The following is a 115,343-nucleotide window of genomic DNA, read 5'->3' as shown; positions in this document are numbered from 1 at the left end:
ACGCTGCCATCTTCCAGCGGTAGCCAGTCGATCTGATTCTTGAATACCCCGGTCACCGAGCCATGACGTTCCGGGCTCACCCAGACCTGGCCTTCCGACCACAGGGACAGTGCGCGCAGCTCCTGCACCTTGGGGTGGCTCGCGGGCACGCTGTCGAGCATCGGTAACTCATGAGGATCGAACACCCGGGTTTCGGCGCCAAACTGCTGAAGAATCCGCTCGGCCTCCAGAGCCAACTTTCGGCTGAACGACTGCGGGCGCAACGAACCGTACAGGATCAAGATCCTCGGCGGATGACTGGAACCCGCTGGCAGGGCCAGCTTGTCCAGGCTGGGTTTGTCGAGCACATCAGCGGTGATGTGGGGTAAGTCATGCAGCGTCATGGCAAGGGTCCGGACCAGTTGCGTTGATGTAACGATTCTATCATTATGGAAATATAGAATTACAACCATCGCAGCCACCCCTGGATCCACGGCGCCATGCATCCTTGTCGCGTTCTCTTCATCTGTACGGGCAATTCGGCCCGTAGCATCCTGTCCGAAGCCACCCTCAACCACCTGGGTCAAGGCCGATTCGAGGCCTACAGCGCCGGCAGCAAACCGACCGGCCAAGTTAACCCCTATGCCCTGGAAGAGCTCGCGACGGCAGGTATTCCCATCGATGGGCTGAGCAGCAAGTCGTGGGACCGCTTTGTCGGCGAAGGCGCGCCGCCGCTGGACATCGTGGTGACGGTTTGCGACAGCGCCGCCAATGAACCGTGTCCGGTGCTTTTTGGCGACTTCGTACGCACCCACTGGGGCCTGCCGGATCCGGCGGCGGTCAAGGGCAGTCCCGTTGCCATCAACGAAGCCTTCCGCAAGGCGCACATGCTGATCACTTACCGACTCATGGCGTTGTTAAACCTGCCTGTCGAGACGATGAGTCAGGACGACCTCAAGTGGGCGCTCGATGGTATCGGCGCGATGACCGGCGAAGACGACAACGAGGATGCCGCATGAACCAGGCCACGACCACCATCGACGCGACGCCACCATCCAAGGTAGCCCGCATCGGATTCTTCGAACGCTATCTCACCGTGTGGGTGCTGCTCTGCATCGTGGCCGGCACCTTGCTCGGCCATCTGCTGCCCGGATCGTTCGAAGCCTTGGGAAATATGCAGGTCGCACAGGTCAATCTACCGGTGGCGGTGCTGATCTGGTTGATGATCATTCCCATGCTGCTGAAGATCGACTTCGGGGCGATGGCGGGTGTGCGCCATCAGTGGAAAGGCATCGGTGTCACGCTCTTCATCAACTGGGCGGTCAAACCCTTCTCGATGGCGTTGCTGGGGTGGATCTTCATCCGCCATGTGTTCGCGGCCTGCTTGCCGGCCGATCAGCTCGATTCCTATGTGGCCGGCCTGATCCTGCTTGCCGCGGCCCCGTGCACGGCCATGGTCTTCGTCTGGAGCAACCTGTGCGGCGGCGAGCCCAATTTCACCCTGAGTCAGGTCGCCGTGAACGACGCGATCATGGTGGTTGCCTTTGCGCCGATCGTCGGGTTGTTGCTGGGCATCTCGGCCATCACCGTCCCGTGGAACACGCTGATTCTCTCAGTCGTGCTTTATATCGTCGTCCCGGTGCTCATCAGCGTCGTCCTGCGCCGTGTCGTGCTGGCCCATGGTGGTCACGATGCACTCCAACGCCTGCTGACGCGACTGGGACCGATCTCGCTGAGTGCCTTGCTGCTGACCTTGGTGCTGCTGTTCGGCTTCCAGGGACAGCAGATCCTTGCGCAGCCCCTGATCATCGCGATGCTCGCGGTACCCATCTTGATCCAGGTCTACTTCAACTCCGGCCTGGCCTACCTCCTCAATCGGAAGCTCGGTGTGCCGCATTGTGTTGCGGCGCCGTCGGCACTGATCGGAGCGAGCAACTTCTTCGAGTTGGCGGTGGCCACGGCCGTGGGACTGTTCGGCGTGCACTCGGGGGCCGCCCTGGCCACCGTGGTAGGCGTCCTGATCGAGGTGCCGGTGATGCTGTCAGTGGTTCGCATCGTCACGGTGAGTAAGCACTGGTACGAAGCACGCACAGCCTAAGCGGAGACTGCCATGCAGGGGCATTACAACGTCTTGTTCGTTTGCACCGGAAACTCGGCACGTAGCATCCTGGCCGAGGCAATCACCAATCACTTTGGTAAGGGCCAGTTTCACGGCTTCAGTGCGGGCAGTCAGCCCAAGGGGTTCATCTACCCGCAAACCTTGGAGGTATTGCGAGCGGTGGATCTACCGACGGCGACACTGCGAAGCAAAAGCTGGGAAGAATTTACCCGTCCTGGTGCGCCAGTGATGGATTTCGTGATCACCGTGTGCGATCAGGTCGCGGGCGAAGTCTGTCCCGCGTGGCCGGGCGCGCCCATCACGGCGCACTGGAGCATTCCTGATCCAGCCAAAGCGGCGGGCGACGACGAAGTCATCTACAAGGCTTTTCTGCTGGCACGAAGTCTGCTCCAGCAACGCATTAGCTTATTGATGAACTTGCGTATCGAAGCACTGGACCGCCTGGCACTCACTAGCCGGCTTGCTTCCATCGGGCAGAGCTCAGCAGCACCTGGTCAGTCGTAACCGTCACGACCACGGCATTTCTCCTACACTGAGTGTGTTTTCTACGAAGTCTCCGATTCCTCCTATGCCAATGCAGACCAAACAAGCCATCACCGTCCTATCCGCTCTCGCCCAAGAGTCGCGATTGGCCGTATATCGCCTGCTTGTGGAGCACGCTCCCGATGGCTTAGCGGCTAGCGTGATCGCCGAACGGCTCGGGCTAGCCAATGCCACTCTCTCCTTCCACCTGAAGGAACTCGTTCATGCTGGGCTGATCACCAGCCGACAAGAAAGCCGATTCATCTATTACTCGCCCATCCTTGAGGTCATGAATGAATTGGTGGGCTACCTAACTGAGAATTGCTGCTGCGCGACCGGTCAGTCCTGCACACCGGCTTCCGCGCCCAAGTCCGTAGCAAATACCGCGCGTCCTCGGAAGCGCACAGCCTAGGGCGCAACACGGCTGGACCTCGACGCACGAAGGCGGAAGCCAAACATCTGCCGGTCTAGCAAATCATGATGATTTGCCCGTTCGGTCGCCATTGCTGATTGGCGCTCAGGACGGCGCGGTTTCATTTCCCGGCGCGGGCAAAGGTGACCCCGTGAAAGGTGCCCCAATAACGATCCTCGGGAAAAACCACAAGATTCTTCCCGCCAGGGTGCACGGCACTCGGATAGATCAGGCCGCCGAGCTTGGTGCCCGGTGCCGGTTCGAAGACCTGGGCCAAGTATTCGCAAACGACTTGGGAGGGCACATAGTCGATGTGCTCATGACCGTCCTTCATCACCGGCTTGCTGAGGGCGTCGACAAACGCCCGAATGAATAAGGCCTGCTCGCGCGCCTCTTTGTTGGCCACGTCAAAGAGCGACGGCATAGGCGGCAACTGGGTCAGGTCGATGACTTCTAGCGGCTTCGACAACGTGAAGGTGGCCGTGAATACGGTGTGGCTCGTCCGACCGGTGATTCCGATTTCGCGACGAGCCGTTGGTTTGTCGAAAGCGGTATAGAGGTAAGGAATGCCCGCCGGGTTCATCCGGCCCGCCGACGTTTTCTCTTTCGGAGGCGGTCCCAACTCCTTTGCACCGGGCAACCAGGCCTGACCACGGGAACGCAACCGTGAGCGATAGACGTCAGTCCCCGCCGGGAGGGTGCGAATCAACGGGCGAAGGCGCTGCGCGATGGCGGGCAAGACGTCGGCCACGTCGATTTCGTAAGGCGACGTGGATTCGGATCGTGGTGCGTCCGCAAAATGGAAGCGCGTCTCGTGCTTCACCGTATGCGTGAACAAGCTCCATGCTGATGAAAGCACTTCGTGCGGATGGCTACCTGCCCAATGCCCGTTAGCAGCGGGGACGAAGGCGTCCCCATTGACTTCGGCATCGACGACCGCCTCGACAAAATCTGCATGCCCATCGAAGCCCAGATTGTCCAGGACCTCTTGCACATCGATCGGCGGCACGACAAAGCCGCCGTCATAGGGCACGCCGCCTGCTGCTGGTTCACAGTAGTAAGTATGGATCGTGTCGTAGACAGCCTCCATCACGACATGGGATTCGGCCGCAATGTCCACCACGTCGCTTCGGCCACAGTAATCGCAGGTGTCAGCACAGGCAGCGCGCTTGATCAGATCTTTGAGATGCTGGTCGTCGACACAGTCGGCGCACACGAATGTTTCCGGTGCCGACCAACCTCGCTCCTGGGCTTCCATCCATTCGCTCTTGACCAGTCCCATCATGCCTCCGATCGTTGTTGCCGCTCCGTTGTCGTTGCATGCCTGGCATCGTCTTCCGCATGCAGATAGATCGACGTGGTAGCAATGGAGCTGTGGCGTAGGTTTTGTTGGATGTGGTGAATGGGATTGCCGTCATCCGCCTGGTGCGAGGCAGCGGTGTGGCGAAGCCAGTGGGTCGACACGCGTCGGAGCCGTGCGGCGCGTGCCGGGTCTTTAGCTTCCCAGTCGTCAGCGATCCGGGCGAAGGTGTCTTTGACGATGAGGTAGACCGCCGTCGGCGTGAGTGCGTCCTCGCGCCCTGCAATACCCAGAATGAGTGGGCGCCGACTGCCGACCTCTGGCGTGGGCGATAGCTCAAGAAAGGAGCGGTAGCGCGCGAACTCTCGCATCAAGGTGTCGCTCAACGGAACCCGGCCTTCGACACCGCCTTTGCCAATGACGCGAAGCCACCACCGGCCGCGGACCAGCTGCAGATCCGCTTCCTGCGCCTGCGCGGCTTCCGACACGCGCAGCGCAGTTTCGTACAACAAGCGAAGTACCCAGCGTGAGCGTTCATAGCGCTGATGCTCGCGCGACGTCAGACAGGGCCAGCGGTCCAGCTGAGCCAAGGCATCGGCCCAGAGGGGGCGATCCAGAAAGCGCTCGACCTGGGGGGATGCCTTACGCCCACGGCGGCGACGCGGTTGCAGTGCGAATGGCGATCCCGCCAGGTAGCCCGCACGTACCAAGTAATTGAACAGGCCAGCCAGGATGCCGAGGGCTTGGCGCCGGCTTCGATTAGATAGCGGCCCGGCAAACAGGCGACGGTGGTCGCCGCGACGGGCCAATGCGTCATCGCACCAATCAGCGGGCGGATTGGCCAGGAAAGCCTCATAAGCCAGCACGTCTTCACGGGTCAGGCTAGAGATCGCCTTGCCACGCACCTGAGTCGCCCAAGCCAGCAGCCGTTCGGCTTCCTTGCGGTAGCTGCGGAACGTGTGGGGCGAGTCCATGTATTCGGCCAACCACACGCCTATGGCAGCGACGTCGGTGTCTGCGGCGATCTGGCGAGGCACGCCGGATGGGGCGCGATTGGCTCCATGGGCGCCCGATAACGTCGGCGGCAACGTCACGCCGGCAGCGATTGTCACGGTCATGTCGGCCATCGAGCTTTCCTCACTGCCAGGCGGTCACCTCGCACAGCGTACAGGGCAAAGACTTCTGATTATAGCGATTATCGTAAATTTCCTGGTCATATCGTTATACGTATAACGTAATACTGTGATATACGGCTACCTTGACCATCGAAATCTGCCTTGTGAGCGACTGGAGCCGTTATGAGCCGCGTCAGCGATACCCGTCAACGCACCCGCGAAGCCGCCGCCAACCTGGTGGCCAGCGGCAAACACCCGCACGAACTCACCGTCGACCTGATCTATGCCGCCATCCAGCAAGGCAGCCGCACCACAATCAACGACGAACTGAAACTGTGGAAGGATGAAAGGGCGAAGGCCGATGCGCTCGGCGCCGATCTGCCGCCGGCGATCGCTGACGCGATGCGTTCGCTATGGGTGGCCGCCGTCGAACAAGGCGAGAAGGTCTTTAGCGAGCACCGCCAAGCACTGGAGTCGGACCTGGCGGCATTGCAGCAAGCCCATGATGAGCTCATCAGCGAGCGGGACGCGGCGTTGACCGCGGCCGATCAGCTAAGGCACGAGGTGAGCGGACTGCACGAGCAACGCGCCGAACTTCAACAGCAGCTCGCTAGCGAAACCGAAGCCAAGCACGATGCGCTCGGACAAGTCCAGGCCCTGCAACAGGAAGTGACGACTGTCCGTGCCGACATGGCTCAGCAACTGGAAGCCGCGCGGCAAAACCACGACCGATTGACGACTGAATTCCAGGCCACCGTCGCGGCCCGTGATGCCGCTTTTCAAGTGGAGCGGGACAAGGCGAACGACCGCGTGGAGGCCGCTCAGGCCCGCATGCTGCAGGAAACGGACGCAGCACGCGAAGGGCTCCGGCAAGCCGAGCAACAGCTGGCCAAGCTGCGGCAGCGAAGCGAAGAGCAGCAGTCAAGCCTTACCGAGATGCGCCTGGAAATTGCCCGTCATCGCCGCGAGTTGGCTGACAACGAGACACGCCTGGCGACGCTCGCCAGCATGACTGTCGAGCGCGATCAATTGGCCCTCGAGTTGGCCACCGCACGAGGCCAGACGGCCGGACTGACTGCCGCGCTTCAATCGGCGGAAGCGCGGGCAGTGACAGCGGAAACCCAAATGGCCGCAGGACGTAAACGTAAGCGATCTGAGTGAGGGGCGCCCCAGTCATATGGTCGGGGGTGGTGATTCCGCGTGGCCCGCAGCAGGGGCAGCGAAGCGACTCACATGTCGAGACCGAGGCTGGCTATGCTTCAACGGAGGAAACGCAGCTATCACCGGAGGGGCCGTGAAGCACGCAGATTTTCATATTGGCCTGGAATTCGTGGGGAGCGCAGGTTTTCGGTGGCGCTGCACGGACGTCGGCACGCGAACCATTCTGGCTATCCCGCTCGATTGCAAGGACCCGCTTTGGTATCAAGGGCCGCCGTACATCGCCAAGGAAAAGGTATTCGATGAGCATGAGATCAAGCGCTGCCACTTGACCGAGACGGATGCGATCACCGCCGCGGTGCGCGAGCATAAAACCTCAGGTCATCCAGGCTATCCCAGTGAGGTCGTCGCGCATATGCTGAAGGCGCGTCACCAGGACAAGGGAGGCCGCTATCCGCATGAAGGCGTGCTGCGTTTCGATCGGTGTCGGCCGGATGGCGAAATCCTCCACCCCTACGCGGGTCGGAAGGAAGGAGATGCCTGGGTGGTTGAGTTGTACCTGCCGTTCCTCAACACCTATGACGAGATGGCAGAGCTAGATTTTATTGCTCTCCCGATCGCCTCGGCGAGCGATATCCGTGCTCGAGCAGACTTGCGATAGATAAGGTCGAATCGTGAAGATAAGAAGAATCAGTATTCAGAACTTTAGGGGCATCAAAGATCTGGAATGGAATCTTCCCGATCAGCGGGTATTTTGCCTAATTGGCAAGGGCGATTCCGCCAAAACGACGATCCTTGAGGCAATCCGCTGCGCTTTCAATCCACAGTGGAATCTCGCATTTAATGACTCTGATTTTCATCTTTGCAAGACCGACGTCCCGATAAAAATTGAGATCGTGATCGGTGATCTGCCCGACGAGTTCTGCGCCGAGCAAAAATACGGTGCGCATCTGCGTGGATGGGACAAGGCCGCATTCAACCTTCATGACGAGCCCGAAGACGGTGATGAGATCGTACTGAGCGTCCGCCTCACCGTGGGAAAAGAGCTGGAACCAAAATGGCGGGTTATCACCGCTCGAAATGCCGATGGTGTCGACTTTCGGTCAGCTGATCGTGCACGAGTAAACGTTGGCCTGATTGGCTCCTATAGCGAAAAGCAGCTGACTTGGGCGTCCGGAACCGCGCTCGCGAGGATCACGGAAGCTGAAAATCTGAGCGAATCGCTTGTGGACGCGACGCGAGCAGCGCGAAGCTCACTCGATGGGCAGCGCGCAACCGCTTTAAAGAGTTTCGACACGGCCGCGGCGAAGTCAGAAGCGGTGGCAAAGAAGCTTGGCGTTCCGGTCGACGATTCGTTCAAAGCTCATCTTGACCTCGCATCCATAAGCATCAGGCTGGGCGGGCTGACGTTGCACGACGGGGAAATACCGTTGCGACAGCTCGGGCTGGGGTCGCGAAGAATGCTTTTGTGTGGCATCCAGAAGGAAGGTCTCGACGAGCAGCACATCACGCTGTTCGATGAGGTAGAGCTTGGCTTGGAGCCTCATCGGATCGCGCGCCTGATGCGACATATCAAAGAGGATCCAACGGGGCAGTATTTCCTGACGACTCACTCGCCCTCCGTCTTGCGTGAGCTGACGGTTGATGAACTTCATGTCGTGCACAAATTGGAAGGCGGCGTAGAGGTGGTCGCAACCACTGGAAAAGACTTGGACGGACTCAATGTTCAAGGTCACATCCGGTCCAGCGCGGAAGCGTTTCTATCGATGAAAGTCATCGTCTGCGAGGGCGCGACCGAGGTTGGTTTTCTACGTGGCCTGGATAATTTCTGGGTGGCGGAAGGCCTCAATCCGTTGTCCTATGCGGGTGCCGTTCTGCTGGATGCACGCGGTGCGAGCAAGATCAAACCCCTCGCTGCGGGATTTAAAGCCCTTCACTATGACGTCTTTGCGGTGGCCGATGGGGATGCCCCGCAACAGTTCTCGCCTAACGATGCCGAAGATCTAACAAAACAAGCGATCGAAGTGCTTATTTGGTCCGATCAGCTTGCTCTTGAACAGCGGGCCATGCTCGATTTGCCGTGGAGTAGCGTTCTTGCATCTGTCAAGTTAGGGCAGGATCTTGGGCATCCAGTCCACGACAACGTCCGCTCAAAATTGGACATAGCCCTGGATGCCGACGTCATGCAATGGCCTGAGTCTCCAGAGCTTCGAAAAGCGATCGGTGATGCAGCAAAGTCCAAGTCATCCCCGTGGTTCAAATCCATTTCCGATGCGCAGGCGTGGTTTGAAGTGATTGCTCCCGCCTTCGCAGATCCGGATTTCAAACAGCGTGAGCTGGCCAGCAAACTGAGTCGGCTCCGCACATGGGTGGACCATGGATGAGGACCTGGCTCGCACGCTCGCCCAGTTCGACGGCAAAGGCTATGTCATCGCGCCCGCGGGCTATGGTAAGACGCACCTGATCGCATCGGCTGTCAAGGCCGCATCGAAACGGCAATTGGTCCTGACACATACCTATGCCGGCGTCCACGCGATCAAGAAAAAAATGCAGTCCCTGGCAGTTCCTAGTTCGAACTACCAAATAGACACGATAGCGAGCTGGGCGCTTAGGTTGTGCCTGTATTTCCCGAAGACGTCGAAGTGGACGAAGGAGTACCCAGAAGCCAAAGATTGGGCAAGGCTCTACGAAGCGTGTGCCGGCTTGCTTGAAAGGCCGTTTGTCGAACGACTCGTCCGATGTTCCTATGCCGGCATCTATGTCGACGAGTACCAAGACTGCTCCACACAGCAGCATCTGCTGATCAGTGCGTTGGCGAATCTACTTCCTTGTCGTCTATTGGGCGACCCTATGCAAGCCATCTTCGACTTTGATGACCAACCAATAAATTGGGAACAGCAGATATACCCGCACTACAAGCTGCTGGGTGAGCTCACGAAACCATGGCGCTGGCATATAGCGGGAGCCACGGAGCTGGGGGACTGGCTTGATGATGTCGGCAAACGTCTTCGTGCGGGCCAACAAATTTCCCTCGCCGCTCCATTACCCAAAGGCATCAAGCGGGTTTCTGTCGATTTGACAGACTTCACGAACATGAAACGCCTGAACTTCTTCTATCCCTTTTTGGATCATGACGAAGCAGTAATCGCCATTCACGCCGGCGATCAAAAGTCCAAGAACAAGACCCACAAGCTCGCGCAGTCCCTTGGTGGTAAGTTTTCCAGTATTGAAGAGGTCGAAGGCAAGGACCTCTTCAATTTCATCAAGAAGCTCGAAGCGGCAAAAGAGGCAGGCCAAAGACTCTGCCTTGTGATCGAGTTCTGTAAGAAGTGTTGTAACGGTGTCGGTGAAATTCTGAGCGCGGCGACAAAGCGGGGCGAGTTGGCGAAAGCCACTCGGGCGACTAAATATCCAGATGTCTTGCATGCTGCGAACCAATACCTGGCATGCGACTCAACGACGAATTTGGTGCGTTTGATTAATGCCATTCAAGGCAACCCTCAGACGTCGATCTACAGGCGCGACCTTCTGTATCGGCTTCTGAGCGTCCTTCGCGTGCATCAAGTTAACGAAGGGCTGAGCCTGTCCGAAAGCGCTCATCGGTATCAACGCGATTTTCGGCACTCTGGGCGACCAATTCGACATAACAAGCTCATCGGAACTACTTTGCTCGTGAAGGGGCTTGAATACCCACACGCGATCGTCCTGGAAGCGGATGCGATGTCTCCAAAGGACTTGTACGTCGCGCTGACGCGTGGCGCGAAGACGGTCACGATCGTGAGCCTAAAAACGGTATTGCCTGGCTGATATCGCCGGGTGACGGCACGATCTCCGCCGCCGAGAAGGGAGGGGGCGGTGCGGGGACCGCTCATCCGCGCCCGGGCAGGTCGGAGAGCCCCGGCACCTTGATTTCCTTGTAACGCATTGAAAGTAGGAGTGAATCGGCTTCCTACTTATCAAAATTACACGTATCTCGGCTCAACCCCTTCTAGGCTGTCATCGCAAGTCGCCAGCATGGCTTCGAGCTCGGCGAGGGTGATCGCGGTCTTCTTGCGCGGCCGCTCCCCGCGCTTGACCGCCGCCCGGGCAGCCCGGCTCAGCACCGTGCGGATCGCCGGCTGTTCGCACGGATTGGTCACGTGTTTGAGCCGATGCGCGGTCGACAGCACCGCCACCCGATGGCGGACCGTCGCCAGTATCCACGGGCCCAGCTTGGCCTTGAGACCCGCGGCCACCAGCGCCTGATCGACAGCCTGCGGCAATTCCCACGCGAGTTCGCCATCGGCCGAACGACGCACCACGTGGTCGACCACAAACTGCAGCACGGTGACTTCGGGCACCGGCAACGTCATGTCGATGCCGTAGCGCGCCGCATGCCAGCCCGCCCAGTAGCGCAGGGCGCTGGCGTAGCTGCGCGTGGTGTTCGCGGCCGCCGCTTCGGCTAATAGTTCGCGCACCGCATTGGCCGCTTGCTGGGCCAATTGTTCCGGCAGCACCAGGCTGGAAGCGGGTTCGGCAAGCACCGGAATCGTGGAAATACCTTTCATAATATGTAATGTATACTACGAAATAGGGCGTCTACCCACGATAATCATCACTTATCGCGAGTACGAAACCAAGCGGGCAGGGCGCGGATCGAGGAGACCCATCCATGGCACGCGGCATCACTCAAGAGCAGGTCAATGCGGCGGCGGACGCCATTCTGGCGGCCGGTGAAAATCCCACCGTGGAGAAAGTGCGCGCCGAGCTTGGTACGGGTTCGCCCAACACCATCACGCGCATGCTCGACGCTTGGCGTGGCCAACTTGGGGAGCGCTTGCGACAACTCAGTACCCTGCCAGAGGTGCCGAGTTCGGTGGGGCAGGCGATGATCGAGTTGTGGCGCCTCGCCTCCGACCATGCCGAGCGCTCGCTGGACAGTCGCTTTGCCAACGAACGCGGCGTCCTGGCGGCAGCTCGGAATCAATTGGCACAGGAGCGTGAAACTTGGGAAGCAAAGCTACAGACGGCGGAAATCACCGTAGCCCAAGCCCAGACAGCCCGGGACCTCGCCGAACACGCCTGTCGCACCCTGGATGGCCAACTACAGGACAGTCATGCGCTGCGTGCGGACCTGGTGCAACAACGGGATCGCTTGCAAGCCCAGTGCGACCAACAAGCGAAGCTGATCCAGGCGCTTCGGGCTCAGCTGGACGACAGCCAAGTCGCTCTGCGAACCGAGCGTGAGCGTCAGGAAGTACATATTCGCGCCGTGGAAGATCGCGCTCACCAAGAGGTCGATCGGGCTCGACAAGATGCCAAGCAATGGCAGCAGCGGCATGAGGCAGCCGAACGAGTGCATCGAGATGTTGTCACCGCGATACAAACCCGATACGACTCGACTAGAGATGAGGTGCGCCATCTCGAACAGGAAGTTGCGCGCCAAACAGGCCAAGTCAACGCCCTGGAGAAAGCGCTCTCGGAAGCTTACGCAGCAATTCCAGCCAAGCAGAAGAATTCACCGCCTGCACCCAAGGCCGGTGCGAAGCGTGGCCAGCGAAAGACGAAATCAGCTAGCACACGAACGCCGAAATAGATCTCTTGGCTCCGCAGATCGATGACATGGTTAATTGGATGACTCAAACAATTGATCCACTCTGACGGTACGTCGACCTGTGGTTGTTCCTGATGTCAGCCAATAGGCGTCCCTTGTAGGTCGTTTTGAACCGTAGGCGCCACCAATCCAATCAGAAGATGACATGGTTACGTGGGATGACACGGTTAGCCGGATGGGTGACACGGTTAAGTGGGGGACGACACGATCACCACCAAATTGCAACGCAATCAGAACTTCCAGCTTTTGACATAATATACATTATGCGAAATATTGGGCTGGCCATAATTCCCGCCCTAGCGGTATGTGCCGTTTTGAAAATCATTGGCTTAAAGCGCTATGCCCGGGTTCTGAAGCTAGCGTCAAATGGGCATCTATAGACTCGAACTCAGCTGCCGGAATCACTGTGCCGGCAACACAACGCTCATCCATCTGTCAGCCGCAAAGCCTCACGACACTGTTCATCCTGCAACCCAAGCTGCTGATCCCTGCACCGTTGAACCAACAGTGCTTGCTGCTGCGCTTCAAGCCAAACCAGCGAGCAGAAGCGCAAGCACATAGATTGCGCCCTGAAGAACCTTGGACATGCTCCCTGCCCACTGTCACCTCGTGACAGGGTACCAAAAGCGTGTACGGCGCTCTTAGCCTCGGCTCGGCCATCCACGCCTCGCGCGGTGTACCTCCCGAACCTATCGAGCGGGCCGTGAACGATCACCGCCCCGTTAGGACGGTCTTGTCCCCTCCCCGCGCGCAGGCCTGGATGGCGCCACGCGCAATGACCGAAGCATCCCGCAACACCGCCAATCGGCATCGCGGCATGTGGCGGATATTTTTCTTTCCCCGCAAAAAAATGGCGACCGCGCCCATCAGGCAGCTACCAAAAGCTCAAGGCATGCTTCCAGAGGGCATAACGGCGAGGCGATTGCATGCCGCGGCATTTTGGTCCAAATTCGAATGGGGGCGCCGGGTAAAGCGGCATGAGGTCATAGATGGAGAGCAAGGGGGAGAGTGTGCCAATCGTTCCGTTGCCGGAAGCCTCGGCCGTCGACGAGCGCGCTCATGCGCATAGCTTTGACGCCTTTATTCGCGGCCAGTTTCGTGGCTTGCTGCAGTTTCTGCGCGCAAGGACGGCTTCTGAGCAGGATGCCGAAGATGCGGCGCAAGAGAGCATGACCAAACTGCTTCGCTACCGCGAATCGGAACCGCCTTCGGCATGGCGGCAGTTGCTGTATCGGATTGCGGTTAATGTTGCGAACGACCAGTTTCGCGTGGCACTGACGCATCACGCCAAGGAGCACGTCCCCCTTGATGGGCTGGATATTGCGGCAACCGAGCAATCGCCGGAGCAACGCGCTGTTTATGAGCAGCAAGTGACGCAGCTTACCCGGGCCATCCTTGAGCTGCCGCCCAAATGCCAGCGGGTCTATCTGCTGAAGCGGGTTCACGACCTGAGCCACGCACAGATCGCCAAGCGCTGCGACATTTCAGTGAAAATGGTCGAAAAGCATCTTGCTACCGCACTCGCTCAATTGCGCCGCAAGGTAGGTGAATCGTCGGCGGACACGTTTTAATGAACATGGACAAGTGGAACGCAAACACGGGCGCCGGGCCGGACTCATGCGACGAGGCTGAGCACTGGTTCGTCCGCCTGCTTGAAGCTGACTGTCCGGCCGACGAACGCGCCGCGTTTGAGCGCTGGCGTGCGGCGGACCCAGCTCACGCCGCCGCTTATCGCGAGGTCGAATCGGTGTGGAAACGGAGCGCGGCGACCGTCAAGGATCCAGCCATCATGGCTGCGGCGCAGCGTGCCCTGCGCCAGGAACCTAAAACACGCACGCCCCAGCGCTGGCTTTTACCGGCCCTGGCGGCCGCTGTGGTCGCTTTATTGGTGGTGCTTCCGTATTGGCGGGCAAATCATGCCGACCCGATCGGCATCGCCTACACCACCGCCGCGGGCCAGCAGCAAACCGTGCAGCTGTCGGATGGCTCGTCCATCATGCTGGATACAGATACGGAAGTTGTCGTTCGCTACAGCGCACGGACGCGCCAGGTGGATTTGCTGCATGGACAAGCGCAGTTCACGGTACAGGGTAATCACGCCTGGCCGTTTGTGGTGCACGCGCAACGCGGCACGGTTACTGCGGTCGGCACGCAATTCCAGGTACGTATCAACGACGGCTGTACCGATGTGTCATTGCTTAAGGGCAAATTGGCCATTGCCACCGAACCTTCGGGTGGCACGCCGCAAAACGCGCTACTGAATAACGGGCAAAACCTGGCCTACGATGACATGGGGCACATCTCGCCCGTGCATTCCATTGACCTGCAAAAGGCGCAAGGCTGGACCCAGGGCAAGCTGTTCATCCACGACTGGCGCCTGCCTGACCTTGTCGCCGAGATGAACCGCTATAGTGCCACCAAGGTCCAGATCGGCGATCCGTCCTTGCAGGACATCCGCATCAGCGGCATCTTCCGTACCAACGACCAGCAAACGTTCCTGAAACTGCTGCAGGAAGGCTGGCCGGTTCGCGCCAAGCGCATCAGCGACACGCAGATCGTGTTGCTTCACGATCGCTGACTTACGCCCCCTCGCCGCTCCGGCCTTCGCCGCGACGCGGCGCGAATCGGGCATTTCGCCAACCACGACACAAAGATGAAACTTTCTTCCGCAAGGGAGGTAGGTTTTTCCCTTTTGCGCGCGTCTTATCCATGGCGACACTGCAGCATGATCGACGTACATGGACCGTTGAGGGGCGTCGTCTTCTGAGTGGTAGGGGGTCGCTGGCCACTTCCTGGTGAATCGAGATACCGCACTTGAGTGCGGTCATGACTATTGCATGGGGCTCATGTAGCCGCATTGGGCTCGTTCGTCCTAAATTTAAGGGAGTTCATAAATGTCGAGCAGTATTCGTCTTTCGGGGAATCGCAAACTGCTGTTGCCGGCCGCGTTGTCGCTGGCGTTGCTGTCGCTATCGGCGCATGCCGACAATACCTGGGCACCCACGCGCACGCACGCGGGCATCCAGAACAGTGGCAACCAGGTTTCCACGCTGGTGATGACCGGCCATCCGTCGGTCGACGCCTCGCAGATCGCGCCGCTGGAACAGAGCAAATCGCTGCATGTGGAAGTCAGCCTTAACCTGCGCAATGTCGACCAGCTGCAGAGCTTCCTGCAGGCGGTGAACAAGCCGGGAAGCGCCAGCTATCACCACTTTCTGACGCCGGCCCAGTTCAAGGCCCAATACGCACCGAGCGATGCCGATGTGCAGGCCGTGGTGGCGCATTTGGAAGCCTACGGCTTCACTAACATCAAAGTTGCGCCGAACAATCTGCTGGTATCCGCCGACGGCAGCGCGGCCAATGCCAACGCGGCGTTCAACGCCAACATGAAGACCTTCAGCTTCAAGGGCAAGCAGCATTTCGCCAATGCCTCCGATGTCACTGTGCCGCAGTCGCTGGGTGGCATCGTGGATGTCGTGCTGGGTCTGCAGGATTACGTGAAACCTCACGTCATGTCACATCGCGTCAGCACGGATGCGAAGACCCAGGCCTCCAGCGGCCAGGTCGGACACCAGCCGACGGATTTCCCCAAGATTTATGACGTCGGCAGCACGCCGAGCGCCTCCAACACCACCGTCGGCATCATCACCTGGGGCGATATGACCCAGACGATCGCCGACCTGAAGACCTTCACCAAGAACGCCGGCCTGGCCACGGTCAATACGCTAACGGTTGCCGGCGGCAGCGGTACGCTGGCCAATGACGGTGACGACGGCGAGTGGGCACTGGACAGCCAGGACATCACCGCCGTCTCCGGCGGCGTGAAACAGCTGATCTTCTACGCCGCCATCAATGGCGACAGCAACGACAGCCAGCTAACCGACGCTACCATTACAGCGGCCTACAACAAGGCCGTTACCGACAATGTGGCCAAGGTCATCAATGTGTCGCTGGGCGAGGACGAAACGGCGGCCAACAACTCCGGCACCCAGGCAGCGGACGACAAGGTGTTCGCGCAGGCCGTTGCACAGGGTCAGATCTTTTCGGTGGCGGCAGGCGATGCGGGCGTCTACCAGTGGTCCAGCGACCCCACCGAGGGCGCGCCGGGTTATGTCGCCAACTCCAGCGGCAAGGTCGAGATCAGCCTGAGCCATTACGGCGTGAGCGAACCGGCCTCGTCGCCGAATGTCGTCGCCGTGGGCGGCACCACGCTGAGCACCTCGGGCACCACCACCTGGTCCGGTGAAACGGTGTGGAACGAAGGCTTGGCGGCCGTCGATCCAAGCAATAACGACAACAACAAGCGCCTGTGGGCCACGGGTGGCGGCGTCAGCCTGTTCGAAACCGCTCCGGCATGGCAGACCACCGCACTGGGCTCGTCGGTAACCAAGCGCGAATTGCCGGACGTGGCGTTTGACGCGGCCTCGGCGACGGGCGCCATCATTGTCGCCAACGGCCAGACCGGGCAGCAATACGGTGGCACCAGCCTTGCCTCGCCGATTTTCGTCGGCATCTGGGCACGCATCGAATCGGCCAACAACAACTCGCTGGGCCTGCCGACGCAGAACATGTACACCTACTTCCCGAAAGACGCCACGCCGCTGCATGACGTGACCTCGGGCAACAACGGTTACAACGGCTATGGCTACAGCGCCGCCACGGGCTACGACAACACCACCGGCTGGGGCAGCCTGGACATCGCCAAGTTCAATGCCTATGTCACCCAGTACTGGGGAAGCTCGAGCGGTGGCGGCACGCCTCCGCCGGCGGGCAATCCGGTGGCCAACTTCACCGATACCGTGAGCGGCCTGGCGGTGAGCTTCACCAACAGCTCGACGGATACCGGTGGCACGATCACTTCGTACGCCTGGAATTTCGGCGACAACGGCACCTCGACCTCGGCCAGCCCCAGCCACACCTATGCGGCAGCCGGCACCTACACCGTCACCTTGACGGTGACCGACAGCACCGGCGCGACCAATACCAAGACCGCCTCGGTGACGGTGACCAGCGGTAGTGGCGGCGGCAGCGGCAACGGTGCCGTGTTCAGCAACACCAAGGCCGTGACGATCGGTGACAACGCCACCATCACCAGCAGCATCGCGGTAACCGGCGAGTCCGGCAACGCGCCGTCCAACCTCCAGGTGCATGCCAACATCAAGCACAACTGGTCGGGCGACCTGACGATCGAGCTCATTGCGCCCAATGGCTCCACTACCGTGCTGCAGCAACCCGATTATGACGATGACGGCAACATCAACACCACCTGGACGGTGAATGCGTCCTCGGTGCCCGCCAACGGCACCTGGAAGCTGAAGATCATCGACAACGATCCCGAGTACTACGGCGACTCCGGCAAGCTCAATAGCTGGAGCCTGACGTTCTAAGATCGGGACTTTGCCGTTTATCGATGCGCATGGACGCGCATCCATGCTGTGAAGCCCGGCCTTGATGGCCGGGCTTTTTGTCACTTCAAAAACTGGGCGCCGATGCCCTCCTTCGTCTCGTTATTGAGTTTTCGGGAGGGCGTCAGTAGGTTAGGGAAAAGGCCGGGAGTGCTCACTGAGCTCCATTTGGCTCGCAGCCCCGGCAGGCATCACAAGCGGGTTGGATAATTGGCGATCCAGGTGGGAGGGGCGAGATAGGAATGCAGGGCAGCTTTAAGGAAAGACGGTCGTGGGCCTCTTTCCGACTCGCTGTGCGCGGCACCGGACTGTCAGCTTTCTTGTTTCGCCGTGCCGCGACAGGCAGACATCGGCTCGCCATCGCCCTTTGCGGGGTGTACTTGCTGCTGGCCGCCCCCATGGCACTGGCCGATGAGGGGGCCGTGCAAGCCCGTCACTACGCCATCGGCGCAGGTGATCTTCGCAACGCGCTCGACGCGCTGGCCGCGCAAGGCGATATCCAGCTTATTTATTCGCCAGAGCTGTCCGCCGGTAAAACCACGCATGGCATTTCCGGGCGATTCACGCCGACAGAAGCGCTGAGACAGTTGCTTGTCGATACGGACCTGACATGGAAGGCGGTGAACGACTCCACCTTTGTGCTGACGTTGTCCCCACCCTTTCGTCCATCCGCGGCCAAATCCGTCGCGAAAGCCGTACCCGAAGCACCAGGCACGCTGGATACGGTCAGCGTCAGCGGATCGCTGATCGGTCACGCCTCGATCCAGACCGCCACGCCCACCTACAGCATCACCGCCGCCGATATCAAGGCACGCGGCTTCAACAGCGTCGCCGAGGTGCTGCAGAACTCCGTCCTTGCGACCGGCTCGGTGCAAGGCCCGCAAGCGGCCGGATCCTTTACGCAGGGCGCGCAGCCGGTCAGCCTGTTCGGATTGAATCCGCAGTTCACGTTGATTTTGGTCGATGGCAAGCCGGTCGCTAATTTTGGACGGCTTTATAACGGCACGATCAACTTCACCAGCGTCTCCAACCTCCCGCTCGCCATGGTTGACCATATCGACGTGATGCCGGGCGGTGCTTCATCCATTTACGGCTCGCAAGCCATCGGCGGAGTCATCAACGTCGTCACGAAGTCGAACATGAATGTCGAAGAGTTATCCGTGGGCACGGGAAACTTTTCGGATGGCGGCGGGGCCAGCCAGCGCCTGAGTTACGCCTACGGCCGCAGTTTCGAGAAACTCAGGTTCCTGGGCGCCGTCGAATTCGACAACGCATCGCCGATCTGGGGTTACCAGCGCCCGTTGACGGCAGGCATCAACTCCGGCCCGGGGGGCGGGACTGCGACGAGCACTCAGGCCGCCATCGTCGATTACGGCACAAGCAACACCAATACGGGCTATCCCCTGGGTTATCTCGACCCACCGGCCGGTTGCGCGGGCAGCCTGTTTGGCGGCAGTACGGCATTGGTCACGGGCGGCGCCGCAAGCCCGCCGGGACAGTATTGCGGTTCGCGCAGATTGGACGGCTATGCGACTTATAGCAATCAGTCCCGCAGCTACGATGGCATGCTGAAACTTGACTATCGGCTCAGCGACTACACCCGCCTTTATGGCGGCGCCATGTTGAACTGGCAACAACAGCGCTGGTTCCCCGGCGTTCCCGCGTGGTTTTCCGACGACTTGCCGCAGGGAGTCATCGAAGACGCCGCCACCGGCCACTTCCTTTATCTGGAAAAGTACTTTGCCCCCGAAGAAATGCCCGGTGGCGCGGCTGGCCAGATGTATCGGCAGGACGACCTGCTGTATCAGACCCATGTCGGCGCCAACGGCCGATGGGGCGATTCGGGGTGGGATTGGGACATCTACTACCTGCGCACGGGCGATCGCACAGATGTCGTTGAGCCGCTGACGATCAAGGCCGGGGTCGACGATTTTTTCAACGGCATGCTGGGACCTGTTGTCGGTGTCGACCCTGTTGCGGGCGTCAACATGTACAACCCGAACTACAGGGCATTCTTCCAGCCGATAACGCCCGCGCAATATGCAAGCTTCACGCGAAACGTCGGCGAATTCAGCAACACCTGGATTAACGACACGCGTGCCACGATCAGCAACGCCACGCTGTTCGGTCTTCCCGGCGGTGATGCGGGGCTTGCCATTTTGGCCGAAGGCGGCAATGAGGCTTGGTATGAGCCAGTCAATCCGCTGTTTATGCAAGGCGCCATCTTCGAACATGCGGAAACCGGCGGCGGCGGACAGCGTTCACACGCCGCCTCGGCGTTCGAACTGAATCTTCCGTTGTTCAAAACCCTGACCGTCGATCTCTCCGGCCGTTACGACTATTACGCGCTGGACCAAGGCAGCAACAATCATAAATTCACGCATAAGGCCGGCATCGAATACAGGCCGGTCGATGCCCTGCTGTTCCGTGGAAATATCACCACCGCATTCAAGGCCCCGGATCTGTCATCCATATTTCTTGGGCCTACCGACTACTACACGACCATCACCGATTACTATCAATGCACCCTGGCCCGCAGCGCCGACTGCGGAACAGCCTACCAATATGGCATTCAGGGTACTTCGCTGGCCAACCCCAAGCTGCAACCGACCGTGGCGCAAAGCTGGACGCTCGGCACGGTGTGGACGCCAACCGACAATCTAAGCTTGAGCGTCGATTATCTGCATCTGGCGATCCAGAACGAAGTCGTGCAGCAGAGCCTGGACTTGCTGATGCAAACGGATGCGCAGTGCCTGCTGGGCCAGCTCAATCCCGCTTCGGCGCAATGCATGGCGATAACCAACCCCGTCAACGGCCAGGTGCAGCGTGCTTACGGCAACGGCCCGGTCACCAGTGTCACCACGTATTACGCAAACCTCGCCAACGAGGTGACCAAGTCAATCATCGGGAGCGCGCGTTATCGCTTCTCTCCTTCGAACATCGGCAGCTTCAGCGTGCAATTCGACAGCAACGACATGCTTAAGCACGACTACCAGCTGGCATCCGGCCAGACGCCAACCGATCGCCTGGCCAATCCGCTGTACAGCACCGAATTCAAAAGCATCATCAGCGGCAGCCTGACCTGGACAAGCCCGAACGGGCAATGGACAAGCACGCTGTATGGGCACCGCTACGGACCTTCGCCGAATTTCGCCGCAACGAACGATGGCGCCGAATTTCCAGGTTCCGGCCGCGTATCGCCATGGACCACCTTCAACGGCGGCGTGAGCTACCGGCCCATTCGAAGCCTTGAATTGTCGTTGCTTGTAAACAACGTGACGAACAAGATGCCGCCTGCCGATTCGACCTATCTCTCCTATCCCTATTTCAATAATGAAAATTACAACATCTATGGGCGGGAGGTGATGTTTCAGCTGAATTGGAAGGCCAGGCAACCATCCCTATGAGAAGCGCCATGCCATCGCAAGGCGAACGCGCATTTAGCCTGCATCTGGATCAATGCCAGCCCCGTGTTCGCCGGAACAAGGATCTCCTGCCCTACTCGGCCGGCACATCCATTGCCTTCATAACATATGTCAATTATTATTGACGTATGACCAAAAAGAGTGCCGAACTCGACCAGCTCGCCACCCAATTAGCGGCGCTCGCGAGCACGCAACGCTTGAAGATCATTGGCGCTCTGGCGGGAAGCGAGCTTCACATAAGTGAGCTCGCGCGCCGGCTTGGCATGTCCAGGCCTTTGCTTTACGCCCACTTGGGCAAGCTTGAGGCCGCGGGGTTTCTTGTGGGGCGGCTCGAAGTTTCCAAAGAGGGAAAGGCGCACAAGTATTTCAAGGTGGCGCCCTTCCAACTGAAGGTGGATGCAAAGGTCATCCACAGACTCGCAATCGACGACTGATCAGGAGAGAACATGGACGGACAAGCATTCGGTATCCTTATTCCTGTAGCGGCCATCGTGGGCTGGTATGTGCACAGCATCTTTTCTGAAAAATTCCAGACCCAGCGAGAGATGGCTCAAGAAGGCTCCACGGCGATAAAGGAGCTTCTGGCCAATAATGTGGCCTTCCAGGAAAAAATTCAGTCCAGCCTCGACCAGATCGAGAAGAGGCTTGAGCAGGTAGAGAAGGTTCTAAGCGAAATCCCCTCCTGACCACGTCCACGCACCCCTATCACCCGCAACAATTTCACGCTAGTTGGAGCGGGGTCGCCACGTGACGATTGGGCTGTGATCTTCAAGCCAAGCCACGCAAGAGCGTGACGCGAACGTGGTGCTCGCGCCCATCGTCGACGAGTGGGATCTGATCCGTATCGAGCGCCTTGCCATCGAGCTCAACCAGGACTGCGCCGCTGCTGATGCCCGCAGGATTCTCCACCGCAATCACGTAGCGCGTGGCTCCATGCCGGCTGCCGCGATGGCGGTAGACAAGGTCGAAGCGTGGCCAGGATGGGGGAATGCATGGATTGATGCGCAGATGGTCGCCAATCCGATGAAAGCCCAGGATGGCCTCCAGTCCGGCCCGATAGAGCCAGCCGGCCGAACCGGTGTACCAGGTCCAGCCGCCGCGACCGATATGTGGAGCCACTGAATAGACATCGGCGCAGGCCACATAGGGTTCAACCTGGTAACGGGCGACTGCCTCCGCCGTCTCGCTGTGGCGAATGGGATTGAGCATGTCGAACAATTCGGCTGCCTTGTCGCCCTGCCCAAGCATCGCGTACGCAAAGATCGACCAGGTGGCGCCGTGGGTGTACTGGCCACCGTTTTCACGTATGCCGGGCGGGTAACCTTTGATGTAGCCGGGGTTCAACGGCGTGTGGTCAAACGGCGGGGTGAAAAGCAGCGCGATCTTCTCATCGTGCCTTATCAGATATTTCTCGACAGCGTTCATCGCCTGCAACGCATGGGCGGGATCCGCCACGCCGGAGATCAGGCTCCACGATTGTGCAATGACGTCAATCTTGCATTCCTCGCTTTCGCTCGAACCCAGGGGCGTACCATCGTCGTAATAGCCGCGCCGGTACCACCCGCCATCCCAGCCTGCGTTGCCCTCCAGTACTCCTTGCAGGCCACTCGCATAGGCCTGCCAGCGGTCTAGCCGCGCCCGCTCACCGCGAGCGCGGGCGTAGGGCAGAAAATCGCGGACAGTCGATAGCAGGAACCAGGCCAGCCAGACACTTTCGCCGCGTCCTTCCGCACCGACATTATTCATGCCGTCATTCCAGTCGCCCGTGCCTATCAACGGCAACCCGTGCGCACCCAGCGTCAAACTGGAATCGATCGCACGCGCTGCGTGTTCGTACACGCTCGCGTGTTCGCTGGCGATGCCCGGTTGGAAGAACGCGTCGGTGTCTCCGTCCTTGATGGGCGGTCCATCGAGAAACGGGATGATTTCATCGAGGACGGCGTGGTCGGCGGTCGTTTTGACGTAATGGGCAGCGACATAGGCAAGCCAGAGACGGTCGTCGCTGATCCGGGTGCGGATGCCCTGCCCCGATGGCGGCAGCCACCAGTGCTGCACATCGCCCTGCATGAACTGCCGCGACGCAGCCCTCAGCAGATGCTCGCGGGCGAGAGCGGGTCGGGCCACGCATAGCGCCATCGCATCCTGCAGCTGGTCACGAAAGCCATAGGCACCGCTGGCCTGGTAATACGCCGTGCGCGCCCACATGCGGCACCCCAGCGCCTGATAGAGCAGCCAGTCGTTGAGCAGGATATCCATCGCGCGATCCGGCGTACTTACCTGCACGGTGTCGAGCAGATCGCTCCATTGCGACTGAACATCACGCAAAACGGCATCGAGGTCGATCGCGCGGTACTTCCCGACCAACGACTGTGCTTCACCGACCATGCTGGCTTCGCCGAGCATGAATCGCAGGTCGACCTGCTCGCCGGGCGCCAGTTCGATGGATGCCTGCAGTGCGCCGCAAGGGGCCAGCCCGGCCCCCACGCGCCCCGATAACGGCAAGTTGCCGACCAGTGCGTGGGGGCGGTCCACAGAGCCAAGGCGGCCCAGGAATTCCAGCCGATCCCCCGTCATGCTGCGCTGCAGGCCGCCGAGGTCCATGAACGCAACGCGCTCGTGAAACTCGGCACGCCACATATTGCGCGCGAACAGCGCACCTGTAAGAGCATCACGCGAGGTTGTCACGAAGGGGGCTGGCACGGTGCCGTTCGCACCCAATGCCCATGCCACGTAGGCCGTGATGGACAGGCGCCGCCTGTGGCTTGAGCGATTGCGGAGGCGAAGTCGCGACAACTTGATGGGGTCATGCGTAGGCGCAAATTGCAGAAGATCGATTTCAATATCGTGCGCATCGTGGGTAAAACGGCTATAGCCCTTGCCGTGCTCAATGGCATAGGTCGCGCCGGCAACGCGAATGGGTGCCGCCGTGGCGCTCCACAAGGCACCACTGTCTTCGTCGCGCAGATACAGCACTTCCTGCGGAACATCGCTGACCGGATCGTTCGGCCAGGGCGTCAGCGGATTCTGCTGGCTGTTGGACGACCAGGTATAACCACCACCCTCCGCCGAGACGAGGAATCCGAATTCGGGATTGGCAATGACGTTGACCCAGGGGACTGGCGTGCACTGGCCATCCCGAAGCTTGATCGCGTAGCTTCGCCCGCTGTTGCCAAAGCTGCCCAGGCCATTGTCGAATTCGCCCCTGGGCGCCTCGGCAGGTGGCCAAGGCATTGATGAGTCGCCGGGTGATTTTTCCTTGGCCAGGAATGCACCGTCACCGGCAATGGCGGATTGGTGAACAGGTAGTTCCCGATTCCGCATGGCCGAAATGGAAAAGCCCTTGGAAGCATCCAGCACGATGCGGGATGCAGTCGCCAGGCCGTTGCGTACCGCGTCGGAAATATCACTGTCGCGCAGCGCGAATGCTTGTGCCGCGACAGCCTGCGCATCGCTCTTTAGCTGCTCGTTCTGGGTCCCGGCCAGTTGCCCCAACGCCGCGTGCAAGGCATCGCCATCGGCGGTATCCAGCAGGACGATGTCGACACCCAGTTGCCTGGCCTGCCAATAGCGCTGAGCGAGAAACAGCTCGTGCACGCAGGTCATACCAGAACTGCTGGCGATACGCAGCAGAACGATCGGCCGATCGCCTGAAATGCCGCAGCTCCAAAGCACCGGCGCTCCACCGACACCTCGCTCAAGCACCTCCGAAGGAGGTCTGAACGCCGGGTCCGCCACCAGCAAAGCCGCCGTCACGCCATCAAAACGGGCGACCTGGTCGGCCTGGATGCCCAGGCGCGCCTGCTCCTCTTTCGCATACGCCGCCGATCCCGCAAGGATGTCTTCCGCCGCAGCGTGCTCGCCCCATGACCGTATCAGCGCGAGCACGTCGGCGCGTGAGCTGGCCAGCGCAGTCAGGAACGCCACCTGCACACTGGCACCAGCTGCGATCGTTACCCGGCGCCGAAGACTGAAGACGGGATCAAGCACGCAACCATCGGTATTCGACAGCGCCGTGCCTACCTGCATGGCCTGGGCACGCCGCAGCGTGCGACCACGCCCCAGAAATCGCATGCGATCCGTTTCGTACTCGCCGCCATCGTCGGCAAGGCTACCAGCGACGACCCGATGCGCGGCCCACACCTCGGGCTCGCTGGGCGAACGCCGCCGGCGCGTGGCCAGCAGTATCCCGCCCTGTCCCACCCACTCGGTTTGCACGAACATCTTGGAGAAGGCAGGATGCGCCGCATCTGCACCGGCCGGCCCAAGCACGAGCTCCGCATACGAGGTCAGCGAGATCCTGCGTTCGCGTGCCCCCTGGTTGATAAGCGTGACGCCTCGCCATTCCATGTCCCGATCGGCGGCAACCGCGATATCCAGCCTGGTCATCAACAAGTTGCGCCGGCACGTCATGCTGACGCGATCGCCGCACAGCTCGGCCGCATGGCTGTCATCATCCGCACCGTAGGGCTGGATGGTCGGCGACCAGGTTTCGCCGCTCTCCTCATCCCGCAACAACAGGTAGCTTCCCCAGCCATCGCCAACGGGATCTTCACGCCAGCGCGTAACAGCCAACCCGCGCCACTGGCTATAGCCGGAACCTGCGGCATCCAGCATCACCGTATAGCGGCCATTGGACAGCAGCTGCACCTGCGCTGGTGCGTCACCAGGTAATGAAGGGCGGCATGGCATGTGGCGTCATAACTCCCATGTGCACGATGGCGCGGTGGATTCGCATCGCGCTGCACTTGAGCATAAGGCCGCACAGGTGTAATACCGTGTGAAGTTCCTGGACCTCGGTGACTGGGACAACGTGCTGCCCCGCCGTATCCCTACACGCGGCACATGCACCGCTCTGCGACATCATCGGAAGACCTTATTCCGAATGACATGGCAACGTTCAATCGGGTCCGGCGCCCCTGTCTGGAACTCATTCGATGGTACAGCTGACTCCGCTCACGAATGAAGCCATGCTCGACCGGCTGCAGCACGCAGCGTTCGACTACTTCCTGCTGAACACCAACCCCTCCAACGGATTGGTCGCCGATACCTCGCGCCCCGGCTCACCGGCCAGCATTGCCGTGGTGGGCTTCGCACTTTCCTCGTATCCCGTCGCCGTTGAGCGCGGTTGGCTGGATCGCCACGATGCGGTTCAACGCTGCCTGGCCGCGTTACGCTTCTTTCGCGACAGCGACCAGAGTGGCAGCCCCACGGCAACCGGTTACAAGGGCTTCTATTTTCACTTTCTCGACATGCACAGTGGTGAGCGCGTGTGGCGCTCGGAACTGTCGATGATCGATACGGCGCTGCTCATCGCCGGCGTACTTGCCGCAGGCATGTACTTCACGGCAGCGACGGATGATGAGGACGAGTTGCGCGAACTGGCCGACTTTCTCTATCGGCGCATCGACTGGCACTGGGCCCAAGGTGGCGGCGACACGATCCGGCAAGGCTGGAAACCCGAATGCAGCTTCCTGCATTACGGATGGGAGGGCTACAGCGAGGCCATCGTGCTGTACGTGCTGGCCATGGGGTCGCCAACCCACCCCATTACCGGGAGCTGCTACAAATCATGGACGTCCACCTATCAGTGGGAAAACCTGTACAACCACGATTACCTCTATGCCGGCCCGTTGTTCGTGCACCAGTTCTCGCATGCCTGGATCGATTTTCGTGGCATCCGCGACCGCTTCATGCGCGAGGCGCGTTCGGACTACTTCCAGAATTCGAGCCGGGCCGTCTTTATCCAGCGCGAGTACGCGCAACGCAATCCGCACGAGTTCACCGGCTACGGCGAACACTGCTGGGGCCTGTCGGCCTGCGACGGCCCCACCGACGAGCAGCCCGATGTGCACAACGAACCACGGCGTCTGTTTGGCTACGCCGCCCGTGGCGTGCCCTATGGACCGGACGACGGCACGCTGTCCGCCCCCGCGGTACTGGCATCGCTACCGTTCGCGCCCGATGTCGTGCTGGGTTCGATACGCCACATGATCTGTCGCTACCCGGAAATATTGACGGAGGGTCGCCTGGCAAGCAGCTTCAACCCTTCCCTGCCCGATAGCCACGGCCATCCGTGGGTCTCAGCGGGGCATTACGGGCTGGACCAGGGCATCGTGTTCATGATGATCGAGAACCACCGCACGGGATCGATCTGGCAGTTGATGCGCGACTGCCCTTACATCGGCAGCGGCCTGCATCGCGCCGGTTTTCGCGGCGGCTGGCTGCAGCAACGCGCCAACCATGATGGGGAATCACACTGATGCCGCAGCCGCGCGACCCATCGATCAGCACGCCCCAGGATGCGTACGAGCGCGAGCGCATGGCCAATGTGCGCCCGCATACATGGAGCAACCCCGCCCCTTCCATCCCCTATCACCTGGCGGTCATTGGCGCCGGGCCGGCCGGGCTCGCCGCCGCCAAGGTGGCCAGGGCCTTGGGCGCCAGGGTGGCATTGATCGAGCGGGACATGCTGGGGGGCGACTCGCTCAATGGCGGCTGCATCCCTTCGAAGACCATCATCCGCACGTCCCAGCTGTACGCCGAAATGCGCGACGCGCGGCGCTATGGGGCGCAGGTGCCCTGTGACATCACGGTCGATTTTCCTGCCGTGATGGAGCGCGTCAGGCGTATTCGCACCCACCTCAGCGGTGAAGACTCGGCTCACCGGCTGGCCAATGACGGCATCGACCTGTTCTTCGGGGACGCCCGTTTCTCCGGGCCGGACACCTTGATGGTCAAGGACGAGGTGCTGCGTTTCGAAAAGGCTTTGATAGCGACGGGTGCCTACCCCATGGTTCCGCCCATCCCTGGCCTGGCGGAAGCGGGCTACCTCACCAGCGAAAACGTATTCGACCTGACCGAGCTGCCACGCCGCCTGCTGGTCATCGGTGGCGGACCGCTGGGCTGCGAGCTGGCCCAGGCCTTCTGCCGACTCGGCTCGAAAACCACCATCGTGCAGGACATGCCCTTGTTCCTCGGCAAGGAGGAGCGCGATGCCGCCCAGATTCTTTCGGATGCGTTTGCCCGCGATGGCATCGAGGTCCGGCTCAATACCATGGCGGTCGCGGTGCGCGTGGAAAATGGCGAGAAGCAGGTCGACCTGGTCAGCGACGACTATCGGAACACGATCGTGGTCGACGCCATCCTGACCGGCATCGGCCATGTGCCGAATGTCCAGCAACTGGGTCTTGAGGCGGCAGGCGTGGACTACGACCTCATCAATGGCGTTCATGTCGATGATTTCCTGCGCACCAGCAACCCCAACATCTATGCCGCCGGTGACGTGTGCCTGGAACACAAGTACACGCATACAGCCGAGGCCTCGGCCCACATCGTGGTGCAGAACGCACTGTTTGGCGGACGGGAGCGGCAAAGCGAACTGGTCGTTCCGTGGTGCACCTTTACCGATCCGGAAATCGCACATGTCGGCCTGTACGTTCGCGAAGCCAATCGACTGGAGATACCGATAAAGACTTTCACTGTTCCCATGCACGAAATCGATCGCGCCATAACGGACAGCGAGGAAGACGGCTTCGTGAAGATCCACGTCAAGGGCCACACCGACAAGATTCTTGGCGCCACCATCGTTGCCCGCCACGCCGGGGACATGATCAATGAGATCACCCTCGCCATGGTCGCGGGTATTGGCCTACGCACGCTGGCGCGGATCATTCACGCCTATCCGACCCAGGCGGCGGCGATCCAGAAAGCCGCGCAGGCGTACTATCGCACGCGCTTTACGCCTGTTGTCCAGGCCAGGGTCCGGCGCTGGCTGGCGCGATAACCGCGCCACGCTAGCCGCCATGGCTGGCCTGTCACGCGCTGTTATCCGCCGCGCGCGGACAATGGTGCGCAGCGCCACTGCAGCACCCTTCACCTCGCTCAAGGAAATCGCATGAAACTCGGCATGATCGGCCTCGGCCGCATGGGCGCCAACATGGCCCAACGTCTTGTCCGTGGCGGACATCAGGTGGTGGGTTTCGACCCGAAGCCCGACGCGCGCAAGGCGCTGGAAAACCAGGGCGCCGCGTCCGCGGACTCGCTGGCCGCCCTGGTGGCGGCGCTGCCCACCCCGCACACGCTATGGCTGATGGTGCCTGCGGGCGACATAACGGATGGCACCCTCAAGGAACTCCTGCCGCTGCTGGCGGCGGGTGACACGGTCATCGATGGCGGCAATTCCAACTACAAGGACAGCATGCGCAGGGCCAAGGCCTTTGCCGACCAGCAGATTCACTACATCGACTGCGGCACCAGCGGCGGCGTCTGGGGGTTGGACGAAGGCTACAGCCTGATGATCGGCGGCGATGCGGCGGCCGTCGAACGCATGCGTCCGTTGTTCGAAACGCTGGCGCCGTCCAGCGAACGGGGCTGGGGACGGGTGGGCCCCGTGGGTTCGGGCCACTTCACCAAGATGATCCATAACGGCATCGAATACGGGATGATGCAGGCCTATGCCGAAGGCCTCTCCATTCTCCAGCACAAGAGCGAATTCGCCCTGGACCTGCACCAGGTGGCGGAGATATGGCGCTACGGCAGCGTGGTGCGCTCCTGGCTGCTGGACCTGACCGCCGCCGCGCTCGAAAAGAACCCGCGCATGACCGGCATCGCGCCTTATGTCGCCGATTCGGGTGAGGGGCGATGGACGGTGGACGAGGCCATCGATCTCAACGTACCCGCGCCGGTGATCACCCAGTCGTTGATCGAACGGCTGCGCTCGCGCGACACGGACTCGTTCTCCGACAAGCTGCTGTCGGCCATGCGCAACGAGTTCGGCGGACATCCGATCAAAAGCGAGTGAGCGGATCGCTACCGCAGCGCCTGTTCAATGTGAAACCGGCCTACGATGACCGAAGCCGTCGAAAAGAAATCATGGAGATCCGCAAATCATGGACAACGGTCTTCGTCGCATCGTCGCCATCATGGGCCTCGCCTGCGCCAGTTTCGCCGCCACCGCCGGCGTACTCGAAAGCAGCCAACAGAACATTTCTGACCGATCGCGCATCGAGCGGCAGTGGCGGGAGCGCTGCGTTGAAAGCGCGGGTGACGATCCTCGGCATCGTCCGACGATCTTTGAAGGGTACAGGGCCAGTGGCTACAGGGGAGCATTGGAGCCCGATTCGATCTGGTCCAGGTCGGTTCGTGAGCATCACCTTCCGGACAAGACGCTCTATTCCATGCGTTACGCGCCGTCTCCCTATGGCGACGAACTGTACGAATCCATCGAACCTGTTTCGGATACCACCACATTTGTTGCCATGCGCAAGGGCTGCGCTGCCTTGCTCGACGCCCAGGGACGGGTGCTCATCGATCAGTTCAACAAATACGAAAGCGTCTACCTCCACGATGCCAAGAAGGGCCAGGGCATGGTCTTGCGGTTGACTCGGGGCGCTCCCGACGAATGGGGCTTCGCTTTTTATACGTATGTACGCATCCGCGCCGGGCGAATCGCGGCCCGTGCGCCGCAATGGTACGCAAGCGGCATTTGCTCACAGGCCGGCAAGGCGGTTGAACTGAACGAAAAGTGGCCGGTAACCCTTCGGGCATTCACCGAAGTCTGTGACGGAGACAACCACTGGGGTTTGCTGCGGCTGGCCGATCTAAAGGAAATCATCCCGACGGCCTACGAGGGCGTAGGCCAACTGACCGTCGGCATGGTGGACTCCCCAGCATCCGCCCTATTCGCGGTTCGCCGGGGAGCCCTGAAATTCTTCAACCTGGACGGCAGGCCTCTCGATGTTCCGGACGCACAGCGTTTTGATACCTATTGGGTCAACTTTCATGAGGCCACGGATTACGTCGTACTGTTTAACGATACCGAGAAAACTTGTCGCATCTATGTGCGCCCTTTACTGACGGCACTGATTGATGAAGCCATTCCGATCGTTCGCGGCGACCATTGCCCCGAGGTAAAGGATCCCTTGTACGTGGGCGCCCCCGGCCTGCTGGAGTTCTCCGATAAGCAAGGGAAACGGCGCAGATATCAAGTCGATCCCAATGGTCTTCGAGCCCACTTGTTGCCCGATTGAGGCATGAGCGGCTGGTGCGGCTAACCACACGGCCAAGGTCCTATCGTCCCAGCAACGCCAGCGCGCGTGCGCAGACGTTGTCCACGGTAAACCCATATTCGCGCAACATCACCTCCGCTGGCGCGGAGGCACCGAAGCGCTCGACGCCCAGCATGTCGCCGTGCGCGCCGACGTAGCGGTTCCAGCCTTGCGATACGCCCAGCTCGATGGCGAGTCGCGCCTTGATCGAGGGCGGCAACACCCGGTCCCGCTCGGCCTGCGGTAGCGCCTCGAACAACTCCCAGCTCGGCATCGAAACGCAGCGCACCGCGATGCCCTGCCCTTGCAGGCGTTCCGCCGCCTGCAGCATCAGGCTCACTTCGGAGCCGCTGGCGATAAGCATCAGCTCGGGCTCGCCGGCCGGCGGGTTGCTAAGGACATAGGCGCCCTGGCGCAAACCTTCGGCGCTGGCATAGCGCTGGCGATCGAGCGTGGGAAGGTTCTGCCGGGTCAGTACCAGCGCTACCGGGGCAGCGCGCGTTTCCACCGCCACCCGCCAGGCGACCGCCGTTTCATTGGCGTCCGCCGGGCGGATCACCACCAGGTTGGGCAGCGCGCGCAAACTCGCCAGCTGCTCCACCGGTTGATGCGTGGGGCCATCCTCGCCCAGTGCAATGCTGTCATGGGTGAATACGTGAATGACATGCAGCCCCATCAGCGCGGCCAGCCGGATGGGCGGGCGCATATAGTCCGAGAAGATCAGGAAGGTGGAGCCGAAGGGAATAAAGCCGCCGTGTGCCGCAAGGCCGTTCACGATGGCGCCCATGGCATGTTCGCGCACACCGAAATGGATATTGCGTCCCTGCCAGCTCCAGCCGGCCGGATCGGAGCCCTGCACATCCTCGCCCGTCGATGCGGGCGGATTGAAATCGCCCAGGTCCTTCAGTGCGGTCTTGGTGGATGGGTTGAGGTCGGCGGAGCCTCCCGTCAGGGGCGGCAGCCTGGGGGCTATCGCGTTCATCACCTTGCTCGACGCGTCTCGCGTGGCAAGCCCCTTGGCATCGGCGGGAAACACGGGGATATCGGTGTCCCAGCCCGCGGGAAGCTCGGCGGACAGGCTCCGCTGCAGCTCCGCGCTGAGCTGCGGAAAAGCCTCGCCATAAGCCCGCAGGCGTTGCTTGAACGCCGCTTCGTGATCCGCGCCGCGCCCGACCGCTTCGCGAAAATGGGCCAGCGCTTCGTCCGGTATCAGGAAATCCGGTTCGGCAGGCCAGCCCAGCGTCTGCTTGGTCTTGCGCACATCCTCCACGCCAAGCGGAGAGCCGTGCGCCTTGAAGCTGTCCTGCTCGGGAGAACCGTAGCCAAGATGCGTGCGCACCAGGATCAGCGACGGCCTGCCGGTCTGCTGATGCGCCGACAGCAAGGCGGCCTGGATGGCATCGAGATCGTTGCCATCGTGCACGCGCACCGTGTGCCAGCCATAAGCCTCGAACCGCTGTGCGCGATCTTCGGAAAACGTGATGTCGGTGCCCGCCGAAAGGGTGACGTAGTTGTCGTCGTACAGGCATATCAGCTTGCCGAGCCGCAGATGCCCAGCCAACGAGGCAGCTTCGGATGCCACGCCTTCCATCAGGTCGCCGTCGCTGACGATGGCATAGGTGCGGTGATCGATCACCGTATGACCCGGCCGGTTGTAGCGCGCCGCCAGCTGGGCTTCGCCGATGGCCATGCCCACCGCGTTGGCCATGCCCTGGCCCAGCGGCCCGGTGGTGGTTTCCACGCCGGGCGTGTGGCCGCGCTCGGGATGCCCCGGCGCCTTGCTGCCCCATTGGCGAAACTGCTTGAGATCATCCAGCGAAAGGTCGTAGCCGGTCAGGTGCAGCAGGCTGTACAGCAACGCCGAACCGTGCCCGGCCGACAGCACGAAGCGGTCGCGATCCGCCCACGCCGGATTGCGCGGGTTGTACCTGAGCCAGCGGGTCCATAGTACGTAGGCCATCGGCGCGGCGCCCAGCGGCATGCCGGGATGCCCGCTATTGGCCTTTTGCACCATGTCGATCGACAGGAAGCGGATGGTGTTGACGCACAACGAGTCGAGCTTGGCGGACATATCGGCTACCTGTGAGGCAAGAGGAAGTAACTACCGCGGGCGTTCAGGCCGCACTGCCTTTGAGTGCGGCGTCGACGATCTGCTGGGCTTCCTGCAGGATCGATTGCAAATGCGCGCCATCCCTGAAGCTCTCGGCGTAGATCTTGTAGATGTCTTCGGTGCCCGACGGCCGGGCGGCGAACCAGCCATTGGCGGTGGAGACCTTGATGCCGCCGATGGGCGCGTTGTTGCCCGGCGCGCGATCGATCACGCTTTCGATCTTCTCGCCGGCCAGCGCGGTGCTTTGCACCTGCTTCGGCGAGAGTCTGGACAGCCGTGCTTTCTGCTCGGCCGTCGCCGGCGCTTCGACGCGGTCCGCCACCGGCTCGCCCAGAGCCTGGACCAATGCCCGGTATCGCTCACCGGGATCGCCCTCGTGGCGAGCGGTGATTTCCGCCGACAACAGCGCCGGCACGATGCCGTCCTTGTCCGTGGTCCACACCTCGCCGTTGCGGCGCAGGCACGAGGCGCCGGCGCTTTCCTCGCCGCCAAAACCCAGCGATCCATCCAGCAGCCCATCCACAAACCACTTGAAGCCGACCGGTACCTCGTAGAGCCGGCGGCCCAGCCGCCTGGCGACGCGATCGATCAAGGCCGTGCTCACCAGGGTCTTGCCGACCGCCGCCTTGGCGTTCCACTGCGGGCGGTGGTGAAACAGATAGTCGATCAGCACCGAAAGATAATGGTTCGGCACCATCAGGCCGCTGCTGCGCGTCACGATGCCATGGCGGTCATGATCGGTATCGCAGGCAAACGCCACGTCGTACTGGGACTTCAGCCCGATCAAGCGCTGCATGGCGTAGGACGACGAGGGGTCCATGCGAATCTTGCCGTCCCAGTCCACGCTCATGAAGCCGAACTGCGGGTCGACCTCCTCGCTGACGACGGTGAGGTCGATCCGGTAACGCTCCGCGATCGGCGCCCAGTAGTGCACGCCGGCACCGCCAAGCGGATCCACGCCCATGTGGATGCCGGCGCCGCGAATCGCATCGAAGTCGATCATGCTGCCGAGATCGCCGACATAGGTATCGAGGAAATCGAATTCATGCGTGGTCGAAGCGTGGCGTGCCTGGGTGAACGGCACCCGCCGCACCTCCTTCAGGCCACCGCGCATCAAGGCGTTCGCGCGATCCTGGATCCAGTCGGTAATGTTCACGTCGGCCGGTCCGCCGTTGGGCGGGTTGTACTTGAAGCCGCCGTTGTCGGGTGGGTTGTGCGACGGCGTGACGACAATGCCATCGGCCAGGCCCGAGTTTCGCCGGTGGTTGTGGCCCAGGATGGCGTGGGAGACTGCCGGTGTCGGGGTGAACTCTCCGCCGCGGGCGATCATCGTTTCGACGCCGTTCGCCGCCAGTACTTCCAGCGCGCTCTCGAACGCCGGCTGTGACAGCGCGTGGGTATCGAAGCCGATATACAGCGGGCCATTGATCTGCTTGCCCTTGCGGTACTCGCAGATCGCCTGGCTGATCGCCAGCACATGCCATTCGTTGAAGCTTCGCTCGAACGAACTGCCGCGGTGGCCGGAGGTGCCGAAGGCCACCTGTTGGGCCGGCAGCGACGGATCGGGACGAAGGTCGGCATACGCCGCCAGCAGCTTGGACACGTCGACCAGCAAGGATGCCGGCGCCGGCTTTCCTGCGAGCGGGCTGATGGTGGTACTCATGGCCGCGCCTCCCGCAACCGGCGGTACCGGCGAATCAGCGCGTTGGTGGAACTGTCGTGGTTGAGCCCGGTAGCGTCCTTGCCGGCGATCTCAGCCTCGACGCGCTTGGCCAGTGCCTTGCCCAGCTCCACGCCCCACTGATCGAACGAGTCGATATTCCAGATCACGCCCTGCACGAACACGCTGTGCTCGTACAACGCCACCAGCGTGCCCAGCGTATATGGGTCAAGCCGTTCGGCAAGAATCGTCGTGCTGGGTCGATTGCCCTCGAAGGTACGCTGCGGCACCAGCTCGGTGGCGGTGCCTTCGGCTCTCACTTCGTCGGCCGTCTTGCCGAACGCCAGCGCCTCGCTCTGCGCGATCAGGTTGGCGATGAGCAGGTCATGCTGGTCGCCGCCGTGTCCATCCGGCAGCGGGTTCAGCGGCTGGCAGAAGCCGATGAAGTCACATGGAATCAGGCGGGTGCCCTGGTGGATCAGCTGATAGAACGAATGCTGCCCATTGGTGCCCGGCTCGCCCCAGTAGACCGGGCCGGTTTCATAGTCCACCGTAGCGCCTTCCAGCGTCACGTGCTTGCCGTTGCTCTCCATGGTCAGCTGTTGCAGGTAGGCGGGAAACCGTTTCAGGTATTGCTCGTAGGGCAGCACCGCCACCGTTGATGCGCCCAGGAAGTTGTTGTTCCAGATGCCGAGCAAGCCCATCAGCACCGGCAGGTTGCTTTCCAGCGGCGTGTGGCGGAAATGCTCGTCCATGGCGTGGAAGCCGGCCAGCATCTCGCGGAAATGCTCCGCGCCGATGGCCAGCATGGTCGACAGCCCAATCGCGGAATCCATCGAGTAGCGGCCACCGACCCAATCCCAGAAGCCGTACATATGCTCGGTGTCGATACCGAACCTGGCCACGCCCTCGGCATTCGTGGATACCGCCACGAAGTGCCTGGCGATGGCCCCGCCCTTTTCGGCCTCGGCGCCGCCCAGCCCACGCAGGCACCAGTCGCGGGCCGCGTGCGCATTGGTCAACGTTTCCTGTGTGGTAAACGTCTTGGAGCAGATGATGAAAAGCGTCTCGGCCGCATCCAGGCCGCGCGTCGCCTCGACAAAATCCGTGCCGTCCACGTTGGAGACGAAACCGAAGCTGATGTCGCGCTGGCTGTAGTGGCGCAGCGCCTCATACGCCATGACCGGTCCAAGGTCGGAGCCGCCGATGCCGATGCTGATGACGTGGCGAATGGGCTTGCCGGTGTAGCCCGTCCAGCGGCCATCGCGCACGCGCCCGGCCAGGTCGGCCATGCGGTCGAGTACCTCATGCACCTTCGGCACGACATTCTCGCCATCGACGTCGATGCGTGCCCCGGCCGGCGCGCGCAAGGCAATATGCAGGACGGCGCGCCCTTCGGTGGCATTGATCTTGTCGCCACGAAACATCGCCTCCATGCGCTGCTTCAGGCTGCAGGCGTCGGCCAGCTCGCGCAGCAGGCGCATCGTTTCGTCGACGACCCGCTGCTTGGAGTAGTCGAAATACATGCCCACCGCCTCGACATGCAGGCGCTCGCCACGGCCCGGATCGAATGCAAACAATTCACGCAGATGGTTGCGGTCCATCTGCCTGGCATGCTGCAGCAACGCCTGCCAGGCCGGCAGCCAGGTCAGGCTGGCTGCATGTGAGGTGGTGGGAGAAGGCATCATGACGAAGCCCTCTGCGAGACCTGGGGAAGCCCGGCGCCCTTGTCCGAAATGCGCTGCAGCAATTGTTGCCAGGATGTAACGAACGATTGCGCGCCTTCGCGCTGCAGCCGGCTGGCCAGCGCATCGACGTCGACGCCTGCCTGCCCGAAGCGTGCCAGCACCTCCTCGGCATCGCCGCCATCCGTGGCCATCACGCCGTCGAGCGCGCCATGCTCGGCAAACGCCAGCAGGGTTTTCTCCGGCATGGTGTCGATGGTGTCCGGGGCCGCCAGGGCCTGGATATACAGCGTGTCGGACGCCTGGGGATCCTTGGTGCCGGTGCTGGCCCACAGCAGTCGCTGGGGCTGGGCGCCCGCAGTATTGAGCTTGCGCCAACGTGGCGTGGCGAGCAGCTCGCGATAGGCGCGGTAAGTGCGCCGGGCGACCGCAATGCCGAGTTTATTGTGCAGCTCGGGTGGCACCTTGCCGTTGGCCGCCACATCCCATCGGCTCACGAACAGCGAGGCCACCGAGCCGACTCGAGGCTCCAGCCCCGCCTCGATGCGCCGTTCGATGCCACGCATATAGGCCTCCGCGGCGGCGAGATACTGCTCGCGGGAAAACAGCAGCGTGACGTTGATCGGTATGCCGGCGTAGATCGACGCCTCGATCGCCGGAAGGCCCTCGGGCAGCCCGGGAATCTTCACGAACAGATTGGGCCGTTCCGCTTGCGCGTGAATCTGTTGTGCGGCCTCGATGGTGCCGGCGGCATCGCTGGCGAGCAATGGCGACACTTCCATGGAAACCCAGCCGTCGACGTGATGACTGGCCTCGAACACCGGCTGGAACATATCGGCAGCGCGGCGTAGATCTTCGAGCGCCAATTCGATGAACAGGCTTTCGCCGGACTTCCCGGCCTTCGCTTTCTCGCGGATGGCGGCGTCGTAGGCGCGACCGCCGCCGATGGCCCCGTCGAAGATGGTCGGATTGGAGGTAAGGCCGGTGACCGAGAGATCGTCGATATAACGACGCAACGTGCCGTTATCGAGCATCTCGCGGGTGATATTGTCCAGCCACAGGCTCTGGCCGAGATCGTGTAATCGACGGGTGGGTTTCATGGCTACTCCGGAGGTGCGGCTTTGACGGTACCGTCGCGACTGACGCGGGCGGCCTGGAGGGTGGCGATGGCAGGGAAATCCGCTGGCGACAATCCCCGCAGGTCGCTGATGTGGTCGATGGTGTAGTCGGGTGCGGGATCGATCGCGGCGTGCTCCGCTTCGGCGGCGTAATGCCCCTGCCGCACGAAGACGGTACTGACCCGGCCGGCGAGTGCCCGTTTCACCGCAGCCAGCAACATCGGTTTGTCGTCGACCATGACGTAATGTGCGGCGGGATGACGCTGCAGCACCGCGTCGATCGTGCGTTCCTTGTGCACATAGATCAGCACGCGGCCGTCCACGGCGTGCCAGAGGCCGGCGCGCTGGATCTTGCGCGGCTGGAACACGATGTCGCCATCGGAAAGAATCACCGGGGCGCCCATGGTTTCCAGGTAATGGATCGCCTCCAGCGCATGCGGATAGAGCCGCTCGTGGAAGGGATAGTCCAGCAGGAAGAACGACAGCTGCAGCAACGCCGCTTCGTCGCTGTTGTCCAGGCGGAACTGCTGCAGGGTACCCAGGTAATCGGCATAGCCAAGCGTATCCCGCAGCCCGGCATAGATGGACCAATAACGTTCACGCTCGTCCTTGCCGAATGCCTGGTCGAGTTGCGCCGTAAGGTCGGCGGCAAAGCGGTCGTTGTCGAGCAAGGTGTTGTCGACATCGAGCAGGAATACGAGTGGCTGGGGCGTCGTCATGACGGCGTCGCCTCCGGCTTGGGATCGTGCCAGCCTTCACTGTCCGCCATCAGCTCCGTGGCCAATGCCGGGCCCCAGCTGCCAGGGGCGTACTCGTGGACCGGCTCGGCATCGCCCAGCGCGGGATCGACCACGGCCCAGGCCCTTTCGACACAGGCGTCACTGGTGAACTGCGAGGCATCGCCACGGATCGCGTCGCCAAGCAGTCGCCGGTACGGCTGTTCTTCCTGCGGTGGTTGATGCCGCGCTATCAGCTCCACCGCTTCGCCACGCATCGCCTCGCCGGCCTGCTTGACGCGCGCGCCGGCCGATATCACCACCTCGGGACTGAGGCGAAAGCGAAAGTAGTTCGACTGCGCTGGCGTGATCTCGTCGAATACGGGCAGCGGCGGGCACTTCAGGTCCACCATCACCTCGGTGGCCGTCAGCGGCAGGCGCTTGCCGGCGCGAATGTAGAACGGCACGCCGGCCCAGCGCCAGGTATCGATATGCAAGCGCAATGCCGCGAAGGTTTCGACCTGGGAGTCGGGTGCAACGCCCTTTTCCTCCCGATAGCCCTTGAACTGGCCGCGCACCACCTCCCGGGGGTCGAGGGGACGCATGGCCTGGAACACCCGCAGCTTTTCGGCGCGCATGGCGACAGCGTCATGCCCGATCGGCGTATCCATCGCCAGCAGCGCGGTGACCTGCAACAAATGGTTTTGCACCACGTCACGAAGGGCGCCGGCCTCCTCGTAGAAGCTGCCGCGCCCTTCGACGCCGAAACTTTCGGCCATGGTGATCTGCACGCTGTCGATATAAGTGCGATTCCAGATCGGCTCCAGGAAGGTGTTGGCAAAGCGGAAGTACAGCAGGTTCTGCACGGCTTCCTTGCCGAGGTAATGATCGATGCGGAAGATCGACGATTCGGGGAACACCTCATGCAGCGTGCGGTTCAGGGCGATGGCCGAGGCCAGATCGCGACCGAACGGCTTCTCCACCACGATGCGCGCGTCCCTGGCGCAACCGGCCTTGGCCAGCCCCTGTACCACCGTCTCGAACATGCTGGGCGGAATGGCCATGTAATGCAGTGGCCGTTGCGCATCGCCCAGTGTCTGCTTCAGTCGAGTGTAGGTTGACGCATCGTTGTAGTCGCCGTCGATGTACTGCAACTGGGTGGAGAGCTTGGCGAATGCCTCGGCGTCGACCCCGCCATGCTCTTTCAGGCTGGCCTTCGCACGTTCTTGCAATTGCTCCCGCGTCCAGCCGGCATAAGCGACGCCGATGATCGGCATATCCAGCTCACCCGCTTGAATCATCGCCTGCAGCGCCGGGAAGATCTTCTTGTACGCCAGGTCACCGGTCGCACCAAAGAACACGAATGCATCGGAGGAAGTACTCGTCATGACGGATTGCGGGTTCCTTGGGTGGCGGGACATGCAGCCGCGATAACCAGGCGGCCAGGGCGATCCTGAGCATGACCCATGCCGCGTTAAGATCGGGCATGGATGGGCTTGCCACGGCGTGACGCTTGCCGGTGCCCGCAGCTAGGTGGACACCCGGCACTGCACGTCGATGTAATGGTCCCGGCCGTCGTCGGTCAGCAAGATGCATTCGCCGGCCTGGATCTCGCCGTCCAGGCTGACCTGATCGCCGCCCTCACCCGCGTCGGCCCGCGTGACGGTGATGTGGTAGTCCGTCTCGGCGTGGCGATAGTCCAGCTTGAACGATGGCCAATCCGCCGGCAGCACCGGCGCAATGCACAGGTGCTCGCCTTCCATGCGCAGGCCAAGCAGCGATTCCACCATCAGCCGGTACATCCAGCCCGCCGAGCCGGTGTACCAGCTCCAGCCGCCGCGTCCCACGTGCGTGGGCGCCGCGTAGACATCGGCCGCGACGACGTACGGTTCGACCTTGTAGATATCCATCGCCTCGGCGGTCCGGCTGTGGTTGACCGGATTGATCATGCGCAGCAATTCCCACGCGCGCTCGCCGTCTCCCAGCTTGGCGAAGGCCATGGCGGCCCATATCGCGGCGTGGGTGTACTGGCCGCCGTTCTCGCGCACGCCCGGCACATAACCCTTGATGTAACCGGGATCGAGCGCGGAACGATCGAACGGCGGATCCAGCAACTGGATCAACCCCATGTCGCGACGTACCAGCCGCTGGTCCAGCGACGCCATCGCCTGACGTCGACGATCGTCACGGGCCGCGCCGGACAGGACCGACCAGCTCTGCGCGATCGAGTCGATCTGGCACTCGTCGTTGCCCGCCGAGCCCAGCGGCGTGCCATCATCGAAATAAGCGCGCCGATACCAGGCACCATCCCAGCCATGTTGCTCAAGGCTTTCCTTCAGCGTCGCCGCCTCGGCTTCGCAACGCGCGGCGAATGCCGCGTCATTGTGCAGGCGCGCGATCGGCGCGAACTGAAGCAGCACGTCGTAGAGGAAGAAACCGAGCCAGACGCTCTCGCCCCGGCCATGCTCGCCCACCCGGTTCATGCCGTCGTTCCAATCGCCGCAGGCGATGAGCGGCAATCCATGCGATCCGCGTGGCGCGGCGTGCTCGATGGCCCTCACGCAATGCTGGTAGAGCGTTTCGCGCAGTTCCGAGTGCGCCGGCAGGTCGTAATAGGATTCCTCGTCCAGGCTGACCCGCCGCCCTTCGATATAGCCGGCGACTTCGTCGAGCACGCCGCTGTCCCCGGTGGTGACCACATAGCGGCTGGTGGCGAGGGGCAACCAGAGATAGTCGTCGGAGCAACGGGTGCGTACGCCCCGGTCCAGTGGCGGATGCCACCAGTGCTGCACGTCACCCTCGGGAAACTGGTGGGCGGCACAGAGCAGCAGATGCTGGCGCGCGCGATACGGCGCGGCGTGCACCATCGCCATCGAATCCTGCAGCTGGTCGCGGAAGCCGATGGCGCCTCCGGATTGGTAATAACCGCTGCGCGCGAGGAAGCGGCAGGCGATGGTCTGGTACATCAACCAACCGTTGACGAGCACGTTGACCGCCGGGTCCGGCGTCTGCACCTGGACCTTGCCAAGCGTCCAATGCCAATGAAGCCGCACTGCATCCAGCGCGGCCGCCGCGCTGCCGAGTCCGCGGCAGCGTTGCACCAGCGCAATCGCCGCCTTGGTGTCGCCGGCCAGGCCGAGCCGGAAGATGACCTCGTACTCGTCGCCATCATCCAGCTCAAAGGGAATCTGGATGGCCCCGCAAGGGTCCAGCCCTGCCCCCACCTGCCCCGACAGGGAGGCGTTGCCCATCGCCGCGGGGGCGCGCGTACTGCCGTTGCGGCCCAGAAATTCGCTGCGATTGCCGCTGATGCTGCGCGCCGGGTTGTCGACATCGAAAAACGCCACACGCTCGGGAAACTCCGTGTTGTAGGCATTGCGCGCAAACAGGGCGCCGGTCACCGGGTCGGACTCCGTGACCACATGCATGGCCGTACGCGAGTGCAAGTCGCCGAGCACCCACTCGACATAGCCAGTGGCGGACAGTCGCCGCATGCGGCCCGAACCATTGCGCACCTTCAGCACCATGAATTTCACCGGCAGATCCAGCGCCACATAGACCCATAGCTCCGTGTGGATGCCGTCTTCCTGGTGCTCGAACACGCTGTAGCCGAACCCGTGCCGGGTCAGGTAGGCGCCCTCGCCGCGTCGCGGCAACGGCGTGGGCGACCAATAGCGCCCGGTCTGTTCGTCGCGCAGGTAGAGGGCCTCGCCGCTGGCGTCGGTGACGGGGTCATTGCCCCATGGCGTCAGGCGGAATTCGTGGGCGTTTTCCGCCCAGGTATAGGCGCCGCCGCTTTCGGACACGATGGTGCCGAACTGCGGATTGGCCAGCACGTTGGCCCACGGGGCCGGCGTGGTCTGCCCCGCCGCCAGTGCGATGACATATTCGGTGCCGTCCGCACTGAATCCGCCGTAGGGGCTGCGCAACTGCAAATCGGCCGGCACCCTATCGGGCGTGGGGCGAGTGGCGCTGAACTCGGGAATCCAGCTCTCGGTCATTTGCAGGCGCGCCGGCTTGATCCGCAGCTGGCGGCGCCCGATCTGCTCGGCCAGACTGCCCCGGTTGTCGGCCAGCACCAGGCGCGCGACGGCCTGCACCAGGATGCGATCCTCGTTGGACAGTTGCTGGGCCGAACGCACGAAGATGCCGCCGGGCCGATCGATCAGGCTCGCCTCCACCCCGGAGGCGATCAGGCCCATGATCTGGTCCTGCAGTTGCTGCCGGTAGCCCGCGTGATCCTCATTCCAGATCACCAGGTCCACGGCCAGGCCCTTGAGTCGCCAATACGCATGCGCCTGCACCAGTTGGCGTACCAGCTCGATATGCGAGAGATTGGAAACATGCAGCAGCACGATGGGCAGGTCGCCGGAAATGGCCTGCCCCCACAAGCCGGATTGGCCACGCCGGTTGATCCGCAAGATGCTCGCTTCCGCGCGCAACGACGCGCTGGCGTAAATGATGGATGCCGCCATCTGTTCGTAGAGCTGCGCATCGGCCAGGCTGGCATTGAGCTGGCGCAGCAGCACCTGGCTATGCGTCCAGGCCAGGTCGAATACGCGATCGGCCAGATGCCGGTCACGATACTTCTCGATCAGGTGCAGGCAGGCATCCCGGCTGTCGCCCACCCCGGTCACCATGTCCACCAGCGCCGACTGCTCGGGCTCCAGCGTGATCCGGCAGCGAATGGCGATGATCGGGTCGAGCACCGATCCCTCGCTGTCCGACAGGCGGCCACCGCCATCGGCGAATGAATCCATCGCCGCGGGATCATCCAGGCTGCGCCCACGGCCGATGAAGCGGGCGCGATCGGTCTCATACGAGATCACGTCGATATCCGCATCATGCACGGCCATCAGATGGCACATCCACGGCACGTGGTCGCCGCTGGAGCGTGGCCGGCGCGTGCAGATGATGGCCTGCAGCGCGCGTACCAGCTCGGTCTGCACGAACAGGTTGCTGAATGCCGGGTGCAGCGCATCGGCGATCGCCGGCGCCAGCACCACCTCGGCATAACTGGTGATCTCGATGGTGCGTCGCGTCCGCCCACGGTTGGTCAGCCGGATGCGGCGAAGCTCGATATCGTCCTCGGGCGACACCACGATTTCGGTATGCGCATCGAAATCGCGCTGGCGCACGCGAAATTCGGCGCGTGCATCCGAGAAAATCGCCTCGTAGTGGTCCGGCTTCTTCAGCATCGGCTGATAGGCGGCGGACCAGCATTCGCCGCTGGCCACGTCGCGCAGATAACAGAACATGCCCCAGTTGTCGCGGCTGATGTCCTCCTGCCAGCGCGTGACGGCCATGTCCCGGCAACGGCTGTAGCCGCCGCCGGCGCTGCTGACCATGACGTGATAACGGCCGTTGGAGAGCAATTGCAGCGCCGGCCTCATCCGGTCCGGGTCGGTGAACACGCGCAAGGTGGCTTCCGGGGCCGGCGCCGTGCCCTGCGCGGCGGAAAATTCGGCGGTATGCAGATATTCCATCGCGGTCTTTGGCATGCGTTCCTGCAGCAGCAGCAGCGTTGCCTGGAGACTGGGATCGGCTTCAAAACGCTTCTGCATCGGCTGTTGCCGAAGCACGTAATCCAGCGCCAACAGGCTCATGCCCTGATGATGGGCCATGAACGAGAAAATCACCGCCGACGTTTGCCCACGCGGCAAGCGCGCCGGGGTGTAATCAATCGCTTCATGCAGCCCGAAGCGCCCCTCCAGCCCTTCGCCGGCAAGCCGCTGCAGGTTGGCGCAGGCCGCCTCGGGCGCCACCATCAGCGCCAGCGCCGTGGCATACGGCGCCACCACCAGCTCTTCGCCCAGGCCACGCTTGAGACCCAGGCCAGGGACGCCGAATGCCCGGTATTGATAGTTCAGATGAGCATCCACCGTGTTGTAGCCGGACTCGGAAATGCCCCAGGGCGTGCCGCGCTGGTTGCCATATTCGATCTGCCGGGCCACGGCGGCGCGGCAGGTCTGGTCGAGCAGGCTTCCCTCGTAGCTGGGCATCACCAGCATGGGCATCAGGTATTCGAACATCGAGCCCGTCCACGACAGCAGTACCGGCTCGCCGCCCGCCGTGGTCAACAGCCGGCCCAGCGTGAACCAGCTTTCCTGTGGCAGCTGTTCCTGCGCGATGGCGACAAAGCTGGTCAGCCTGGCCTCGGAGGCAAGCAGGTCGTAGAAGCCCGCATCGAGCCGGCGCTCGTCCAGGTTGTAGCCAATGGCGAGCAGATCGCGATGCGTATCGTAGAGAAAGCCATATTCCATGACGGCGAGCTCGCCCAGCTGCCGCGCCAACTGCCCGATCGTCTCGATGAACGCTGCGGCAGCCTGCTGCGCCTTGGCCGAATCCGGCGTCGCCACACCGGTTCGAAGTCCTCCATCAAGCGCCGCCAGTTGGCGCAAGGAGGGAATGCTGGTCTGCCAGGCACCCTCATCGACGGCTGATGCGGATACGAAGCGGCCAAGATAGGCGCTGGCATCGCGGCATTGCAGCAGCATCGCCGAGAGCCAGAAGCCCACCTCATCCTCGGGATCGACCTGCAGCACGGCCGCGACGGCCTCGCCCTCTGCGAGCAGCCGGCTCATGCAGGCTTCCGCCTCGGTAAGCGATACCGGCGGCGCCGTGCGAGCGGCATCGAGCTGATGCTGGAAATCGCCGAGCGGAGCCATGTCGATGCCACGCGCCGTGAGCGCTTCGCGCAAGATCTCCAGCGTGTCGACCAGGCCATCCAATAGCCGTGCATCGAACGGCGGGTCGTCCACCAGCGCCAACAGGCCGGCACGAAGCGTCAGCAAATGACCGACAAGATTGCCGCTGTCGACAGCGGAGATGTAGTGCGGCGGCAGCGGCCGCAGGGACAGCGTGTCGTACCAGTTATAGAAATGCCCCCGGTGTCGCTCCATGCGTTGCATGGTTTCAAGGGTAAGACGGGTGCGCTCCAGCAGCCGCTCCATGGTCAGATAACCGAAATCGTATGCCGCCAGATTCGCCAGCAGGGCCAGCCCCATGTTGGTGGGCGAGGTGCGATGCGCGATGACCAGCGAGGGCTTCTCCTGGATGTTGTCCGGTGGCAGCCAGTTTTCCTGCGGCCCGACATGCGCCTCAAAGAACGCCCAGGTCTTACGCGCCAGTTTCCGCAAGAAGCGCAATTGACCCGCGCTCGGCGCAAACGCGACGCGCGCGGGCGGCTTGCTCAGCCACCATGCGATAGCCGGCGCCACCAGCCACGACAGCAGGCTCGGCCACGCCACGGCCAGCGCCACCGGCCGTCGCAGCGCCAGGGCCAGGATGACGATCACCGCGAGACACGGCGCGATCCACATCAACCGATAGAGCCCCGCCAGCGACGCCGCGCTGGTGCGCTCGATCTCCCTCGATGCGTTCCATTGCAACAGGTGTCGCCGGCTGATCGCCACGCGCCACAGCGTTCGCACCACTGCGTCCAGGCTGTAAAGCGCTTCGTGCGGCAACCACACCAGCACGAGCAAGGCGCGCAGGAAATGCTGGCCGGCGGCGTGGAATGCGACGCGCAGGTGCTGGTCCAGCGGCAGGTCGCGCGATTTCTGCAGCAAGCCGAGCAACGACGTCAGCAGCGGCGGCAACAACAGCACGGCCAGCACGCCGAGCGTCCACCAGGCTACCGGCGCCACGGCGAACCAGCCCAACAGCAGCAACGCAAGCAACGAGGACGGGACCAGGCTGCGACGCAGGTTGTCCAACAGCTTCCAGCGCGACAGCGCCGACAACGAACTCCGCTCGATCGCCCCGCTTCGTATTGGGGTGCGTGGCAACAGCCAGGGCAGCAACTGCCAGTCGCCACGGATCCAGCGATGCCGGCGATTGGCGTCCGCGCTGTAGCGGGAGGGATATTCCTCGTACAGCTGCACGTCGGAGATCAGGCCCGACCGCGCATAGCAGCCCTCTATCAGGTCATGGCTGAGGATGCTGTTGTCGGGAAACCGTCCTTCCATCGCGCGCTCGAAGGCATCCAGGTCATAGATGCCCTTGCCGATGAAGGAGCCTTCCCCGAAGAGATCCTGATAAACATCCGACACAGCCCGCGTATAGGGGTCGATACCCGCGTCGCTGCCAAACAAGCGCGCGTAGATGGAACGCACGGCGCTGGGCAGGCTGATGCCGACCCGTGGCTGCAGAATGGCGTAGCCGGCCACGATCCGTCGCTTGCCGGCATCATAGACCGGGCGATTGAGCGGATGCGCCATGGCGCCGATGAACTGGCGCGCCGCGCCGCGTGGAAGCTGCGTGTCGACGTCCAGGGTGATCACATACTTCACGTCCTTCAGCGCGGCAGTGTGACCGACGATCAAGGAAAACCGGCTGGCATCGCCGTCGCGAAGCAGCGCGTTGAGGTCGGCCAGCTTTCCGCGCTTGCGCTCGGCCCCCATCCAGACCTTGTCGATGGCATTCCAGCGGCGCGGCCGATGAAACAGGAAGAAGCGATCGGCACCCGCGTCGGCGTAGGTTTCATTGAGCTGGCTGATTCGCCGTTGCGCAAGCTCGAGCAGGGCGGCGTCCTGTTCCAGTACTTCCGCGTCGGCATCGGTGAAATCGGTCAGCAAGGCGAAATGAAGATACCGGTCACGGTTGGCCAGAAAGCGAACCTCCAGGCCCTCGACGAGTTCGTTGACGTCCTCAACGCAGGAGAACATCGAGGGCACCACCACCAAGCTGCGCACCTGGCTCGGCAAACCCTCGGAATAGTCCATGCGTGGCAACATCTGCGGCTTCATCACGATGGACACCAGCCAGTTCACCAGGCTGATCGACAGCTGGCTGGTGACCACGACAATGGGCAGGGCGATCAGCAGGCGCCATAGGCCGTGTATGCCGCTGCCCCCGAGGCTGGACAACAGTGGCCAGGCGAACAACCCCGTGAGCAGTGCGATCGAACCGAGATAGAACGTCAGCGGCGACCGCTTGATGCGTTGCTGCCAGACCTCCGCCAAGGGATGCCGCACGGCGATGTGCTGTTCCAGCGCGGGCAATCCGCGGTCGACCAGATAGAAGCCGACATGGGCCTCGACATCCGTGTCTTTGCCAGCTTGCGCGTGCTGCCTGGCAAGCTCGACGGCGGCCTGCGCCACCTCGGCCTCGGACAGCGCGCTATGGCGGGCCAGCCACTCCACCACGTGGCGATAGTGATCGCGCGTGGCGAAATCCATCGCTGTGTAGATGGCCGCCGGATCGTCTCGCAAGATGCGCTCGACGACACTGGTGCTTTCCACGAACTCCTGCCAGTCCAACGCGGACAGCATGCGCAGGCTGCCGATGCTGTTGCCGATGGAAACCTGGTCGGCTGCCTGTTGCTGCGCCTCCATCTGCACCAAGCGTTCGATGCTCAAGCCCGATTCGGCCAGGTGCTGCTCGATCCAGTTCAGGGGCAACGCCAGCGCGGGCCCCTGCCCTTGCAGCCGCCGCGTCAGCTCCGCCACGAAAGAGCTGGCCATCGGCGGGTGTGATCGCGCCATGTCCGCGACGGCAAGCACGACGCTCTTGGGGTCGCGCTCGGCGATCTCCGTCATTCGATCGGCCCACTGGTCGGCCAGGTTGCGATCGTTCCAATCCACCATCACGCGGGATGCGACGCGACGAAGGTTCTCGATCAAGGCCAACCGCAGCATGATCGGGATGGCCCACAACTCACCGAGCGTCAGTGGCGTGACGGTCTGGTAGGAGGCGACGAAACGGCTCAGGCTTTCGTTGTCGACGCGGCCATCGCCATGGGAAATGGTTTCCAGCGCAATATCGTAGACGCGCGGCAGGCGGGCGGATGGCCCGCTGAGCAGGCGTGGCAGCTCGCGGCTGTAGCTCTTGGGCAGATGTCGCTGCGCCGTGCGGATCTGCTCTTCGATCAGGTAATAGTTGTCGAGCAGCCATTCGGCGGCGGGGGTGATGCGGCGATCCGCGCGATGCGCCCGCGTGAGCATGTCGCAGGAATGCGCAAGCACGGCCTCGTTGTCGGCCAGGCGAGCCAATAGCGAATTGTCACGCGAGTTCGCACTGGACCGATGCGTGCTGGCCAGCGCGGCGCCATACAGATCCATCTGGTCGGCGCTGAACAACTCCGAGCGCAGGGTCGGCTCCGGGGTGTGTTCGATGTGTCGCCGCCACGACGGTTGGCGGCGGAAAGTGGCCCTGAGGCGATGAAGCCGTACCGAAGAGAGCGGATTGCTGATCTTCAAAAGTCACCTTTTCCTTAAGCGATCATGCAGAGCGGCAAACCCATGGAAACTCGCACGCAGACCATCGCGGCGGCGTCACCCTGAGTTATCTCTTCTACCTTGTCGGCGGGAAGAACCATGTGAAGACGTGCTGCACCGCCCCGTGCCCTACCCACGGGCACCATGAAGGCCGGCATGCACGGGCCGACTTCCGCGCGGGTCAACGCCCGCGCGAGCCACCGGGAATCGCGGGGCCGCCAGCGAGGTCCATTGGAGCGAAGACCTCACCGCCGGAATCGCCATGGTCGCAGGCGTGCTCATGCACACTCAGTGCTGGCTCTTGTCATTGCCGCCCTCTTCCTTCGGGGCTGACCTTTCGGGCGATGCCGGCCGGGATGCCCTTGCAGCGGGAGCGGCATGCGATGCAGTTGCGTGCGGTGCAGTCACTCGCGCCTGTGCCACATGGCGTTCAGCCGGGGCGGCGTGATGCTGGGAGGCCACGGTAGACGACGTTGCAGCCTGTCGCACAGGTCGGGCAGCCGTTGCGGACGGCTCGGCATGTTGCGCCGGTCGCGCGGCAGCCAGGTCTGATGATCTTGGCTCGTTGGCTGCCGGAACATGGGCGGCACGTGATGGCTCCGCGTCGTTCGCCGAAGCGCCATGTCCATGGTCGGGCGAACCGGCGCCCGCGTCACGGCGATGGTCATCGCTTGCCGCGACAGGACGATAGTTGGGCGTTACCTGGCTCCAATGTTCTCGCTGGCTGTACCAAGGACGATTACGGTAATAGTCGTCCCAGTAGGTGCCAAACACGAAGGTGATGATGGGAATGCCGATCTGCACGCCATAGGCCGGGACGAGAACCCGCTGCCCCTGGTAATTTTCCTGCAGGTAACTGCCGGCGACCCAGCCGCGATTGCCTCCCGTGATGACATCGCACCACGACCAGCCATCGACACAACCCTGGATGGAAACCTCGGTGCCCGTACCCAGCACGATGACGCTGGGATAGCTGGTGTCCGGCCCGGCGCGCATATTCACTTGCCCCGTGACATAGCCATCGGCCGCCATGGCCGATGCGAATGCAACCATGGAGAAGCTCAGTGCAGTGATGGAAAGAATGCGTTTCATCGGCTTGCCCTCGTGATCTTGAGTAGCAGCTATACGCGGTTGACGCATTCATCACGGTGCGCTGGCGCGCACAGCCGCAGTGTCGCGGGTGGCTTGCCGATTTCAGCCGGAAGCGGCCCCATTGTGGCGGCCACGACTCATGACGTGGCGACGACACAACCCTCGCCGCCCTTGCGGGCAGCGAAGACTGTTTTCCCCGTGCCAATGGTCGTGACGGCTCTCCTTCAGATCTACGAAGCAGACGCCGCATCTCCCTCCCCCTCGTTGCCAACGAGGCATCTGGATCGCAGATGCTTCGATCCGCCATGCGTGCTTTGCTGAATGGAAGATACCGCTGTCACTCGCCCTGTACTGTTCGGCAACGAACGCTGGGCGATGATGCCGCGATTCGGGAAAGCTGAAAAACCTATGTGTGGTCGAGAACAGACGCCCATCCGGGCTTTTCGCACCATGACACGGGCTTCATTGCGCGCCGAGAAACGGATGTCTCAAGGCCCAATAGACTAAAGGAACAAGCTATTTCCCGCGTCCGACGCAACGTCGGCGCATCGTGTTATCCATGACGTGTGGCAATGCAACGGTAGATGTCCCCCTCATGCCAGGCAACCCCTATGTTCGACCGCTTGCTAGATCTGGCATCGCACGGCCTGCTCCATGCTGGGCTGGGCGTGATGCTTGTGTATCTGCTGGTGATGACCCAGCTCACCATACTCACCGTGACGCTGTACCTGCATCGTAGCCAGACCCATCGATCCGTCGATTTCCATCCCGCGCTCGCGCATGCGTTTCGGTTCTGGAGCTGGCTGACGACCGCGATGGTGACCCGGGATTGGGTCGCGGTGCATCGCAAGCACCATGCGTACGCGGATACCGGGCAAGACCCGCACAGTCCGTACATTGTCGGTATCCATTCGTTGCTCTGGCGGGGCACGGAGCTGTACACCGCGGCGCGCCAAGACCGCCAGCTGCTGGCGACCTATGGCCGCGGCACGCCGGATGACTGGATCGAGCGCCATCTCTATACACCGCACTGCAACTGGGGCCCCACCCTGCTGGCCGTCATCAGCCTTGCCCTGTTCGGTGTTGGCGGCATGGCGATATGGGCGGTGCAGATGATGTGGATTCCGTTTTGGGGCGCCGGCGTGGTCAATGGCATTGGCCACTGGTGGGGTTATCGCAACTTCGAAACACCAGACAAGTCGGCCAACATGATGCCTCTGGCGATCTGGGTGGGAGGCGAGGAGCTGCACAACAACCATCACGCCTTTCCGAGTTCGGCCAAGTTTTCGGTACGTCGCTTCGAGTTCGACGCCGGTTGGCTGGTGATCCAGACTCTCTCCTTGCTCGGGCTCGCACGCGTCAGGCGTATCGCCGTCGCCGAGCAGGCGCATATGGCCGCCGGAACGGCGCGCGCCGTGGCACTGTCCCCACGGGTGAAAGTGATGACGGAATTCTTCCGCAAGGTCACCTTGCCGGTCGTGCGCGATGAGGCCAGGCGCCAGGGCAGCCGCCACCCTAAGCTGGCGATACGCCTGCGTCGCGCACTGGCCGATGGCGGGCGCTGGCTTTCGGCGGACGAGCGCGAGCGTCTCAATGCCTGGATCGAGACTCAGCCATGCCTGCGCACCATTTGCCAGCTACGGGGCCAGCTTGCGGCGTTGATGGAGATGCGCAATGCGGAACGTGCGGCGGAGGCCCTTTCCCAATGGGTGCGCGCGGCCCAGGCCAGCGGCATTGGCGCGCTCCAACGGTTCGCCCTGTCCCTCAGCGAAAGCAGGGCCGTGCCGCGCGCTCCTCTTCGCCGCCTGGGCGAATGAACATCCCGCGCGTAGCAAGCATCCGTGGCGACCTCCATTCTTGTGCACGGTGCGGCGCGGCGCTGCGGCCGCTGCTTCGCTGGTACGTACGGCACATCGCCACGACGGCATGAAAACCAGGCGCAGTACGCCTGGAATTTGCCGTACCGACCACACACGAAAGCCCCCGGCGTCCCTGCCGGAGGCTTCGTGGTCTTGCCGCGCTTGGGATGGAGAGATGGGTGAAATCTCATCTGTCCTTCACACTAATCAGTGCTTTTTGTACTCGTCACGCGCCTTGCCTACGTCCTTCTGCAGCTTTCCCGCATCCTTTTCGAAACGACCAGCCGCCTCTTTGGCGGGATTGCCGGTCACCTTGCCTGCAGCTTCTTTCAGTGCGCCCTTGACCTCGTGCTTGGTGCCTTCGATTCGGTTCTTGTCCATGATGAACTCCTGTCGCCGGATTGCGACATCAATGACATCAACCAACCTACACCTTGACCGGCTGCGGCTCTGTACGTCGGCACACACATTGGAGTGACAGTCGCGCCGCGTGTTCCGCAAGGCGCCGGCGGGAATGGCCCCCGCAAGATCCCATCTCCGGCGAAACCGGGCATTCCAATGCTAAAATCCGCGAAAGAGCGCGATGAGGACAAGTATGGCCGCAGCTTCCGACCCGCGACAGAACCGGCTGCTTGCGGCCCTGCCCGATGCCGAATGGGTCCGTTGGGCACCGCATCTTGAGCCGGTCGACATGCCGCTCGGCAAAGTGCTCTACGAGTCCGGCAGCCGACTGAGCCATGTGTACTTTCCAACGACCTCGATCGTCTCGTTGCTCTACGTGATGGAAGACGGCGCCTCGGCCGAGATCGCCGTGGTCGGCAACGATGGCATCGTCGGCATCTCGCTGTTCATGGGCGGCCAGTCCACCACGAGCCGGGCACTGGTGCAAAGCGCCGGCCTGGGATTCCGGCTGAAGGCGGACCTGATGCTGCAGGAGTTCAACCGCGCCGGCCCGGCGCTTCACTTGTTGCTGCGCTACACCCAGGCGCTGATCACCCAGATGTCGCAGACGGCGGTATGCAATCGCCATCACTCGCTGGACCAACAATTGTGCCGCTGGCTGTTGCTGAGCCTCGACCGCCTGCATTCCAGGGAGCTGGTGATGACGCAGGAACTTATCGCCAACATGCTGGGCGTGCGTCGTGAAGGCGTTACCGAGGCGGCCGGCAACCTGCAGCAGGCCGGGCTGATCCGCTACCAGCGCGGGCACATCACCGTGCTGGATCGCGCCGGCCTCGAAAAACGCACCTGCGAATGCTATGCCGTGGTCAAGAAGGAATACGATCGCCTGCTGCCCGCGGAGACGGACTGAATACCGGCTGCATCGGAATGACCACGACACTTCAGAGCAGGTTCTCAAGCGGAAGCATGCGCAGGAAAAACACTTCGATGCGTCGCCCCTCGGTCGCACCAGGCTCGCGGCTGGCGTTGATATCCACCCCCTTGTCGCGATAGAGCCACCGCATCTGCCAGGGATACCCTGCCCCTACCGGCACCTGCTGCAACACGACGTGAAACGCGTTCTCCGGCAGGGTGGCCGTATTGAAGAATTGCTCGACAGCCTGCGCCAGGGGAGCCGAGTCGACGATAAGCCCCATCTCGGTATTGAGCAGCTTGGAGCGCTGATCCATGTTGAGCGAACCGATGAACACGTGCTCGCTGTCCACCACCATGGCCTTTGCATGAAGGCTGATGCCCGATGATCGCCCACGCGCCGTCATCGGCTGGGCCGCGCCTTGATCCGGCCGCAATTCGTAGAGGGCCACCCCACCCTCCAGCAACTGAACCCGATACCGCGCATAACCCGAATATGCTGCAGGCTCATCGTTCGACGCGAGCGAATTGGTAAGCACCTTCACCGGCACCCCGCGCCGGACAATGCCGGCAAGAAACTGCGAGCCGTCGTTGCCGGGCAAAAAATACGGCGATATCAACAGCACCTGGCGCTGTGCGCCCCCGATCATCGCCTTGAGCTTCGGACCAATGCGCAGGGACGGCACATCGCCTTCCATGTTGATTTTCTCCGGACTATCGGAAACCAGCTCGGCGCTGCCCCAGAACCACTCACCGCTCCGATCGGACGTGGCGCCATCAGGAAACGCCTCCAGGGCGGCTGCCGCATAATCGGACTGCGCGAACGATCTTGCATCCTTGGCCAGGGCGATCCTCAGCTTGGCCAGATCATCCTGTGTATCGCGGGCATCGCGAAAGGCCTCCACGGGATAGGCGGCATCGCAGTTCCAGTAGGCGTCGAACGCATGCGATGCCTGCGGCACTACCGGCCCGATCGCGATCAGGTCGACATCGCGGAAGTTGGTGTCATTGCTCGCGTCGAAGTAGTCATCGCCGATGTTTCGCCCGCCGATGATCGCCACCGTGCCGTCGACGATGAGGGACTTGTTGTGCATCCGGCGATTGAGTCGACGGCCTTCCACGATGAATTGGCTCATCTTCGAAAGCATCGACGGCGAGCGGGTACCGAAGGGGTTGAACAGCCGCACCTCGATGCCCGGGTGCGCGTCCAGCGCGCCCAGCATCCGGTCCTCGTTGGTCAGGTCCATCGCATCCAGCAGCATGCGCACGCGAACGCCGCGATCCGCCGCCGCCAGCAGATGTTGTGCCACCAGCCGCCCGGTCGCATCGTTCTTGAAGATGTAGTACTGCAGGTCGATCGAATGCCTGGCCTGGTCGATGATCGCAATACGGCTCATCAAGGCGTTGGAGCTACGGGTGAGAAGTCGAAAACCCGATACGCCGGAAGCATGCTGGCTCAGCTGGGCCCCGATATAACGTGCCGAAGCAGTGTCGGACACTTGGGGCAATCCGCTGCTGGGCTGCTTGACGAAGCCCTTTCGCAAGGACGAGCAACCTGCCAGCGCAAGCCCCACGGCCAGCACCGCTGGCAAGCAGGCAATGAATCTCGTGCGCAACATGCCGGCAACGAATCGGGGCCCCGGGGTCACGTACATGCGCCATAGGTCAGACGCCTGGAACGTTCCATCGAGGTGGCCCAAGCCATTCTTCAGGTTCGGTTCCGCCGTCCCATGAAGAAGGAAACCACGCACAGGATGAGGAATACGAAGAACAGGATCTTGGCAATGCCGTACGTGGCACCCGCGATGCCCGCAAAACCAAGGAAACCCGCAATCAGTGCGATGACCAGAAATACCAACGCGTAATACAACATGACGTCACTCCCAACGGTGATCAAGCGGCATCATCACATCGGCTCACGCCGGGAGCTGCCCTTGGGTGGATGGAAGTGCGCCATGCACACACACCCATCAGGCCATCGTGGATGACATTCACGATGGAATACACCCCGGAAGCCGTGTTTCGCAGGTACTGCCGTGGTGTTCAGCAGTCAATGTACCCGCTTGGCCTCGCCCGCTCGGTGCGCCATCGCACATCAGTCCCGGCATGGGCAAGGTCGCTGTGTGTCGCATCGTACATACAGCCGGCACGGGATACCCGATCATGCCTGCACGTACTCGCCGTCCCGGGCGCCGACCCTGGCGCCAAGCTCCAACAACGGGCGTTCGTACGGGACAGTACATCCACTGACCGGCGCTGCCACGCAAGTGGAACGGTCTGCATACTCCCAGCACGTCCCTGTCACCACTTGTGTGCGCTGTGGTTGTGGCAAGGCGAACACAGGACAAACATCATGAAACGCCATCTATTCGCACTGAGTTCGATCTTGATCGTCACGGCCCTGGCCGTTCATCCGGGCCAGGCTCGCGCCGAGCAGCCCGCCGACCTGGGCTGCAAGATGCAGTTCTCCCTTTCAACCTGGTCGCTGATCTACAAGCAGTCCGAGGGACACGGCGTGGTTACCTGCGCCAATGGCCAGTCCATGCACGTCAAGATCGTCGCCAAGGGCGGCGGCCTGACGGTTGGCAAGTCGCACATCGACAACGGAACGGGTCGCTTCACCGACGTGCATTCGATGTCGGAGATTCTCGGCGACTACGGTGATGCCGAGGCCCATGCCGGCGCCGGCAAGGCCAGCGAGGCGCAGGTGCTCACCAAGGGCGAGGTCTCCCTGGCCTTGTCCGGCACCGGCGAAGGCATCGATCTTGGTGTCGACGTCGGCGAGGTTACCCTCTCGCCGATAAAGTGACGGGGCGGCGGTTGGCGCCAGCAGCGGCGTCCGCCGACAACCCATCACGATAGTCCGAAGACCAAGGCGGCAACGGGCGGTCACGGCGACCCTCCGTTGCCGCTGTCGTTGGGTTCACGTGTGCCGCAGTGCCCATGCACATGGCACTCATCTTGATCAACGCGATGAACGCCCTGCCGCCGGTCGAGCCATGATCACGGCGCAAGCGCCGCTGGCAGACCCATCGTCTGGCCGGCGCCTGCATTCGCCCGGTTTCACCAAAAGTTGATCTCCATCAATTCGGATCCACGGATCGAGGACAACCTATCCTGTATTGAGTGATGCTCAAGCCATGGCGAGACGCTTGCCATCACGTCCAACAGTGGTGCCTTATCCGGAGGCTACGATGAAGGGCCCGTTGTCCAATCAGCTGCTGGAGCGCATGCATGCCTATTGGCGTGCGGCGAATTACCTTTCCGTCGGGCAAATCTACCTTCGCGACAATCCATTGCTTGAGGTGCCACTCAAGCTCGAACACATAAAGCCACGCCTGCTTGGCCACTGGGGGACGACTCCTGGCCTGAACCTGCTTTACGTTCATTTCAATCGTCTTATCAAGCAGCGCGACCTGGACATGATCTTTGTCACCGGCCCCGGCCATGGCGGCCCCGGCCTGGTGGCGCAAACCTATCTGGAAGGCTCGTATACCGAGCGTTACCCGGCCATCGAACGCAGCCGTAACGGGCTTTCGCGGCTGTTCCGGCAGTTTTCCTGGCCGTATGGCGTACCCAGCCATGTGTCGCCGGACACGCCGGGGTCCATCCATGAGGGCGGCGAACTCGGCTATTCACTGGCGCATGCGTATGGCGCCGCGTTCGACAACCCCGAGCTGATCGTCGCCTGCGTTATCGGCGATGGCGAAGCCGAGACCGGCGCGCTGGCCACCAGCTGGCATTCCAACAAATTCCTCAATCCGGCGCGGGATGGGGTGGTGCTGCCCATTCTTCACCTCAATGGCTTCAAGATCGCCAACCCGACGGTACTGGCACGCATCGGTGACCGCGAACTGTTCGAGCTGATGCGCGGCTATGGATACGACCCGCACCTCGTCGAGGGCAGCGATCCGGCCGTGGTGCATCAGTTGCTTGCCGGAACGCTCGACGTGGTGATGGACAAGATCGACCGCATCAAGCGCCAGGCACGCGCGCATGCCGATGCGGACGACATCGAGCGGCCCAGCTGGCCCATGATCATCCTGCGCACGCCCAAGGGATGGACCGGTCCAAAAATCGTGGACGGCAAGCCTGTCGAAGGCACCTGGCGCGCGCACCAGGTGCCGATCGCCAACTTTGAAAATCCGGAGCACCTGAAGCAGCTTGAGGATTGGCTGAAAAGCTACCGACCGGAGGAATTGTTCGACGCCACCGGACAGCTGCACGAAGACATCGCCGCACTCGCGCCCACCGGCCATCGCCGCATGGGCTCAAACCCGCATGCCAATGGAGGCGAGCTGCTGCGGCCGCTGGTGATGCCGCACGTATTCCAGCACGCGGTTGCGGTGCCGTCGCCGGGCAGCGTCAGCGCGGAGTCGACGCGGGTGCTTGGCCAGTTTCTGCGCGAGGTGATGCGATTCAATCTGGATACGGCGAACTTCCGGCTGTTTGGTCCCGACGAAACGGCATCGAACCGGCTGGAGGCGGTCTACGAGGTATCCGGCAAGGAGTGGATGGCGAGAACGGAGGCCGTCGATATCGATCTCAGCCCGAATGGCCGGGTCATGGAGGTGTTGAGCGAGCACCTGTGCGAGGGCTGGCTCGAAGGCTATCTGCTCACCGGACGCCATGGCCTGTTCTCATGTTATGAGGCCTTCATCCATATCATCGATTCGATGTTCAACCAGCACGCCAAATGGCTCAAGGTGAGTCGAGCGATCCCCTGGCGCAAGCCCATCGCATCGTTGAACTACCTGCTCACCTCCCACGTGTGGCGCCAGGATCACAACGGGTTCTCGCACCAGGACCCCGGCTTCATCGACCATGTGGCCAACAAGAAGGCCGATGTCGTCCGCATCTATCTCCCGCCCGACGCCAACTGTCTTCTCTCCGTCGCCGATCATTGCCTGCGCAGCCGCAACTACATCAACCTGATCGTCGCGGGCAAACAGCCCGAATGGCAGTGGCTCGACATGGATGCGGCCGTGCGCCACTGCGCCGCGGGCGCCGGCATATGGGACTGGGCCAGCAACGACGAGGGGAATCCCGACGTGGTCATGGCCTGCGCCGGGGACGTACCGACCCTGGAGACGCTGGCCGCGGTGACGTTGCTGAGAAGCTACATCCCGGACATCCGCATTCGCGTCGTCAACGTGGTCGACCTGATGGTGTTGCAGCCACCCTCCGAGCACCCGCATGGGCTGCAGGACCAGGATTTCGATGAATTGTTCACCACGGACAGGCCCGTCATCTTCGCCTTCCATGGCTATCCCACGCTCATACACAAGCTGACCTACCGCCGCCGGAATCACCACCAGTTCCATGTGCGGGGCTACAAAGACGAAGGCACCACGACCACGCCGTTCGACATGGTGGTGCTGAATAACCTCGATCGCTATCAACTGGCACTCGATGTCATCCAGCGTACCCCGCGGCTGCAGGCCCATGCCAAGGATGCCGCGGAGCGCTATTGGTCGATCATGGAACGGCACAAGCTCTATATCAGCGAACACGGCGAAGACATGCCGGAAGTTCGTGATTGGCGGTGGACGTTGTGATAACGGTGCGGATTTCCTGCTCAGGCCGCGTCGGTGGGAGATCGCACCACCAGGCCGCTGATCGGTTCAACCGTCGTGATGTCATCGCGAATACGGATGACCCCTGGCGTATTTTCGACGAGAACGCGTAGCGCATCGCGCATGGCCTCGCTGGTGACGATGCCACTCAGGTCAACCACTCCCCGATCCACCTTGATGCCCACCGTGGCTCGCGGATTCCAGGGCTGCCGGTCGATCTCCCTGTCGATGCGCTGCCGGATGACGTCATCCGATACCCCTTGGGCGATATCTGGTTCGAGGGACGTAGCCAGGAACGTTCGCAGCAGATCGGCCCGGCTGATGATGCCCACGAGCCGGCCATGATCCAATACCGGCAGGCGCTTGATATGCCTGCCCTCCATCAGGGTCACGGCCTCCTTCAGCGGCATCGACTTGTCGATCGACACCACGTCGGCGGTCATGACTTCCTCGACCCGTCGCCCATGGGTGTCGACATATTCCTGGGCCAGACGCCCCGGGCCGAGAATGAACTCGAGCCAATGCGGGTGCTTGCGCTCCGTGCCAAGCTCGGCCCGCCGCATGAGGTCGCCCTCGGTGAGCATGCCGACCAGGTGGCCTTGCCGGTCGACGACGGGGAGCCCGCTCAGGTGGTTATCCAGCATCAGCCGCATGGCAAAGGTGACCGAATCGTCGACGAAGACGGTTTTTACGCCACCTGACATTGCATCGCTTACTTTCATGGTCCGTCCCTCCGGAAAGATTTGAGTATCTGCCCGGGCGGCCTCTGCGGATTGATTTTCGTCAATGCCATCCACCATCGGCTGCCTGTTGGAAGCCCACCGCATGGCTTACTCCTTGTTGACGCATATCAGCATGGCGCCCCTATGAGGGGTTAGCGTGTTTTGCGGCCGCGCGCGGCCGGCGAGCGCTGCATTTCCCAGCCCCTGCGGAGACGGACGATGTGCGACATCCTGGTTAACTGTGAGAGCTTCAAGCACTGGTCGCCCGCGGTTGACTACGCCGCGCGGCTCGCCGCCACCGTGGAGGCGGCGTTGACCGGGATCTTCGTCTGCCCATCGCCAAGCTCGTTGGTCACGCCTTATGAGGCGCCAGAGCTGATCACGGAACTGATGGAGGCATCACGCGAACTTGAAGAGCATGCCAGTCGCGCGGAAGCCTCGTTCCTGGCCTTTGCGCATGAGCGTGGCGTCACCAGGGCCGCTTGGCAGATGGCGGAAGAGAACGTGCCAAGGGCGCTGGAGCTGGCGGGAAACTGGCACGACCTGCTGGTGCTCGGGCGCGGCACGCAGGGCTCCTGGGGCCTGCCGTCGGCCGTGGGCAGTCTCGTACTGGGCACCCACATGCCATGCATCGTGGTACCGCCCGAGGGTGCCACGTCGACGCTGGATCGTGTCGCCGTGGCGTGGAATGGATCATCCGAAGCCATCGGGGCCATCCACGCCGCCCTGCCCCTGCTGGCCAGGGCGCGCCAGGTCGTCGTACTTCATGGACAACAGAGGCCATCGGCCAGCATGTCCGCCTGGAAGCCGCCGTTTGATCTATCGAACTATCTGGCCAGGCACGCCATCCGGCACGAGTTCCTCATGCTGTCGGAGCCGGACGAGCTGATCGGCGGCGCATTGCTGAACGCCGCCGCCGACGTCGAGGCCAACCTGTTGGTGATGGGCGCCTACGGGCACACCCGTTTCAGCGAATGGATACTCGGCGGCGCCACGCGCACGGCGCTGGAAAAGGCGGCGATCCCGGTACTCATGCGGCACTGACCTGTCAGCCGCGGAAGATATCGAACGGCTCGATCTTGATGACCCTGCGGATGCCGATGTAGCTGGAGATGGCGGCAATCAACAGCACCATGGCAAAGGCCATCCCCAGGTTGGCGAACGTGATGATCGCGGCGTAATCCGGCAGGCGCAGGCGCGCCACGGCGATCAGCAGCGTGCACAAGCCCACGCCCAGTCCATAGCCCGCCAAGCTGGTGAAGGTCACCTGGAACAGGATCATGTACACCAGCTCGCGCCCCTTGGCGCCGATCGCCTTGAGCGCACCGAACTTGTCGAGATTCTCGAGGATGAACGTGTAGAAGGTCTGCGCCGAGATCGATAGACCCACGATGAAGCTGATGATGGTCATCAGCATGATGTTGGTGCCGATGCCGGTCTGGTACTTGTAGAAATCGGCGATGCGATCGTCGAACTCCTCGTTGGTCAGCGCCAGGTAACCGAGCTTTGCCACGGCCGCCTTGATCAAGGCGACATCGCTGGCCTTCTTGGGCTCGACCAGTATGTACGACAGGGTGAAGCGGCTGTTGGGTATGTACTGGATCGCGCGGCTGTAGGTGGTGTAGAGCGTGGGGACGCCGAACAAGCCGAACGAGTTGACCTTGGCCACGCCCACGATCACGCCGCGGAAATCGTTGAGCTCGAACTCCGTGCCGATCTGCGGATTGTCGAGCTTCGGGTATTCGGCATCGTCGACGACGATAAACGCATTGTCCGCGTAGATATTGTCGATATCGCCCTTCTCCAGCGCCGGCCGGCCGACCAGGCTGGTGTCGTCCAGGCCGAGCACGCTGACCGACTGGTACACGCCATTGTTGAGCTTGACCAGCGCCCCGCCCGAATAGAGCGGCGCCGCATAGCGGACGCCATCGATGCTGCGGATGGCGTCGAGCAGGTAATCGGGCATGGGGATGGTATTGGCAACCGTCTGGACGGCGGGATCCATGACCCAGATGCTCGCTCCGATATTGGCCACCGTGGAAGACGATCGCGACAGGATGCCGGCGAACATCGAGGTCATCTGCACCATCAGGAAGGCGGCGAACGTCACGCCGATCAACAAGGCGGCGAACTTCCCCTTGTCGTTGACCAGCAGCTTGTAGGCAAGACGAAGTATGCCGGGCAGCTTCATGGGGAACTCCCCGCCGCTTTCGCCATGTCGCTCGCCGGCGGCGCATTCCACCAGCCACCGCCCAGGGCGACGTACAACCCCACCGTGTCCTGGTAGCGCTGCGCCATCGCCTGCACGTAAGCCATGCGCGACTGCTGGTATTGCTGGTCGGCGCTGAGTACGTCGAGATATCCGGCGAGGCCGGCGGCATAGTTGGCCTGCGTGAGCTTCAACGCCTCCTGGGCGGCCTGCATGGCCTCGTTCTGGGCGCTGAGTTCAAGGGCATCGTGCTCCAGGGCCTTCAAGGTATCGGCAACTTGCTCGAATGCGCCAAGCACCGTCTGGCGGTAATCGCTGAGCGACTTGCTGTAGCCCTCCATGGCGGCCTTGCGGTTGAACCAGGCGGTGCCGCCCTGGAATGCCGGCCAATCGCCCGACACGCCCGCGCTCCAGAATTTGCTTTGCGCCTGGGACAGGGAACTGACCGTATTGCCATTCGTGCCATAGCTGCCACTGAGGCTGAAGCTGGGAAACAGCGCTGCGGTGGCCACGCCGACATTGGCGTTGGCGACATGCAGCTGCGCTTCGGCCGCAAGAATGTCGGGGCGCTGCCGCACCAGCGCCGAGGGCAGGCTGAGCGGCAAGTCGCCGGGAAGATGCAGGTCGTCCAGGCGAAATCCAGGCGCGCTCTCCTGCGCTGTCGTATGACCCAGCAACGCGGAAAGCATATGGTCCGCCTGGTCGCGATGCTGTTCCAGCGCCGGCAGCGCGGCCTCGGTCGTTGCCAGCGCGCTGCGCACCGACTCCACCGCCGAGTACGGCACCGTGCCCGCATCGGCGCGCGTTCGCGTGATGCCCAGTTGATCGCGCTGCAGGGCGATCAGGTCCTGCGTAATCTCCATCTGCTCGGCATAAGCTTCCCGCGCAACGGCGGTGTTGACCACGTTGCCCGTCAGCGTGATGTCGGCGGCCAATAGCGTATAGCGCTGATAATCCATGCTGGCCCGCAGCCCTTCCACAGTGCGCCGCTGGGCCCCGAACAGATCCAGCGCATAGCTGATCGTCGGCCCCAGCGTAAACAAGTTGAAGATGCTGCCTGCCCCGCTGAGCCCCAGCCGCGACAACGTTTCACGCTGGCGCGTCGCGCTGACGCCCAGGCCAACCTGGGGAAAGAAAACCCCGTAGCCGGCGCGCAGGTTGTCCTGGCTTTCGCGCAAGGTCGCCTCGGCACCTTGAATGCCAGGGTTGTTCGCCAGCGCCGTGTCGACCATCGTATCGATCGAGGGCGATCCGAACAAACGCCACCAGTCGGCTGACAGCGTCGCGTGTACGTCGAGCTGCTGGGCCTGCCCCAGCGCATCGAGCTTGCCTGGCTGGCTGGATGCCGGCACATAGGTCGTATCGCCGGGCGCCGCCGGCCGCACGAAGTCAGGCCCCGCGGCGCAGGCGCTCAACAGCGCGGTTGCCAGCCACAGCCAGCGGCTACTTCTCGCCCACATACACATCCACCAGTTCCCCGGGATAGATCCGCGAGTTGGAGGGATTCTTGAAACGGAAAATGACCGGCAATACGCGAAGGTCCACGCGCTCCTGGCGCTGGTCGGCCAGCTCGATCTTGGGCGTGACGTACGGCTGCGTGCGCACGAACTCCAGGGGAATCTTCAGGTCGGTGCCGCGGACGGACATCTGCGCGCGCATGTGCTCGGGTGCGGGCAGCCGGCTGACCAGGATCTCGTCGATATAGCAGCGAACGGCGAAGTAATCCTGCGAGGCTCCCATGACCACCACGGGATTGAACGCCTGGGTATAGCTGTCATAGACGCCCTGCGTCGAAACGAAGCTGCCCACCGCCGTGTTGACGGCCAGCACCACGCCATCGGTGGTGGCGGCGACGGCATATTTGTCGAGCAGCGCGCTCGATGCCTTGTACGATTCCACCAGCGCGTTGTATTGCATCTGCTGGTTGTTGATGTCGTATACCCAGGCGCCGGCCCGGGTCAGGTCATATTGCCGGGTCGCCACCTGCAGGTTGGCGTCGGCCGCCAACAACGCGTTATGCGCACTGTCCAGGGCATCGCGGCTTACCGAGCGCGGGTCGGTATCGAATGAGCGCTTCTGCTTGTCAAACTCATCGGCCGCCGTTTTTCGATTGGCCTGGGCAAGCAGCACCTGTGCCTTGGCCACATCGAGCGTCTCCTTGCGCGGCATCGACTGGAGTTCCTGCAGCGTGGCAAGGGCCGCCGCGGCCTGCTGTTGCTGCTGCGCCACGGTGGCGCGCTGCACGGAGTCGTCGATCTGCAGCAGGGGCGTTCCGGCTTTGACCGAGGCGCCTTCGTGCACCAGCACGCGCGCCACCTTGCCGGCCACCTCGGGATAGATGTTGATGTTCTCGCCGCTGGCGAGGTAGCTCTCCACGATGCCGTTGGCATAGATGCCATGCTCGTAGGGATTGGTGGCCGGCGTGAACTCCGGCGGCATGGCCTTCTTCGGAAGGCTGGAAACCACTGCGCTGGCTACCGCTAGCAGCGCTCCCAGGGCGGCCAGCCCAAACACATAGCGGGTCTTCATGCGTGACCCTCCTCGAAGCCGGTGACCTTGCCATCTTCCATGTGCATGATGCGGTCGGCGAACTCGAAGATGCGCGCATCGTGGGTAACGATAAGGATGCATCGCTCGGGGCTCAGGACTTTTTCCCGAATGAACTGAAGAATCTTCCTGCCCGTATCGCCGTCGAGCGATGCCGTGGGCTCATCCAGGATCAGAATGTCCGGCCGGCTGACCAGCGCCCTGGCAATGGCAACCCTTTGCTGCTCGCCGCCGCTGAGCTTTACCGGTGGCAGGTCGGCACGATCTCCCAGCCCCACCACTTCAAGATCACTCCGGCCTTCGACAACCGCCTTGTCCCAGTTCTGGTGCTTGAGAATGAGCGGAATGGCGACGTTCTCCGCCGTGGTCAGGCGCGGAAACAGGTGGAAGTCCTGGAACACGAAGCCAATGGTGTTGAGCCTGAAATCCGCCAGCGCATCGGCGCTGAGGGTCCACAGATCGGTGTCCTTGACCAGCACGCTTCCCGAGTTGGGACGCAGGATGCCGGAGATCATGCTCAGCAGCGTGGTCTTTCCGCTTCCCGAAGGGCCTACGATCATCAGCATCTTGCCGAACTCGACCTCGAAGCTCGCCCCATTCACTGCCATGGTCATGGCAGACCCTTCCCCGAAAGACTTGGTCAAGTCCTTGGCACTGATGGCTGTTCGGCTCATGTGTCGAGGCTATCGAGGGGTTTCCGGGCGATGTTGACGCCCGTCAATCAATGCGCCGTTCGTTTGCCACTAATGCCGCAAGAATTCACGACCGGCGCAATTAAGTCCCCTCCCCCGATGTTCACCGGCCCGGGCTGGATGTATCTTGCATCGGTGCTCGCGCGATGCCCCTGGAGCCAGCCGAGCGGGACAAGTCATTTCACTTCGGACCTTCTCTAGGCGGTTGCTGCCTATGCCTGTTGCCGATCTCGAAACGCCCGCATCGTCCCGACCTCCGCATCTGCTCGTGGTGGATGACGACACGGAAATCTCCGGACTGGTCAAACGCTATCTGGGGCCGCAGGGCTTTTCGGTAAGCACGGCCGAAAGCGGCGCGCAGCTGAAGGAAGTCCTCAAGTCGACCCACGTGGACCTGGTACTGCTGGACCTTGGCCTTCCGGGCGAGGACGGACTGGAACTGACGCGATACCTGCACGGGCACTGGCGAGGTCCCGTCATCATCGTGTCAGGCAGGGGCGAATCGGTGGATCGCATCGTTGGCCTGGAGCTTGGCGCGGACGACTACATCACCAAGCCGTTCGAGCTGCGCGAACTGCTTGCCCGCGTGCGCAGCGTGCTGCGGCGGTCGGACCGCCAGGCCATGATGGAAGCACCCACCGAGCCCCGCTCCACGCTGGCCTTCAACGGGTATCGCATGGATACGGTGGCGCATGCGCTGTTCGATGCGCAGGGCATCGCGGTGCCACTGACCACCGGCGAGTACGAGCTGCTGAAGCTGTTTCTCGAACATCCCAACCGCGTGCTCTCGCGCAACGACATCATGACGCGCCTGCACGGTCACGACGCCGGCCCTTATGACCGCGCCATCGATGTCCAGATCGGTCGTCTGCGCCGGAAGATCGAAGGGGACCCGACGCGACCTGCCCTGCTCAAGGCGATTCGCGGCACGGGGTACATCTTCACCGAGCGGGTGCGGCGGGAATGAGCACAACACCGGACCAGGCCACCGAGGCCGATCTGTTCAAGGCGCTTTTCGACACCGCTCCCGACGCCATGATCGTGGTGGATCACGACGGCCGCATCGTGCTCGCCAATCCGCAAGCGGAGCGCCTGTTTGGCTATGGGGCGCACGAGCTGCATGACCGGCAGGTCGAGGAGCTGCTGCCCGAACGCGTGCGCGCGGCGCATCAGTCGCATCGGGCAAACTACATGGCCACCCCGCGCGTTCGTCCGATGGGCGCGGGTTACGAATTGACCGGCGTGCGCAGAAATGGGCAGGTTTTCCCGGTGGAAATCGGGCTGAGCCCCATACGTGCGAACGGGCGGGTGCTTTTTGCCGCATCCATCCGTGACATTTCCGAAACGCAACGCGCGCGACAGACGCTGGTGCGGGCGCGCTACGACGCTTTCGTAGGCCAGGTCAGCCGGCTATTGCTGGAGTCGCCCAGTTACGAGACGGCGGTCGACAGCATGCCGTCGCTGATGGCCGCGGCCTTGAATACGGAGGCGGCTGCCATCCTGTTTCGGGACAGTCACGGACGAGGATGGCATAGCCGTGCCGCCACCGGCATGGGACGAACCCTGCAGAAAATCGTATGCCGTGAACTCTCCGGCAGGGAGGAAAGCATCCTTCCAGCGAAGCGTGAGCCTGGCGTCACTGGTTTCGAACAGATGCGCGATACATTCGCGAACACGCATGGCGCACTTGTCGATGCGGGCTTCGTCGACGCGATCATGGTGCCCCTGCTTGATCGTTACGAACCGATGGGCCTGTTGCTGGTCATGGCCAAGGAGCCTGGCAGCTTCGACCACGACAAGGCGCACTTCCTGCAGACCGTAGCCAATATTCTGGCAGCGGCCGTCCAGCGCAGCCGCAGCGAGGAAAAACTGTCCCATGCGCAACGCCTGGATGCCATTGGCCAGCTCACCGGTGGCATCGCCCATGACTTCAATAATCTATTGACCGTCATATCCGGAAACCTGCAGCTGCTGTCCGCCGGGCTGCCTGACGAACCCGAGGCCAAGGAGGCCATCGATAGCGCCATGCGCGCAACCGACCGTTGCGCCGCCCTTACCAGCAAGCTGCTTTCCTTTGCGAGCCGCCGCCGCCTTTCACCCCAGGCCATCCGGCCGGCGCAGCTGCTCGCCGAGCTCAAGGAAATGCTCGGCCGCACGCTGGGCGAACGCATCGTGGTCGGAACGGACTGCGCGGATGACCTGCCCTTCATCCACGTCGATCCAGCGGAGTTCGATGCCGCCCTGGTCAACCTGGCCGTCAATGCACGCGACGCCATGCCGCGCGGCGGAAGGCTGGATATCACGGCGCGGCTGGTGCGGGATACCGTCCCGGGCGCCAAGGCGGGGCCGCTCGCTCGCGAACAGATCGTCTTTCGGATCCAGGATGCGGGGCTGGGCATGACTCCGGAGACGCTGGCGCACGCGCTGGAGCCCTTCTACACCACCAAGGATATCGGCAAGGGCAGTGGCCTGGGCCTCAGCATGGTCTATGGCTTTGTAAAGCAGTCCGGTGGCAGCATGACCATCGAGAGCCGGCTGGGCTACGGCACCAGCGTTGAGCTGTACTTTCCCGTAGCCCCCACGGAAGCTGCGGCGTCCTCTGCCCGAATGGCCACGGCTTCCTGCCAGACCGGCCATGAAGCCATTCTCGTCGTCGAGGACGAATCCGAGGTACGCGGCGTGGCCCTCGCCTTCCTACGCTCGCTCGGCTACACCGCCCATGAGGCGGGCAACGCGGACGAGGCGCTTCGTATCCTGCGCGAACACCCGGAGATCGATCTGCTCTTTTCCGATGTCGTGCTCGGCACCGGCATCACCGGCGCCGAGTTGGCCGAATCGGCCCGGCAGCTTCGCCCAGGGATTCCCGTATTGCTCACTTCGGGCTACGCGGCGCTTGCGCCGGGCGTCAACGAAGCGACCCTGAAGCGATTCGAATTGCTGCCCAAGCCATATCGCAAAGAGGATCTGGCCGACGCCGTGCATCGAGCGCTCAAGGCCGCCCGTACTTCTTGACGGATGCCCCGTTGCATTCAGGCGTACTGGTTGGCCAGCGCGTGCAGTGCACCCGCGTCCAGCACCTGGATCTCGCGCCGGGCGACGTCGATCATGCGCATATCGTGCAGCTTGGTCATGACGCGGCACACGGTTTCGTTCGTCAGCGCCAGGAAGCTCGCGATATCGGCGCGACGCATGCGCAGCACGAAATGCCTGGCGCTGAATCCCAGCCGGGCATAGCGCCTGGCGACATCCAGCAGGAATGTCGCCACGCGCTGCTCCGCGTTCAAGGTTCCAATGGCCAGCATCCAGGCGTGATCGGCGCGAATCTCCCGCGCCAACGCAGCCGTAAGGCGGGCCTGCAGTTCGGGAATGTCGCGGCAGGCGCCGAGCATGGCCGGGTACGGCAGCTCCCAGGCTTCGCCACTTTCCAGCGATATGGCACCGCAGGCATGGCTCGCCAGCCCGATGGACTCGATGCCCAGGAAATCCCCGCGCATCCGGAAGCCCGTGATCTGCTCGCGTCCATCATCAGCCAGTTCAATCGTCTTTAGAAAGCCCGCATGGACGAGAAACAGCGACTTGAACGGCTGGCCCGCGTGGTAAAGCGACTGCCCCGCGGCAAGCTTGTGGCGAAACACGGGGACATACCGGCGAAGAAGATCGACATCCAGGCTGTCGGCTGCCTCTTCGACATCCTCGGCGAGAAAGCCTGCTGGCCGCAATTCGGAAGGATTGGGTTCAAAGCGCACGTTCATGGCGACACCCCTATGTGATCACGACACTTGGCTTGTGGAGTGGACGGTAATGCGCGCCTGTTACCGGGCGAGTTCGCGTCAGCAACGATTTGTAACAGTAGGTAACGGAGGGCGCATCGCAAGGAACATTGACCCAACGCAATCCCCGGAGCGCCGTACCCGGCGACACTCCGGCCAACGTCAGGGATGTCTTCTTGCCATGAGTGAAACATCAGCATTCATCGACCTGGCCGCCGTGGAGGCCTGGGATGCCTGGTTCCGCTGGCGCCTGCGCGATGAACTGCGCGACATCTCCATCCATGACACCTGGTCACGCGTGGCGCGCACGCTGGCCTGCGCAGAAAGGCCGGGGCGCACCGGGGCTTTTGGGCGGCGCCTTTGCGATGCGCTCGGCGAATGGCAGGTGTTGCTTGACGAACGCATACTGGTCGCGGCCGGCACGGGCGATGCCGGCTGGCCGGACGATGAACTTGTCGCCGTACTGAATGTGGTCAGCTTTGTGCGCGCCCCCGGCACCAGCCAGGCGAGCCTGAATCTCGAAGCCTTTGAATCCGTCGCCGAGCTTGCCGTCAACGCCCTGGACAATGCTGCGGCGCTGTCCGCGGGTGCCTCCGGTCATTCAGGCATGCATCTTCGCATCGGACTGATAGGACTGGCCGATGCGCTGGCGCTATTGGGGTTGCGCTACGACAGCGACACGGGTCGCAAAGTCGCCCGTGACGTCGCGCGCCATCTCACCAGCGGCTGCCTGTACGGCAACCTGCGCCTCGCACGTGAGCGAGGGGCCCGGCGCGATGTTTCCGAGTGCCTCACGCTGGGCTACAAGCTGAGGGAACTTTCCACCGAGTTGGCGGCGGATGCGGAACGCTTCGGCCTGCGACAGGCCAGGCTCACCGCGATCACCTCGCAGCCACGACTCGCCCTGCTCGCCAACAACGTAAGCAATGCGGTCGATCCGCTGCCCACCGAAAGGCGGCAGCAGATCGTCTCCAGCGAGACGCCGCCGCGCTCCATCCACTCGTCCGGCTATACCATGGAGATGATGCGTCGAATGGTGTTGCCGCCGCCGGTCCAGGCCATGCTCATGGAAGCCGCCGCGGCATCCTTGGAGGCGCAGATCGAGCTGCGTGCAGCCATGCAAATGTGGATCGACCAGCCTATCCTCTACCCACTAAGCGGTAATGCCACGCACGGCGAAGCACTTGACCCGCTAGTCATGTAGAGGGCACGCCACCATGCATGTGCAGCGCTGGCGCAACGAACACCTCGCGACATCCGCAAGCACGCGATGATCCAGCTGATCTGCGCCAAGCCAAAGACGAGCGAAGTTGACATGCGTCAATCCGACCCGGAGGCCGCTCACTAACCTGCCCATCCATGGTCACGCCTGCGGAGTCGATCTCATGGCATCTGGACTGTCACCGGACAAGCGGAAGACGCCGACGCGCTTCGCCTTTTCCACGCTCACGTCGGTGCTCGCCGTCGTGGCGGTGGTCAGCTCCCTGGCCTTGGTGCATGACTGGGGAAAACAGGCTATTCCCATCATCGAGTGGATCTGCGGCACCAGTGCCGTCCTGCTGCTGATCAGCATCATCGCCGATTGGCGCCGCCCCTAACCGTCATGTGAGATCGCCCCTATGTTCAAGCGCATCCTCTTGCCGATCGATGGCAGTGATCAATCCCTGCGTGCCGCCGCCGTGGGCATCGACATGGCCACCCACAGCGGTGCCTCGGCCGTGGGCCTGGAAATCCTTTCGCCCCTGGCGGCGGTGTCGCTGGCAAGTGATTTCATCGTGCACGCGAACGGCGGCTACGCCGGCAAGGCCGTTGAGCATGCAAAGGAACACCTGGCCAGTCTCGCGACCATCGCGCGCGAGGCCAGGGTGGATTTCAAGGATGGCTATGTGTTCGATCATCGCCCGTATACCGCCATTGTCGCCGCGGCGAACCTGTCAGGCTGCGATCTGATCGTGGTGGGCGCCAGTGAATACGCTCACGGCCATCGCGTCCAGTTGAGTCATGAGGTGGTAAAGCTACTAGGCGACGCTGGCGTTCCCGTGCTGGTATGCCATTAAGCGAATCCATGAGGTTTCCCATGTTTCAACATATCCTGCTTCCTACCGATGGATCTTCAAGCTCGGAAAAATCCGCCGCCGTGGGTATCGAGCTGGCCAAGACCCTGGGTGCGCGCGTGCTGGGTTTTCATGCGGTACCGCCGTTCTTCACGCTCTCCTACCTGATCGAAGTGGTCGAGTCGAAACAGCTGGCATATGAGACCGAAGCCGCTGAACGCGCAAAGCGCTACCTCCAATACATTGAACAGACGGCACAGGCGAGTGGCGTGGCATGCGAGTGCGAATACCGCTTTGCCGAGCATCCCTATCAGGCGATCATCGACGTGGCCAAGGAGCGCGGCTGCGACCTGATTGTGATGGGGTCGCACGGCCGGCACGGCGTCGGCCGCCTGCTGCTTGGCAGCGTGACGCATCGGGTACTGCTGCGCTCGGACCTCCCCGTCATGGTCTGTCCCTGAGGCGACCGGCGCGGCGACCCTGCCCGTCCCGGGGGCATTGCTACAGGAAGGAGAAGCCGCTTATGCAAGCCATGGTTGCCAGGGGCGTCGGCATGGCGCTGGTTCCGGAGCACCGTGAGGACCCGTTGCCCGGACCGGACGAGGTTCGTATCCGGGTCGAAGCCTGCGGTGTGTGCCGCACGGATCTTCATCTCATCGACGGCGAGCTGCCACAGGCTCGTTACCCGGTGATTCCCGGCCACGAGGTCATCGGCGTCATCGACACGGTGGGGCGTGACGTCAACGCCCCGGGCATCGGTGACCGCGTCGGCGTGCCCTGGTTGGGAGGTACGTGCGGCCGATGCGCCTATTGCCTTGGCGGACGCGAGAATCTATGCGACACGCCGGTCTTCACCGGATGCAATCGCGACGGCGGCTATGCGACGCACATGACCGCGCGGGCCGCTTTCTGCCTGCCCTTGCCCATCAGTGACTATCCGGACGCAGCCGCGGCCGCCCCGCTGCTCTGTGCCGGGTTGATCGGTTCCCGCGCGCTTCGGCTTGCTGGCGATGTCGCCAGTGTCGGCTTGTATGGCTTTGGCGCCGCCGCGCATATCCTGGCCCAACTGCTGCGCCATCAAGGGCGCCCGTTCTATGCGTTCACCCGGCCTGGCGATGCGGCGTCCCAGGCGTTCGCGCGCGAGCTTGGCGCCGAATGGGCCGGCAGCTCGGACGAATCCCCCCCGGAGCCACTGGATGCGGCCATCATTTTTGCCGCGGCGGGCGAACTCGTTCCCAGCGCCTTGCGCGCTGTCCGCAAGGGCGGCAGCGTGGTCTGCGGCGGCATCCATATGTCCGACATTCCGCGCTTCCCCTATCGCCTGCTATGGGAAGAACGCCGGTTGCTTTCCGTCGCCAATCTTACCCGCGCGGACGGCCATGATTTCCTTGAGGTCGCCGGACGCGCGCGCATCATCCCGCACGTGACGCCGTATCCACTGAGCGATGCGAATCGGGCCTTGCAGGATTTGCGCCTCGGCCGCCTGCAAGGTGCCGCCGTGTTGCTGCCCTGAGTTTCGCCGGCTGCTCGCGAACCGGCGCATCCAGTTTGATGCCTGAATGGGTTTGTTGATGTTCGTCAATGGCGCCTGCCATCACCCATCTAGGCTGGGTGCAGTCGTTGCAGCAGGAGCAAAGCCGTGCGAGCCATCGATATCGGCACCTCCAGGGTCATTGTCGCCACCCCGCTTCAGTCCATTCATGAGGCAGCCCGTCTCATGCAACAGCATTTGACCGGTTGCCTCGTGGTAGTCCATGCCAACGAGTCCGGCCAAACTCCGGTGGGCATCGTGACCGACCGTGATCTCAGCAGGTCCTGGCTGAGCGAGGGCTGCGATGTCCAAGCCACGCCGATGGCCTCGGTCATGTCGCAACCCGTCGTCGTATGCCGCCACGACGCCACGCTCGCGCAACTCATTGCCATCATGCACGGCAGCGGCGTGCGTCGACTGCCGGTGATCGACGAGGAAGGTTTGCTGGCCGGCATCGTGACCGCCGATGACGCCCTGGTGGCAGTGACCGCGCTGCTGCAGCAACTGACCGAGGTGATGCTGATCGAGCCGCCGCTGGAAAAGCACACCGCCCTCGCGTCAAACCACCACGGAACTCGCGACGGCAACGGCGAGTGACGTCGCTGGCATCGCGCAGGCAAACGCCCTTACCCACCGCTCATCAGAGAATGCAGATGCCGCTTGAACAGCCGGACGACTCCCGAGGCCATATCGAACAAGAAAACAGCCGCCTGCGGCGCCTGGGCATCGATACCGGTGACGAGCACGTGGTGTTCCTTCAAAGCGATTCGCCCATCTGCAGCAGCGAGGGCTTTATTGCGCGCAGCCGCGTCGAACTGCACGTGGCCGACCGGCGCTTGGTCGCCACGCTCGAGGTCGTGCACGGCGACCTGCTCGCCGTCGACGAGGCAGGGCTATCCGAATCGGCTTGGCGGGCACTGGCGCCGAAACCCAACGAACGGGCCTATTTTTCCCACGCGCCCACGGTCGAATCGCTGGCCTTCGTTCGCCGGAAAATTTATGGCCATGAACTGGACAGCGCACAGTTCCAGGCCGTCGTGAGCGACATCGCCGGGCGCCGCTACTCCGGCATCGAACTGGCTGCATTTATTGCGGCGTGCGCCAACGGTCGCCTGAGCGAGCCGGAGGTGGGCTACCTGACCCAGGCCATGGTCGCCAGCGGGAGCCGGCTTCACTGGCCCGGCGCCGTGATCGTGGACAAACACTGTGTCGGCGGCCTGCCCGGCAATCGCACCACGCCCATCGTGGTGTCCATCGCCACCGCGCTTGGCCTGGTCATGCCCAAGACATCTTCCCGCGCCATCACTTCGCCGGCGGGAACGGCCGACACCATGGAGATGCTCGCCCCCGTGGATATTGGCATTGAGGCGATGCGACGCGTGGTGGAGCGCACCGGCGGATGCATCATCTGGGGCGGTAGCGTGAACTTCAGTCCGGCGGACGATGTGCTTATTCGCATCGAGCGCGCCCTGGGCGTGGATGGCGAAGGGCAGCTCGTCGCGTCGGTACTGTCCAAGAAAATTGCGGCGGGCTCGACCCACGTAGTGATCGATATTCCCGTGGGCCCTACGGCCAAGGTGCGCAGCCAGCAGGAGGCCGACTCGCTCTCGGCGCTGATCCAGCGCGTGGGATCGCGTCTTGGCCTGCAGGTAAGGACGGTTCTTTCGGATGGCCGCGCGCCCGTCGGCCGCGGGATTGGCCCAGCCCTGGAAGCCCACGATGTCATGGCGGTGCTCGCGCGGGACAAGACCGCCCCAGCCGATCTGCGGGAACGCTCATTGCTGCTGGCTGCCCAGGTGATCGAGCTGGCCGGGCTCGCCACCTTGCCCATCGACGCGATGGCGATGGCCCGCAACACGCTGGACAGCGGCAAGGCACTGACCCAGTTCCTGGCCATCTGCGAGGCACAGGGCGGGTTGCGCACGCCGGGAGTCGCGGCTTTTCAGCATCCCGTGACGACGTCCCTCGAAGGGCGTGTCACCTGCATCGACAATCGCCGCCTGGCCCAGGCCGCGAAGCTGGCCGGCGCGCCGCACTCTCCACTGGCCGGGTTGACGCTGGACGCCTCATTGGGAAGCCGGGTGAGCAAGGACCAACCGCTCTTCACCCTGCACGCGCAAACCCAGGGTGAACTGGCCTATGCACTGGAGTTTGTCTCGCGCCATCCGAACATCGTCGAGGTGGGTACGCCATGAGCTATGCCGTTTACGCGATGCCAGGCAATGAAGCCTTTGCCGACCAGATCGCCATCCATGGAAGCTGGCCAAGGCGGGCACTTTCCCTGCACCGCTTTCCCGATGACGAGGCGCTCATTACGTTGGCCGAGCCGGAAGACAAGGGTGAAGCCTTGCTGGTGTGCACGCTCGATCGCCCGGACCCCAAGATCTTTCCGTTGCTTCAGGCGGCGGACACGCTACGGGAACTTGGCGCATCGCGCGTCGGCCTGGTAGCGCCTTACCTCGCCTATATGAGGCAAGACGCGCGCTTTCATCCGGGAGAGGCGGTGTCTTCGCGCATCCTGGGCAAACTGCTTACCCCCTATTTCGACTGGGTGCTTGCTGCCGACCCGCACCTTCACCGCCATGCGACCTTGGCCGAAGCGGGGCTGGCCCATGGCCACACGCTGCATGTGGCCCCAACCATCGCCGACTGGATCCTAACCAACGTCGTGCGGCCGCTCATTATTGGCCCTGACGAAGAAAGTGCGCAGTGGGCGGGCGAGATAGCAACATTGGTGGACGCCCCGCTCATCGTCGCCAGCAAGGTCCGCAAGGACGATAGGCATGTATCGGTCAACCTGCCCATTCCACATGCCGCGCAGTTCGCCAATCACACCCCGGTACTGGTCGACGACATCATATCGAGCGGTCACACCATGGCCGAAAACGCAGCGCAACTGAGGCTATTGAATCTTCCACCATCGATCTGCATCGCCGTCCATGGCATCTTCGAGGCGGGGGCAAGGCAGCTCATCTTGAATGCCGGCGCATCGCGGATCGTCACGACCAACAGCATCGTCCAGGAAAATGGAGTCATCGATATCACTCACCTGGTAGCCCAGGCCATCGCCGGCTTCTGATGCCGCCCAGACGGATGAAATCGCCCAGCACGAGCCCAGTGCTCACGCTGAAGATCAAGCAGACATTGACATCCATCAATACGGCCTGATGTCCCGGGCGCACGATGGCACGCGAATGGTTCCACCACTGCATTCGCCCTGACAGGCCGACCTGGACGCCCGCGGCGAAAAAGCAAACCGGCGTCTCCGGCGATTAGGCCCACCGGCGCCGGCAAGGCATCCGAGCTGGCAAGAGGCTATATGTTCAAGCGCATTCTTCTTCCTGTGGACGGATCTGACATCTCCACGCGGGCTACCGAAAAGGCGATCGAACTGGCCAGGCTCTGCGGCGCGCGGCTGTTCGCGCTTTACGTGATATTGCCCGAGCTGGCCGAGCCGTATGTTTCCGGCCAAAGCCGGCCCTTTTCCGTCCAGGACGGCACGGATCGCGCCGAGCACTGCCTATCGGCCGTACAGGCGGAAACCGACAGGGCCGGCGTGCCCTGCGACTGCCTGGCCATGCATGGCGGCGAGCCATGGGACGTTATCGTCCAGGTGGCCCGCGAAAAGTCCTGCGACTTGATCGTCATGGGTGCGCATGGACGAAGAGGCTTGACGCGCTTGCTGCTGGGCAGCGAGACCCAGAGCGTTCTGCTTCATAGCAATATCCCCGTACTGATCTGCCGCTAATGGCGACAACCGGCCCGCCGCGGCGGCAGGTCATTGATGCGGATCAATCCGCGCGCCGCCGCGGACGATAGAACTAGACATACCGGTAAGCCGTCCCGTCATCCGATCAAACCGAGAGCGTGCCATGTCCAGCCCCAGCGATAGCAACCAGCACCAGGCCAGCCCCTTTTCCAACTTTCCGGAAGCCATCGCGGGTGATCACTGGACCGATACGCTCCGCGATGGCACGCCTGTGCTGATCCGCCCGCTGCGAGAAGCCGACAGGGAACGCGAATTGGCTTTCGTCAATGGCCTGTCGCATCACGCGCGGCGCCTGCGCTTCCTTGGCGACTTCAAGCAGGTGAGCGTGGCGCAGATCGATCAGCTGATGGACCTGGACTACCCAAAGCGAACGGCATTCATCGCACTTGTTCACGACAACGGCGTGCTGAAAGAGATCGGGGTCAGTCGCTACAGCGCCACCGATGACGACAAGTGCTGCGAGTGCGCGGTCACCGTGGCGGACGACTGGCAGCAAAAGGGCCTTGGCGTGCTGCTGATGCGTCATCTCATCGATGTCGCCCGCCGAAACGGATTCAAGCGCATGCTTTCGCTGGACGCCGCCAGCAATCAGCGCATGCGTGACCTGGCCGACTATCTTGGCTTCCATCGTGAGATGGATCCATCGGATGCCACCCAGGTGGTTCATACGCTCGATCTATGACCTCCACGTCATTTCTCACATCGGGGGTAGCTGCATGAGCGATGCCGCCCCGGAGGCAATGCACACCATGGACAATCGCAGCAGTGGCCCCATGGAAGATATCGTCGCCCTGGTCACCTCGACAGGGCCCTGGAGTTCGGCCGCCCTGACCGCGCTGGCGCTATCGGCCAGATTCGGCGGCCATGTCACCGGCTGCTACGTCGATATCTCGCTTCGCGGTATCCATGGCAGCGACATCGACCCGAGCGCGCTGGCCATGCTGATGGACGTGCCCCAGGAAAACCATGCCGACCGCGACGCATTTCGGGCAACCGCGAGGAGCATGGGGGTGCGCTCCGCCTCCTGGTCGGTGACTCGCGCCAGCATCGCCAGCACCATGCGCCAGGTGGGCGCCTGGCATGATCTCATCGTGCTCGAACGGGATATTCTGCAGGAACCTTCGCTGTTTGATGCCCTGGGCGAAGCCCTGGTGGCCTGCCGGTCGCCGTGCCTCGTATTGCCGCCCTTCTGGGATGGCAACGCTGACTTCAAGCGCGTCGTCATCGCCTGGAACGGCAGCATTGAATCCGTTCGCGCCATTCACGCCGCCCTGCCCTTCGCCAAGGCCGCCCGGGAAGTCATCCTGATCGATGGCGAGACTCCGCATTACGATGATGACCCGGGGCAGGATCCACCCTTCTTTCCCCTGAACTACCTGCTTACGCACGATGTGCCGGCAAAGACACATCGAATCCATGTGACGCCGCGCGAGGCGGGCAGTGCCATCTGGCGGCTGGCGGTACAGGAGCGTGCCGACTTGCTGGTGACCGGCGCCTACGGACGATCACGCCTGCGCGAGCGAGCGCTGGGCGGGGCCACCCGCTATCTGTTGCATCACGCTTCCATTCCCATGCTGGTGCAGCATTGAGGCGAAAGCCTCGGCGCACCCACCGCTTGAGCCGCCAGCTTCAGGCATTCCATAGAAGGCCATCACCGATGCCGTCGAAGATCGTGTACAGCTGCCATGGTGCCGCCAGAGAGGTCACCGGATCATGCCATCGCATCCAGTGCGGCGATCACCAGGTACTGGTCGACTGCGGCCTGTTCCAGGGGCGGCGCGACGAGGAGGCGGCCAACGCCGAAGCTTTCGGTTTCGATCCCCACGGCATCGACGCGTTGCTGTTGACCCACGCGCATCTCGATCATTGCGGACGCATCCCCCGCCTGGTCAAGCAGGGCTTCAAGGGCCCCATCTACGCGACTGCGGCAACCCGTGAGCTGGCGCGCGTCGTGCTGATGGACGCGGCCCGGCTGCAGGAGGAAGACGCCGCACGCGCGTCGCGCTTGCGCCATCGACGCGGCGAGGCCGAGCGCGATCCACTCTTCACCCTCGAAGATGTCCTGCGAACCCTCGACCTGTTCGCTGAAGCAGTGCCCTATAACCAAGCCATCCAGATCACCGGCGGCATCCATGCGGAATTCATCGATGCAGGGCATATCCTTGGCTCGGCCTGCATCCTGCTCAGCCTGGAGGACGGCGACGCGACGCGACGCATCGTCTTTTCCGGCGACGTTGGCTGCAGTGGGCGCGACATTCTGCGCGACCCCAACCCGGCGCCCGCGGCAGACTATGTCGTGATGGAGTCCACCTACGGCGACCGAAACCATCGCTCGCTGGCCGAATCCATCGACGAATTCTACGAAGCAATCAGCCGGACGCTGGCACGCGGAGGCAATGTCGTCATACCAAGCTTTGCGCTGGAGCGGGCGCAAGAGATTCTCTATTACCTGCATCGAGGCACCAAGGACGGCCACCTTCCGCAGGGCACGCCGATCTTCCTCGACTCACCCATGGCCATCTCGGCCACGGAAATATTCCGGCGCCATCCCGAAGGTCTCAGGGAAGCCTTTGCCGAAGAACTCAGCCATGACGACCCGTTTGCCACACCCAACCTGCATTTCACCCGCGACGCGTCGGAGTCGATGGCCATCAACCGGATCGAAGGCGGCGCCATCATCATCGCCGGTTCGGGCATGTGCACGGGCGGGCGCGTGCGCCATCACCTGAAGCACAACCTGTGGCGCGACAAAAGCAGCGTGGTGTTCGTAGGCTATGCCGCGAACGGCACGCTGGGCCGCCGCATCGTCGATGGCGCCCGCCGCGTGCGCATATTCGACGAAATCATCCAGGTCAATGCCAGCATCCATACGATCAACGGCTTTTCCGCGCATGCCGATCACGATGGCCTGCTGAACTGGCTTGGCGATTCGGCTCGTCGTCTGGTGATGCTGGTGCACGGCGAGCAGGAGCGCGGCATGCGCGTGATGAACGACACCCTGACGGCCCGCGCATTCCAGGTCGCATTGCCGGAACTGAACACCCCGGTGGCGCTTGCCTGAACCAGTCAGTGGCTATACACGCGCCCCTTCCATTGCGAGCGCACGCCGCGCCAGTAGCGCATGGCCGAACTCCAGGTCATGCCCAGATACAGCAAGGCACTGAGTGGAAGCAGCAGGGACCACCAGCCCGACATGCGGTAATAGCGCAGCATCGGCAGATAGCTTACCGTCATGGCGGCCCAGGCCGTCCAGGCCAATGGCCAGACATGCGGCGACGCCAGCAAGGCCAGCGGCGCGCCATAGGCGAGCGCGAAGACGGCGGTCACCAGCAGCAGCATCCCGGTGGAATAACCCAGCTGGGTGAAGGCGGATCTCGCCACCATCTGGTGGATGGAACCCAGGCTTCCGTAAGGGCGCAGGCTGACGACATCGCGACTCAGCCCCAGCCAGGTGCGGTAGCCCGCCTGCTTGACCTGGCGGGCCAGCGTACAGTCGTCGATCAGCGCATCGCGCAGGCTGGCGAACGCACCGATGCGATGCAATACGTCGGTATCGACCAGGATGCATCCACCCGCCGCAGCCGCCACGGCGCGATGACGGGAATTGGACAGTGCGAAGGGATAAAGCAGCTTGAAGTAATACACGAACACGGGCAGCAGCAGGCGATCCCAGAAGCTGGTTCGACGCAGGTCCGCCATCAGCGATACCAGCTGGCGTTGTTCGCGCCGCTTGTGTTCGAGCAGCGTCGGCAGCAGGCCGTGCTGCAACTGGATATCGGCATCGAGCAGCAGCGTCATCGGCGTCTGCACGTGCCGGCTGCCTTGCTCCAACGCCCATAGCTTGCCGGCCCAGCCGGGCGGCAAAGGTTCACCACTGATTACGCGGGTATGCGGAAACGAGGCGGCGATGGCCGCCGTGGCATCGCCGGACTGGTCATCCACCACGATGATCTGCAGGCCCTTGCCCTGCGCCTGCAGGCCGGCCAGCACGCTGCCGATCACGTCGGCTTCGTTGCGCGCCGGGATCAACACGGTGATCCCGGCAAGGTCGACGCCTTCGGCAGCGGGATCTGCCTCAAGCCGCTCGCGCGTACTCCACGGTCGCCATGGCGCCAACAGCAGCCCGACCCACATCACGGCCGCCACCAGCGCGCATGCCAGGGTGAACATCGAACTCAGTGACCGGCATCCGCGCCCGTGGTGGCACTGCGCCGCTGGATCGCGCTGATCGGAATATGCACGGCGGTGGCATCCGCCCGATCGCCATACTGCACCGGCAATTCAGGCGCCATGGCGCCCTCCGTCCGCGGGCCGAACATGGCCACGCGCGCCGCCTTCAAGGGGTGCGCAAACGTATCGCTGACCGCGCTGCCCTCAAAGCCGCAATGCGCCATGCAGTTATCGCACTTGGGGTTGATGCCGACACCGTACTTGTCCCACTCGGTGTCTTCCATCAGCTCCTTGTAGGTCTTGGCATAGCCCTCGTCGACCAGCAGGTAGCACGGCTTCTGCCAGCCGAAGATGTTGTAGGTGGGGTTGGACCACGGCGTGCACTGGTAGCTCTGGTTGCCCGCGATGAAGTCCAGGAACATCGACGACTGGTTGAACACCCAGCGGCTCTTGCGCGCCTTGCCGATGCGGAAGACATCGCGGAAAAGCTGCTTGCTTTCGGTGCGCCCGAGAAACACGTCCTGTCGCGGCGCATGCTGGTAGCTGTAGCCCGGCGACACCGTAATGCCCTCTATCCCTAACGACATGGCGAAATCGAAGAACTCCGCGATTTCCTCCGGCCGCTCGTTGTTGAACAGCGTGCAGTTGATGGTGACGCGGAAACCACGCGACAGCGCCAGCTTGATCGCCGCGACCGCCTTGTCGAACACTCCCTCCATGCACACCGATTCGTCGTGGCGCTTCTGCAGGCCGTCCAGGTGGACCGACCAGGTGAAGTACGGCGACGGCGTGTATTCGTCGATATGCTTGACCAGCAGAATCGCATTGGTGCACAGGTAGACGAATTTCTCGCGGGCCACGATGCCCTGCACGATCTGCGGCATCTCCTTGTGGATCAACGGCTCGCCGCCCGGAATGGAAACCACCGGGGCATCGCATTCGTCCACCGCGCGCAGCGCATCCTCGACGCTCAGGCGCTTCTGCAGGATTTCCTTGGGATGATCGATCTTGCCGCAACCGGCGCAGGCCAGATTGCACTGGAACAGGGGCTCCAACATCATCGCCAGCGGGTAGCGTGCCTGTCCGCTGATCCTCTTGCCGAGGATGTAGCGCCCGATCTTGATCTGCTGAATAAGAGGAATGCCCAACGGATTCTCCTCGTCGCATATCGTTCGATCGCTTCGGCGCTGCCATAAGGCGGACGCGCACCGAAGCGGTTCAGTGGTTGAGGCCGAGTATAGCCACTTGTGGAAGTCGTGCACCTTCAGGCGGGAAGTATGGCCCTTGGCACGAGCACCTGCGGATGCTCCCGGCGCAAACGCTCCCATTCGATCCTGAACCAGGGCGTGAACGCCTGTGGCTCGCTCGCCATTTCCTGATCGAGCGCGGCCGGCGAAAGATAGCGCAGCGCGGAAATCTCGTTGACGTTGACTACCGGCGTGGCGTCGCTATGACCTGCGTAGACCCAGCATAGTTCGTGCTCGGCGCCTTCGTCATCGAACTGCGCCTGGTACTGGAACTTGAACAGGTAATCCAGCTCGCACTGCATGCCCAGCTCTTCGCCCAGGCGTCGATGGATCGCCTTGTCCATGGCCTCGCCGCGGCGGGGATGGCTGCAACAGGTATTGGACCAGAAGCCCGGCCATAGCCGCTTGTCCGCGGCACGCTGCTGCAACAACAGCTCGCCTTGCGAGTTGAACACGAACAGCGAGAACGCCCGATGCAGCACGCCCTGCCCGCTGTGCGCAGCCAGCTTGTCCAGAAAACCCGTCTCGTGATCGTGCTCGTCAACGAGCACCAAGGGCTCGTCGTGAAAGGAAACGATGTCCTTCGACCATTGCCATGCGTTGCCGTCCAACTCTCGGTTAACCAAGGTCAAACCTCTCTCGCTCGATGGCCATCCAGCTGGCTCGGGTCGTTATTTCCCTGGATCCACAGGTGGCGCCGCAAGAAAACGGCGCACCGCGCTCGCAAGGCGTAGGTTAGCAAAGGTTGCGGTGGCTAGAGTCATCGGCGCGTCAACGACCCGGCGCAACCGTCGCCGGCCGTGCCGGTCCGACAGGCGTGGTCCCTGCCGGCACCCGGCTCCATACGGTGTTGCCGCCGAGCAGGCTGATGCCGATATAACCGCGCAATTTCAGATGATTGGCATCGAGCAGGCGTACCTCGCACTGATAGACCTTGCCGTTGTCGGTGTCGTATACGTGACCGTCCAGCCAGGCGCCACTGGCGGCGTCGTAGCGCAGCCCCCAGAGCAGGCGAAGCCCGGTCAGCGGCTGTGAGCGCAGCGAGGGATCGGGATTCTTGCGATCCGTGACGGTCTTGCCATCGAGATCGGGCCCGTCCTCGGGACCATAGGTGTCGTGGAGCTGCCACACGATATGTCCCTCGTACTGGTCGCCCTGCTGCTGAATGCGGATCACCGCGTCACGGCTTTCCACCAGCCAATCCCCTTCGATGGACGGGGTTGGCTCGTCTGCAGCCCGGACGGCTACAGGCACGGCGGCCATGGCCCCAACCAACCCCGCCAGCACATACGTGAACACCCGGCACAGCATGTCACGTGCTGCCGCCGGGTGAGCTGCGACCCAAGGCCGGGCATTTGACAGGCTCATGGGTTAATTTTAGGAGGAAACGCGGATCGCGCCAGGCACCCCTGCCATGCTGACTCCTCAAGTCGTCGCCATGATTCCGACCTGGCTGGGCACTGCGCTCAACCTGGCGGCGACGGGCTATGCCGCCGTCAGCCTGTGGGCCTTGCTCAAAAGCACCCGCCAGCGCGCAGCCAAGCCTCAAGCGGCCGCCATGCATCCGGTCAGCGTACTCAAGCCCCTTCATGGCGCCGAACCCCGCCTGTACGAAAACTTGCGCGGCTTTTGCCAGCAGGCACATCCCTGCTACCAGCTTCTGTTTGGCGTGCGCGAGCCCGGCGACCCCGCCATCGCCGTGGTGGAGCGCCTGCGCGCGGAGTTTCCCCAGTTGGCCATCCAGCTCGTGGTCGACCCGCGCGTGCATGGCGCCAACCTCAAGGTCAGCAACCTGATGAACCTGTTGCCGTACGCCATCCATGACTGGCTCGTACTGGCGGACAGCGACATCAGCGTGTCGCCGGATTATCTGGCGCGCGTGACGGCGCCCTTGGCCGATGCCGGGGTGGGCATCGTCACCTGCCTGTATCACGGGGTGCCGCAGGACAGCGTATGGTCGCGCCTCGGCTGCCTGTTCATCGATGACTGGTTTGCGCCTTCGGTGAGGCTGGCCCACGCCTTTGGCTCGACCCGCTTCGCGTTCGGCTCCACCCTTGCCCTGCGTCGCGATACCCTGGCCGCCCTCGGCGGCTTCGAGGCGTTGCGCGACACGCTGGCGGATGATTTCTGGCTGGGCGAACTGAGTCGCCGCGCCGGCTTGAGCACGGTGCTGTCGGAGCTGGAAGTGGGCACCGAAGTAAGCGAGACCCGCCTGTCCAGCCTGTGGACGCACGAGCTGCGCTGGCTGCGCACGATCCGGGCGATCGCCCCGGCCGGCTTCGTGATGAGTTTCGTCTGCTTCACCTGGCCGTTGCTGGTGCTCGGGCTGGGGCTGGCCTGGTCGCCGCTGAATCTCGCGATAGCCCTGCTTGGCGGCGGCGCCCGGGTTTTGCGGTATGTTCTGCAGCGTCGCACGACGACGCCATCTTCACCTTGGCGTGACCTATGGTTAAGCCCGTGGCGCGATGTGCTGCTGCTGCTGGAATGGGCAGCCGCCCTGGTTCGCTGGCGGGTGGAGTGGCGTGGACAGGTGCTGCACGCGCGCAATCACGCGCCTACGCGGTATTCTTGAAGTGAAGTACGTTGCATAAGATGTGCTGGGCAAGTCATTGCGGACATAGGCTGAACGGCTCCAGGAGCTCATTACTCCCATGAAGACGCTTTTTCTGCAGGCTCCGTCGTTTGACGGTTTTGATGGCGGGGCCGGTTCCCGATACCAGGCCAAACGCGAGATCAAGAGTTTCTGGTACCCCACCTGGCTGGCTCAGCCAGCGGCGATGGTGCCGGACTCACGGGTATTGGATGCTCCGGTGGAAGAACTCTCGGTGCACGACACCCTGGCTATCGCCGCCGATTACGACCTGGTGATCATCCATACCAGTACCCCTTCCTTCCCCACCGACGCCAAGTTCGCCGAGCTGCTCAAGGAGCGGCGCCCGGACATCCTCATTGGCATGGTGGGCGCCAAGGTCGCCGTCGACCCGGCCGACTCGTTGCGGGCATCGCCGGCCATCGACTTCGTGGCCCGCGAGGAATTCGACTACACCTGCAAGGAAGTCGCCGAAGGCCGCCCCTTCAAGGACATCAACGGGCTCAGCTACAAGCTTGCCGATGGCGCCGTGCAGCACAACCCGCCGCGAGCCACCATCGAGCAGATGGACGACCTGCCGTTCGTGTCGCCAGTGTACAAGCGCGACCTGAAGATCGATCGCTACTTCATCGGCTATCTCCTGCACCCCTACGTGTCGATCTATACCGGGCGCGGCTGCCGTTCCAAATGCACGTTCTGCCTGTGGCCGCAGACCGTGGGCGGCCATCGCTACCGCGTCCGCTCGGCCGCCAACGTGATCGCCGAGGCGAAGTGGATCAAGGAGAACATGCCCGAGGTGCGGGAGCTGATGTTCGATGACGACACCTTTACCGACAGCTCCAACATGGAGCGCGTGCACGAGATCGCGCGCGGCCTGCACGCGCTGGGCTGGACATGGAGCTGCAACGCCAAGGCCAACGTTCCCTATGAGTCATTGAAGATCATGAAGGAGAACGGCCTGCGCCTGCTGCTGGTGGGTTACGAATCGGGCGACGACCAGATCCTGCACAACATCAAGAAGGGCCTGCGCACCGACATCGCGCGCACGTTCACCGAGAACTGCCGCAAGCTGGGCATCACCGTGCACGGCACCTTCATCCTGGGCCTGCCGGGCGAGACCAAGGAAACCATCGCCAAGACCATCCAGTACGCCAAGGAAATCAACCCGCACACCATCCAGGTGTCGCTGGCGGCGCCCTATCCCGGCACCTCGCTATACAAGCAGGCCATCGAGAATGGCTGGCTCGAACCCAACCAGGCGGTGAACCTGGTCAACGACAAGGGCGTGCAGCTGGCCTTGATCAGCTATCCGCACCTGTCGCGGGAAGACATTTTCCATGGCGTCGAGACGTTCTACCGAAGCTTCTACTTCCGCCCCTCCAAGATCTGGGAGATCGTCAAGGAGATGCTGGGAAGCTGGGAGATGACCAAGCGACGGCTGCGCGAAGGCGTGGAGTTCTTCCGCTTCCTGCATGCGCACGAGGCTTGAGTGGGCCATTCGCGGTTTCGAAGATGAGTGCCCAGCCCGTAGCGGCGCGACCGCGCCTGATCGTGACCGCTGACGACTTCGGCCTGCACGCGGCCGTCAACCAGGCGGTCGAGCGCGGTTACCGCGAGGGCGTGTTGCGCGCGGCCAGCCTGATGGTGACCGCGCCGGCGGCGGACGAAGCCGTCGCCCTGGCGCGCCGCCTGCCCGGCCTGGCGGTGGGCCTGCATCTGGTGCTCGCGGATGGCCAGTCGGCGTTGTCGCCAGCGCGCATCCCCGACCTGGTCGACGCACAGGGCCGTTTCGACAACGCCATGGTGCGCGCCGGCTTCCGCTTCTTTTTCCTGCCCTCGGTACGACGCCAGCTGGCTGCGGAAATCCGCGCCCAGTTCGAGCGCTACGCCGCCACCGGCCTGTCGCTGGATCACGTGAACGCCCACAAGCATTTTCACCTGCACCCGACCGTGCTGTCGCTGCTGCTCTCCATCGGCCGCGATTTCGGCCTGCGGGCGGTGCGACTGCCGGCCGAACCGGGCATGGGGCCATGGCTGCGACCATGGCTGGCGCTGATGCGACGACGCCTCCGGCGCGCTGGCGTGCGCTGCAACGACCACGTCTTCGGCATCCGCCATAGCGGCGGCATGGACGAGACCACCGTGTTGAACCTGCTGCGGCAACTGCCCAGTGGCCTGTCCGAGCTGTACCTGCATCCCGCCGTGCACGGCGACCTGACCGCCGGCATGACCGACTACCGCCACGCCGATGAGCTGGCCGCCCTGCTTTCGCCACGCGTGCGGCACGCCATCGACGAACGTTGCCAGCTGTGTCATGGCTTCGGCGATCCGGCGGCGGCATGAAGCGACTGGTCTATATCGCCGGCCTGCTGGGCCTGACCGCCGCCATCGTGCTGGTGCTGCGACAGGACTGGGCGGCCATTCGCCAGGCGTTCGATCATGCCGGCTGGGCGCTGCTGTGGCTGCTGCCGTTCCATGCGCTGCCGCTGCTGCTGGATGTATTGGGCTGGCGCGTCCTGCTGGCGCCCAGCGATCCGCAGCGACGGGCCGGCGTACCGTTCCTGTTCTGGGTGGCGACGATTCGCGAAGCCTGCAACCGGCTGCTGCCCGTGGCCAATATCGGCGGGGAAATCGTCGGCATCCGCCTGGTCAAATGGCGCGGCCTGGGCGGTACGCCGGTGGCTGCCAGCGTCATCATGGAAGTCTTGCTGACCCTGGTGAGCCAGTATCTGTTTGCCGCCTTGGGCATCCTGCTGCTGATCGGCCTCACCGAGCATATCGGCACGCTCAACTCGGTACTTGGCGCGCTGGCGGCAAGCCTGCCGCTGCCGATAGGCCTGTTCTACCTGCTTCATCACGGCCAGCTGTTTTCGCGGCTGGAAGCCTTTGCGGAAAAGTTGCTGGGCGGGCGTTCACGCCTGACCGAACTGCTCGACGGCGCGCGGCTGGACCAGGAGGTGCGCGCGCTCTATGCGCAGCCGCTGCGGCTCGCCACGTCCTGCATGTGGCAGTTCTTCGGCTTCGTGGTGGGCAGCTTCGAAAGCTGGCTGGCCTTGCAACTGCTGGGTTACCCCATCAGCGTATGGGACGCCATCGCGATCGAGGCAGTGACCCAATCCGTGCGCCACATTATTTTCGTGGTGCCGGCCGGATTGGGCGTGCAGGAGGGCGGCCTGGTGTTGTTCGGCAACCTGATCGGCCTGCCCGCCGATGCCGCCATTGCCTTGTCGCTGGTCAAGCGCGCACGCGAGGTGGGCTTTGGCCTGCCGGCACTGGTGTCGTGGCAATGGGCCGAAGCCCGCCGCTTGCGCGCGAGGCGATTGGTAGCCGCCGCCACGGCGCTTTCCAAAGCACCAGACAGCAAGTCTTTATGAACCCGGGAGGTGATGGATGCCCAGCGACGCCACCGTAGCAGCTGCCGATCACGCCATGCGTCACTGGCTAGGCGCCGAGCCCGGCCGCATCAAGGTCGGCTCGGACGCGCACAAGCGGCTGTTCTGCCGCATGCTGCTGGATACCCACAACCCCTACAAGCCCGCGGTCATCGAATGGCCCGAACTCAGCCCTGAGGCCCTGCATCGCATCACCTCGCTGCCGATCTGGGATATCGCCGTGCAGACCGAAGGCCGCGCCACCCTGCGCGTGGACACCTACACCAGGACGGTCAGCGATCCGCTACTGCGCGAAGCGTTGACCATGGACGGCGGCGAAGAAGCCCGCCACAAGGTGGTGTTGAGCAAGATGGTCGAGGCCTACGGCATTGCGCTTGCGCCCGAGCCGGCCTACGAAGTGCCCAAGGACCCCGAATGGGGATGGCTGGTCACCGGCTACAGCGAATGCATCGACAGCTTCTTTGCCTTCGGCCTGTTCGAATCGGCGCGACGTACCGGTTATTTCCCGGAGGAACTGGTGGAGACGTTTGAGCCGGTGATGCAGGAAGAGGCCCGGCATATCCTGTTTTTCGCCAATTGGGTGGCGTGGTATCGACGTCAGTTGCCGTGGTGGCGTCGACCGGGGTTTGAGCTGAAGGTCATGCGCGTGTGGCTGTTTCTGATCTGGGAGCGCATCGGCATCGCCAAGGGCCTGGACAGCCAGGGTGAGATGCAGGATGCCAACTTCACCCTGACCGGCCACCAACAGATCGGCCTGGACTTGAAGCTGGGCGAACTGCTGGATCTATGCCTGACCCAGGACCGCTACCGTATGGACGGCTATGACGCGCGCCTGCTGCGCCCTACGTTGGTTCCCCGGATGGCCCGGCTGGTGCGGCGCTTCGTGCGCTGAAAAGCGTCATCGATGCAGGCTGAACCAGGCCACGGCATCCTCGAGGGCGAGGCGGACCGGGCCGGCGGCATAACCAAGATCGCGCTCGGCCTTGGCGCTGGAAAAGAACATCCGCTTCTTCGACATGCGCACTTCTTCCACCGTAGCGATCGGTGGCGTTCCGCTAATCCTTGCCCAGGCCTCGGCCACATAGGCCACCGGCATCACGGCCGCATGCGGCAGGCGCCAGCGCGGGGGCGATCCCCCGACGATGTCCGCGATCTCGGTCAACAATTCGCGCAGAGTGAGGTTGCTGCCGCCGAGGATGTAGCGTTCACCCACCACACCGCGCTGAAAGGCCAGCCAATGCCCATCGGCCACATCGTCCACGTGCACGATGTTGAGGCCGGTATCGACATAGGCCGGCAGGCGCCCGGCCACCGCATCGCGCAACATGCGTCCCGTCGGCGTGGGCTTGATGTCGCGCGGCCCCACCGGCGTGGACGGATTGACGATCACCACCGGCAAGCCCTTGGCGGCATAGTCCAATACCAAGGCCTCGGCCAGGAACTTCGAACGCTTGTAGTGGCCGACCATGTCGGCCAATGACACTGGCGAATCCTCGTCGCCCGGGCGACCGTCCGCGGGAATGCCTAGCGTCGCCACGCTGCTGGTGTAGACGATGCGCGACACGCCGGCCCGGCCGGCGGCCTCAAGCAGGCTGCGCGTACCCTCGACATTCGTCTTGTAGAGCTGCTCCGGCTCGGGAGCCCACAAACGGTAATCGGCCGCCACGTGGAACAGGGCATCGCAGCCCTCGCAAAGCCGGGCCAGCGACGCGGCGTCGGTGAGGTCACCTTCCACCACCTGCACCTCAAGACCTTGCAGGTTGCGGCGGTCCGAACCGGGGCGAGCCAGTACGCGGACGTGATGATCATCACGCAACAGCCGCCGCGCGACCGCCGAGCCGACAAAACCGGTGGCACCCGTGACGACGGCCTTCATGGTGACGCCGCCTCAAGAGCGCGCCCGTGCTTCGCCAGTAGCAACCCTGAATGCATACGGCTGGAGTTCCATGACCATGGGGATGGTTGAGGTTGCATTATGGACGAACGCGACGCGAGCCGCCGCCCCCAAAGGCGGTACCGAATCGTGACATATCACGCTGGCTCTTAGACACATCCGAGACATGACGTCTGCTCAGATGGCTTGTCCATCGAGATCGGGGTGATAACATGCCGTTGTCGCGCGTTTCTCTGTATGTGCAAGCAATACATAAGGAAAGCCGAGGCATGTCAATGTTCGTATCGAAGCGAGCCGCTGCTGTTGCCCCGAGCCACGCCAGCGTCTATCAGGAAGCCATTCTTCCCAAGGTATCGCGAACGTTTGCACTGACGATACCGCAACTACCGCCCGCGCTTCGCGAGGCGGTAGCCAATGCGTATCTGCTCTGCCGCATCGCCGATACCATCGAGGACGAACCCACCCTCTCCATCGAAGAGAAGGGTTTCTACGAGAACGCGTTCGTCGATGCGGTCACCGGCCGCACCGATCCCCGGCCTTTCGCCGATGAACTGGGGCCCAAGCTTTCCGAAGCCACCTCCGCGAGCGAGCGCGAGCTGCTGCTCCAGTTGCCGCTGGTGCTGGAGATCACCCATTCGCTCAATCCGAACCAGCGCGCGGCCATCGTCGACTGCCTGCGCGTGATGTCGCATGGCATGCACGATTTTCAGCGCGTGGTCGGCCTCCAGGGGCTGGCGACACTGCGCGACATGGATCGTTACTGTTATTGCGTGGCAGGCGTGGTCGGCGAAATGCTCACCCGCATGCTCATCGATTTCGAGCCCAGCCTGGCGCCACAGTCGAAGCTGCTGATGCGGCTTGCCGTGTCGTTCGGCCAGGGGCTGCAGATGACCAACATCCTCAAGGACCAGTGGGAGGATCGCAGCCACGGCGTGTGCTGGTTGCCGCAGGACGTATTCGCGCGCCGCGGCGTGCAATTGCAGGAGCTTCGCCCCGGCGAGCAGGACGACAACTATGCCAAGGCGATGATCGAACTCATTGGCGTGGCGCACTCGCATCTTTGCCGCGCGGTCGAATACACGCTCATCGTGCCTGCCAGGCACGCCGGCTTTCGACGCTTCTGCCTGTGGAGCATCGGCCTGGCCGTGCTGACCTTGCGCAACTTGCAGGATCGGCTGGACTTCTCGTCCGGCACGCAGATCAAGGTGTCGCGCACCGCGGTGGCCCAGACCATGGGACTGACCCGGCTTACCGACCGCTACGACAACGGTGTGCGCTGGCTGTTCGCCGCGGCGGCGCGCAAGCTGCCACTGACGCCGCTCTCACCGGAATGGGACGAGCCCCGCGACCCGCCGTTCGTCCGCCCCCGGCGCGTGGCTTCGTATGTGAACGGCATCGACGCCAACGACGCGCGCACGCTATGACCGACCGCCCCGCTCCCGCCGATACCGTGGTCGACCTGGAGCAGCGCCGGCGGGAGCCTTTGACGACCCGGCTGGACCAGGCGATCGATCGCGCGCGCAAGGCATTGCTTGCACGCCAGCAGGCGGATGGCCACTGGTGCTTCGAGTTCGAGACCGACTGCACCATTTCCGCCGAATACATCCTGATGATGCACTTCCTCGACGAGATCGACGATGTGCTGCAGGAGAAGCTGGCTCGCTACATCCGGCTCAAGCAGCGGCAGGATACGCACGGCGGCTGGCCGCTGTACCAGGACGGCGCCATCGACCTGTCCTGCACCGTGAAGGCGTATTACGCACTCAAGGCCGCGGGCGACGATGCCGATGCGCCGCATATGCGCCGCGCGCGCGAGGCGATCCTTGCACTGGGCGGCGCGGCCAAAAGCAATGTGTTCACCCGCATCCTGCTGGCGATGTTCGAACAGGTGCCGTGGCGCGCGGCGCCGTATGTTCCCGTGGAAATCATGCTGTTCCCGCGCTGGGCACCGTTCCACCTCGACAAGGTGTCGTACTGGGCGCGCGGCACCATGGTGCCGCTGTTCATCCTGTGCTCGCTCAAGGCGCAGGCACGCAATCCGCGACAGGTCGGCGTGCGCGAACTGTTCGTGACGCCACCCGAGCAGGAGCGGCACTATTTCACCGCCTCCGGATTCACCAGCAAGCTCTTCCTGGCGCTGGACAAGCTCGGTCGCGCCTGCGATCCGCTGGTGCCTCGCGCCTTGCGGCGCAGGGCCGTAAAGAAGGCCGAACAATGGTTCCTGCCGCGCCTCAACGGCGAGGATGGCCTCGGGGCGATCTTTCCGCCCATGGTCAACGCGCTCGAAGCGATGGACCTGCTTGGCTACGCCAAGGATCACCCTGCTCGTGCCACCTGCCTCAAGGCCTTGCAGAAGCTGATCGTGTACCGCGACGACGGCACCGCCTATTGCCAACCCTGCGTGTCTCCCGTTTGGGATACCGGCTGGGCGACCATGGCGCTGTTGCGCGCATCCGACGACAGCACCACCCAGGCCGCCGTGACGCGCGCGCTGGACTGGCTGGCCCCGTTGCAGGAACTTGAACTCAAGGGCGACTGGGCCGTGCAGGCACCGCAGCTGCGCCCGGGTGGCTGGGCCTTCCAGTACGCCAATGCCTACTATCCCGATCTCGACGACACCGCACTGGTCGCCGGCCTGATGCACGTCGCCATGCCGGACATGCCACCGGACCACCCTTACCGCGCGCGCATCGAACGCGCCGCCGACTGGCTGGTGGGCATGCAGTCGGACAATGGCGGCTTCGCGGCCTTCGACCGCAACAACACCCACTACCACATCAACCAGATTCCCTTCGCCGACCACGGCGCCATGCTCGACCCGCCCACCGAAGACGTATCGGGCCGGGTACTCGCTTGCCTGGGCGTGCTCAAGCGCGAGCAGGATCGCGAAGCGATCGCACGCTGCGTCGACTACCTGCGACGCGTGCAGCAACCGGATGGCTCCTACTGGGGCCGCTGGGGCACCAACTATATCTATGGCACCTGGTCGGTGCTGGCCGGCCTGGCACTGGTGGGCGAGGACATGAGCCAGCCGTGGATACGCAAATCCATCGACTGGCTGAAATCCAGGCAACACCCTGATGGTGGCTGGGGCGAAACCAACGACAGCTACTACGACCCCGCCTTGCGCGGCAGCAACCACGGCGTCAGCACCGCGCACAGCACGGCCTGGGCCCTGCTCGGCCTGCTTGCCGCCGGCGAATACGCGTGCGGCGCGGTACGCCGCGGCATCCAGTGGCTGCTCGACGACCAGCAGGAAAGCGGCGAGCGTGAAGCCGGGCTGTGGTATCACTCCAGCTACAACGCGCCGGGCTTTCCCCGCGTGTTCTTCCTCAAGTACCACGGTTACACCGCGTATTTCCCTTTGTGGGCGCTGACCCGCTATCGACGGCTGATGCAATCGGCCCAGGCCCGGGCCACGCAGTGAATCTTCATTCGGTAGGCATCGTGACCGCCCTGGCCGCCGAAGCCAGGACACTGACCCCACAGCCACTGCGGCCACGGCAGCTGATCGCGCTCGGCGACGGCTGCGGCCTGTGGCTGAGCGGCATGGGACCCGAGGCGGCGCGCGAGGCGGCACTGGGCCTGGCGGATGCCGGCGCCACGGCGCTGGCCGTATTCGGCGTGGCTGGCGCACTGGCGCCTGGCGTGCACAGTGGCACCCTGCTCTGCCCTGCCTGCGTCATCGATGAGCGCGGCAACGATTACCACCCCGCACCGGCCTGGCGCGAACAGCTGCAGCGGTGCCTCACCGCTTCATCGGTGCCGTTCATGGCGGGCGGCAGCTTGCTCAGCCTGCCGGAACCACTGCTCAACGCCACCGCGAAGATGGCCATGCGCCAACGTCACATGGCGGTGGCCGTGGATATGGAAAGCGCCGCCGTAGCGGCGGTGGCCAGCGAACGGCGACTGCCCTTTGTGGTGTTGCGCGCCATCATCGATGAGCACGACGACGACATTCCGGCCGCCTTGCAAGCCGGCATCGATGCATGGGGACGGCCGCGTCCGCTGGACATGCTGGCGCTCTTGGGTCGACATCCCGGCCTGTTGGCGCACGTGCCCAGCCTGTCCCGCCGCATGCGCAAGGCGACGCGCGCGTTGCGCACGGCGGCGACGGCGGCGGGCATGAATCTGGGCCGTACGGCGCAGGGGGCCTGCTAGTCTTGAAACATGCGTTTCGGATGTCAGGCCAAGCCTCGACGTGCACCAGGTCGAATCGATACTTAGGAGAGACGACGGCGTGTTCAAAGCGATCCATTACGCCCTGGTACGGCTGGTCGACCAAAGTGGCCGCCACCCACTCATCGTGTTGCTGCTGGCGGCGCTGCTTACGGTGGTCAGCCTGTACGGCACCTCCACTCACCTGAGTATCGACACGGATTCCGACCACCTGTTTTCCGCGCAATTGCCGTGGCGGCAACAGAGCCTGGCCTTCGCCCGCCAGTTTCCCCAGTTCAGCGACACCCTCACCGCCGTGGTACGCGCGCCCACGGCGGAAGAGGCACGCACCACCGCGCAGGCGCTGCGCGAGAAGCTGGCGGCCGATCACGTTCATTTCCATTCGGCGACCACGCCGGGCATCAGTCCGTTCCTCAATCGCGAAGGCCTGTTGCTGCTGCCGCCCGACGAGCTGTCCGGCGTGCTGGACACCATGCTGCAAGCCCAGCCGCTGCTGGGACCATTGGCGACCGATCCATCGGCGCGGGGCCTGTTCAAGGGCATCGACCTGATGGTGGAAGGCGTGCGGCGCGGCATGGCCGACGACCTGTCCTCTTACGATGCCGCGCTGGGCAATGTGGCACAGACGCTGGAGGACGCCCGCGCCGGACACGCGTCGCCACTGTCCTGGCAGGCGCTGCTGACGCCCAGGCTGGTGGGCACCAACGGCGGCCAGGAGTTCGTGCTGATCCATCCGGTGCTGCACCACAACGTGCTTGAGCCGGGACAGGAAGCCACCCAGGCGATGCTGCGCATCGCCGCCGAATTGCCCGGCGTGAAGTCGGGACGCGTGCGCGTGAATTACACCGGGTCGGTGCCGCTGGCGGACGAGGAATTCGCCTCGCTGACCGATCGCGCCGGCCCCATCGCCCTGGGCAGCAGCGTGGTGCTGATCATCTGGCTGGTGCTGGCGCTGGGCTCGTGGCGCCTGATCGTGCCGGTGTTGCTCACGCTGATCGTGGGGCTGATCTACACCCTGGGCTTTGCGGCGTTTGCGGTGGGCCGCCTGAATCTCGTCTCGGTGGCGTTCGCGGTGTTGTTCGTGGGCCTGGCGGTGGATTTCGGCATCCAGTTCGGCGTGCGCCTGCATGCCAGGCAATACAGCGATCGCGCCTTCGCCGACTCCCTGCACGAGACGGCCAACCGCGTCGTCAGCCAGATCGGCCTGGCCGCGCTGGCGACCTCCTGCGGCTTCCTCGCCTTCGCTCCCACCGACTTCACCGGGGTGGCCGAGCTGGGCATCATCGCCGGCGTGGGCATGCTGCTGGCCTTGCTGTGCACCATGACGTTGCTGCCCGCCCTGCTGGCCCTGCTGAGCAAAGGCTCGCGGCATGCCGAGGTGGCACTGCCGGGTGGCGCCGAGGCTGATCGCTGGCTGGAGCGGCATCGCAAGGGCGTGCTGATCGTCTTTGCCCTGGCGGGCGTGGTGGGCCTGTGGGCCGCCATCACCATCCCCTTCGATGCCAATCCGCTGCATACCAAGCGAAGCGACACCGAAGCCATGCGCACGCTGACGTCGCTGATGGACGATCCCACCACCAATCCGTTCACCATGGACATGCTGGTCAGCGACCTGCCCGCGGCGCGCCGCCTCAGCGAGCAGCTGGGAAAGCTGCCCGAGGTGGCGCAGGTGGTATCCGGCGCCGATTTCATTCCCGATCAGCAGTCCGACAAGCTGGAGCAGCTGCAGCAGGCATCCGACCTGATGTATGCGGTGCTCAATCCCGGCGAGAAGGCGGCAGCGCCGAGCTACGCCGACATGCGCGAGGCGGCCCGCGACACCAGCGAGGGCATCGCCAGCGTCGCCGACAAGCTGGCCCCCAGTTCGCCGTTGCGGCGCATCGGCAAGGCACTGGGTCTTCTGGCCCAAGGCTCCGACGCCGAGATGGCGACCGCCAACCAGGCCCTGACCGAATTCCTGCCCTATACGCTCAACCAGCTGGGTGATTCGCTGTCCGCCGAACCCATCACGCTGCAGAGCCTGCCGGCCGACCTGCGGCGGGACTGGTTCACCGCCGATGGCCAGGTACGCGTGCAGGCGACGCCCACCGCGCAAGCGCAGAACACTGCCGGCCTGCGCCGGTTCGTCTCGGCCGTGCAGCGCGTGGCGCCGCAGGCGGTGGGTTCGGCAGTGGACACCATCAAGGCGGCCGACACAATCCTCGATGCCTTCCGCGCGGCGGCCATCTACGCCACGCTGGCCATCGGCGTGGTGCTGGCCCTGGTGCTACGACGCTTGCGCGACGTCAGCCTGGTGCTGGCCACGCTGCTGATGTCATCGCTGTTGACGGCGCTGCTGGCGCGACTGTTCGGCATCTCGATCAACTTCGCCAACATCATCGCGCTGCCCTTGCTGCTGGGCGTAGGCGTGTCGTTCAACATCTACTTCGTGATGAACTGGCACAACGGCATGCGGCAGTTTTTGGGATCGCCGGTGGCGCGCGCCATCCTGTTCTCGGCGCTGACCACCGGCACGGCGTTTGGCAGCCTGGCGATTGCCCGTCACCCGGGCACCGCGAGCATGGGCTCGGTGTTGATGCTGAGCCTGCTGGCGGTGCTGCTGTCGACCTTCGCCTTCCTGCCCGCCGTGCTGTACGCGATCTCGCCGCGCGATCCCGCCAAGACCAGGCATTGATCGCATTCGCCCATTCCCTCACCCGTCGGAGCTTCCCGCATGCGTCGTTACCGCCGTTTCGGAATCATCACCCTCGCCATGGCTGGCATGGTCGTCAGCATGGCCGCCAGCGCCCATGCCATCCTGGTGGACAGCTCGCCCAAGGCCAATGGCAGCGTGCCGGCCGGCCACACGGCACTGACGCTCAAGTACAACAGCAAGATTGACCAGGGCCGCTCGAAACTGGTGCTGGTGGCGCCGGATCACAGCGAAACGCCGCTGGCCATCGCCAACAACGCCGACAAGCCCAGTGAGCTGGACAGCACGGCCGACCTCAAGCCTGGCGCCTATGTGATCCACTGGCAGGCGCTTGCGCTGGACGGACACATCACCCGCGGCGACCTGGCATTCACGGTCACCCAGCCGTAGGCCGACATACCTCGCAACGCCCATCCATCCTGATCGCCACCGCTAACCATGGGGTGTTTCCGTGAGCCTGCTCGTCGATATCTTCGGATATCTCAGCATCATCCTGCATGGCCTGGTCATCGTCGCGCAATCGATGATGCTGGGCGGCCTGCTGTTCCTGGTTTTCCTGCTGCATCCGTTGCTACCTATGCTGACGCAGGGCGACGTGCTGGAACAACGCGTGCTGCGCCTCACCCGCTGGAGCGCGCTCGGCCTGGTCATCGCCGAACTGGCCAGCACGGGCCTGCAGGTATCGGTGCTGATGTCGACCGTGGAGCTGCCGTTCTCCAACGTGATGCAGGCGTCGTTCGCGCTCTCCGGCGTGGTGAAGGCGCTGAGCGCCCTGCTGATTTTCATCGGTCTTCGGCGCGGGATCCTGGCCGGGCGCGTTTCGCGCGCACTGCTGCTGTGCGTCGGCCTGGTCGAGCTGGCTTCCGCCACGCTCACCACGCATGCCTACGCGCGACTGGGTGACAACGCCCTGCTGCTGGTCGTCGAGGGGCTGCACCAGTTCGGCGCGGCCATATGGATCGGCGCCATTCCCAGCTTCGTGCTGGTGCTGCGCCAGCTGCAGGATGCCGAAGGCCTGCGCGCGGTCGGCGCGCGCTTTTCACGCATGTCGATGATCGGTGTCGCCTGCATCCTGCTTTCGGGCATCACCATGTGCGTGTTCTATATCGGCGACCTGCCCGGCTTCTACGGCACCGCCTATGGCGTGATGGTCGGCGCCAAGATCGCCATGTTCCTGGCACTGCTGGCGCTGGGCTTGGGCAACTTCATGGTGACCGAGCGGCTGCGCAAACGGCAGGACGCGCCGGTCATCCGCTTGCGCCGTTTTGCCGAGGTGGAAATCGGCATCGGCTTCACCATTTTCTTTGCGGCGGCATCACTCACCTCGGTGCCGCCCGCGATCGACCTCACCACCGATCGCGTGAGCCTGCACGAAATCGCCGTGCGCAATGCACCGTCATGGCCCAGGCTCAGCTCACCCGACCACGGCAGCCTCGCCATCTCGCAGCTGCAGGCCCAGCTGGACCAGGACGCAGCACGCAGCCACCAAGTGGCCCAATCCGCCACGGTGCCGGGCTCGGGCGTGTTGCCGCCGCGCAATGCGGAGGACATTGCGTGGTCGGAATACAACCATCACTGGGCCGGCATCTTCGTGCTGCTGATCGGCCTGCTGGCCCTGCTCAATCGCGCGGGCATGCGCTGGGCCCGGCACTGGCCGCTGCTGTTCCTGGCCATGGCCGGTTTTCTGCTGGTGCGCTCCGACCCGGAGGTGTGGCCGCTGGGCAGCGAAGGATTCTGGGCGGCATGGCGCGATGTGGAAGTGGCCCAGCATCGCTTCTTCGTGCTGCTGATCCTGCTGTTCGGCGCCTTCGAATGGTCGGTGCGCACCGGCCGCTTGCGCAACGAGAAAGCCGCGCTGGTGTTTCCGCTGTTGGTGGCGGTGGGCGGCGCGATGCTGCTCACCCACAGCCACCAGATCTCCAACGTCAAGGATCAGATGCTGATCGAGCTGACCCACACGCCCCTCGCCCTCGCCGGCGTGGCGGCGGGCTGGGCGCGCTGGCTGGAGCTGCGCCTGCCGGGGCGTGGCGGGCGCATCGCCGGCGCGGTATGGCCAGTGTGCTTCATGCTGATCGGCATGATCCTGCTGTGGTATCGCGAAGCCTGAATTCGCGCGCTTCCCGGCAAGGCGATCTCAACGAACGCGGTGGACGATCATCTCGACCAGCGCGTCCAGATGCGCCGCCTGGCGCCCAAGCGGCGCCAGCGCCGCGTGCGCGCGATCGCCCAGCTGCCGGGCCAGTTCGCGTGATGCGTCGAGGCCCAGCAGCGACACATAGGTGGGCTTGTGGTCCTGGGCATCCTTGCCTGGCGTCTTGCCCAGCGTGGCGGCGTCGGTGGTGACGTCCAGCACATCATCGACCACCTGGAAGGCCAGGCCGACGGCGCGCTGATAATCATCCAGGGCGGAGCGCACCTCGGGCGCCAGCGGCACCGTCCCGCTGTGCGCACCCATGAACACGGCGGCGCGCAGCAAGGCACCGGTCTTCATGCGATGCATGCGCTCCAGTTCATCGCGCGGCAGTACATGACCGACGCTGGCCAGGTCGATGGCCTGGCCGCCTACCAATCCCTGCGAACTGCTGGCCCGGGCAAGCTCCTGCAGCAGGGCCACCCGCTGGGTCGCCGATACCGCCAGCTCCCCGATCACCACGAAAGCCTCCGCCTGCAGTGCATCGCCCACCAGCACGGCCACCGCCTCGCCATAGCGCACGTGCACGGTGGGCTGGCCACGCCGCAGCAAGTCGTTGTCCATCGCCGGCAAGTCGTCATGCACCAGCGAATAGGCGTGGATCATTTCGATCGCGCTGGCGACGCCATCGAGCACGACAGGCTCGGCGCCCACCAGTTCGCCCGCCGCGTGGCAAAGCAAGGCGCGCAGGCGCTTGCCGCCACCCATGGTCGCGTAGCGCATCGCCTCGTGCAGCGTCGCCGGAGGAATGTCGGCAGCGGGCAGGTACCTGTCCAGCGCGCGCTCGGTGCGCTCGACGATCGCCGGCAGCCAGGTATCGAGCGGCTCTGGGGCCGAATCCAACGAGCCTGGCCACAACTGCAGGACTTCACTCACGACGATCCTCCGCTAATGAATGGCGACCTGCCTCACCCGATGGGCAGGCAAGTCATGAATGATCTGCTGCGCCATGGCGCGCGCGCGGCCATCGGCTGCCAGGATGTCGTCGAGCTGATGATGCTCGGCCAGCGCCGGCAAGCGCTCCAGTACTTCCTCGACGACCATGGCGATTTCGGTGAAGCGAATCTGCTCCTGCAGAAAGGCCTCCACGGCGATTTCGTTGGCGGCATTGAGCGTCACGCTGGCCCCGCAGCCGTCACGCAATACCTCCAGCGCAAGGCGCAGGCAAGGGAAGCGCACCAGGTCCGGCGCGGTGAAACTGAGATGGGCCAGGCGCGTCAGATCCAGCGGCGCCACGCCCGAGTCGATGCGCTCGGGGTACGCCAGCGCATGGGCGATGGGCGTGCGCATATCGGGGCGCCCCATCTGCGCCAGCACCGACTGATCCGCGTAGGCCACCATCGAATGGATCACGCTCTGCGGGTGAATGACCACTTCGATGCGCTCGGCCGGCATGTCGAACAGCCAGCGCGCCTCGATCACTTCCAGCCCCTTGTTCATCATGGTGGCCGAATCGACCGAGATCTTGCGTCCCATCACCCAGTTGGGATGGGCACAGGCCTGGTCGGGCGTGATGTCGTCGAGGCTATCCAGCGCACGCGTGAGAAACGGGCCGCCGGATGCCGTGAGAATCAGCCGCTCGACGCCGCCGCCGTCACCCAGGCACTGGAAGATCGCATTGTGCTCGCTATCCAGTGGCAGCAAGGTGGCGCCGCATTCGGCAACGGTGCGCATGAACAGCATGCCCGACATGACCAGGGCTTCCTTGTTCGCCAGCAGGATCTTCTTGCCGGCACGGGCGGCCGCCAGCGACGAAGGCAGCCCCGCCGCACCGACGATGGCCGCCACCACGGTATCGCAGTCGTCCGCGCTGGCGGCGGCGCACAACGCGGCCGGGCCATGGGCCACCTCGGTGCGCAATTGGGCGGAACGCAGCTGGGCTTCGAGACGGGCGGCATCCCCGGGGCCACTGACCACCACAAGACGGGGATGAAACGCGAGGCACTGCTCGAACAGCCGGTCGATGCGTCGATGCGCGGTAAGCGTCACCACCTCGAAGCGTTCGGGATGGCGCGCAACCACATCCAGCGTGCTGCCGCCAATCGAACCGGTGGAGCCGAGGATGGCGAGACGTTGCCGGCCATGACTTGCCTTGCGCTCGCTCATCCAACGACCTCCAGTTCGACTGGCAAGGGGAAAACCGCCTTCTCCCGGCGACCATCCATCGGCACCAGCTCGACCGGAGCCAACCGGCGCAGGGCATCGATGACGTCGTTGACCGATGCCTCCGGTGCCGAAGCCCCGGCCGTCAGTCCCACGCGGCGCGCACCGCTGACCCATTCCGGGCGCAGCTCGCTGCCGTCGGCGAGCAGGTAGCTGGGCAAGCCGGCCTCGGCGGCAATCTCCTGCAACCGTCGCGAGTTGGAACTGTTGGGAGAACCCACCACCAGCATCACGTCGACCTGCCCCATGAGTTCGCGCACGGCGCCCTGGCGATTTTGCGTGGCGTAGCAGATATCGCCGACATCCGGCCCAATCAGCCCGGGGAAGCGGCGCGTAAGCACTTCGATGATGCGGTGCGTGTCGTCCACGCTCAACGTGGTCTGCGAGATGTACGCCAGTGGCGTGTCCGCCGGCAGGTCGAGCGCCTCGGCCTCGGCAACACTCTGCACCAGCACCACGGTGCCGGGAATCTGATCCATGGTGCCGACCACCTCGGGATGACCGGCATGCCCGATCAGCAGCACCGTGCGCCCTTCCGCCGCGTAGCGACGACCCTGGCCGTGCACCTTGCTCACCAGCGGACAGGTGGCATCGAGCACCTGCAGCTGGCGCCGCCGCGCCAATGCCTCCACCGAACGCCCCACGCCATGAGCGCTGAAGATGGCATGCGCGCCTTCGGGCACGTCGACGAGATCCTCGACGAACACCGCGCCCTTGCGCCGGAGGTCATCCACCACATGCCGGTTGTGCACGATTTCGTGATGCACGTAGACCGGCGCCCCGAAACGCTGCAGTGCGCGCTCCACGATATCGATGGCGCGCACCACGCCGGCGCAGAAACCACGGGGCTGGGCGAGCAGCACCTTCATAGCGAACGCACCTCCCGTGTCGCCGGCACCGCTCCATAAGACGTCACGGCGGGCTCGCCAGCCTGGGCCTTCATGCGATCGACGAAGCGCAGGATCGACGCGCGGATACCGTCCGCATCGAGCCCGTAGTGATTGAGCAAGGCGGCCGGATCACCATGCTCGATGAATTCATCCGGCAGCCCCAGGCGCAGCACCGGGACTCCCAGGCCCGCGTCGGCCAGGCATTCCAGACAGGCCGAGCCGGCACCGCCTTGCAGGCAGCCCTCCTCCACCGTCACCAGCACATCGTGGGTCCGCGCGAGCTGGTGCACCAGGGCCTCGTCCAATGGCTTGACGAAGCGCATATTGGCGACCGTGGCGTCCAGCGCTTCCGCAGCGGCAAGGCTCGGCGCCACCATGGTGCCGAACGCCAGGATCGCCACCCGCCGGCCCGCCAGCGCACCGCCATGACGGCGCACTTCGCCCTTGCCGATGGGCAGCGCCGTCATCTCCGCCACGGTGGCGACGCCCGGGCCGTTGCCGCGCGGATAACGCACCGCGCACGGCCCTTCGTAGCCAACTGCGGTATGCAGCATCTGCCGGCATTCGTTCTCGTCGGAGGCCGCCATCACCACCATGTTGGGCACGCAGCGCAGATAGGCCAGATCGAAAGCACCCATATGGGTGGCGCCATCGGCGCCGACGATGCCGGCGCGATCGATGGCGAAGGTCACCGGCAGGTTCTGCAAGGCCACGTCATGGATAAGCTGGTCGTAGCCGCGCTGCAGGAAGGTGGAATAGATCGCCACCACCGGGCGCAAGCCTTCCGTCGCCAACCCGGCGGCAAAGGTCACCGCATGCTGCTCGGCAATGGCCACGTCGAAGTAGCGTTCTGGAAAGCGCTGCTCGAAGGCCACCAGCCCGGAGCCCTCGCGCATCGCCGGCGTAATCGCCACGATGCGCGGGTCGCGCTCCGCCTCGTCGCACAGCCACTCGGAAAAGACCTGGACATAGCTCTTGCGGGCCGGCTTGACGGCCACCAGCCCCACCGCGGGATCGAACTTGCCGGGGCCGTGATACTGGATGGGGTCGGCCTCGGCAAGCTTGTAGCCATGCCCTTTCTGGGTGACCACATGCAGGAACTGCGGCCCCTGCATATGGCGCAGGCGCTGCATGGCCGGAATCAGCTCATCAAGGTTGTGGCCATCGATGGGGCCGGTGTAGTTGAAGCCGAATTCCTCGAACAGCGTCGCCGGCACCAGCATGCCCTTCACCTGCGACTCCAGGCGGCGGGCCAGATGCCTGATCGGCGGCAACGTGCGCAGTGCGTACTGCACGCCCTGCCTTGCCTGCTGATAGAAACGGCCGGCGATCAGCCGACCGAAGTAATGGCGCAAGGCGCCCACCGGCGGCGAGATCGACATGTCGTTGTCGTTGAGCACCACCAGCAGCGGCATGTCCTCGGCGATGCCTGCGTTGTTCATGGCCTCGAACGCCATGCCCGCGCTCAGCGCGCCGTCGCCGATCACCGCAATGCTGTGCCGCTGTTCGCCGTTGATGCGCGCCGCATGGGCCATGCCCAGCGCAGCGGAAATGGAGGTGCTCGAATGCGCGGTACCGAAGCTGTCGTAGATCGACTCGCTGCGGCGGGGAAAGCCGGAGATGCCACCGAGCTGGCGGATGTGCGCCATGTCGTCACGACGACCGGTAAGAATCTTATGCGGGTAAGACTGGTGCCCGACATCCCAGACCAGGCGATCCTGGGGTGTATCGAACACGTAGTGCAGCGCAATGGCCAGTTCCACGCTGCCCAGGTTGGATGACAGGTGACCGCCGGTTTTCGACACGCTTTCAAGAATGAAGGCGCGCAACTCACTCGCCAAACGGTGCAGCGCAGGCATGTCGAGCCTGCGCAAATCGGTGGGCGAATTGATCGTTCGCAGCAAATCGTACACGACGGACTCTCCTCGGGGCTGCCGGAGTCTTCTGCAGTCGTTTTAGTTTTGCACTTGCGCCGGCCCTGGCAACCTCATCCGATCAGCATCGGCAGCGCGCATGTCCGTTCGCGCTGCCGCGGAAAAACTATAGCAGCTGCCATCGTGCCGATGTCTCGCGCCGATTCATCGTGCGGCGCTCGACCTTCCGCTATCTTTCAACAAACGCGCGTTCAATCACATAGTCACCCGGCTCGCGCGTGCGCGGCGAGGCCTGGAAGCCGCGACCGTCCAGCAACGCGCATGTATCGTCCAGCATCGACGGGCTGCCACACAGCATCACCCGGTCGGTGTCCGGGTTCAGCGGAGGCAACCCGGCAGCCTCATTCATCAGGCCGTCGGCGATGGCGTCGGTAAGCCGGCCGCGATGACGGAACGGTTCACGCGTGACGCTGGGATAGTAAACCAGCTTCTCCCGCACCAGTTCACCCAGCAATTCGTGCTGCGGCAGCCGGTGTTCCAGGTACTGGGCGTAGACGAGATCGCTGACGTGGCGCACACCATGGGCCAGCACGATCTTGTCGAACCGCTGGTAGGTTTCCGGATCGCGCACGATGCTCAGGAACGGCGCCAGGCCGGTGCCGGTGCCCAGCAGATACAGATGCTTGCCCGGTCGCAGGTCGCTGAGCACCAGCGTGCCGGTCGGCTTGCGACTGACGATGATGGGGTCGCCCGGCTTCAGGAGTTGCAGTCGCGACGTCAGCGGGCCGTTGGGCACCTTGATGCTGACGAACTCCAGGTGTTCCTCGTAGTTCGCGCTGGCAATGGAGTAGGCGCGCAACAACGGGCGTCCCTCCACCTCCAGGCCGATCATCACGAAGTGGCCGCTATCGAACCGGAAGCTCTGGTCCCGCGTCGTGCGAAAGCTGAAAAGACTGTCGTTCCAGTGGTGCACGTCGATCACGTGCTCCGTCGCCAATGCCACCATGACGGTCACCCTTCGAATAGGAGGGAAGGTTTACGGAGAAGCAGTGGAAAGTCGGCCTGTCGCCGGCATGCGCCGCCAACTGCGGTGGTCGCGCACGATCACCGGCGCCTGCCCGGACAGGGGTTGGCATGACAGATACGCGCCTGGCAAGTCCGGTCATTTCCACCTTCGAGTACGTCGCGTGGGCAGAACCTAAGGGTCGTGCGCAAATCCGGCTGCCCACCTGCAGGCAGTCATGGTCTTGGTACAAGTTATGGCAGGCAAAAGTCAATCTTGCGGCGCGGCTAGCACACGCGCTTCATGCGTGACGTGAAGAGCCCCGGATGACCAGGGCGTCATCCCTGCGGGCCACCTTGGAACCGGCGTGCCCACCCCCAATGATCATGTGTATCCACCACGCTTGAGGGGTTCTTCCATGGAATACCGGCATTTGGGTGCATCGGGCTTCAAGGTTCCGGTGCTCAGCTTTGGCACGGGCACGTTCGGCGGCAAAGGCGAATTCTTCGGTGCGTGGGGCAGCACCGATGTGGCGGAGGCCAAGCGCCTGGTCGACATCTGTCTCGATGCGGGACTGACCATGTTCGACAGCGCGGACGTCTATTCCGATGGCGCCGCCGAATCCGTGCTGGGTGGCGCCATCAAGGGGCGTCGCGACCGCGTGCTGATCTCCACCAAGGCCACCTTCCGCGCGAGCGAAAACCCAAACGACGTGGGTTCTTCGCGCTTTCACCTGCTCAAGGCCTGCGATGCCGCGCTCAAGCGCCTGGGCACGGACTATATCGACCTGTTCCAGCTGCACGGCTTCGATGCCCTCACGCCGCCGGAAGAAACGCTCTCCACGCTCGACGACCTGGTGCGCGCCGGCAAGATCCGCTACGTCGGCGTTTCCAATTTCTCCGGCTGGCACTTGATGAAGTCGCTGGCCGTCGCCGACCGCTACGGCTACCCGCGCTACATCGCCAACCAGGCGTACTACTCGCTGATCGGTCGCGACTACGAGTGGGAGCTGATGCCGCTGGGCCTGGACCAGGGCGTGGGCGCGGTGGTGTGGAGTCCGCTGGGCTGGGGCCGACTCACCGGCAAGCTGCGCCGTGGCGCGCCCCTGCCCGCGCAGAGCCGCCTGCACGCCACCGCGGACAAGGGGCCGCCGGTGGCCGACGAGTACCTCTACCGCGTGATCGATGCGCTGGACGAGGTGGCCGCCGAAACCGGCAAGAGCGTGCCGCAGATCGCCCTGAACTGGCTGCTGCAGCGCCCCACCGTAGCCACCGTGGTGATCGGTGCGCGCAACGAGGAACAACTGCGCCAGAACCTGGGCGCCGTGGGCTGGAACCTGACGCCCGCGCAGGTGGCGAAGCTGGATGCCGCCAGCGAAGTCGCGCCGGCCTATCCCTACTGGCATCAACGCGGCTCCGCCGAGATCAACCCGCCGCCGGTTTGACGGCGACGGGCGGCATGGGTCACGCCGCGTTGAGCGCGGCGTCGACCATGTGCTGCGCTTCCTGCAGCAGCGACTGCAGGTGCGCTTCGTCCTTGAAGCTTTCGGCGTAGATCTTGTAGATGTCCTCGGTGCCCGAGGGGCGCGCGGCAAACCATCCGTTGGCCGACACCACCTTGATGCCGCCGATCGGCGCGCCATTGCCCGGAGCGCGATCGAGCACGCTTTCAATCTTCTCGCCAGCCAGCTCGGTGCTACTGACCTGCTGCGGCGAAAGCTTGGAAAGCCTGGCCTTCTGCTCCACCGTGGCGGGCGCGTCGACCCGTTCCGACAACGGGCGCCCCAGTTCGTCGGTCAACTTGCGGTACAGCTCGCCCGGATCGCGACCGGTGCGCGCGGTGATTTCGGCGGACATCAGCGCCGAGGCAATGCCGTCCTTGTCGGTGCTCCACACCGAGCCGTCGCGGCGCAGGAACGACGCACCGGCGCTCTCCTCACCGCCGAAGCCCAGCGAGCCGTCGAACAGGCCATCCACAAACCATTTGAAACCCACCGGCACTTCATACAGCCGGCGACCGATGCGACGGGCCACGCGATCGATCAACGCACTGCTCACCAGCGTCTTGCCCACTGCCGCATCGGCACGCCACTGCGGGCGGTGCTGGAACAGGTAATCGACCAGTACCGACAGGTAGTGATTGGGCAGCAACAAGCCGCTGCTGCGCGTCACGATGCCATGGCGGTCATGGTCGGTGTCGCAGGCGAATGCCACGTCGTACTGGCTCCTCAGTTCGATCAGGCGCTGCATCGCATGGGAAGAGGACGGATCCATGCGGATCTTGCCGTCCCAGTCCACGCTCATGAAGCGGAAGGTGGGATCCACCTCATCGCTCACCACGGTCAGGTCGATGCCGTAGCGCTCGGCGATCGGCGCCCAGTAGTGCACCCCCGAGCCGCCCAGCGGATCGACGCCCAGGTGCACGCCGCTGCCGCGGATCGCGTCGAAGTCCACCACCTGGCCGAGGTCGCCCACGTAGGCATCGATGAAGTCGTGCTCATGCGTGGTCGATGCACGCAGCGCCTGCGCGAACGGCACGCGGCGCACGTCGCGCAGGCCGCCCTCGATCAGGGCATTGGCACGCTTCTGGATCCAGCCGGTAACGTCGGTATCAGCCGGGCCGCCGTTGGGCGGGTTGTACTTGAAGCCGCCACCATCCGGCGGGTTGTGCGACGGCGTGACCACGATGCCGTCAGCCAGGCCACCGCTGCGTCCCCGGTTGTAGGTGAGAATGGCATGCGAAATCGCCGGCGTCGGCGTGTATTCGCCCCCCTTGGCGATCAGGGTTTCCACGCCGTTGGCGGCCAGCACCTCCAGCGCGCTTTCAAAGGCCGGTTGCGACAAGGCATGCGTATCGATGCCGATATACAGCGGACCATCGATGCCCTTGTCCTTGCGGTACTCGCAGATCGCCTGGGTGATCGCCAGCACATGCCACTCGTTGAAGCTGCGCTCGAACGAACTGCCACGATGCCCCGAGGTGCCGAACGCCACGCGCTGCGCCGGCACGGCCGGGTCGGGGCGCAGATCAGCATAGGCGTCGCGCAGCCGGGATACGTCCACCCACAGCGATTCGGGGGCCGGCTTGCCGGCCAGCGGGCTGATTCGGGCGCTCATGGGTGCACCTTGCCGATCGTCGACGGGAGGCACGGGAGGAGGCGGGAAGGATTCGTCATGCGATGGCGCGCTGTGGGAGAAAACGAGCATTGACCACCGCCTCACCCGCCGGTGTCAATACCGCCAGCGTCAGCGCAGCTGGCTATCCTTGCTGCCACGCCGGTTGTAGCCGCTGAACGCGGCCTGCTGATCGCGCACTTCCTGGCAGCCCACGCACAAGCGCACGCCGGGCACCGCCTGGCGCCGTGCCGTAGGTATGGGCGCGGCGCATTCCTCGCAGTGGGTCAGGCTGGGCCCCTGGTTGAGCTGGCTGCGCGCGCGCTTCACCGCGTCCTCGACCGTGGCATCGATCTGATCCTGCACCGCGTTGTCGCCAGCCCAGCCCGTCGCCATGGTCGCCTCCGTTATTGCGCCTCGTCGGGCGCAAGCGCCGCGGCCTCGCCGGACCGCGCATTTCTACCCATATGGGGATGCCATGGGCGACTTCCATGTTTCAAGGTAGCTCGCCCATCCATGCATTCAGCCTACGGCGCGCGATCGGGAGCTGGCGCTGCGACGCCCCGTTGACAACGGGCCGGCTAGAACGCGCTGGACGAATCACGCAGACCACCCCGCCCAGCCACGGCGGGATCACTTGCCGCGAAACCACCAGGAGTGTCGTCATGTCCCTCGCCACCGCGCTGCTCACCCCCGCCGATTGCGCCCTGCTGCTGATCGACCAGCAGGCCGGGCTGGCCTTTGGGGTGGGCTCGATCGATCGACAGGTGCTGCTGAACAACACGGTGGCGCTGGCGCGCACGGCCGCGGTGTTCGGCCTGCCCGTCGTCGCGTCCACATCGGCATCGAAGGTCTACAGCGGCCCGCTGATGCCCGCGATACATGCCGCCATTCCCGACGTGCAACCCATCGAGCGACGCAACATGAATGTGTGGGAGGACGCCTCGGCGCAGGCGGCCGTGGTCGCTACCGGCCGCAAGCGGCTATTGATCTCGGGCCTGCTGAGCGAGGCCTGCGTGACTTTCTGCGCACTCTCCGCGCTGGCCGACGGCTATGACGTGCTGGTCGTGGCCGACGCCTGTGGCGGCCTGACCGCCACCAGCCACGAACTCGCCCTGCGCCGGCTGGAAGCGGCCGGCGTCAAGCTGACTTCGTGGATCCAGGTACTGCTGGAATTGCAGCGCGACTGGACCCGCCACGAAACCTATGACGGCGCACGCGCCATCGTCGAATCGTACGGCGGCGGCTACGGCATCGGGCTGGCCTATGCGCGGGACATGATCCACCCCGTATAAGGCGGACCATGGCGATGCGCCGTACCGGTCAGCGTGCCCCATCCTTGATGGCCGAAGCCTGCGGCGGCTGCGCGGAAGACACTTCCGCCACATCGGCGCTACCGTCGAAACCGCCGCCAAGCGCCTCGATCAATCGCACCGAGATATCGGTCTGCTCGCTCTGCAGCAAGGCGAGCCGCTGCTGCGCCGCCAGCAACTGCTGGCGACTGGTGAGCGGCGTCAGCGGTCCCTTCAGGCCGCCCTTGTAGGCCTTCATGGCGTCATCCCAGCTTTTCTGGGCATCGTCCACCGAGCGCTTCTCGAGCACGATCTGCTCGCGCACCGAGGACAGCGCGGATACCTCGTCGGAGACATCATTCAAGGCGCTGACCAGCAAGCCGTTGTAGCGCGCCACCAGCGCATCGTAGTCGGCATCGGCCATCGCCAGCTGGGCACGGCGGCGACCGCCGTCGAAGATCGGCAGGCTGAGCGCCGGGCCAAATGCATACGTGCGTGCGGGCAACTGCAGCACATTGGTGCTGCCACCCACCGCGATGACGCCGGCCATGGCGCTCAGGCTGATATTGGGCAGGAACTCGGTCTTGGCGGCCTTGACGTTCTTGTTGGCGGCCTCGATCTCCCAGCGCGCGGCGACCAGGTCGGCGCGACGACCCACCAGGTCCACCGGCAACTTGTCGGGCAGCACGGCCGGGCCGCGGTCGAGCATGTGCGGCCGGTCGATCGCCAGGCCACGATCAGGCCCCTGCCCCAGCAGGATCGAAAGACTGCTGCGCGCGGCGTCGATGGCACGGTCCGCGGCGACCTTCTGCTGCTCGGCGCCGGCTACCTGCGAATCGGCCAGGTGTTCCTGTTGAGGCGTGCCAAGACCGCCTGCGACCAAGCGGCGCGTAACTTCCAGCGTCTGGCTGGCGCGCTGCAGCTCGGCCTCGGCCACATCCTTCTGGGCAAACGCATAACCGAGGCGCACATAGGCACGCGCCACGTTGACCGACAGCTGGATGCGCGCTGCGTGTGCATCGATCTGCGCGGCACGGCTACGGCCAAGCGCCGCTTCCCAGGCGTCACGCTTGCCGCCCCACAGGTCGAGATCCCAGGAAAAACCGGCGGTGACCGATTTGCTCCAGGCAAACGTGCCGATGGCGTACTCGGGATAGACCGGGTCCTTGCCGGACAGTCGCGCACCGATGACCGATGCATCCAACTGCCCTTGCGGCTGGCGGCCGGCGTTGTAGCTGTCTGCCACCGCCTGCGCCTGGCGCGCGCGCGCTTGGGCCTGGTCGAGGCTGGGATTGTTCTTCAGCGCCTCATCGATCAGCGCGGTGAGCTGCGGATCGCCAAAGCCCACCCACCAATCCTGCTCGGGCCACGCAGTCGGGCTGAGCTGCGTATCGGCCAGGCTTTGCTGCGATTTGAGCGACCCCGGGTCGGTCAGCTTGCCCGTGGTATGCAGCCCTCGGCTGGTGGCGCAGCCAGCCAAAACAACACAGAACGCAATGGCGGCGGGAAGTGCGACAGGACGCATGGCGGGGATCATCCAGAAAGTGAAACAGACAGTCGGTGCGTGCCAACCTGTTTCGCTATCGATCAAACTGACAACGAGCTCTGGCTCGGATAGTCGACATCGGCACAGGCCCGGGGACGACCTGGCGTGGAGCAGGAAAGCATGCGCGTTGGCGATTATATCGCGTGCCATGCGGTGAACGCACCGCGAAGGGATGCCATGGAAGCCAATACCGCCTTCTACTTAGGTCCAATTGCACCCATGCATCGATTCCCCTGCATCGGCCCGGCTCAACCAGCGTCGCCGGACACAAGGCGGCATGCTTGCGAACATGCGTCTCTCGATGCCCCCTCGCCCCGGCGAGGTCCACACAGGAGCTTCACACCATGCCGCGCGTCTCGTTCGCCACCGTCGTATCCACCGACAGCAACTATCTTCATCGCATCCATGCCGGCCACTTCGCCATGGATGCCGATGAGCCCGCCAAGCTGGGCGGCCAAGGCGCCGGCCCGGCGCCCTTCGATTACTACCTGGCCTCGCTCGCCGCCTGCACGGCCATCACCCTGCGCATGTATGCGCAGCACAAGGGCTGGGAACTGGGCCAGTTTCGCGCCGAACTGGAGCTGATACGCGACGAGAACGATCGACTGCATGTGCGCCGCACCCTGCATTCGGACCAGCCCCTGAGCGACGATCAATGGCAACGCCTGCTGGACATCGTCGCCAACACTCCGGTGACCAAGGCCATGCGCGAAGGCGTGGACATCACCAGCACGCGGGGCGATGGCAGCCCGTTGGGCTGATCGCCCGGCATTCCGCTAGACACAACCGCGCCTCGGCGCAAGTATTCGCGATGCGCCATAATGCGACGCCCTTCACCGGAACATCACCGGACCTCGTGCGACATTTCCACGAATGGCCGGCAACGCAGCAGGTTTCTGACTGGGCAGGGCGAAAAGCGCGGTGCGACCGCCAATGCGCTCACACACCCTCCAGCCCATCGAGCCGGAGGGAAATGCAGCTAGCACGGGGAAGGACACTATGGGGGTTGGGACGGGACTGCGTGCCTGGAGTCGGCAAGTGGCTGTCAGTGGCGCCTATGCGCTCTGCTACCTGTTGCTGCGGGAGGTGTCGGTCTCGCACTGGAACCTGCCGGCAGGATTGCGCATCGCCTGCCTGCTGCTGTTTCCCTATCGCTACTGGCCTGCCCTGATCGTTGGCGAGTTCATTCCCGTCGGCTATCACGCCTGGCACAACCAGGACGAGTTCGGCTGGCGCTGGGCTGCCCTGGCGGCCATTCCGCCGATTCTCCTGCTGGCTCCGGTGATTGCCTGGTGTCGCCCCCACGCACGCCTGCTGCGAAGCGCTCACCAGATCAATGCGGCGACGTTGCTGACCATGACGCTGATCGGCGCCCTGCTCACCACCTGCGGCAATGTAGCGGCGCTCGCGGCCGTGCAACTGCCTGCCGGTGAAGCCGCACCCGACATCAATGCCCATGTGCTGCTCGGTTATTTCCTTGGCAATTACCTGGGCGCGCTCGCCATTGCCCCTACCGCCACCGCGCTGTATCTGTGGGTTGTGGAAAACCGAAACGAGTCGATCGGCGCCGCGCTCTGGCAAAGCCAGCTGGCCCGGGATTGCCTGGTGGGCGTAATACTGCCGCTGCTGGTGCTTATGTGCCTGGCCTTTTCCAGCCAGGGCGACGGCACGCAGGTATTCCGCATCGCGATGTTCCTGCCGGTGGTATGGCTGACCTCGCGCCACGGCTGGCAAGGGGCGGCGCTGGGCGGAACCCTGGCGAGCACCGCCGTCACCCTCACCTCGGCCATGGTTCGTGATCCGGCGGTGATCCAGGCGCAGGCGCTTATCGCCTTCGCCATCACTACGCTGCTCATGCTCGGCACGCGCATCGGACATCAGGCTCACTTCGACCGCGCCGACCGCATGGATACGCTGCGCGGCCTGCAGCTGGCGCAACAAGGCCTTTATCTGGAAGAATTGCGCCTGCGCCAGGCGGCCGATGCACTCGAACACATCGGGCACAACATCCGCGAAAGCCAGAATCGCCTGCTCGACAGCCTGCGTCACGTGCTGCCGGCCAGCGAGGAGCGCACTTATTCCCGGCAGGCGGCACTGGCACAACACGAAATGCATCGACTCGCCAACGCACTCTACCCTCGCGGCTGGCGCGAACGCGGCGTACCCGCCACCCTGCGCGAAGGGCCCTTCGCCCAGGCGGTGCATATGGCCGGAGCCAGTTATCGTTGCGACCTGTCGGGGCGCGGCCTCAGCCAACTGGCACCCGACGTCCACATGGCGCTTTATCGGCTGGCCTGCGAAGTGCTGGTGTACGTGCTTTCGCGCGCGCCCGCGCAGCACATCCACCTGCAGGTGCGCGGCGGCTACACCGACGGACGACGCTGGGTGGTCATGCGCATTACCAGCGAACGTCCGGCATCTGCCGATGAGCAGGCCGTACCGTCGCCGGAATCGTGGAAGCAGGCCATGACCCTGCTGGGCGCCAGCGGCCTGGGCATTGCCACCATTCGCGACCGCGCGCAGATCTATGGCGGCAACGTGCATCTGCGCGATCGCCCCCAGGGCTTGTCGGTGACGCTGCTGCTGCACGATTCGCTGCGCGCCGTGCCGCTCAACCGGGGCGCCTCCGTCTAGAAGCGCCCCGGCGATCTACCGTGGCATGAATCAGTCAGAGCGCGAGCTGCATTCGATCGGGTCCTTGCAGTCGCCATTGGCCGTGAACACCTGCGTCGTGCCGTCCGCCTGCGGCACCACCAGCACCTTCACCGAGGCATCCTGATACACGATCTCACCGGCCGCGGTGCTGGCCGGTGCTGGCAGCGGCTGCTGCGGGGTAGCGAGGCGCGAGGCGTCGATACCGATGGGAAGGCCCAGGAAACTGCCGGACGAGGTGGCGAACGCTGCGCGCACCTTGCCGCCCAGATCGTTGATCTGGATGTAACGGATACCGTCCCGCTCAAAGACATAGACATGCCAGTGCGGGCTCGCACTGACATCCGTGGCGCTGGGCCACGACTGGCCCAGTCCGGTTGACGGCGGACCGCCAGCGGCCATCGCGCTGGTCGATGCCACGATCACGGCCAACAGGCCCATCGCCGCAAGGCGGCCAGGCCAACGACTCGATGCATGCTGCATGCGTTTTCCCTCCATAGCCCACTCCTCATCATCCAGGGATGCCAGAGGCATCCGTCCCTTTTTGCAGGGTCCGGCAACCTCCTGGCTGCCGGACTACCCGAATGTGCCCTAGTTGCAGGGAGCGACGTAAGTGCCCGGCGACCTCTCACCGGAAGGCCCTACGCCAATGACCGGGCAAGCGGCCACATGCCATTTCACGGAATCGTCATGAATCGTCACTAGCGTGGCGGACGAAACAAAACCCAGCCGACGACAAGCGTCGACGGCGCTGCGAGCGCATGTGACCGCCGACTCAACGTCAAGACTGGCGCAATTGTTCGAGGAACAGCACGCCACGCTCCATCGCTACTTCCTCAAGCGCACGCCCCACACCTGGGATGCGCAGGATCTCGTACAAGAGCTTTACCTGCGCCTGCTGCGCACCGATCGCGCCGGCATGGGCGAGATCCAGAACCCCGAAGCCTATCTGTTCACCGTGGCGGCGAATCTGGTGAAAGAGCACGCGGCTCGGCGGCAACGCCATCCGCTCGGCAGCGACGAGCTGGAATTAGTGATCGAACGGCTGTCCACGCCATGTGACGCCGCCGCCGGGATTGACCGCGCGCTTCGGCGCCAGCGGCTCGCCGACATCCTCGGCCGGCTGACGCCCAAATGCCGAGCCGTACTGGTGATGCACTACCGCGACGAGCTGGGCTATCGCGAAATTGGTGAAAAACTGCAGATTTCCTCGCACATGGTGAAGAAGTACATCGTCAAGGCGCTGGCCACGTGCCGCCTCGGTATGGCTCGCTATGACTGAACTGACCCGCCATCGCCAAGCGGCCGATCACCAGCGGCGCGTTACCGAGCAGGCCGCCAGCTGGTATCTCGACCAGCGCGAAGGCATGCAGGAACCGCAGCAGGCCGAATTCATGGCCTGGCTGCGCCTGTCGCCGCTGCACGTGTCCGAATACCTGGCCATCGCACGCCTGCATGGCGACCTTGCCGCCGCTGCCGCGCTGGACCCACTCGACAGCCATCAATTATCTGCATTGGCGGCCAGCGAGCCGGCCGTGGTGCCACTGCGACCTGGCGTACGGACCACGCCACCGGGCATGTCCAAGCCCGGCCGTCGCTGGTGGCATTGGGCTTCGCAGGCCGCGGCCGCTGCCCTGGTGCTTGCCCTTGGGGCGGCGGCATCGCTGCAACCGCCGCTGCGCGCCTGGGATGCCTATGCATCGGGTGCCGATGCATTGCGCAGCGTGGACCTGCCGGATGGCACGCGGATACAGCTCGATCGCGGCAGCCTGCTGACCGTGCGCTTCGATGCGCATCGACGCCTTGTCGACGTGTGGCAGGGTGGAGCGCTGTTCGATGTCGGGCACGACGCGTCCCGTCCCCTGCTGGTGCAGGTCGATGCCAGTGTGCTGCAGGATATCGGTACGGTCTTCGACGCGCATCGATCCGGCGATGGCGCACGCGTCACCGTGGTCAGCGGCAGGGTCAAGCTGTGGCAATGCACTGACCTTGCCTGCTCCATGCCCGCTGCCTCCGCTCGCAAGCGGCCCGTTGCCGACTTGTTCGCAGGTGAACAGGCAAGCGTGCACAAGGATGGCTCGCTGGACTTGATCGACAGGCATGCCAACCTCGCGTTGAGCACCTCATGGCTACCGACGGACATCCAGTTCGAACATGCCAGCGTGGCCGAGGTGGCACGCCGCTTCAATGCCTACAGCGTCCGCCCCCTGCGCATCGACGACGCCGATATCGGCGCCCTGCGCATCTCGGGGCGCTTCCACGCCCGCGACATGGAGGCATTCATCGCCTATCTGCGAACCATGCCTGGCGTCCATGTGGTCAGGGGCGCGAACGACATCCAGGTAATCGGCACGAACCGCCTGGCATCGGGTACGCGACCACTGTAAGAAAAAATTCATCGAAATAGCGGTACCCGATGATGCCGCCGCGCACTCGTAGAGGGTCATGCCGCAGTGACAAGCCGTGCTCGTCACCGCCCCGACACCCTCCATCGAAGGCTCAACACCATCATGCGCAAACGGCTTGCCCTCCAGATCGCGCTGCTCCTCGGCAGCGCCACCTCTTCGCTCGTGCTGGCGCAAACCGGCTTGCCTGCCAGTGCGGCGCCCGCCATTGCGCCCATGCCGCTGGCCCAGGCGCTCGACCAGTTTGCGCGCAGCAGCGGCCTGCAGATCGTCTACGCGGCCGATGTGGCCGACAGCCTGCGCAGCGGTGGCGCCGCAGCAGGGCTCGATGC

91 protein-coding genes and 1 pseudogene (2 of these 92 cut by a window edge) are annotated in these 115,343 nt (G+C 63.5%); 56 read left to right on the top strand and 36 right to left on the bottom strand.

What is annotated here, in order from left to right; genetic code table 11:
* Positions 1 to 383: the beginning of an arsenical resistance protein ArsH gene (arsH, locus tag MJ606_RS07050; RefSeq protein WP_243048757.1), read on the bottom strand. 445 nt of this gene lie to the left of the window's left edge; the window shows 383 of its 828 coding nt (coding positions 1-383); its start codon is at positions 381 to 383; its stop codon lies off the left edge, out of view.
* Between the two features lie 96 nt (positions 384 to 479).
* On the opposite strand from arsH, the gene MJ606_RS07045 reads away from it, so the two are divergent.
* The 4 genes from MJ606_RS07045 to MJ606_RS07030 all read left to right on the top strand — a co-directional run bounded on the left by MJ606_RS07045 (position 480) and on the right by MJ606_RS07030 (position 3,032).
* Positions 480 to 998, top strand: a complete 519-nt coding sequence (locus tag MJ606_RS07045) for an arsenate reductase ArsC (protein WP_243048755.1) — start codon at positions 480 to 482, stop codon at positions 996 to 998.
* Positions 995 to 2,077: an ACR3 family arsenite efflux transporter gene (gene arsB, locus MJ606_RS07040; RefSeq protein ID WP_243048753.1), complete on the top strand. Its 1,083-nt coding sequence runs from the start codon at positions 995 to 997 to the stop codon at positions 2,075 to 2,077. The genes MJ606_RS07045 and arsB overlap by 4 nt, the downstream gene beginning before the upstream one ends.
* A 12-nt stretch (positions 2,078 to 2,089) precedes the next feature.
* Positions 2,090 to 2,602, top strand: coding sequence for an arsenate reductase ArsC (locus MJ606_RS07035; protein WP_243048744.1), 513 nt, complete (start codon positions 2,090 to 2,092; stop codon positions 2,600 to 2,602).
* A gap of 70 nt (positions 2,603 to 2,672) precedes the next feature.
* The gene (locus MJ606_RS07030; RefSeq protein ID WP_199048659.1) at positions 2,673 to 3,032 is read left to right on the top strand and encodes a metalloregulator ArsR/SmtB family transcription factor; all 360 of its coding nucleotides are present in this window, start codon (positions 2,673 to 2,675) and stop codon (positions 3,030 to 3,032) included.
* A gap of 121 nt (positions 3,033 to 3,153) precedes the next feature.
* Here MJ606_RS07030 and MJ606_RS07025 read toward each other — a convergent pair whose 3' ends face one another.
* Positions 3,154 to 4,317 (bottom strand): HEPN-associated N-terminal domain-containing protein, encoded by a 1,164-nt coding sequence (locus MJ606_RS07025; protein ID WP_243048742.1) that lies wholly within the window; start codon positions 4,315 to 4,317, stop codon positions 3,154 to 3,156.
* Complete coding sequence (locus MJ606_RS07020; protein ID WP_243048741.1) at positions 4,314 to 5,459, bottom strand: tyrosine-type recombinase/integrase; 1,146 nt, start codon at positions 5,457 to 5,459, stop codon at positions 4,314 to 4,316. Before MJ606_RS07020 ends, MJ606_RS07025 begins: the two co-directional genes overlap by 4 nt.
* A gap of 171 nt (positions 5,460 to 5,630) precedes the next feature.
* On the opposite strand from MJ606_RS07020, the gene MJ606_RS07015 reads away from it, so the two are divergent.
* The 4 genes from MJ606_RS07015 (at position 5,631) to MJ606_RS07000 (ending at position 10,412) form a co-directional block, all read left to right on the top strand.
* On the top strand, positions 5,631 to 6,608 hold the full coding sequence (locus MJ606_RS07015; RefSeq protein ID WP_243048740.1) for a DNA-binding protein: 978 nt from the start codon (positions 5,631 to 5,633) through the stop codon (positions 6,606 to 6,608).
* Between the two features lie 133 nt (positions 6,609 to 6,741).
* Complete coding sequence (locus tag MJ606_RS07010) at positions 6,742 to 7,266, top strand: hypothetical protein (protein ID WP_243048739.1); 525 nt, start codon at positions 6,742 to 6,744, stop codon at positions 7,264 to 7,266.
* A gap of 13 nt (positions 7,267 to 7,279) precedes the next feature.
* Positions 7,280 to 8,989 (top strand): AAA family ATPase, encoded by a 1,710-nt coding sequence (locus MJ606_RS18390; RefSeq protein WP_243048736.1) that lies wholly within the window; start codon positions 7,280 to 7,282, stop codon positions 8,987 to 8,989.
* Entirely contained in the window at positions 8,982 to 10,412 is a 1,431-nt protein-coding gene (locus MJ606_RS07000) for a UvrD-helicase domain-containing protein (protein WP_243048735.1), read from the top strand. The genes MJ606_RS18390 and MJ606_RS07000 overlap by 8 nt, the downstream gene beginning before the upstream one ends.
* A gap of 173 nt (positions 10,413 to 10,585) precedes the next feature.
* Here MJ606_RS07000 and MJ606_RS06995 read toward each other — a convergent pair.
* Positions 10,586 to 11,152 (bottom strand): annotated as a pseudogene (locus MJ606_RS06995) (integrase); the annotation flags it as partial.
* Between the two features lie 104 nt (positions 11,153 to 11,256).
* Between MJ606_RS06995 and MJ606_RS06990 the strand changes: the two are divergent.
* The 7 genes from MJ606_RS06990 (at position 11,257) to MJ606_RS06955 (ending at position 21,714) form a co-directional block, all read left to right on the top strand.
* Positions 11,257 to 12,180, top strand: a complete 924-nt coding sequence (locus MJ606_RS06990) for a DNA-binding protein (protein ID WP_243048730.1) — start codon at positions 11,257 to 11,259, stop codon at positions 12,178 to 12,180.
* Positions 12,181 to 13,187: 1,007 nt separating this feature from the next.
* A complete protein-coding gene (locus tag MJ606_RS06985) occupies positions 13,188 to 13,769 on the top strand; it encodes an RNA polymerase sigma factor (RefSeq protein ID WP_243048727.1) in 582 nt (193 codons plus the stop codon).
* Positions 13,769 to 14,776, top strand: coding sequence for a FecR domain-containing protein (locus MJ606_RS06980; protein WP_243048726.1), 1,008 nt, complete (start codon positions 13,769 to 13,771; stop codon positions 14,774 to 14,776). Before MJ606_RS06985 ends, MJ606_RS06980 begins: the two co-directional genes overlap by 1 nt.
* A 316-nt stretch (positions 14,777 to 15,092) precedes the next feature.
* Positions 15,093 to 17,585 (top strand): protease pro-enzyme activation domain-containing protein, encoded by a 2,493-nt coding sequence (locus tag MJ606_RS06975; RefSeq protein ID WP_279236714.1) that lies wholly within the window; start codon positions 15,093 to 15,095, stop codon positions 17,583 to 17,585.
* 398 nt (positions 17,586 to 17,983) lie between these two features.
* Positions 17,984 to 21,010 carry a TonB-dependent receptor gene (locus MJ606_RS06965; protein ID WP_243048725.1) on the top strand — a complete coding sequence of 1,009 codons (3,027 nt, stop codon included), beginning with the start codon at positions 17,984 to 17,986 and terminating at the stop codon, positions 21,008 to 21,010.
* A gap of 146 nt (positions 21,011 to 21,156) precedes the next feature.
* Complete coding sequence (locus MJ606_RS06960; protein ID WP_243048724.1) at positions 21,157 to 21,462, top strand: winged helix-turn-helix domain-containing protein; 306 nt, start codon at positions 21,157 to 21,159, stop codon at positions 21,460 to 21,462.
* 12 nt (positions 21,463 to 21,474) lie between these two features.
* Positions 21,475 to 21,714: a hypothetical protein gene (locus MJ606_RS06955; protein WP_243048723.1), complete on the top strand. Its 240-nt coding sequence runs from the start codon at positions 21,475 to 21,477 to the stop codon at positions 21,712 to 21,714.
* An 82-nt stretch (positions 21,715 to 21,796) separates the two neighbouring features.
* Here MJ606_RS06955 and MJ606_RS06950 read toward each other — a convergent pair whose 3' ends face one another.
* Positions 21,797 to 25,675 (bottom strand): glycosyl transferase family 36, encoded by a 3,879-nt coding sequence (locus MJ606_RS06950; RefSeq protein WP_243048722.1) that lies wholly within the window; start codon positions 25,673 to 25,675, stop codon positions 21,797 to 21,799.
* A gap of 320 nt (positions 25,676 to 25,995) precedes the next feature.
* Here MJ606_RS06950 and MJ606_RS06945 point away from each other — a divergent pair, with 320 nt between their 5' ends.
* From MJ606_RS06945 to MJ606_RS06930, 4 genes are all read left to right on the top strand, one after another.
* Complete coding sequence (locus tag MJ606_RS06945) at positions 25,996 to 27,288, top strand: glucoamylase family protein (RefSeq protein ID WP_243048721.1); 1,293 nt, start codon at positions 25,996 to 25,998, stop codon at positions 27,286 to 27,288.
* Positions 27,288 to 28,811 carry a mercuric reductase gene (locus tag MJ606_RS06940; protein WP_243048720.1) on the top strand — a complete coding sequence of 508 codons (1,524 nt, stop codon included), beginning with the start codon at positions 27,288 to 27,290 and terminating at the stop codon, positions 28,809 to 28,811. The genes MJ606_RS06945 and MJ606_RS06940 overlap by 1 nt, the downstream gene beginning before the upstream one ends.
* A 111-nt stretch (positions 28,812 to 28,922) precedes the next feature.
* Positions 28,923 to 29,828 carry a phosphogluconate dehydrogenase (NAD(+)-dependent, decarboxylating) gene (gene gnd / locus MJ606_RS06935; protein WP_243048719.1) on the top strand — a complete coding sequence of 302 codons (906 nt, stop codon included), beginning with the start codon at positions 28,923 to 28,925 and terminating at the stop codon, positions 29,826 to 29,828.
* Between the two features lie 88 nt (positions 29,829 to 29,916).
* Positions 29,917 to 31,056 carry a hypothetical protein gene (locus tag MJ606_RS06930; RefSeq protein WP_243048718.1) on the top strand — a complete coding sequence of 380 codons (1,140 nt, stop codon included), beginning with the start codon at positions 29,917 to 29,919 and terminating at the stop codon, positions 31,054 to 31,056.
* A gap of 40 nt (positions 31,057 to 31,096) precedes the next feature.
* On the opposite strand, the gene tkt is transcribed toward MJ606_RS06930, so the two are convergent.
* From tkt to MJ606_RS06890, 8 genes are all read right to left on the bottom strand, one after another.
* Positions 31,097 to 33,145: a transketolase gene (gene tkt, locus MJ606_RS06925; RefSeq protein ID WP_243048717.1), complete on the bottom strand. Its 2,049-nt coding sequence runs from the start codon at positions 33,143 to 33,145 to the stop codon at positions 31,097 to 31,099.
* 43 nt (positions 33,146 to 33,188) lie between these two features.
* A complete protein-coding gene (gene pgm, locus MJ606_RS06920; protein WP_243048716.1) occupies positions 33,189 to 34,847 on the bottom strand; it encodes a phosphoglucomutase (alpha-D-glucose-1,6-bisphosphate-dependent) in 1,659 nt (552 codons plus the stop codon).
* Positions 34,844 to 36,532, bottom strand: a complete 1,689-nt coding sequence (pgi, locus tag MJ606_RS06915) for a glucose-6-phosphate isomerase (protein ID WP_243048715.1) — start codon at positions 36,530 to 36,532, stop codon at positions 34,844 to 34,846. The genes pgm (MJ606_RS06920) and pgi overlap by 4 nt, the downstream gene beginning before the upstream one ends.
* Positions 36,529 to 37,629 carry a transaldolase gene (tal, locus tag MJ606_RS06910; protein WP_243048714.1) on the bottom strand — a complete coding sequence of 367 codons (1,101 nt, stop codon included), beginning with the start codon at positions 37,627 to 37,629 and terminating at the stop codon, positions 36,529 to 36,531. The genes pgi and tal overlap by 4 nt, the downstream gene beginning before the upstream one ends.
* Positions 37,630 to 37,631: 2 nt before the next feature.
* Positions 37,632 to 38,366, bottom strand: coding sequence for an HAD family hydrolase (locus MJ606_RS06905; protein ID WP_243048713.1), 735 nt, complete (start codon positions 38,364 to 38,366; stop codon positions 37,632 to 37,634).
* Complete coding sequence (zwf, locus tag MJ606_RS06900; protein WP_243048712.1) at positions 38,363 to 39,751, bottom strand: glucose-6-phosphate dehydrogenase; 1,389 nt, start codon at positions 39,749 to 39,751, stop codon at positions 38,363 to 38,365. The genes MJ606_RS06905 and zwf overlap by 4 nt, the downstream gene beginning before the upstream one ends.
* 141 nt (positions 39,752 to 39,892) lie before the next feature.
* A complete protein-coding gene (locus tag MJ606_RS06895; protein ID WP_243048711.1) occupies positions 39,893 to 48,565 on the bottom strand; it encodes a glucoamylase family protein in 8,673 nt (2,890 codons plus the stop codon).
* 306 nt (positions 48,566 to 48,871) lie between these two features.
* Positions 48,872 to 49,675, bottom strand: a complete 804-nt coding sequence (locus MJ606_RS06890; protein ID WP_243048710.1) for an SH3 domain-containing protein — start codon at positions 49,673 to 49,675, stop codon at positions 48,872 to 48,874.
* A gap of 611 nt (positions 49,676 to 50,286) precedes the next feature.
* On the opposite strand from MJ606_RS06890, the gene MJ606_RS06885 reads away from it, so the two are divergent.
* A complete protein-coding gene (locus tag MJ606_RS06885) occupies positions 50,287 to 51,492 on the top strand; it encodes a fatty acid desaturase (RefSeq protein ID WP_243048709.1) in 1,206 nt (401 codons plus the stop codon).
* 249 nt (positions 51,493 to 51,741) lie between these two features.
* Here MJ606_RS06885 and MJ606_RS06880 read toward each other — a convergent pair whose 3' ends face one another.
* A complete protein-coding gene (locus tag MJ606_RS06880; protein ID WP_243048708.1) occupies positions 51,742 to 51,915 on the bottom strand; it encodes a CsbD family protein in 174 nt (57 codons plus the stop codon).
* A gap of 214 nt (positions 51,916 to 52,129) precedes the next feature.
* Between MJ606_RS06880 and MJ606_RS06875 the strand changes: the two genes are divergently transcribed.
* On the top strand, positions 52,130 to 52,846 hold the full coding sequence (locus tag MJ606_RS06875) for a Crp/Fnr family transcriptional regulator (RefSeq protein WP_243048707.1): 717 nt from the start codon (positions 52,130 to 52,132) through the stop codon (positions 52,844 to 52,846).
* Between the two features lie 31 nt (positions 52,847 to 52,877).
* On the opposite strand, the gene MJ606_RS06870 is transcribed toward MJ606_RS06875, so the two are convergent.
* Both MJ606_RS06870 and MJ606_RS06865 read right to left on the bottom strand, forming a co-directional pair.
* Complete coding sequence (locus MJ606_RS06870; protein WP_343214801.1) at positions 52,878 to 54,548, bottom strand: phospholipase D family protein; 1,671 nt, start codon at positions 54,546 to 54,548, stop codon at positions 52,878 to 52,880.
* A gap of 8 nt (positions 54,549 to 54,556) precedes the next feature.
* Positions 54,557 to 54,721 (bottom strand): DUF1328 domain-containing protein, encoded by a 165-nt coding sequence (locus MJ606_RS06865; protein ID WP_243048706.1) that lies wholly within the window; start codon positions 54,719 to 54,721, stop codon positions 54,557 to 54,559.
* Between the two features lie 480 nt (positions 54,722 to 55,201).
* Here MJ606_RS06865 and MJ606_RS06860 point away from each other — a divergent pair, with 480 nt between their 5' ends.
* A complete protein-coding gene (locus tag MJ606_RS06860; protein ID WP_243048705.1) occupies positions 55,202 to 55,657 on the top strand; it encodes a hypothetical protein in 456 nt (151 codons plus the stop codon).
* Positions 55,658 to 56,042: 385 nt separating this feature from the next.
* Entirely contained in the window at positions 56,043 to 58,406 is a 2,364-nt protein-coding gene (locus tag MJ606_RS06855; protein ID WP_243048704.1) for a phosphoketolase family protein, read from the top strand.
* A gap of 20 nt (positions 58,407 to 58,426) precedes the next feature.
* Here MJ606_RS06855 and MJ606_RS06850 read toward each other — a convergent pair whose 3' ends face one another.
* Positions 58,427 to 59,251, bottom strand: coding sequence for a CBS domain-containing protein (locus MJ606_RS06850; protein ID WP_243048703.1), 825 nt, complete (start codon positions 59,249 to 59,251; stop codon positions 58,427 to 58,429).
* Positions 59,252 to 59,365: 114 nt separating this feature from the next.
* Between MJ606_RS06850 and MJ606_RS06845 the strand changes: the two genes are divergently transcribed.
* Positions 59,366 to 60,190 (top strand): universal stress protein, encoded by an 825-nt coding sequence (locus MJ606_RS06845; RefSeq protein ID WP_243048702.1) that lies wholly within the window; start codon positions 59,366 to 59,368, stop codon positions 60,188 to 60,190.
* A 4-nt stretch (positions 60,191 to 60,194) separates the two neighbouring features.
* Here the strand turns inward: MJ606_RS06845 and MJ606_RS06840 are convergent, their stop codons facing one another.
* The 4 genes from MJ606_RS06840 to MJ606_RS06825 are packed head-to-tail and all read right to left on the bottom strand — an operon-like array spanning position 60,195 to position 64,576.
* Positions 60,195 to 61,337 carry an ABC transporter permease gene (locus MJ606_RS06840; RefSeq protein ID WP_243048701.1) on the bottom strand — a complete coding sequence of 381 codons (1,143 nt, stop codon included), beginning with the start codon at positions 61,335 to 61,337 and terminating at the stop codon, positions 60,195 to 60,197.
* On the bottom strand, positions 61,334 to 62,815 hold the full coding sequence (locus MJ606_RS06835; RefSeq protein ID WP_243048700.1) for an efflux transporter outer membrane subunit: 1,482 nt from the start codon (positions 62,813 to 62,815) through the stop codon (positions 61,334 to 61,336). Before MJ606_RS06835 ends, MJ606_RS06840 begins: the two co-directional genes overlap by 4 nt.
* Positions 62,799 to 63,884, bottom strand: coding sequence for a biotin/lipoyl-binding protein (locus MJ606_RS06830; RefSeq protein ID WP_243048699.1), 1,086 nt, complete (start codon positions 63,882 to 63,884; stop codon positions 62,799 to 62,801). The genes MJ606_RS06835 and MJ606_RS06830 overlap by 17 nt, the downstream gene beginning before the upstream one ends.
* On the bottom strand, positions 63,881 to 64,576 hold the full coding sequence (locus MJ606_RS06825; protein WP_243048698.1) for an ABC transporter ATP-binding protein: 696 nt from the start codon (positions 64,574 to 64,576) through the stop codon (positions 63,881 to 63,883). Before MJ606_RS06825 ends, MJ606_RS06830 begins: the two co-directional genes overlap by 4 nt.
* 232 nt (positions 64,577 to 64,808) lie before the next feature.
* On the opposite strand from MJ606_RS06825, the gene MJ606_RS06820 reads away from it, so the two are divergent.
* Complete coding sequence (locus tag MJ606_RS06820) at positions 64,809 to 65,561, top strand: response regulator transcription factor (protein WP_243048697.1); 753 nt, start codon at positions 64,809 to 64,811, stop codon at positions 65,559 to 65,561.
* Positions 65,558 to 67,606: a PAS domain S-box protein gene (locus tag MJ606_RS06815; RefSeq protein ID WP_243048696.1), complete on the top strand. Its 2,049-nt coding sequence runs from the start codon at positions 65,558 to 65,560 to the stop codon at positions 67,604 to 67,606. The genes MJ606_RS06820 and MJ606_RS06815 overlap by 4 nt, the downstream gene beginning before the upstream one ends.
* A gap of 17 nt (positions 67,607 to 67,623) precedes the next feature.
* Here MJ606_RS06815 and MJ606_RS06810 read toward each other — a convergent pair whose 3' ends face one another.
* Complete coding sequence (locus MJ606_RS06810; RefSeq protein WP_243048695.1) at positions 67,624 to 68,346, bottom strand: helix-turn-helix domain-containing protein; 723 nt, start codon at positions 68,344 to 68,346, stop codon at positions 67,624 to 67,626.
* Between the two features lie 49 nt (positions 68,347 to 68,395).
* On the opposite strand from MJ606_RS06810, the gene MJ606_RS06805 reads away from it, so the two are divergent.
* From MJ606_RS06805 to MJ606_RS06750, 12 genes are all read left to right on the top strand, one after another.
* Positions 68,396 to 69,568 (top strand): hypothetical protein, encoded by a 1,173-nt coding sequence (locus MJ606_RS06805; RefSeq protein WP_243048694.1) that lies wholly within the window; start codon positions 68,396 to 68,398, stop codon positions 69,566 to 69,568.
* A gap of 181 nt (positions 69,569 to 69,749) precedes the next feature.
* Positions 69,750 to 69,962 carry a hypothetical protein gene (locus MJ606_RS06800; RefSeq protein ID WP_243048693.1) on the top strand — a complete coding sequence of 71 codons (213 nt, stop codon included), beginning with the start codon at positions 69,750 to 69,752 and terminating at the stop codon, positions 69,960 to 69,962.
* 21 nt (positions 69,963 to 69,983) lie between these two features.
* The gene (locus MJ606_RS06795; RefSeq protein ID WP_243048692.1) at positions 69,984 to 70,421 is read left to right on the top strand and encodes a universal stress protein; all 438 of its coding nucleotides are present in this window, start codon (positions 69,984 to 69,986) and stop codon (positions 70,419 to 70,421) included.
* Between the two features lie 20 nt (positions 70,422 to 70,441).
* Positions 70,442 to 70,879 (top strand): universal stress protein, encoded by a 438-nt coding sequence (locus tag MJ606_RS06790; protein ID WP_243048691.1) that lies wholly within the window; start codon positions 70,442 to 70,444, stop codon positions 70,877 to 70,879.
* Between the two features lie 62 nt (positions 70,880 to 70,941).
* Positions 70,942 to 71,931, top strand: coding sequence for a zinc-dependent alcohol dehydrogenase family protein (locus tag MJ606_RS06785; RefSeq protein WP_243048690.1), 990 nt, complete (start codon positions 70,942 to 70,944; stop codon positions 71,929 to 71,931).
* A gap of 126 nt (positions 71,932 to 72,057) precedes the next feature.
* Positions 72,058 to 72,546: a CBS domain-containing protein gene (locus MJ606_RS18385; protein WP_243048689.1), complete on the top strand. Its 489-nt coding sequence runs from the start codon at positions 72,058 to 72,060 to the stop codon at positions 72,544 to 72,546.
* Positions 72,543 to 74,144, top strand: coding sequence for a thymidine phosphorylase family protein (locus tag MJ606_RS06775; RefSeq protein ID WP_243048688.1), 1,602 nt, complete (start codon positions 72,543 to 72,545; stop codon positions 74,142 to 74,144). The genes MJ606_RS18385 and MJ606_RS06775 overlap by 4 nt, the downstream gene beginning before the upstream one ends.
* On the top strand, positions 74,141 to 75,028 hold the full coding sequence (locus tag MJ606_RS06770; RefSeq protein ID WP_243048687.1) for a ribose-phosphate diphosphokinase: 888 nt from the start codon (positions 74,141 to 74,143) through the stop codon (positions 75,026 to 75,028). The genes MJ606_RS06775 and MJ606_RS06770 overlap by 4 nt, the downstream gene beginning before the upstream one ends.
* 240 nt (positions 75,029 to 75,268) lie before the next feature.
* On the top strand, positions 75,269 to 75,697 hold the full coding sequence (locus MJ606_RS06765; protein ID WP_243048686.1) for a universal stress protein: 429 nt from the start codon (positions 75,269 to 75,271) through the stop codon (positions 75,695 to 75,697).
* Positions 75,698 to 75,821: 124 nt separating this feature from the next.
* Complete coding sequence (locus MJ606_RS06760; protein WP_243048685.1) at positions 75,822 to 76,400, top strand: GNAT family N-acetyltransferase; 579 nt, start codon at positions 75,822 to 75,824, stop codon at positions 76,398 to 76,400.
* Positions 76,336 to 77,307, top strand: a complete 972-nt coding sequence (locus MJ606_RS06755; RefSeq protein ID WP_243048684.1) for a universal stress protein — start codon at positions 76,336 to 76,338, stop codon at positions 77,305 to 77,307. The genes MJ606_RS06760 and MJ606_RS06755 overlap by 65 nt, the downstream gene beginning before the upstream one ends.
* A 68-nt stretch (positions 77,308 to 77,375) precedes the next feature.
* Entirely contained in the window at positions 77,376 to 78,779 is a 1,404-nt protein-coding gene (locus MJ606_RS06750) for an MBL fold metallo-hydrolase (protein ID WP_243048683.1), read from the top strand.
* A gap of 5 nt (positions 78,780 to 78,784) precedes the next feature.
* Here the strand turns inward: MJ606_RS06750 and MJ606_RS06745 are convergent, their stop codons facing one another.
* The 4 genes from MJ606_RS06745 to MJ606_RS06730 form a co-directional block, all read right to left on the bottom strand.
* Positions 78,785 to 79,888, bottom strand: coding sequence for a glycosyltransferase (locus tag MJ606_RS06745; RefSeq protein ID WP_243048682.1), 1,104 nt, complete (start codon positions 79,886 to 79,888; stop codon positions 78,785 to 78,787).
* Positions 79,889 to 79,893: 5 nt separating this feature from the next.
* Complete coding sequence (gene hpnH, locus MJ606_RS06740; protein ID WP_243048681.1) at positions 79,894 to 81,036, bottom strand: adenosyl-hopene transferase HpnH; 1,143 nt, start codon at positions 81,034 to 81,036, stop codon at positions 79,894 to 79,896.
* A 116-nt stretch (positions 81,037 to 81,152) separates the two neighbouring features.
* Positions 81,153 to 81,686, bottom strand: coding sequence for an isopentenyl-diphosphate Delta-isomerase (idi, locus tag MJ606_RS06735; RefSeq protein ID WP_243048680.1), 534 nt, complete (start codon positions 81,684 to 81,686; stop codon positions 81,153 to 81,155).
* A 220-nt stretch (positions 81,687 to 81,906) separates the two neighbouring features.
* On the bottom strand, positions 81,907 to 82,329 hold the full coding sequence (locus MJ606_RS06730; protein ID WP_243048679.1) for a DUF2147 domain-containing protein: 423 nt from the start codon (positions 82,327 to 82,329) through the stop codon (positions 81,907 to 81,909).
* Between the two features lie 220 nt (positions 82,330 to 82,549).
* On the opposite strand from MJ606_RS06730, the gene hpnI reads away from it, so the two are divergent.
* The 5 genes from hpnI to MJ606_RS06705 all read left to right on the top strand — a co-directional run bounded on the left by hpnI (position 82,550) and on the right by MJ606_RS06705 (position 88,009).
* Positions 82,550 to 83,707: a bacteriohopanetetrol glucosamine biosynthesis glycosyltransferase HpnI gene (hpnI, locus tag MJ606_RS06725; RefSeq protein WP_243048678.1), complete on the top strand. Its 1,158-nt coding sequence runs from the start codon at positions 82,550 to 82,552 to the stop codon at positions 83,705 to 83,707.
* A gap of 79 nt (positions 83,708 to 83,786) precedes the next feature.
* Positions 83,787 to 85,214, top strand: coding sequence for a hopanoid biosynthesis associated radical SAM protein HpnJ (hpnJ, locus tag MJ606_RS06720; protein WP_243048677.1), 1,428 nt, complete (start codon positions 83,787 to 83,789; stop codon positions 85,212 to 85,214).
* A gap of 23 nt (positions 85,215 to 85,237) precedes the next feature.
* Entirely contained in the window at positions 85,238 to 86,068 is an 831-nt protein-coding gene (hpnK, locus tag MJ606_RS06715) for a hopanoid biosynthesis-associated protein HpnK (RefSeq protein ID WP_243048676.1), read from the top strand.
* Positions 86,065 to 87,099 (top strand): lysylphosphatidylglycerol synthase domain-containing protein, encoded by a 1,035-nt coding sequence (locus tag MJ606_RS06710; RefSeq protein WP_243048675.1) that lies wholly within the window; start codon positions 86,065 to 86,067, stop codon positions 87,097 to 87,099. Before hpnK ends, MJ606_RS06710 begins: the two co-directional genes overlap by 4 nt.
* 16 nt (positions 87,100 to 87,115) lie before the next feature.
* Complete coding sequence (locus MJ606_RS06705; protein WP_243048674.1) at positions 87,116 to 88,009, top strand: ferritin-like domain-containing protein; 894 nt, start codon at positions 87,116 to 87,118, stop codon at positions 88,007 to 88,009.
* A gap of 6 nt (positions 88,010 to 88,015) precedes the next feature.
* Here MJ606_RS06705 and hpnA read toward each other — a convergent pair whose 3' ends face one another.
* Entirely contained in the window at positions 88,016 to 88,993 is a 978-nt protein-coding gene (gene hpnA / locus MJ606_RS06700; protein ID WP_243048673.1) for a hopanoid-associated sugar epimerase, read from the bottom strand.
* A 287-nt stretch (positions 88,994 to 89,280) separates the two neighbouring features.
* Between hpnA and MJ606_RS06695 the strand changes: the two genes are divergently transcribed.
* From MJ606_RS06695 to MJ606_RS06670, 6 genes are all read left to right on the top strand, one after another.
* On the top strand, positions 89,281 to 90,435 hold the full coding sequence (locus MJ606_RS06695) for a phytoene/squalene synthase family protein (RefSeq protein WP_243048672.1): 1,155 nt from the start codon (positions 89,281 to 89,283) through the stop codon (positions 90,433 to 90,435).
* Positions 90,432 to 92,438: a squalene--hopene cyclase gene (shc, locus tag MJ606_RS06690; protein ID WP_243048671.1), complete on the top strand. Its 2,007-nt coding sequence runs from the start codon at positions 90,432 to 90,434 to the stop codon at positions 92,436 to 92,438. The genes MJ606_RS06695 and shc overlap by 4 nt, the downstream gene beginning before the upstream one ends.
* Before the next feature lie 20 nt (positions 92,439 to 92,458).
* Positions 92,459 to 93,172 (top strand): purine and other phosphorylase-like protein, family 1, encoded by a 714-nt coding sequence (locus tag MJ606_RS06685; RefSeq protein WP_243048670.1) that lies wholly within the window; start codon positions 92,459 to 92,461, stop codon positions 93,170 to 93,172.
* A 79-nt stretch (positions 93,173 to 93,251) separates the two neighbouring features.
* Positions 93,252 to 95,864, top strand: coding sequence for an MMPL family transporter (locus MJ606_RS06680; RefSeq protein ID WP_243048669.1), 2,613 nt, complete (start codon positions 93,252 to 93,254; stop codon positions 95,862 to 95,864).
* A gap of 39 nt (positions 95,865 to 95,903) precedes the next feature.
* On the top strand, positions 95,904 to 96,272 hold the full coding sequence (locus tag MJ606_RS06675; protein ID WP_243048668.1) for a copper resistance CopC family protein: 369 nt from the start codon (positions 95,904 to 95,906) through the stop codon (positions 96,270 to 96,272).
* A gap of 61 nt (positions 96,273 to 96,333) precedes the next feature.
* Positions 96,334 to 97,989, top strand: a complete 1,656-nt coding sequence (locus tag MJ606_RS06670; RefSeq protein ID WP_243048667.1) for a CopD family protein — start codon at positions 96,334 to 96,336, stop codon at positions 97,987 to 97,989.
* 27 nt (positions 97,990 to 98,016) lie between these two features.
* Here MJ606_RS06670 and MJ606_RS06665 read toward each other — a convergent pair whose 3' ends face one another.
* From MJ606_RS06665 to MJ606_RS06645, 5 genes are all read right to left on the bottom strand, one after another.
* Positions 98,017 to 98,949 (bottom strand): farnesyl diphosphate synthase, encoded by a 933-nt coding sequence (locus MJ606_RS06665; protein WP_243048666.1) that lies wholly within the window; start codon positions 98,947 to 98,949, stop codon positions 98,017 to 98,019.
* A gap of 12 nt (positions 98,950 to 98,961) precedes the next feature.
* Positions 98,962 to 100,179: a 1-deoxy-D-xylulose-5-phosphate reductoisomerase gene (gene ispC, locus MJ606_RS06660; protein ID WP_243048665.1), complete on the bottom strand. Its 1,218-nt coding sequence runs from the start codon at positions 100,177 to 100,179 to the stop codon at positions 98,962 to 98,964.
* Positions 100,176 to 101,105, bottom strand: a complete 930-nt coding sequence (gene ispH / locus MJ606_RS06655; protein ID WP_243048664.1) for a 4-hydroxy-3-methylbut-2-enyl diphosphate reductase — start codon at positions 101,103 to 101,105, stop codon at positions 100,176 to 100,178. Before ispH ends, ispC begins: the two co-directional genes overlap by 4 nt.
* Positions 101,102 to 103,039 (bottom strand): 1-deoxy-D-xylulose-5-phosphate synthase, encoded by a 1,938-nt coding sequence (gene dxs, locus MJ606_RS06650; protein WP_343214800.1) that lies wholly within the window; start codon positions 103,037 to 103,039, stop codon positions 101,102 to 101,104. The genes ispH and dxs overlap by 4 nt, the downstream gene beginning before the upstream one ends.
* A gap of 190 nt (positions 103,040 to 103,229) precedes the next feature.
* A complete protein-coding gene (locus MJ606_RS06645; protein WP_243048663.1) occupies positions 103,230 to 104,006 on the bottom strand; it encodes a ferredoxin--NADP reductase in 777 nt (258 codons plus the stop codon).
* A 415-nt stretch (positions 104,007 to 104,421) separates the two neighbouring features.
* Here MJ606_RS06645 and MJ606_RS06640 point away from each other — a divergent pair, with 415 nt between their 5' ends.
* Positions 104,422 to 105,447, top strand: a complete 1,026-nt coding sequence (locus tag MJ606_RS06640; protein ID WP_243048662.1) for an aldo/keto reductase — start codon at positions 104,422 to 104,424, stop codon at positions 105,445 to 105,447.
* A 19-nt stretch (positions 105,448 to 105,466) separates the two neighbouring features.
* Here MJ606_RS06640 and pgm (MJ606_RS06635) read toward each other — a convergent pair whose 3' ends face one another.
* Entirely contained in the window at positions 105,467 to 107,119 is a 1,653-nt protein-coding gene (pgm, locus tag MJ606_RS06635; protein WP_243048661.1) for a phosphoglucomutase (alpha-D-glucose-1,6-bisphosphate-dependent), read from the bottom strand.
* Between the two features lie 129 nt (positions 107,120 to 107,248).
* Positions 107,249 to 107,512, bottom strand: coding sequence for a DksA/TraR family C4-type zinc finger protein (locus tag MJ606_RS06630; RefSeq protein ID WP_243048660.1), 264 nt, complete (start codon positions 107,510 to 107,512; stop codon positions 107,249 to 107,251).
* A 269-nt stretch (positions 107,513 to 107,781) separates the two neighbouring features.
* On the opposite strand from MJ606_RS06630, the gene MJ606_RS06625 reads away from it, so the two are divergent.
* Positions 107,782 to 108,411 (top strand): hydrolase, encoded by a 630-nt coding sequence (locus MJ606_RS06625; protein ID WP_243048659.1) that lies wholly within the window; start codon positions 107,782 to 107,784, stop codon positions 108,409 to 108,411.
* A gap of 28 nt (positions 108,412 to 108,439) precedes the next feature.
* Here MJ606_RS06625 and MJ606_RS06620 read toward each other — a convergent pair whose 3' ends face one another.
* Positions 108,440 to 109,933, bottom strand: a complete 1,494-nt coding sequence (locus tag MJ606_RS06620; protein WP_243048658.1) for an efflux transporter outer membrane subunit — start codon at positions 109,931 to 109,933, stop codon at positions 108,440 to 108,442.
* 365 nt (positions 109,934 to 110,298) lie between these two features.
* Here MJ606_RS06620 and MJ606_RS06615 point away from each other — a divergent pair, with 365 nt between their 5' ends.
* Positions 110,299 to 110,715 (top strand): OsmC family protein, encoded by a 417-nt coding sequence (locus MJ606_RS06615; RefSeq protein ID WP_243048657.1) that lies wholly within the window; start codon positions 110,299 to 110,301, stop codon positions 110,713 to 110,715.
* Between the two features lie 277 nt (positions 110,716 to 110,992).
* Positions 110,993 to 112,588 carry an MASE1 domain-containing protein gene (locus MJ606_RS06610; RefSeq protein WP_243048656.1) on the top strand — a complete coding sequence of 532 codons (1,596 nt, stop codon included), beginning with the start codon at positions 110,993 to 110,995 and terminating at the stop codon, positions 112,586 to 112,588.
* Between the two features lie 30 nt (positions 112,589 to 112,618).
* Here MJ606_RS06610 and MJ606_RS06605 read toward each other — a convergent pair whose 3' ends face one another.
* Positions 112,619 to 113,089, bottom strand: coding sequence for a hypothetical protein (locus MJ606_RS06605; protein WP_243048655.1), 471 nt, complete (start codon positions 113,087 to 113,089; stop codon positions 112,619 to 112,621).
* Positions 113,090 to 113,369: 280 nt separating this feature from the next.
* Here MJ606_RS06605 and MJ606_RS06600 point away from each other — a divergent pair, with 280 nt between their 5' ends.
* The 3 genes from MJ606_RS06600 to MJ606_RS06590 all read left to right on the top strand — a co-directional run.
* Complete coding sequence (locus MJ606_RS06600; RefSeq protein ID WP_243048654.1) at positions 113,370 to 113,888, top strand: RNA polymerase sigma factor; 519 nt, start codon at positions 113,370 to 113,372, stop codon at positions 113,886 to 113,888.
* A complete protein-coding gene (locus MJ606_RS06595) occupies positions 113,881 to 114,993 on the top strand; it encodes a FecR domain-containing protein (protein ID WP_243048653.1) in 1,113 nt (370 codons plus the stop codon). The genes MJ606_RS06600 and MJ606_RS06595 overlap by 8 nt, the downstream gene beginning before the upstream one ends.
* A gap of 123 nt (positions 114,994 to 115,116) precedes the next feature.
* Positions 115,117 to 115,343, top strand: partial view of a TonB-dependent receptor gene (locus MJ606_RS06590; RefSeq protein WP_243048652.1) — the start only. The gene runs 2,275 nt beyond the window's last position; only the first 227 of its 2,502 coding nucleotides appear in the window; the start codon lies at positions 115,117 to 115,119; the stop codon falls past the right edge of the window.

The sequence above is a fragment of the Dyella sp. RRB7 genome, assembly GCF_022761115.1.
GTDB lineage: Bacteria > Pseudomonadota > Gammaproteobacteria > Xanthomonadales > Rhodanobacteraceae > Dyella.
This window is presented reverse-complemented; position numbering and strand designations above follow the sequence as displayed.

Coding starts and splice junctions, on each gene's coding strand:
- MJ606_RS07045 (WP_243048755.1), top strand. CDS start 480: ATGCATCCTTGTCGCGTTCTCTTCATCTGTACGGGCAATTCGGCCCGT.
- arsB (WP_243048753.1), top strand. CDS start 995: ATGAACCAGGCCACGACCACCATCGACGCGACGCCACCATCCAAGGTA.
- MJ606_RS07035 (WP_243048744.1), top strand. CDS start 2,090: ATGCAGGGGCATTACAACGTCTTGTTCGTTTGCACCGGAAACTCGGCA.
- MJ606_RS07030 (WP_199048659.1), top strand. CDS start 2,673: ATGCAGACCAAACAAGCCATCACCGTCCTATCCGCTCTCGCCCAAGAG.
- MJ606_RS07025 (WP_243048742.1), bottom strand. CDS start 4,317: ATGATGGGACTGGTCAAGAGCGAATGGATGGAAGCCCAGGAGCGAGGT.
- MJ606_RS07020 (WP_243048741.1), bottom strand. CDS start 5,459: ATGGCCGACATGACCGTGACAATCGCTGCCGGCGTGACGTTGCCGCCG.
- MJ606_RS07015 (WP_243048740.1), top strand. CDS start 5,631: ATGAGCCGCGTCAGCGATACCCGTCAACGCACCCGCGAAGCCGCCGCC.
- MJ606_RS07000 (WP_243048735.1), top strand. CDS start 8,982: ATGGATGAGGACCTGGCTCGCACGCTCGCCCAGTTCGACGGCAAAGGC.
- MJ606_RS06990 (WP_243048730.1), top strand. CDS start 11,257: ATGGCACGCGGCATCACTCAAGAGCAGGTCAATGCGGCGGCGGACGCC.
- MJ606_RS06985 (WP_243048727.1), top strand. CDS start 13,188: ATGGAGAGCAAGGGGGAGAGTGTGCCAATCGTTCCGTTGCCGGAAGCC.
- MJ606_RS06980 (WP_243048726.1), top strand. CDS start 13,769: ATGAACATGGACAAGTGGAACGCAAACACGGGCGCCGGGCCGGACTCA.
- MJ606_RS06975 (WP_279236714.1), top strand. CDS start 15,093: ATGTCGAGCAGTATTCGTCTTTCGGGGAATCGCAAACTGCTGTTGCCG.
- MJ606_RS06960 (WP_243048724.1), top strand. CDS start 21,157: ATGACCAAAAAGAGTGCCGAACTCGACCAGCTCGCCACCCAATTAGCG.
- MJ606_RS06955 (WP_243048723.1), top strand. CDS start 21,475: ATGGACGGACAAGCATTCGGTATCCTTATTCCTGTAGCGGCCATCGTG.
- MJ606_RS06945 (WP_243048721.1), top strand. CDS start 25,996: ATGCTCGACCGGCTGCAGCACGCAGCGTTCGACTACTTCCTGCTGAAC.
- MJ606_RS06940 (WP_243048720.1), top strand. CDS start 27,288: ATGCCGCAGCCGCGCGACCCATCGATCAGCACGCCCCAGGATGCGTAC.
- gnd (WP_243048719.1), top strand. CDS start 28,923: ATGAAACTCGGCATGATCGGCCTCGGCCGCATGGGCGCCAACATGGCC.
- MJ606_RS06930 (WP_243048718.1), top strand. CDS start 29,917: ATGGACAACGGTCTTCGTCGCATCGTCGCCATCATGGGCCTCGCCTGC.
- tkt (WP_243048717.1), bottom strand. CDS start 33,145: ATGTCCGCCAAGCTCGACTCGTTGTGCGTCAACACCATCCGCTTCCTG.
- pgm (WP_243048716.1), bottom strand. CDS start 34,847: ATGAGTACCACCATCAGCCCGCTCGCAGGAAAGCCGGCGCCGGCATCC.
- pgi (WP_243048715.1), bottom strand. CDS start 36,532: ATGATGCCTTCTCCCACCACCTCACATGCAGCCAGCCTGACCTGGCTG.
- tal (WP_243048714.1), bottom strand. CDS start 37,629: ATGAAACCCACCCGTCGATTACACGATCTCGGCCAGAGCCTGTGGCTG.
- MJ606_RS06905 (WP_243048713.1), bottom strand. CDS start 38,366: ATGACGACGCCCCAGCCACTCGTATTCCTGCTCGATGTCGACAACACC.
- zwf (WP_243048712.1), bottom strand. CDS start 39,751: ATGACGAGTACTTCCTCCGATGCATTCGTGTTCTTTGGTGCGACCGGT.
- MJ606_RS06890 (WP_243048710.1), bottom strand. CDS start 49,675: ATGAAACGCATTCTTTCCATCACTGCACTGAGCTTCTCCATGGTTGCA.
- MJ606_RS06885 (WP_243048709.1), top strand. CDS start 50,287: ATGTTCGACCGCTTGCTAGATCTGGCATCGCACGGCCTGCTCCATGCT.
- MJ606_RS06880 (WP_243048708.1), bottom strand. CDS start 51,915: ATGGACAAGAACCGAATCGAAGGCACCAAGCACGAGGTCAAGGGCGCA.
- MJ606_RS06875 (WP_243048707.1), top strand. CDS start 52,130: ATGGCCGCAGCTTCCGACCCGCGACAGAACCGGCTGCTTGCGGCCCTG.
- MJ606_RS06865 (WP_243048706.1), bottom strand. CDS start 54,721: ATGTTGTATTACGCGTTGGTATTTCTGGTCATCGCACTGATTGCGGGT.
- MJ606_RS06860 (WP_243048705.1), top strand. CDS start 55,202: ATGAAACGCCATCTATTCGCACTGAGTTCGATCTTGATCGTCACGGCC.
- MJ606_RS06855 (WP_243048704.1), top strand. CDS start 56,043: ATGAAGGGCCCGTTGTCCAATCAGCTGCTGGAGCGCATGCATGCCTAT.
- MJ606_RS06850 (WP_243048703.1), bottom strand. CDS start 59,251: ATGCGGTGGGCTTCCAACAGGCAGCCGATGGTGGATGGCATTGACGAA.
- MJ606_RS06845 (WP_243048702.1), top strand. CDS start 59,366: ATGTGCGACATCCTGGTTAACTGTGAGAGCTTCAAGCACTGGTCGCCC.
- MJ606_RS06840 (WP_243048701.1), bottom strand. CDS start 61,337: ATGAAGCTGCCCGGCATACTTCGTCTTGCCTACAAGCTGCTGGTCAAC.
- MJ606_RS06835 (WP_243048700.1), bottom strand. CDS start 62,815: ATGTGGGCGAGAAGTAGCCGCTGGCTGTGGCTGGCAACCGCGCTGTTG.
- MJ606_RS06830 (WP_243048699.1), bottom strand. CDS start 63,884: ATGAAGACCCGCTATGTGTTTGGGCTGGCCGCCCTGGGAGCGCTGCTA.
- MJ606_RS06825 (WP_243048698.1), bottom strand. CDS start 64,576: ATGAGCCGAACAGCCATCAGTGCCAAGGACTTGACCAAGTCTTTCGGG.
- MJ606_RS06820 (WP_243048697.1), top strand. CDS start 64,809: ATGCCTGTTGCCGATCTCGAAACGCCCGCATCGTCCCGACCTCCGCAT.
- MJ606_RS06815 (WP_243048696.1), top strand. CDS start 65,558: ATGAGCACAACACCGGACCAGGCCACCGAGGCCGATCTGTTCAAGGCG.
- MJ606_RS06810 (WP_243048695.1), bottom strand. CDS start 68,346: ATGAACGTGCGCTTTGAACCCAATCCTTCCGAATTGCGGCCAGCAGGC.
- MJ606_RS06805 (WP_243048694.1), top strand. CDS start 68,396: ATGCGCGCCTGTTACCGGGCGAGTTCGCGTCAGCAACGATTTGTAACA.
- MJ606_RS06800 (WP_243048693.1), top strand. CDS start 69,750: ATGGCATCTGGACTGTCACCGGACAAGCGGAAGACGCCGACGCGCTTC.
- MJ606_RS06795 (WP_243048692.1), top strand. CDS start 69,984: ATGTTCAAGCGCATCCTCTTGCCGATCGATGGCAGTGATCAATCCCTG.
- MJ606_RS06790 (WP_243048691.1), top strand. CDS start 70,442: ATGTTTCAACATATCCTGCTTCCTACCGATGGATCTTCAAGCTCGGAA.
- MJ606_RS06785 (WP_243048690.1), top strand. CDS start 70,942: ATGCAAGCCATGGTTGCCAGGGGCGTCGGCATGGCGCTGGTTCCGGAG.
- MJ606_RS06770 (WP_243048687.1), top strand. CDS start 74,141: ATGAGCTATGCCGTTTACGCGATGCCAGGCAATGAAGCCTTTGCCGAC.
- MJ606_RS06765 (WP_243048686.1), top strand. CDS start 75,269: ATGTTCAAGCGCATTCTTCTTCCTGTGGACGGATCTGACATCTCCACG.
- MJ606_RS06760 (WP_243048685.1), top strand. CDS start 75,822: ATGTCCAGCCCCAGCGATAGCAACCAGCACCAGGCCAGCCCCTTTTCC.
- MJ606_RS06750 (WP_243048683.1), top strand. CDS start 77,376: ATGCCGTCGAAGATCGTGTACAGCTGCCATGGTGCCGCCAGAGAGGTC.
- MJ606_RS06745 (WP_243048682.1), bottom strand. CDS start 79,888: ATGTTCACCCTGGCATGCGCGCTGGTGGCGGCCGTGATGTGGGTCGGG.
- hpnI (WP_243048678.1), top strand. CDS start 82,550: ATGCTGACTCCTCAAGTCGTCGCCATGATTCCGACCTGGCTGGGCACT.
- hpnJ (WP_243048677.1), top strand. CDS start 83,787: ATGAAGACGCTTTTTCTGCAGGCTCCGTCGTTTGACGGTTTTGATGGC.
- hpnK (WP_243048676.1), top strand. CDS start 85,238: ATGAGTGCCCAGCCCGTAGCGGCGCGACCGCGCCTGATCGTGACCGCT.
- MJ606_RS06710 (WP_243048675.1), top strand. CDS start 86,065: ATGAAGCGACTGGTCTATATCGCCGGCCTGCTGGGCCTGACCGCCGCC.
- MJ606_RS06705 (WP_243048674.1), top strand. CDS start 87,116: ATGCCCAGCGACGCCACCGTAGCAGCTGCCGATCACGCCATGCGTCAC.
- hpnA (WP_243048673.1), bottom strand. CDS start 88,993: ATGAAGGCCGTCGTCACGGGTGCCACCGGTTTTGTCGGCTCGGCGGTC.
- MJ606_RS06695 (WP_243048672.1), top strand. CDS start 89,281: ATGTCAATGTTCGTATCGAAGCGAGCCGCTGCTGTTGCCCCGAGCCAC.
- shc (WP_243048671.1), top strand. CDS start 90,432: ATGACCGACCGCCCCGCTCCCGCCGATACCGTGGTCGACCTGGAGCAG.
- MJ606_RS06675 (WP_243048668.1), top strand. CDS start 95,904: ATGCGTCGTTACCGCCGTTTCGGAATCATCACCCTCGCCATGGCTGGC.
- ispC (WP_243048665.1), bottom strand. CDS start 100,179: ATGAGCGAGCGCAAGGCAAGTCATGGCCGGCAACGTCTCGCCATCCTC.
- ispH (WP_243048664.1), bottom strand. CDS start 101,105: ATGAAGGTGCTGCTCGCCCAGCCCCGTGGTTTCTGCGCCGGCGTGGTG.
- MJ606_RS06645 (WP_243048663.1), bottom strand. CDS start 104,006: ATGGTGGCATTGGCGACGGAGCACGTGATCGACGTGCACCACTGGAAC.
- MJ606_RS06640 (WP_243048662.1), top strand. CDS start 104,422: ATGGAATACCGGCATTTGGGTGCATCGGGCTTCAAGGTTCCGGTGCTC.
- pgm (WP_243048661.1), bottom strand. CDS start 107,119: ATGAGCGCCCGAATCAGCCCGCTGGCCGGCAAGCCGGCCCCCGAATCG.
- MJ606_RS06630 (WP_243048660.1), bottom strand. CDS start 107,512: ATGGCGACGGGCTGGGCTGGCGACAACGCGGTGCAGGATCAGATCGAT.
- MJ606_RS06625 (WP_243048659.1), top strand. CDS start 107,782: ATGTCCCTCGCCACCGCGCTGCTCACCCCCGCCGATTGCGCCCTGCTG.
- MJ606_RS06620 (WP_243048658.1), bottom strand. CDS start 109,933: ATGCGTCCTGTCGCACTTCCCGCCGCCATTGCGTTCTGTGTTGTTTTG.
- MJ606_RS06615 (WP_243048657.1), top strand. CDS start 110,299: ATGCCGCGCGTCTCGTTCGCCACCGTCGTATCCACCGACAGCAACTAT.
- MJ606_RS06605 (WP_243048655.1), bottom strand. CDS start 113,089: ATGCAGCATGCATCGAGTCGTTGGCCTGGCCGCCTTGCGGCGATGGGC.
- MJ606_RS06595 (WP_243048653.1), top strand. CDS start 113,881: ATGACTGAACTGACCCGCCATCGCCAAGCGGCCGATCACCAGCGGCGC.